Below are 112,053 nucleotides of genomic sequence, written 5' to 3' on the forward strand. Positions count from 1 at the left end.
GGTCGAAGTGAACACAAGTGGTACCGGTGCAGCAGAATTTGCGCTGACAGCCAACGGCGCGACCTCAGCAGCCGCAACCGACAACTCTCAGACGATTACGGCTCGCGCGTCAGAGCTTGAATTCTCGACCACCGCCGGTGTGTCCGAAGGTGACGGTTATCGGGCTACCGTTGGCGGCGTTAGCTATGACTATGTCGCAGGCCCTGACGAAACTTTCGAAGATGTCGCGCGCGGTCTGAAGACAGTCATTGATGGTGCAGGTATCGAAAACATCGAAACGCGTGTTCGCCAGGATGAGACAACTGGCGCCTGGGTCCTGCAGATTGACAATGACGGGGCTGCCCAGACATTGACAGATGCAGGTGCCGCAGACGGTACAGCCACTGGCGGTCTGGTTGGTCTGGATCGGCTTGATGTATCAACTGATGAAGGTGTCGCCGCCGCGCTTGCGAATATTGAGACATATATCAATACGACAATCGATGCTGCCGCTGATTTCGGTTCTAGCCAGGGACGTATCGAGACGCAGTCTGATTTCATCTCGAATCTGACGGACTCACTGAAATCTGGCATCGGTGCATTGGTTGATGCGGACATGGAAGAGACCTCGGCACGTCTGCAGGCCCTTCAGGTGCAGCAGCAGCTTGGTGTTCAGTCATTGTCCATCGCCAACCAGGCGCCACAGACAATTCTGTCGCTGTTCCGGTAACGACATGAGTGACGCCACTTCGGTGGCGTCACCCCTTTTTGCGGCGCGGTAAAACCGCGTCTCGTTCGACCTTGTCCCCGAAAGGACCACTCGTGAACGTTATTGAACAAGCCAAACAAGCCTATGCACCCACGCAGATGATCGCCCGCGATGAGCGATCCGTTGAGGCGCAGTTAATTAGCCAAATCACGGCACGCCTTCGCAAAGCAGACACCGGTGATCGCAAAGACTTCCCTGCTTTGGTCCGTGCCCTTCACGAGAACCGGCGCATGTGGACAACCATGGCTGCTGATGTGGCTGATGCCGACAATGCGCTGCCAAAACAGTTGCGCGCACAGATTTTTTATCTGGCCGAATTCACCGAGAAACATACGCAATTGGTCATCCGCCGCGAAGCTGAACTGACACCACTGATTGACATCAATACAGCCATCTTGCGTGGTTTGACCGGCCAGGGGGCGACATAATGTCAGGCCTTGTGCTTAAGCTTAACCCGAAAGAACGCGTCCTCGTTAACGGTGCCGTGATTGAAAACGGCGACCGTCGCAGCCGCCTGTCGATCCTCACACCAAACGCCAATATTCTGCGTTTGCGGGATGCTATTCGTCCGGACGAAGTGAATACGCCAGTCAGACGGGTTTGCTATATCGCGCAACTGGTGTTGTCCGGCGACGTCACCGAAGAGGATGCTAAACTGCAAATTCTGCGTGGTATCGAACAGCTGAGCCAAGCATTGATGGATGCCGATAGCCGCATTCATCTGGATGCCGCGACCAATGCCGTCGGACGCATGGATTTTTATCGCACACTCAAGTCGTTGCGCAACTTGCTTCCACGCGAAGCCCGGTTGCTGGCGACCCACACGTCATGAGCTTTCAACCAGTCGTCCCCTTGACCGGCTATGTCGGCTGGCGTTTTCTGGAGCGTACAATGGAGGCGCAGCAAACCACGTTTGCCCAAAGCCAACCCATTGCACGCGCAACTGACTATTTCCGAGAGAATATTGGCAACATCACCAGCGCCGCCGACCTCGTCAACGACCGCCAGCTTTTGTCGGTCGCGCTTGGTGCCTTTGGTCTTGATGATGATATCAACAACACCTTCTTTATTCGTAAGATTTTGGAGGACGGTACGACCGCCGACGATGCGCTTGCCAATCGATTGGCCGACAGTCGTTATGAAGAGTTTAGCGCCGCATTTGGCTTTGGTGATTTGCCCGTTGGTCGTACGATCCTCAGCAGCTTTCCAGATGAAATCATCGACCGCTTCGAAACGCAGCAATTTGCGCGCGCCGTTGGCGATCAAAACAATGACTTGCGGCTGGCGCTTAACGTCAGTGACGGAATTGGCGACATTTTGGAGCGAAACAGCACAAATGTCGGCCAGTGGTTTTCAATCATGGGCAACGCACCATTACGATCAGTTTTTCAAACCGCGCTGGGCTTGCCAACGAGCATTGCAAGCATCGATCTCGATCAGCAGCGCGAAATTTTCCAGGAACGTGCACAGGCCGTACTCGGTACTGATCAGGTTGCCGACTTTTCCGATCCCGACCAACAAGAGAAACTTATCCGCCTCTTTCTGATCCGCGCTGAAGCCGCCGAAATTTCTGCGGCAACAGGCAGTTCAACCGCACTGACACTTTTGCAGAACGCACCGCGCTTCGGCAGGGTTGGCTGACGGACCTTGGACTGCCTACAGTGTCGAAAAGGCCAGCAGCGGCAGTCTGTGAGTTTCTGACTTTTGACGGTTTCTATTCCTTCAGAACTGTGCGCGAAAACTCTGATAGTCGACCGATACGCAGCCTTGCCATATCCGATCTAGGCGGCGGTTTCGGTATGTTCACTCTGCTGCATTGGCCCACTTGAAAGTGCCTGACGTAGTTTTGCAAAATGCGCCAATGTTCCACGCTGGTCCTTGGTTGTCAGAAACGCTTCGAGTGCTGGCGCGCATCGGATCGCGGAGTCGATTTTTGGATCTGACCCAGCAGCATACAAACCGGACTGGATCATCAGCTCAGCCTCTGCATAGGTGCTGAGCGACTGCCTTGCGTTGGAAATAATCGCGTTCTCTTGCGCAGTTGCCGCATCGGGCAGTGATCTGGACACCGATTGCATCACATCAATGGCTGGGAAATGGCCCTTTTCGGACAATGCCCGGGTCAAAACGACATGCCCGTCCAGCATACCGCGCAGCATGTCAGCGATCGGTTCTTCCATGTCTGATCCGGCCACAAGAACAGAGAACACCGCCGTAATATCCCCAGAGGACCCCGCACCAGGGCCCGCCCTTTCGCAAAGTTGCGCGACTGCTGGGCCAGTGGACGCAGGGAAGCCTCGCAAATTCGCACTTTCGCCGTTTGCGACCGCAACCTCGCGATGCGCCTCGCAGAAACGCGTCACTGAATCGATCAGCAGCAAGACCTGTTTGCCTTGGTCGCGAAAAAATTCAGCCACGGCCATCGCAGCGGGTGCACAGCGCCTGCGAATTTGCGGGGCCCGATCAGACGTTGCCGCGACCACAACAGCGCGGCGCATGCCATCGGCGCCAAGAACCGCCTCTACAAAGTGCCGCACCTCGCGCCCGCGTTCGCCAACCAGGGCGATCACAATGACATCGGCCTCTACCCCTTGCGCAAGGTCAGCCAGCAAAGTGGATTTCCCCACACCGGAACCGGCAAACAGACCAACCCGCTGGCCCCGGACAATTGGCAAAAGCGTGTTCAGAACGGCAAGCCCGGTTTCTAGCCGTTGTCCCATGGCACGACGCGCATGTGATGCGGGCGCTGGCCCATACAACTGTCCTACGTCTGTGCCAGCCAGTACCGGTGCGCCATCAAGCGCCATTCCATCCGGATCTATGATGCGGCCAATCCAACTGTGATCAGGCGCAAACCTGGGTGCGGCGTCCAGAACAACCCGGTCGTCAATGGAAATACCGTCGGTTTCACCGTCGACCAGGACATGCACGCTGGCCTGACCAAGCCGCACCACTTCACCACTGAGCACAGCATGTCGGCTATGAATGCGTGCACGATCCCCCAGACAAATCGCCTGATGCGCCGATGTCACCTGAAGCGTGCCGCCCGACACCCCGACAACGCGCCCAACGGCATGCATCCCATCAAGAGAACCCACCGCAAATCGCATCAAATCCAGTGTGTTTTTCTGCATATTCTATCCTTGTTGGTTAACCGCACACCTCTTCTTAAGGAATCACCCTTAATCCTTCGTTGAAACCAAACGAGGGAGAATCCCCGATGCATAATTCCTTGGATTTATTCCAAACAGCCAGCGCGATGGCCCGTCATGCCGGCGCACGGCAGGCGGTTGTCGCACGCAATATTGCCAACGCTGACACCCCAGGTTTTCAGGCCCAAACCATCGCGCCTTTCCGCGATGTCTATCGCAGCAATGGACGTATCAGCATGCAGGTGACCCGCCCCGGGCACCTGCAAACAGAGGCGGGCAAAACAACGGCACCCCGCGACCCTGTCGATACAGGCACGCCATCGCCGAACGGCAACACCGTTTCCATTGAAGATGAAATGATGCAGTCGGTCGCCGTCAGCCGCGAGCATAACCGCGCGCTGGCCATTTACCGGCACACGATGACAGTCATCCGCACCAGCCTTGGGCGCAATTAAGGGATTGCCATGACAGATTTCAGTGACGCGATGTCGGTCGCGACCAGTGGTATGAAGGCGCAGGCCAACAGGCTGCGTCACGTATCCGAAAATATCGCAAACACGGACACACCGGGCTATCAGCGCAAGATCATTTCCTTTCAGGAAATGGTGGATCTTGGTCAACGCACCGGTGCGGTCGAAACCGGGCCGCTCAGGCTTGATCAAAGTGAGCTGACGCGCATTTACGATCCATCCAGCCCATTGGCGGATCCCACAGGTCACTATGACGGCTCAAACGTGAACCTCTTGATCGAAATTGCTGACGCGCGTGAGGCGCAGCGCAGCTACGAAGCCAACCTCAAAATGTTTGATCAGGTCCGGCAAATGTCTTCGGCCTTGATGGATCTACTTCGCAGATAAGGAAAACGCATATGGATATCAGCTCACTCGTCGCCCAGAATTATGCTGCGGGAAAATCCGCAATCGCGCCACAGCAAACAACCGGCACAGGGATGTTTGCAAACGCCGCGAAAGACTTTGCCGCGACCTTGCAAACCAGCGAGGCGACCGCCCTGCAAGCCATGACAAGCGGCGCAGATCCGCATGCATTGGTCGCCGCTTTGGCGCAGACAGAACTAGCGGTCCAAACCGCCGTGACAGTTCGTGACCGTGTCGTCGAAGCCTATCAAGAAATCCTGCGAATGCCGGTATGATGAGTGAGGCTGTATTCTACGATACATTGCGGCAAAGCCTTTGGGTTGCTTTTATGATCTCGATCCCAATCCTGACGGTCGCGTTGGCGTCCGGTCTGGTTGTTGGTCTGTTTCAGGCGCTGACATCAATTCAGGAAATGACGCTGACATTTGTGCCCAAACTGGCGGCAATCGTGGGCGTTTTCTGGATCACGATGGCATTCATGTCCGAAACCCTTGTGGCGCTGTTTCAAAAGACGCTCATTCCTATCATCGCGGGTGGATAGATCATGGATAATGCCTCTTACACCGCACTGACGCGCCAATCGGGCCTGATGAACGAGATGCAAGTTCTGGCGAACAATATCGCCAATGCATCTACGGCAGGATTTCGGGCCGAAAAAGTCATGTTTGCTGAACATGTAAAGGCCCTTGGCCCTGACGCGAAATCCCTCTCGATGGCGACTGCTACGGTACGAGATACGGTAATGCGCCAAGGCACCTTGTCGCAAACCGGCGGTACATTTGATTTGGCGATCGAGGGTGACGGGTTTTTCCTGATTGAAACCCCCGGCGGCCAACGTCTGACGCGCGCGGGCGCTTTCAGGCCAAATGAAAACGGTGATCTTGTCACGGCAGATGGCAACCGCGTTCTTGATGCTGGCGGCGCGCCGGTGTTTGTGCCGCAGGGCGTCGGACGTATTGGCATTTCGCCCGACGGCACGGTCAGCGCGGCGGGACAACCGATTGGGCAAATTGGCCTTGTTCAACCGAACGACCCCAATCAGATGCTGCGCGAAAGTGGCGTCTTGTTCGAAGCGCGTGGTGGGTTTGCGCCCGCCCCCGATGGGCGGATGTTGCAGGGGTTTCTTGAGGATTCGAACGTCGATCCGATCCTCCAAATCAGCCGCATGATCGAAGTGCAACGCGCCTATGAACTGGGCCAAAGCTTTGTCGACAAAGAAGATGAACGCATCCGCAGTGTCATTGAATCAATCCGTAGCAGTTAAGGGAGACGACGCATGCGCGCACTGAAAATCGCGGCCGCCGGCATGACCGCGCAACAAATGCGAGTGGAGGTCATCTCCAATAACCTCGCGAATATGAACACCACGGGCTACAATGCCCGGCGGGCCGAATTTGCCGACCTTCATTACCAACAGGTGGCAAGACCCGGCACGATCAATGCGTCCGATGGCACCGTTTTGCCCACCGGCATTCAACTGGGCCTTGGCGTCCGTGCAACCGCGGTATCAGTGATGTTAAGTCAGGGATCCCTTGGCGCAACCGGCGGCGATCTGGATCTTGCGATCGAAGGTGATGGATACCTCGAAGTGACCCTGCCATCGGGGGTGTCGGCCTATACCCGCGACGGCGCGCTGAAGCTGACGGGTGATGGCCTGATTGTGACGTCGGACGGCTATCCCGTGGTGCCGGACATCACCGTGCCCCGCGACACGCGATCCCTGTCGATCAATGCCGAAGGCGAGGTTTTTGGCTATTTCATTGATGAGGTCCAACCGCAGCTGCTGGGGCAGTTTTCACTTGCCGGTTTCACCAACCCCAAAGGGCTGGAAGCGATCGGATCAAACCTGTTTCTCGAAACCGGCGCCTCTGGCCCGTCTGCTGTTGGCACCCCGGGACAAGATGGTCTGGGGGTATTGCGACAAGGTTATCTTGAGGACAGCTCGGTTGATCCCGTTCGCGAAGTCACGGATTTGATCGAAGCGCAGCGCGGCTATGAACTGAATTCCAAGGTCATCACAGCCGCCGACCAAATGCTGAGCGCGATGGTGCAGCTGCGATGATCCGTCACGTTCCGTTGCTGCTTTTGTTTTGCGGCGCTGCTGCTGCTGACACGGTTGTCGCTGTGCGTACCATACCGGCACTTTCGGTGATTGCTGCCGATGACCTGATCGTCACCGGCCAAACGGTACCCGGTGCATTCAGCGATCCGACCCAAATCATCGGCATGGAAGCCCGCGTCGCGCTTTTTGCGGGACGACCGATACAGGTTGGAAATGTTGGTGCACCAGCCGTTGTCGAACGCAATCAGCTGATCCCACTGCACTATCAAAGCAATGGTTTGGTCATTTCAACGGAAGGTCGCGCGCTAGGCCGGGCCGGGCCCGGCGATATGATCCGCGTGATGAACACCGCATCGCGGACCACAGTATCCGCCACAATAGGTAACAATGGGGCCGCGTATGTTTCACAATAACCCAATCCCCAAACTGGCGGTTGTCGGCCTGATGATCCTGACAGGATGCACGAACCCCGTGGGCGTTCCACCAGCATTTACCCCGGCCGTGCAAAGTAGTGAGCGCGCCGCGATGCAAAACCCTAGCTTCCCGGCACCCATCGCAACAACAGCACTGGGGCCATCATCGCGCGCGTCACTTTGGACCGGCGAACGCGGGTCCTTGCTGGGCGATCGCCGCGCAATGCAGCGCGGAGATATCATGACCGTTGTGATCGAAATTGATGACAGGGCAGAGATTTCCAATTCATCCGACCGGTCGCGGTCCGGGTCACAGCAGGCTGGGCTCTCACAACTCTTTGGTATACCGCAGCGTTTGGATGGGCTGCTGCCCGACGGGGCATCGAGTGCGTCTGTCGTCGACTTGAACTCGCAAAGTAACAGCTCAGGCGATGGCAGTGTGCGGCGAAATGAACGGCTGACGCTACGGGTCGCTGTCACGATCACCGAAGTTCTGCCAAACGGGGTGCTGGCGATCATCGGACGTCAAGAGGTCCGCGTAAACTTTGAACTGCGCGAGTTGATCGTCACTGGATACGTCCGGCCCCAGGATATCACCCGCCAGAATGAAATCACCTACGACAAAATCGCGTCTGCGCACATTTCATATGGTGGCCGCGGTCAGATCACCGAGATGCAGCAACCCCGCGGCGGTCAACAGGTCCTCGAACGGTTGATGCCCTTCTAGGTCCGAAAAGGAGAGCGTGCGATGAAAGCCTTGTTGCTGCCAGTAATTATGTTGCTTGTCGGGGTCGGATCTGGCGTGGGGGCCGGGTTGATGTTGAAGCCTGAACCGGAACCGGTGGAACCCACCGAAATCACGGACGAGGGCGATGGCAGTGAGCCTGCACCGGCCCCCGTCATCGAACAAAGCGAAGAACGGGAATATGCCAAGCTGAACAATCAATTCATCATCCCTGTTCTGGAGGATGGGCTTGTTGCAGCACTCGTGGTTATGTCGCTCAATCTCGAGGTCACGGTTGGAAGCAGGGCCGCTGTTTTTGCGGCTGAACCAAAGCTGCGTGACCGGTTTTTGCAGGTGATGTTCGACCACGCCAATTCGGGTGGTTTTTCCGGTAACTTTACACGCGGCACGCAGATGCGTGCGCTGCGCAACGAACTCTTGCGCGCAGCTCAAGATGTGAGTGGTGATCGCATCACAGATGTTCTGGTGATTGATATCGTCCGTCAGGATTCGTAGGCCGCGCGGCGCAGTGTGCTTTGTCTGTCCCGCTGCATCGCTTGTGATGCAAGCGCCATTGCCACTTCGCTTTTGCCAAACGCGCGCCGCAATTTAACGCGTAATTCTTCCTGCTGGGCCATCACTTGAGCAAGTTCCATGTTGATGGTTGTCCGCCGTTGATCGACCCACTGATGCCAGCGCAGATCGACGCCCACCGCCGCCACAAATCCGCCGCCACTTTGCGACGGTGTCGGCATCGCGCGTTTCGTTTCTGCCAGATCGCGCAGGTTCTGCCGCAAGCCACGCTCTTGTTCGCGCAGTTTTGCCATATCCAGTTTTAGGGTCTGATATTTGAGGTCCGCTATCTTGCAAAGCGCCCCATAGCGATCTTTCTGCCCTACCATTTGCGTGCCTTCCCGCGCATGTCTTCGGCAAAACGGATCGCTGCGGCTACGGCGCGATAATGCTCTTTCGCAATTTGCTGACCCAATGCAACCTCGGCATGAAGCGCCCGCGCCGTTGGCGGATCAGAATGCACCGGCACAGCATGTTCATGCGCCAATTCACGAATTCGGGCTGCGGTTTCATCCACGCCTTTGGCGACACAGATCGGGGCCTGCGCAGCAGATTGATCCCACTTGAGTGCAACCGCAAAATGCGTCGGGTTCACGATGACAACGTCAGCCGTCGGCACATCAAGCAGCATCTTGTTGGTTGCAATTTCCTGACCGCGCTGTCGGCGTTGTTGCTTGATAAATGGATCACCTTCGGATTGCTTAAGCTCATCCATCATTTCTTTACGGCTCATTCGGTTTTTGCGCGTGTGCTCGGCCCGTTGCCAAAGGAAATCAACACTCCCAAGGGCCACAGCCACCAGAAATACGATCCCCATCAGCGCAATCATCATCTGACCCAGTTCAACGACAATCAGACGCGGTGTCAGATGCATGCTTCCAATGATCCGTTCGATTTCTCCGACCAGAAAGAATCCCATGATCACGCAATAAATGATCAGCTTTGTGCTGCTTTTGGCGAATTCAAACAGCCCCTGACGCCCGAATTTATTCTTGACCCCGGAAATGGGTGAAATCCGGTTGAGTTTGGGTACGACTTTGCTGCCGGTGAATAAGAACGCCCGCTGCGCCGCAACCGATACAATTGCAAAGACAGCAGGAATCGCAAACCACGGTGCCGTACCCCATCCGACCTGCTGCAAGATTCCGCCGTGGATGGGCGTGCCCGCCCCCGCAAAGACAAGCTGCGATAGCTGGGCGCATTTCTCCAGCAAGATGGACAGCGTTGTTCCAAGACCCTGCAGCGCCGTGGGGCCAATCGTGAGCATGACCAGCAGCATCCCAGCATAGGATGCCGCGGTCGTCAGATCGGTTGAGCGTGCGATTTCGCCTTTCTTGCGGGCGTCATCAAGCTTCTTTTGGCTTGGCTCATATTGCTTATCCTGATCCTGCTCCTGATCGCTCATGGCCAGCTGCCAAAAGGGGCTTCCATGAATGCGGAAAAAGACGCAAACCAAAGCACCAGCATCAATGGTGCGGTCAGGAAAAACAGCAAAAGTCCACCGGCTGTCAGGGCCGGCGCGCCCACAAAGGACACCATCAATTGGGGCATCGCGCGGTTAATCACACCCAGAACGACGTTATACACCAGCGATGCGATCAAAAACGGTGCCGCAAGTGTAAACCCCAGCCCAAAGGCGCGCGTTATTTCCTGGATGCCAACTTCGGCGACAAAAGCAGGTGCCAGTCCGACGCCGAAAGGCACGATCGCGTAGGTTTGAATCATGTAACTGGCCGCATAAACATGAAGCCCCATCAGTGCCGCCAGCGCCGTTCCGGCCACGACCAGGACGTGCCCAATCGCAGGCTGCGGATCCACCGCCGCTGTGCCGCCGAAAATCTGCGAAAGTGACGTCGATTGCGCAGCAATTGATCCCGCGATTTGCAATGCCAAGACGAAAAGTCTCAGGAATATACCGAAGAACAGCCCGGCGAGGACTTCTGGCCCCAGAAATACCGCTGACTGTCGTACGGTGTCCGGGACCGTCGTGGTCGGCAGCGTGACCGCAGGTGCAACAATCATTGTGAACATGATCGCCAATGCCAACCGCACCCGCGTCGGCACTGGCTGGTCCCCGAACACAGGCAAAACCGCCATCATTGCGCCGATCCGCACGAAAACGGCAAATCCTGACCACAAAACAGATTGCGAATAGGGAAATATGCCTAGAAGCGTGTCCATCATGTCGGGACGAGCCCCACCAGCGCGGGCCGCGCATCAATACCAATCTCTTCAAATGACAGAACCGGGTTCATAATGCCTTTGGCAGCCATGACCGTGCGTAAAAAACGCCGTCGCCGCGTTGACGTCACAACAGCGGCATAAGTTCCCGCATCCGCCGCCTGCCCAAGCTTTTCCGCGATATTGTCAGCCAATTGATTAAAATTGTCCGGTGGCAGTGCGACATCGCCTGTCCCGCGATCAGATCGGATTTCGTAGGTCGCAAACGTATCTTCCCATTCCGGGGCCAGCTGCACCAACGGAATGGTTCCATCCGGCCGCCGCATATTCGCGACCAGCTGAAACCCCAGTCTCTGGCGCACATGTTCTGTAATGCCGTCAGCGGTCTGGAAAAGTTGTCGCCCCTCAGCGGTCGCTTCAATGATCAATGGCAGGTTGCGGATAGACACACGTTCTTCCAATAGCAGGCGCAACACCGACAACAGCACATCAATCGGCACTTTGTCCGGTATCAGTTCGTCCAGCATGCGGCGGTTTGCCTCTGCCCGGTCAGGATCGCTTAGGTTCGACATCTCATCCAGCCGCCGACGCAATGCCTTGAACGTCAAGAGGCGCGGAAAGTTGCGTTTGACAATTTCAAGCAAATGGGTCGCCAGAACCTCGGTCGGTTGGACCGTTGTCAGCCCCGCCAGCGCAGCAGTTTCCTGTTGGGATGGATCAATCCAACGGGCCGGCGCGCCAAAGACCGGTTCCTTGACCAACTCGCCAATCAAATCGGCGTCCCCCGTATCAGACATGAGTGCAAGCACCTGATCAGCGATCAATGTATCACGGACCTGTTCGACACCCTGCACGTTCACCACATAACATCCCGGCGGCAGTGCGGCATTGTCAGTCAACCGGATTTCCGGCAGCAACACACCAAAGTCGGTTGCAACGTGACTGCGCATATTCGCAATACGCGCATCCAATCCAGTGCCGGGATCAAGCACCATATCGACAAGATCAGGGGCGAATTCTACGTGAATATCATCAAGATCAAGCACATCGCCCATAGAGCTTTTGGTAGACGTCTCCTCTTCAGCAGGCGCGACAATCGTCTGCGCCATTTGTGCCTTCTTGGCCGCTGACGACATCAAAACTGCGCAACCGCCCAAGGTGAACGCACCCACAACAAAGGGAATGAACGGCAGGCCCGGGACCAAGGCAAGCAGGCCCATCAAGATCGCGACAGTCGCCAGTGCGGCGGGGTGACGCCCAAGCTGCGCCACCAATGCAAGATCGGTAGACCCGGTTGAACCGCCCCTTGCCAGCAAAAGCGCGGATGCCACTGATATCACAACAGCAGGTATTTGCGTCACAAGACCATCACCAACCGTTAAAATAGCATATGTTTCGAACGCAGCACCGATTGGCATATCATGAATGGTGACGCCGATAATCAATCCCATAATCAGATTAAGAGCCGTGATCAACAGACCCGCAATGGCATCCCCCTTCACGAATTTTGAGGCACCGTCCAGTGAACCAAAGAACGTCGTTTCAGCCTGCTCGCGCTCGCGCCGTGCTTTTGCTTCGTGATGGTCGATGGCGCCCGCGGCAACATCGCTGTCGATCGCCAGCTGTTTGCCCGGCATCGCATCCAATGCAAAACGCGCACCGACCTCTGCCATACGCGTGGCACCTTTGTTGATCACCACAAAATTTACGATCAGCAATACTGCAAAGATGACAAGACCCAACAGGACGCTGCCCCCCATGACAAACATCGCAAAACCCTCAATGACATCACCAGCCGCATTTGTTCCTGTGTGGCCTTCCCCAATAATCAGCTTGGTCGAAGACACATTCAACGAGAGCCGCAAAACCAGCGATGCCAAAAGAACGGTCGGAAATGCGGAAAAATCCAGTGGGCGATCAATGAAAAGCGTGACCGTAAACATCAAAATCGCCAGTGCAAACGACGCGGCGAGCCCGATATCCAGGACCCAAGCAGGCATTGGCAGGATCATCATCACAATGACCGCCATCAGCCCCATCGCCAACAGGATCGTCGGTTGAAAAATATCGCGAAACGACAAACCCGTCATCGGCGCGATCCCAGGATCCAAAAGCGCGACACAGCGCTCCAAATGGGTGGCCTAACCTTCGCCCGTACGCCGCTAGCGCAAGCGTGATTGGCAATGATAATCTGCCGCCGCTTCGACACGAAAGGCCAAGTGCGCAGACCTACAGTTATTGGCATTCTGCCATCCCTTCAACGCTTGGGTCTATGCGCCTTAGGGTAGACAAACGCGATTAACATTTTGCTAAACCGCAATCATGATCACGCCGAGTCAGAACGCGTCTGGGGCCTCAAAACTCTGTAACAAATCCTCCAAAAGCGCACGCGACTGCGCCGAGCTTTCGAGCAGTGCGCGGCTACGCGTCAAGGGCATATCAGCATTCACAGTTTCCGTTTCACCTTGCCCCAATAGTGCCCCGAACTGATCGTCATCCAAGTTTTTAAGCAGCCCGGTGGCAAGCTCTGGACTGTCTTGCACCAACGCCATTCTTGTGCGGTTGGCAACCTCGGCCCTTGCGGATATGTCCTGCGCTCTCTGCGAATTGCGCCCGGCAAGCGTTTGAACAGCGACATCTGGCTGGCCCAGCGCGAGTGCCGCAAGCGCTTGAAGATAGCGTTGCTCTTGCGCTGTTTCTGTATCTGCTGGCTGGCTCAGCATGCGGCGCGCGCGTTCTGGAAACCCCAGATTGATAAGCCTTTCCGCGACGGCGAGGCGGACCGCTGGCGCCAAACCCTGATCTTCGTTGGTCACGGCAAGGCGAAGGAAAGTAGCGTCATCGGCCTCCTCGGCGACGGCCGTATATATACCGTTTCGCTTGTCGGTGATCACGGCGTCATCCACATGCGATGACATTGTGTCAAGCGCCGCGAGGGCATCCACAAAGCGGCCGGTCGCAACATATGCGTCCACTTGCACCGCTGCCAATTTGTGCGCCTGCGGCGTCCCCGCATGTTCGAACAAAAGCGCATCCGCCAAAAGGAAATCTGCCTCGGAGAATGGCAAATTTGCCTCTATTCCATCCTCCAAGAACCGGGTCATCAACTCTGGTGTTGTGCGCGGATTGCTCCGCGCTGCGGCTGAAATGACGTCCGCCGCTTCCGCGTCCTCTCCCAAAGCATTCAACAAGGCAGCATCGGCAAGGACGCGACCGGCGTCTGCTGCGTCATCTGTCGCGGTCTTACCAAGAACTTGGAACGCGGCGTCAGTATCGCCAATCCCAAGTAACTTTTCGGATAGATTTGTGCTCAGGATATCTTGCAACTGCTTCGGCAAGGAGCGAAAATTCGTGAGCACCGCCATGCGGTCGACTTTGGCATCAAACGGCAACGCCGGTGCCGCGAGAACGGCCCACAGCGCGGCAAGTGAGGGACAGCTGACCTGACCTTCAAAAAGCCCCGCTTCGGGTGCAGCGCCATCAACCAGTCGTGCCATTGCCGTCAGGTACCGCCGTTCTTGCGATTGGACTTGATCAATACTCAGCGTTTGTATTGCCTCTCGTCCAAATCCGAACCTGACATAAAGACGGGCAAGGCGGACAACAGCCTCTTCATCAACGTGGTCAAATTCCGGCACAAGTGCACGACGCGCCGGATTGAGTTGATCAAAAAATGGCTGCTCATCTCCCCATGATACCACGTCGAAATAGGCGTCTGGAAGACAGGTTTGACCGGTTTGGGTCTCCGCAGCGGGGTCTGTTGCCGGAACGGCGGCGGGATCAATGCTCGTATTCGCGGTGACACCTGGAAACCCCTCGGTAGATCCTGCTATTGTCTCTAGTCGTTGGCCCAGGCCCGACGGCGTAGACGTCGCAACATTCAGGTCACCCTCAAGCAAGCCCCCAGTCAACGCATTGCCCAACCCCGCCGCAATTGCATTTTCAAGCGAGGAAACTGCGTCCCGGATATCTTGGGTCGACTGTGCCGCGACCGCTGGAGCGTCCAAAAGAACAAGGTCTGGCGCCTGTGTTGCCAGTGAAAGTACAGGGGCGTCCGCCGATGGCGCGCTTGATGGAAACAACGGGATCAACCGCCGCTGGGGGATTTGGTAAGCTGCGCCATTTGTGATCGGCAATATATCGGCCTGCCGATCCGCGGGGATCGGGCGGAGTGGGCGTTCAAACAGTGACCTGTCTGACGGTGGTCCATCGCGCACATCGACAACCACCGTATCTGGCCGAAAAAGAAAGGCGTCCACATTGCAAAGGCATGTCACGTCGATGAGCAGTTCGCCACGATCTGCGTTTTGGAAAACATCAAGAATGCGCAGTCGGGGAATAATATCGAAGAACCCCGACAGATCGAAATCTTCGGCCTCTGGTATCTGAAGTACGTAACCACCTGGGCGTCGTCCTAAACGCCATTCGGCACCGGCGGGGATCGTCAAAACAATCCGCGTGAAATCAGCATGTTCACCGGTCTGCACATCAATTTGTGCCGCATTTGACATGACGGGCCAAAATAGCAGAGCCACTCCTATAACAAATGCCTTCATGCAGCGTCCTGCTTTGTGGCCTTAAGTGCATCCTCCATATCGGCAAAACTCGGGCGATAGCGGCTGGGCATGTTCTGTCGACCGACCTCGACACAAATGTTGGGCGCATGGGCATAAAGATTTGCAACCAGAACTTCCCGGATCAACTGGTGAAAATGCGCGTCTTCTTCGACAACGGCCTTCACCTTGTTTGAAAATGGTCCGACAAACCCGTAAGCCAAAAACACACCAAGGAAAGTCCCGACCAGCGCACCGCCGATCAGCTTGCCAAGCACTTCGGGCGGTTGATCGATGGATGCCATCGTTTTGATGACCCCCAAAACCGCCGCAACGATCCCCAAGGCGGGCAGGCCATCCGCAACGGTTTGCAAGGCATGGGTCGAATGCATCTTGTGATGAAGGGTCGCTTCAATGCGCTTCTCAAGAATTTCTTCGACCTGATGCGGGTCATCATAGTTCATCGACGCCGAGCGCAATGTATCGCTAATCAATGCAATCGCTTCGCCATCCCCCAGTATTTTGGGATATTTGCTAAAGATTGCTGAGGTATCAGGCGCTTCAATATGACCTTCGAGCGCAACAGGATTTGTGCGCGCCACCCGGATCAATTCAAACAACATACATAGCAGATCGCGATAATCCTCTGCTTTCCACTTGGGGCCCTTGAACACCTTGCCCAGATCTTTGAGCGTGTGTTTGATGCTGGATCCGTCGTTGCTGATCGCGAAAGCACCGATGGCCGCACCGCAGATCATGATCATTTCAAAAGGCAATGCCTTAAGAATGATACCCATCTTGCCACCCGCCAGCAGGTAGCCACCAAACACCGTAGCAAAAACGGTAACAATGCCGATCAAACCGACCATGCAGATGCATTCCTTATAGGATGGTTTCTTTTGACGTTTCAGAATCCCCTTTTAGCGCGTAGGGATTAACGTTTCCTCAGCAGCTACTGTGTGGGGACATTCGCATGACGCCCTGCCAGCACAACGCTGAATGAATAGGCTGTCTCCGGCTCGAGCTCTGTCATAATCAATGCTGCCGCATCCGGGCGCATCATCCCAAGAAACCCTGCGGCAAACTGCGGTGACATCTCGGCAAAAAGTGCCGCGGCCTCTTTGGGTTTCATATTTTCGTAGACATTGGTCAAACGCGCCAGGTCTGTTTCCGCCGCACCATCTGCAAGCGTAATCATTTCGCTCAATGCAATTTCCGCACTGACTAGTGCTTCTAACTTTTCATCGATTTCCATTTCTGCGATGCGCAATGCCTGCATTCTGTCACGCAACATTGCCTCCCTTGCAGCGAGACGTTCCTCGCGCTCTTGGAAGGCCATCAACAGGGCGCTCGTTTCGTCATCGTCCTCTGGCAGCGGCATAGATTCTTCGCCCAAATCAGCGACTTCTTGCGCCATGGCGGGGCCAGATACCACGCCCAGCCGCAGCATCGCAGAGGCCACCAAGAAGCCTGCGACAATATACAGCGCACTTGGCCCGCGACGTCGTGGCGTACGCCGGGTCATGGATGCGCACTTTCAGGGGTAGCACGGCGCACGAAAAAGGACTCTCTGCCTGTTTCGTAGCCGTGGGCTCGGGCAAATTGTGAAGTGACGCAACCAGCAGTTCCAACCGCTGCTGCGCGGTTTCGGCGCGCGTACTTACGTCATCCAGCTGCGCGACCGACGATGTGGCCGTGTTCTGCGCACGATTCAAGGTCTTTGTCAGGTCATCAACCTGAACAGCCAAAACTGCGACAGCGCCGCCAACCCCCTTTTCCAGATCCGTGAAGCGGCGCAACCGCCGCGACAGCACAAGACAATAAAGCGCAGCCCCAAAAGCACCTGCCACCAAAAGCACATCAGCAATCATATTCATGTGGTTGGCCCTTCTAGCTCAATACAAATTCCATGATAAGCAGGTCTTTCACCCGCCCCTCTCCTGTCACAACCTGGACACGGCGCAACATCTGCGCGCGCAGCCGCATCAGCGCGGTTGGGTCTTCGAGTTCTGCCAATTCAACGGCACGCAGATACCCATTCAGAACATCGACAATCCGGGGTTTTACGGCTTCGACGTCCTCTGCAAAGTTTGGCGCAACCTCTAGCTGGGCCGAAAACCGCAGGTGATCCCGGCCGCCAGACCGCGGAAGGGATATAATCAGCGGATCAAGCGCAACAAACGAAACGGCAACATCATCCCCGGCCTCAGCGGTTGTAGGTTCAGATACCTCCGCCGATTCGGACCCACCAATCAGCCCCAGCTGCACCGCAAAATACCCGCCACCACCCCCGACCAAAGCAAGGACTAAGCCCAACAAAAGCGGGAGTTTGGAGCCTTTTTTGGGTCTATCGTCAGAGATGTCAGCATCTGCAGTCATTGGTGCGCCCTTAGCGAATTCAACTCAATACAGATAAACGCAGAAGCCCTAACTCATTATTAAGGCTCATGGTCCAAACAAAGAACATTCGGCAGAACGCCAATGTGATGGAGTACAAGTTTGGAGAGCATCGGAAACGTATGGTCAACGCTCAGCGGGCCACGCCGGGTGTTGGTCGTTTTGGCGACGGCGGCTGTCTTTGCGTCGACCCTATTCCTTGCACGCGGCGCCGGCACACCGGACATGTCGCTGCTGTTTGGCGGCCTTGAAGCCCAAGCCGCAGGCGACGTTGTTGCCGCGCTGGATCAGCAGGGCGTCATTTACGAGGTGCGCGGGAATGCAATCTTTGTACCAACCAGACAGCGGGACAGCTTGCGCATGGGGCTTGCCGGGCAAGGGTTGCCAACAAATGGCAGCCAAGGCTACGAAATCTTGGACTCTTTGTCAGGGTTCAGCACGACGGCGCAGATGTTCGACGCCGCATACTGGCGAGCCAAAGAAGGTGAACTTGCACGCACAATCCTTGCCAGCCCGCATATTCGGGCCGCACGCGTACATATTTCCACGCCATCGACACGGTCGTTCCAGCGCGATCAGACGCAGACCGCGGCGGTCACTGTAACAACGGCGGGCGGTGCCTTGTCCGCGCCGCATGTGAAGGCGCTCCAGTTTCTCATCGCTGCTGCGGTGCCAGGCCTTGACCCCACATCTGTCGCTGTGATCGACGACAGCGGTGGCCTGCTGTCTGACGGCGAAAACGGGGCCATTCCTGTGCAGGGCGATGACCGGGCAGACGCGCTGCGACGGCAGGCAGAACGGCTGCTTGCCGCACGCGTAGGTACCGGCAACGCAGTTGTTGAAGTCACCGTCGAAACGATCATGGAAACGGAACAAATCACCGAACGAAGGGTCGATCCGGACAGCCGCATTGCCATCAGCACGGATGTCACCGAAAGCGCTGGAACGTCCAGCGATAGTCGCGGCGGCGACGTCACCGTTGCGTCGAACCTGCCAGATGGGGATGCCGCCGGCGGCGGCGGCGCAGCCAGCAACGAAAACAGCGAGAGCCGCACGCTGACAAACTACGAAATGTCGGAAACCCAACGTGAATTGGTTCGGGCTCCTGGCGCGGTCAAGCGGCTGACCGTCGCGGTTCTGGTCAATGACGTCACGGTTGTTGGCGCTGACGGGACAACAACAACGACCCCCCGCTCGGATGAGGAACTTGCCGCGTTGCAAGAACTTGTCGCGTCCGCTGTCGGTTTGGACAGTGCACGGGGCGATGTCCTGACCGTCAAATCCATGTCCTTTGAACCGATTGTGCCGTTGGGAACCGAGGCGCTGCCGCCGGCAGCGGGCCTTCCGTTGGATATGATGCGCCTGATCCAGATCGGTGTTCTGGCCGCCGTCGCATTGATCCTCGGGTTATTTGTTGTCCGGCCGATTCTGACGTCGAAACCAAACGCTGTGGCGGCGCTTACCCTCGATGACAGTGGTCCCGGGGACAGCAGTGACCCACCGATGGCAATGGCCATGGGCAATGACATGATGGGTGACTTCATGGGTGATGGGCCCGACCTTCTGAGTACGTCTGGCGACGATCCTGTCGGCCGGCTTCGCCAGATGATTGCCGATCGTGAACCTGAAACCATACAGGTTCTTCAAGACTGGATCGAAGATCCGTCACCAAAGGCAAGCGCGTAGATGGCAAGCACCCTTCCACTCGAAGCCTTTGACGAGGATCAGGTTGCGCCCGTTCCGAACGCAGACGTGCAGCAGTCCTTTGAGGACGGCTATGCCGCTGGCGTTGCCGCAACACAAGAAAGCCAAGCCGCGCTGTCTGCAGAGTTAGTACAATGTATCGCCGATCTGGAGTTTTCGTACAACGAGGCGCGCGCTGACATATTGGGCGCACTGTCACCGCTACTGACCGATATTGCTGAGACATTGCTGCCGCACTGCATTTCTTTGGGTTTTCCGCGCGAAATTGGCTTGATCATACACGAAGCCGTCGCCGCCGGTATGCCCGAGGCGTTTTCGATCACGGTGCATCCCAGCCAGCGGACGAGCGTCCAAGCAGCACTGGCGGAACACGGGTCTTCCGTCGACGTCCACGCGGATGATGGGCTGTCGTTGCATGCCGCTTGGATCCGCTGCGGCGTCCAGGAAAGCTATCTTGATCTGGACCGGCTGGTGTCGCGGGTCACCGAAATACTGATGGCAACCGACCTTTCACAACCAAGGACAAAAACCCATGGATGATGCGAACAAGCAGCTCAATGAACCTGAAAACGGACACCCTTTGCGCAGTGTTCCGATTGAAATATCCGTATCCGTCGGCAGGGCACGGCCGCTGGTGCGGGACCTGCTCAGCCTTGCGGAAAACACTGTGCTACCGCTTGATAAGCGCATTGAAGACCCCGTCGAACTCTACATTGGCGATCGTTTGATCGCACGGGGTGAGTTGCAAGAGATGGAGGGCGGCGAACCGGGCCAGTTGGCGGTGCGCCTTACCGAAGTCGCGCAGGACGAAGGTCCGCTTAACTAGCATGCGGTGTTTGGCATGGATCGTCATACTGTTCTGCATGGCGCTTGCCAGTCCGGCGCTCGCGCAGGACGTGTCGATCACGCTGGGTGACGACGGTTCGCTTGCCACACGGTCAATCCAGCTTCTGGTCCTGATCACGGTCCTTAGCTTGGTTCCTGGTATCGCGATCATGGTCACATGCTTTCCATTCATTGTGACGGTGTTTGCCATATTGCGTCAGGCGATCGGACTACAACAATCGCCACCAAATATGCTCATCGTCAGTTTGGCGCTGTTCCTCACATATTTTGTCATGGAACCGGTCTTGGTCGCAGCCTGGACAAGCGGCGTCAATCCACTGCTGGCCGGCGATATATCTGTAGAGGAAGGTTTTTTGAGAACGATGGCACCTCTGCGCGGCTTCATGTTGTCGCGCATCGACCCCGATACGTTCGCAGCCCTTGCTGACCTAAGGCCGGACCTCGCAACAAATGTGGCAACAGTGGATGCACCATTGTCGGTGATCATCCCGTCGTTTCTGCTCAGCGAAATGGCGCGGGCTTTTCAGGTCGGTTTCCTGATCTTCATGCCTTTCCTCATCATTGATCTGGTTGTAGCGGCAGTCCTCATGTCGATGGGCATGATGATGGTGCCCCCAGCCATCGTTTCGCTGCCGTTCAAGCTTGCGTTCTTTGTTGTCGCTGACGGTTGGGCGCTCATCGCCCATAGTTTGGTAATGAGTTACACGGTTTGATGCAGGTTGCGAAAACTTGAAATTGCGTAGCACTGCCTGTTATCCAATATTTTGCGCCGCAGGATACGCGATTTCCGAGGTGTTTGTTCAAGGGCAACCGTGACAAGGTTGGGCTTTCAGCGCCCAGGCAGCCAACCTCCGGCAGCCAGCGAAGGCAACAGGGGCCGGGATCACTGAGACGGGCGTGCGCCAAGGTAAACACCGGCTCCATGTCCCTCGTTATCCTGACTTCAAATCACGGAAAGGCACTGCTTCTGCCAAAGCATGACACGTCTTCATTTTTTCCTCTCGGGGCAGGCGATCCAGCGAATTCACTTGCCGTGTTTCGATGACCACCACCTGACAAGGGCGCCTACGAATGCTCTTCGACCGGAACCAAAAAACTTGCGCACCGCGCCGAGGTGCCGGGTCACTGCCACGCGTTGGTCATACCGATCCAAAGTAGGCGGTCCCGTCTTGGGCACCGGCAACCGAAAATTGGCAACCAACAACCAGCGCTCAACGCACAATGAATTCTGCATGCAAAGCACCGCTCGCCTTTATGCTTTTCAAGATGTCGATCATATCGCGCGGCGCGACGCCAAGCGCGTTCAAACCCGCGACAACTTCACTCAACGACGTGCCGCCTCTGATCTCCGCAAGACCAATGCCCGGTTCATCAATGATTTCTGTTTCCGTTCTTGGGACCACAACCGTTTCACCCGGCGCAAATGGGTTTGGTTGCGAGACCAGCGGCGCCTCCTGGATGCGTAAGGTCAGGTTTCCCTGGCTCACCGCGACGCGGCTAATCCTGACGTCTTCGCCCATAACAATGGTCCCTGACCGCTGATCCACAACAACGCGCGCGCGACGCTCGGGTTCGACCAGTATATTCTCAACCCGGCCCAAAGCATGCGCAGGTGACGGCATGCGGGTCGCAGCAATATTCAGCTCAACCGTGCCAGCATCCAACATGACGGCGACCGGCCTTTCAAAGTCTTGGTTGATCGCCTGTTCAATCCGACCGGCCGTCGTAAAGTCAGGTGTGCGCAAAGCGAGTCGAACTGACGACAAAGCAGTGAAGTCAAAGTTCACCTCTCGTTCGATCGTGGCCCCCGATGGGACAACGCCAGACGTGGGGACACCTTGGATAACGGCGGCACCGTCACCGGTAGCTGACGCACCGCCAGCAATGATCGTCCCTTGTGCTACAGCGTAGATATCACCGTCGGCAGCATTCAGCGGGGTCATGACCAATGTACCCCCAAGCAAGCTGCTTGAATCGCCAATTGCAGACACCGTGACATCCAGAGTGCTGCCGGCACGTGCAAACGGCGGCAAAGACGCGGTGACGAGAACGGCTGCGACATTCTTTGGTCGAAACTGTTCACCAGTGACGTTGACGCCCAACCGTTCAAGGACATTGCCAAGAATATCTTCGGTAAATGGAGAGTTGCGCAAGCCATCCCCGGTCCCATTCAGACCAACGACCAAACCGTACCCAACCAGATCGTTCGACCGGACCCCATCAAATTCAACCAGATCTTTGATCCTTATAGGGTTGGCCTGCGCCACCAGCGGCACGAGCAACAGAACTGCAGCGATCAAGACCTTTGAGAACCACATCAAATAAACCTCAAAAGGCTAAGCTGTGACATGCGCGCAGTAACGCTGAAATGTGTTTCCAATTGCAGTTGCACCGCCTGCAATCGCGTCGCTGTCTCAAAAGGATCCGCAAGAACAAGATCATTCTGTGCCATGCCGAGCGCGGTCATCTGCGCCTGCGACTCTGATAGAATCTGTTCAACGCGCGCTTCTGCAAATCCGGTCCGCGCTTGCACCGCGACCAAATCGCTTGATGCTACAAAAAGCCGCTGCCCCGCCGTCTCAAGCAACGTAACTTTCGTCTCGCGATCAATTGCGGGGAGATCGTTTGCAACCGCTGAGATAGCCGTCGCCTTTAGAATTTCTACAATCGCCGGATCATCGGCGCGTGCATCGATTGCGACGCTCTGATTTTCAGAGATACGCCGCTCAAGCGGCGCACCAGTATCGCCAAGGTACCCAAGGGTCGCAAATCCACCCACCGGATCGTCGAACCATGCATCAATTACTGCAACGATAGCGGTTGCATCCGTCGCGGCACCAATTTGTGTCACAATATCCCCAAGCATAAGGTCACCGGCGGCAAGCGGCGGTCCCACCACATCAGTTCCACCCAACAGGGCACGGTCCGCCAATTGCGTATTCAGTGCAGACACAACAGTGTCAAAGGCGCTTCGCGCAGACGATGCCGCTTCATCAACCTGTGCGATCGTACTGCTTGCGTTAACGCGTAGCAGACGATCCGCCGTCATACTGCGCGTCCCTTCCACCTGCGCCAGAATTGACTGAATACCCGACAGTGTTTGTTGCGTTCCGATGGCGACGCCGCTGTACGCATCCAATTGTTCAAGACTGTAACGCAATGCTGAAAACTGGGCGGTCTGCCCGTTCAGCGTGCGCGTCAAATCCGTTACTTTCCCGGAAGAAAGGCTCTCTCCCAGTTGTGCCAAATCTGTCTTGATCGCCGCTGTATTTCGCAGCGATCTGAATTGCTGGGCCATATCGCCAACTGAAATTGCTGACATTTAGATCTCCATCAATCTTTGCATCATGAAGTCAACGGTTTGGATAACCTTGGCATTTGCGGCGTAGGCCTGTTCGATCCGAAGCAGGGACTGCAGTTCGACATCGGTATCGACCCCGTCGGCAAGTTCTGCCTCGCGGAGCGTGTCCCATCTTGCCGTGGTAAAGCTAAGCCTGTCCTCTGCATTGATCCGTGTCGATCCGATGTCCGAGGCGAAAACACCAATGCGTCCCGAAGCAGAGCGCAGTTCGGCACCTGGCGCGTCCGCTCTTGCCGTGTCGAGTGCCGCAATCCAGCTGTTGATTTGGACAGTGGCCCCCGCCGGACCCGGAGCTGCGGCATTCAACCCATCACGCAGGCGTGCAGGGTCGCCCCGTTTTGCGACACGACAGCTGGATTGACCACGACCCGCCCTGCCAGCCCCGGCAAATCGGCCAGATCAAGCGTACCGCCCTGATCTGTGAGGATACCAAGGTCCCCGGGGGCAAGGGTTGTATCATTGGCCGGGTCCTGAAAGCGGGCAATCAAATCCGCCGCAATTTCATCCAACCCGCCCTGCGCTTCGACCAAGGTCTGATCGCGCAATGCAAAGGCAGCGCCGAGTGATCCCCCGTCCAACCGGCCAATTCCGGTGGCTGGATCGAGCGGCACGCCATCAAGGGTGATGGCCTGCAATGCACCAGACGCCAGCGTCATATCTGCTGTGATCGTTGGGGTGCGGACGAACCCGAATTGGGCTGGTTGAGTCCCCAAAAGGGTCGTCCCGGTCTGCGAGATCAATCCGATAACACCATTTTCGTTCATGACTTCGCGCAACGGGATAATCCCGGCGATTTGGTCGACGGCACGCTGACGCGCATCCAACAGCGCCGAGGGATCATCGCCAGAGCCATTGATCCGCAGGATGTCCTTGTTCAGTAAATCGACTTGCTGCAAAGCCGCGTTGAGTACATCGACATCATTTGCAATCGCGGCGTCCGCTTCTTGCCGCAAGGATTGTATGCTGCGCGTATTTGACTGCAGCGTATTGGCGAGGTCCCGAAACCGACTAACAACAAGCTCCAGCCGGGTTTCTGACGCGGGATCGCCACTTGCACTGATCAACGCACTTTCCACGGCCGCCAGTCGCGCACCCAGCCCCGCTGCATCCTCTGGCCCACCCAAGGCCTGTTCGAGCCGCAGAACCATATCAGCACTTCTTTCTTGGCCGCTCAAGGCCGCATCCGCCAGACGCCGATCAGCCAATAGCCCGGCATCAACAAAGCGATTTATCGCGTCGATACGCACGCCACCACCACGATCGCCCACCTGCACCGAAGACAGTTCAACCGACCGCCGCCCGTACCCTTCGGTCAAGGCGTTTGATAGGTTTGATGATACAACCTCTGCCATGCGGGCGTTTGCGGTCAGTCCGGAAACGGCGTTATTGAGGGCGCTTGAGATGCTCATTGTGGTCTAGTCCAATCGTCTTAGCGTTTGATGTTCGTTGTTTCCTGAAGCATTTCATCAACCGTTTGAATGACCTTCGCATTTGATGAATAAGCGCGCTGCGTCTGGATCAGTTCGGTCAACTCACCGGCGACATCGGTGGCAGATTCTTCACGGGCAAAGCCAACGATGTCACCCGTCGGACCATCACCTGCGTCCCAAAGAAAAAACGATCCGCTGTCCGGCGTGACCCGATAGCTTTGTTGGTCGAGCGTTTCCAAGCCATTTACGTTTGGCACGTCAACCAAGGGGATCTGATAGAGAACCCGGTTAATCCCGATGTCAAAAGATGCACGTACAAATCCGTTCTGATCAACTTCGATAGAGGTCAGGCTGCCCACCGGCGTGCCGTTCTTTGAAATCGAAACAGGTGCGAACGCATCAGACAACTGAGTGAGCCCAATTGAACTGCCCAGCTCGCCGATATTAATCTCCATCGGGCCGCCGTCCACGGCGATGGTCAGCGCGCCGGTCGCGGGATCATATGGCCCACCAATCGGCGCGACTGGATCCGCAAATCCAACACCGGCCAGGGTACCACCGCCACCGCGTGTGGCGTCAAACGTCAAGGTATATTCACCAACAACATCCGGGATTCCGTTTGCGTCGACATCAGATTCACTATCCCTGATTTCCATTGTCCATTCGTTCGACGCCCCGTTCGCAGGAACTGTTGGCGTAAATGTAAAGCTCAGGTTTGAGGAGGCACCAAGGTTGTCGAAATACTCAACAGAGAGTGATTCCGTATCCCCCGGTGATCCTTCCCGCGTTGATGTGGCGGGTAAGTTGACCGACAAATCAACACGTGTTGTCGCCTCACCTGCAAATTGGTTGGCATTGATCTGAACCGGCACCAGCCCATCAATGGAGTCCCTTGGATAGTTGGGGATCGTCCCATCAGCGGCCGCCGGAACACCAAGCAGCACCAGCCCCCCGGCGATCGCAAATAACCCTGCGCATCTGGCCGAAATGACCCTGTTGTCGTCAGAAATAGCGGATTGTCACCGTTGTCCACGGCAACTGACGTTTCTGAGGTGACAGGCAACATCCCCCGCCCACGCACAGCTAGGTCTGTGGGGTTGGACGTCGATACCAAAGCGCCGCGTTCATCTATCAAACGCGCCGTTGTGGTACGCACGCCACCCGCAGAATAGGTGCCTTGCCCGCTTTCAATCACCATCGACTGAAAATCGGTGATGGCCCGCTTGTAGCCGTAGGTCGAGGAATTCGAAATATTATCAGATATCGTCGCCAGGCGGGATGCATTCGCCGCAAGGCCAGCCACACTCGCATTCAGGGAAGAGGAAATCGTCATATAATTGAGCCTTTCTGCATCAAGGAGACACCGTGTCGCCCTCTTGCCTAAGGCTTCGTTCTTAACGCCCTCCTAATCCCTAAAATTCGACCGATTAAACGTCAGATGTCTGAACGCAGCAAAATCACCTCAATCCGGTTATTGCGCGGTGCCGTGGCATCGCGCACGGCGGGTTCACGATCGCCGGCGCCGGTTTGGCGCACAACGCGCCGTGGATCGAGGCCACCACTTTGCAGCATCAAACGCATCTGGGCTGCCCGATCCGTTGAGAGCTCCCAAATCGGATAATCGACGCGGATCAGGGACTTTGCACTTAAATGCCCTTCGATGGCGACGTCGTTGCTGACTGCATCAAACAGACGCGCCATGATCGCGGCGATTTCAGCTGTGACGGGGTTTGGCACCGCCGTCTCTTCGACAAAAAGGGTCACTTGCGGCAAATCGTATATTTCGATCACCAGCCCTTCGTCGGTCAGGCGTGTGATGATGTGGCGCAGGGCCTGATCGGACAGCATGCTTTCACCGCCCTGCCCCATCAAGATCGCCTCAATATCGCGCAATGCAGCGACCTGGGCCGCAACGGCAGCATCACCGGCCGCGTCACTTTCACTGCTGACTGGGTTCATGCCAACCGTGGGTTGACTGATGCCCGTACCGCTTTGGGCGAGTGTTTGTTGGGTAAAGATATTGTCGCCACCAAACGCGCCAGCACCACCACCCGACATCCGGTTGATCGGAATGGTTGGCGAAAAATAGTCCGCAAGACCTTTGCGCTGCTGCTCTGTCGTTGCATTCAACAACCACATGAGCATGAAGAAAGCCATCATCGCCGTGACAAAATCGGCATAGGCCACTTTCCATGCACCGCCATGATGGCCACCGCCTGCAATAACCTTTTTGCGCTTAATGATTGTTGGCGCGTTTGATCCTGCACTCATCCCGAAACCTCATTTCTTCACCCAAAACGAGGCATAAGGGACCGGAAGTGAAAGCGAACTTAATGGAACAATTCTATGAAAATAAGCGGTTAGATCGTCAGGTCTTTGGCGCGATCAGCATCCGACGCAACAGCAAGATCCAGCACCTTTTGCAGCATCGCACCACGTGCAAAACTAGGGGTCGCGGGCGTGTCTGCTTTGATGGCCTCGATAAAACGTCGAAAATTAGGAACGACCGGCATTGGCGGCACCTCGACCCAGTTGGCTTTGCCCAAGTCATCGCCTTTGCAGATCAATAAGCGGCTTTTCCAGTTCTCAAACCGGACATCCAGCCCACCCGTCGTTCCGTAAAGGCGCAAACGCAGGTCATTGATGTGACCGCTGGCAAAACGGCTGGCGTGGATGACACCAATCGCCCCGTTCTGAAGCGACAGATGCATCGCCATGCTATCGTTGGCATCCAAGACATACCCGCCAATACGGCCACCATCGGCCTTGTCAAATGTCTTCAGTCGGCAGGAAACAGCCGCGGGTTCCGACCCGGCCACAAAGCTTGCGAAATCCAGAATATGAACACCCACATCGCCCAGCACCCCCATCGAACCGTGCTCGGTTGATAGACGCCACAACCAAGTATCGTCGGTCTTCCAATCACCCCATTGGTCTTGGGTCAGCCAGCTTTGAAGATAAGATGCCTCAAAGTGACGGACCGCCCCGATCTGGCCCTCCTGCACAATCGCGGCGGCCTGCATCAAGGCTGGCACATTGCGGTATGTCAGGTTGACCATGTTAATGACACCGGCCGTCCGGGCTGCTGCGGCCATCTCTGCGGCGTCGGCATGATTGGCGGCCAAAGGTTTTTCGCAAAGAACATGCTTTTGGGCCGCGATCAAAGGCATTGTTGTGCGGTGATGAATACCATCAGGCGTAACATTAGACACCGCATCAAACTGATCCCAGCCAATTGCGTCCTCGACAGTTTGAAAGCTGTTCGCAATGGCATACGCCGCGCAAAATTTCTGCAGGCTTTCTGCATTCGGATCAACGGCGCCAACAATCTTGACGTCATCCATTGCAGCGTAGGCTTTGGCATGGTCATGCGCCATCGCACCCGTGCCAACAATCAGGACCCCGATCATCTGTAGCCCTCTTCACCATCTTGATGCAGACGCGGTCCGCGTTCCTTTATCGGCTCCAGCGCCTGATCGGCCGGGACATTTGGCGCATCATTGACGTCAGCAACGCGCGGGGCGGGGTTGTAGGCCCAGCGCACGGCGTTGCGCAGCACAGTCTGCACGTTGGCATCATGGTATGTTGGATAGGTCTCATGACCGGGGCGGAAGTAAAAGACGTTCCCCGCCCCCCGCTTGTAGGTCAGACCCGAGCGGAACACCTCGCCCCCCTGAAACCAGCTGACAAAGACTGTTTCCAACGGCTCGGGCACGCCAAAGGGTTCGCCATACATCTCTTCGTTTTCGAGCTCAAAATGGTCAGGAAGCCCCGCGGCGATGGGGTGATTGCGAGACGTGACCCACAGGCGCTCGCGCTCACCTGCTTCGCGCCATGTCAGATTGCAGGGCGTTCCCATCAATCGTTTGAAGATTTTCGCAAAATGGGCGGAATGCAGCAGGATCAGACCCATGCCTGCATTCACATGATCCGCGACGCGTTCGACAATCGCGTCCGACACGTCGCCATGCGCGGCATGCCCCCACCACAACAGCACGTCAGTGTCCGTAAGACGCGCGTTGGTCAGTCCGTGCTCAGGGTCTTGCAGGGTCGCCGTCGTGGCCGCGATATTGCTATCAATGCGCAAGGCGGCGGCGATGGCTTCATGCATGCCGTCTGGATAAAGATCAGAGACGATCTCGTTAGTTTTCTCATGGACGTTTTCGCCCCAGACGACAACTTTAATGGTCATGCGACTCATCCTTCCAAAGCGCTTTGGAAGGACGTTGCGGCAGCTTACAAAGAAACGCAAGCACTGTTGAAAGCGCGCCTGAATTGGGCAGCGATGTACAGCGACGCTATGGCGCAGTGTCAACGCACCTTTACACTTGCCCTCAGCGTAGGTGTCATTTTAAACTTACACAATGAGTGTCACTTCAGATTTACAGATCGGCAATACGACGCGACGTTGGCCTGAGCCACGGGCGATGCTGCGTCTGATAAAACCGGTGACATGGTTCCCGCCAATGTGGGCCTATCTTTGTGGCGTGGTATCATCAGGCATAAGCCCCTCTGGCCATTGGTTTTTTGTGATCCTGGGCGTTGTACTTGCCGGACCCATTGTTTGCGGGATGAGCCAGGCAGCGAACGACTGGTGCGACCGCCATGTCGACGCCATCAACGAACCTGACCGCCCGATTCCTTCGGGACGGATTCCGGGGCGTTGGGGGCTCTACATCGCCCTCGCAATGACAGTGCTTGGGCTGATCGTGGGCTATCAACTGGGTCCTTGGGGCTTTGGCGCGACCATTTTGGCGGTGCTTGCTGCATGGGCCTATTCCGCCGAACCGGTCCGTGCCAAGAAATCTGGCTGGTGGGGGCCGGGGCTCTGCGGTCTTGCCTATGAAACCCTGCCTTGGGTGACCGGTGCCGCCGTTTTGGCGGCTGGCGCACCCGGCCCGCAGGTCATCCTGATCGCCGTTCTTTATGGCATTGGCGCACATGGGATCATGACGCTGAATGACTTCAAGGCTATCGAAGGGGATCGGGCCACTGGTCTGCGATCCTTGCCTGTCACGCTTGGGCCTGATCGGGCGGCGCGCGTGGCGTGCTGGATCATGGCAGTGCCGCAGGCCATCGTGATTGGTCTGCTGACCTATTGGGAAAAGCCGGGTTTTGCGCTGGGCGTTATGGCGATGCTGGCGGTGCAACTGGGTGCCATGCGCGTCTTGCTGCGCGACCCCGAAGGCAGAACGCCTTGGTATCAGGGCATGGGCATTCTTTTCTACATCAGCGGCATGATGATTGCCGCAGTCGCATTGCGCGGGATCGGAGGCTGAGATGACACTTTCATGGTTCCAGATTTTCCGGCTTGGGTTTGTGCAAATGGCATTGGGCGCGATTGTGGTGCTGACGACATCCACCCTGAACCGTTTGATGGTGGTCGAACTATCATTGCCCGCGATCCTGCCCGGATTGTTGGTCGGCCTGCACTACGGCATCCAACTGACACGGCCGCATTGGGGGTTCTATTCGGACACCGGAGGACATCGGACAAAGTGGATTATTGGCGGCATGGTCGCCTTGGCTTTAGGCGCATTCATCGCGGCCTGCGGCGTGCTGGCGTTCGAGACATCCTTCGCGCTGGGTCTGACCATTTCGATCATCGCCTATACGCTGATCGGGTTGGGCGTGGGGGCCTCTGGTACTTCGCTGCTTGCCTTGCTGGCGACAACAACTGCCCCCCATCGCCGCGCAGCAGCGGCAACGATCACATGGCTGATGATGATTTTCGGCATTGCGATGACGGCCGGTATCGTCGGGCAATTCATTGATCCCTACACACCCGCACTTTTGCTCAAAATCGTCGGCATCGTGGTATCCATCGCAACACTGATTACCTGCCTCGCCGTTTGGCGAATCGAGCGCAACCTGATCGCCGTGCGCGAACCAGACCCAACGCCCTTCATGGATGGGCTGCGCGAGGTCTGGGGAGAGCGTAAAGCGCGCAACTTCACCATCTTTGTCTTTCTGTCGATGACGGCCTATTTCATGCAGGAACTGATCTTAGAGCCCTACGCCGGCCTCGTCTTTGCATTCACGCCGGGGCAATCAACCTCGCTTTCTGGCGCGCAGAACGGCGGTGTCTTCATCGGCATGCTCACCGTCGGGATCGTCGCCACCGGGTTCAAAATCGGCCTCTTGCGTAACTGGGTGATGGCAGGCTGCATCGGTTCCGCCGGTGCATTGGTGCTGATCGCTTTCCTTGGCCCCATCGGCCCAAGCGCACCTTTGGTGCCTGCCGTTGTTCTGCTGGGTTTCTTTAACGGCATGTTCGCTGTCGCCGCCATCGGTTCCATGATGGCGCTGGCCGCCGAAGGGGCTGAGCGTCGCGAAGGCACCCGCATGGGTCTTTGGGGCGCAGCACAAGCCATCGCCGCAGGGTTCGGCGGACTGGTGGGTGCAGGCATGGTTGATCTGCTGCGGGTCAGCATGACCGACACGCAAGCCTTCGGGTCTGTCTTCATCGCCGAAGCCGCCCTCTTTATCGCTGCCACTGCTATGGCTGCCAAAATCATGGACGGCAAAATGCCGTCCGCCACACTCGTTCCGGGAGAATGATCAATGCAATATGATGTTGTTGTCGTGGGCGCAGGCCCATCCGGGGCCACCGCTGCAGAGGACCTTGCGCGCTCTGGTCACAAGGTAGCCTTCATCGACCGCGACGGGCGGATCAAGCCATGCGGCGGCGCCGTGCCCCCACGCCTGATCGAAGATTTCTTTATCCCCGACGAACAGATCGTGGCCAAGGTAAATACGGCGCGCATGATCTCTCCCACCGGACGGCAAGTCGATATCCCGATTGAGAACGGCTTTGTCGGCATGGTCGACCGCGAACATTTCGACGAATTCCTGCGTAAGCGGGCGAAAGACGCAGGCGCGCATCGCTATACCGGTACATTTACTAAAATCGAACGCGATGCAGACGGCACCCATGTCATCTACCGCGATAAGATCAGCGGCAATGAGATGAAACTGACCACCAAACTGGTGATCGGCGCAGATGGCGCAAGATCCAACGTGGCGCGGGCCGAGGTCAAGGACGGGGATAAGATCCCCTACGTCATCGCCTATCACGAGATTATTGAGGCGCCAGAACCTACGGCCACCTATGATCCGGCGCGCTGCGATGTCGTCTATGACGGCAAGATTTCCCCCGATTTCTACGGATGGGTCTTTCCGCATGGCGGACAGGCGAGCGTTGGGATGGGGTCGATGATCAAATCGGTTGATGTGAAACAAGCCACCGCTGATCTGCGCGCTGCATCCGGGCTGACCGATTGCAAAACGATCCGGAAGGAAGGCGCGCCCATTCCGCTGAAACCGCTGGACCGTTGGGACAATGGCTCGGACGTTGTCCTTGCCGGTGATGCTGCAGGCGTTGTCGCCCCGTCATCTGGCGAAGGGATCTACTATGCCATGGTCGGCGGGCGCGTGGCGGCCACCGCCGCAGCGGCCACTTTGGCATCAGGGCGCGTAAAAGACTTGCAGCTGGCGCGCAAACTTTTCATGCGCGAACACAAACAGGTGTTTCGGGTTTTGGGTGCGATGCAAAACGCCTACTACCGCAGCGACGAACGGCGTGAGCGGTTTGTCTCCCTGTGTCATGATGTCGACGTGCAAAAGCTGACGTTTGAGGCGTATATGAACAAGAAACTGGTAAAGGCACGGCCCATGGCTCACCTCAAGATCGGCATAAAGAACCTTGCACATCTCACGCGCCTTGTTTCGCCGTTGCGCACATGACGATTATGATCCCGGCCTGGGAAAACGGCATGTTGAAACCGGTTGAGAAGTTGGATGCGCACCTGCGTGGGCTGAAGCACAAGGCGGTCAGCGTCTTTGTGATGAACCGCGGGCGTGTTCTGATCCAACAGCGCGCAATGGGGAAATACCATACACCGGGGCTTTGGGCGAACACATGTTGCACCCACCCCGAATGGGACGAGGACCCCGCTGACTGTGCCGTGCGCCGTTTGGACGAAGAGCTGGGGATCACCGGCCTCTACCCATCGCACCGGGACGAGATCGAATATCGTGCCGATGTCGGCGGTGGGCTGATCGAACATGAGGTCGTGCAGGTCTATGTGGCCGACGCGCCCAATGACCTGAAGGTCGTGCCAAACCCCGATGAGGTGATGGCTACCCGCTGGGTTGATTTCTACGATCTGTCTGCTGATGTGGCCCGTCATCCGGGCGAATATACCCCGTGGCTACAGATTTACCTGCAAGACCACACCACCGCGATCTTTGGCGATCTGCTGCGGGTGGGCTAAGCCCCTTTTCGTTTGATGGAATTCAGTGTTTATGGACGTCTGTAAAGCAGGGGTTCTGACATGGCACTTTGGGTATTCGGATATGGGTCACTTTTGTGGAACCCCGGTTTCACACCCGTGCGCCAGGTCAAAGCACGCTTGCACGACTATCATCGCAGCTTTTGCATGTTATCGATCCATCACCGCGGATCAGAGGAAGACCCCGGATTGGTCCTCGCGCTGGATGCGCAGGCAGGTGGACAATGCACCGGTGTCGCCTTTCAAATCGCCGATGATGAGGAAGATACCGTGCTGGCAAGCCTGCGTGAACGCGAATTGATATCTTCCGCCTACTACGAAGCCACGGTCGATCTGGTCAGTGACGACGGCGGAACGATCCCGGCGCTTGCCTACATCATCAACCGCGATCACGTGCAGTACTGCCAATTCGACCTTGAAAAACAGGCGCAGATTATCGCGCACGCGACGGGGGGACGGGGGCCAAATACGGAATATCTGTTCAACACAGCCGCCCATCTGACAGAACTTGGGATCAAGGACCCCGACATGGCGTGGCTGGTCGAACGCGTGCGTGCCCTGACAGCAACATAACCTGCCCCTGATTTTGTTTGGGTTTGCGGCAAAGCGGCCATATGGTGTTATGCGAGCACAGTAACAACACAATATGAGGACTCCCATCCGTGGCGGACAAAAGGGAACCCAAAGCACCACCGCAGTTTTCACAGCCGATCCGGCAACTCCTGTTCATGTTGATCGTGATCGGGTTGGTCGGCGCTGGCTTCTACCTCGGGCTCGAAGAGATCACCGCGATCTTCATGTCGAACCCCTATTTGAACGGCGTCATCCTTGGGGTGTTCGTTCTCGGCGTGCTCTCTTGCTTTAACCAAGTCTTCTTGCTGATGAATTCGGTCCGCTGGATTGAACGGTTCGCAAAGGAACAGGGCGGGCATTCCTACAGCGCGGCGCCCTCACTGCTTGCACCGCTTGCGACACTGCTGCGATCACGTGGGGCACGCACGCAAGTCTCGTCATCCTCTGGGCGCTCCATCCTCGATTCCGTCGCACAACGGATCGACGAAGACCGCGAAATCACGCGATACATCGGCAATGTCCTTATTTTCCTGGGTCTTTTAGGCACCTTCTACGGGCTTGCGACAACAGTGCCTGCCCTTGTTGAAACGATCCGCTCGCTCAACCCCGGCGAAGGGGAAAGCGGCGCGGACATCTTTGCACGCCTCCAATCCGGGCTCGAGGCACAGCTTGGCGGCATGGGTACAGCATTCTCAAGCTCATTGCTTGGTCTTGCCGGGTCGCTGATCGTCGGCCTGTTGGAACTTTTCGCTGGGCATGGGCAGAACCGGTTCTACCGCGAACTCGAAGAATGGCTGTCGACCATCACGCGCGTCGGCATCGACGGCGAAGAAGGGGGCGGCGCCGACTTCAGCGCAATGGGCCCCTTCGTCGATCAGCTGGGCGAGCTGATGGACACGATCCAAATGATGATGGGACAGACAGACGCCGACCGCGAAGAAAACGACCGGCGCTTTGCCACTCTTGCAACATCGTTGGACAAGATGGCGCAGGCGAACACAACCAACTCTCACAATGACATGCTCGAACGTGTTGCACTGGGGCAGGAAGCGCTGATCCAAAAACTGGATGACAGCGGCATGGACGGCATAGATGCGGAAAGCCGGATGCGCCTACGGTCCATCGACGTGCAACTGCTACGTATCTTGGAAGAAATGTCAGCGGGACGGCAGGAAAGCGTCGGCGACCTGCGCGTCGAAATCGCCAATCTGGCCAATGCGATCAAAGATAGAGGCTGATCAATGGCGCTGAGCCGCAGATCATCAAACCGCTTTCAAAACGCGATCTGGCCGGGTTTCGTCGATGCGATGACCGGGCTGTTGCTGGTGCTGATGTTCGTGCTGACGATCTTTATGGTCATTCAGTTCGTACTGCGCCAACAGATCACCGGACAAGAATCCGAATTGAACGCACTCAGCAATGAAGTCGCAGCGCTGACCCAGACCCTTGGTCTGGAACGCGACAGGACAACTGAACTGTCCGCAAACCTTGACGACGCCAACGCAGAGGCCGCACGTCAGGCAAGCCGTATTGCGTCACTGATCGCCGAGCGCGAAGCCCAGAACCAGGCTCTGGCACGGGCACAAGGTGAGATTACCCAATTCGAGGCGCAGGTTGCCGGGCTTTTGGCCGAACGGAGCGAGGCCTTGGCCGACATCGCTGATCTGGAAGACGCACAAGCCCGTCTCTTGACCGAACAAGAGGCGCTCAACCTTGCGCTTGCGCAGGCCCGAACCGAGATCGATGAAGGCGCAGAGGCCGCAAGGCTCGCCGCTGCCCGACGCGAGGCGTTGGAGGCTTTGGTCGCTGATCTTGAGGCCGAGAATGATGCAAACACGACGCGCATCACTGCATTGGAAGCCGAACAGTTGACCAACGCGGCGGCTGCAGAAGCATTGCGCGAAAGGCTTGCAAACGCAGACACTGAACTGACGGCAATGACGCTGAACCTTGAACAGCAACGACAAGAAGCCGAAGAAACACTGACCCTGCTGGCCGCAGCACGCGCCGCACAGGCCGAATTGGACGCCCTGCGCGGATCGTTGGAAGATGAAAACGAAACGATGGCAGGGCAACTTGCCCAGCTTCAAGGCAACCTGGGCAATCAATCAAGCGAAGCAGAGCGGCAAGCGGCGTTGCTGGCGATTGCCAACGAAGAACTCGCCGCAAAAGAAGCCTTGTCTGCCGAAAGCCAGCGTCAGGTTGCCCTGCTGAATGAACAGATCACCGAATTGCGGACCCAAGTCGGCAACTTGCAATCCTTGCTGAACCTTGCCGAAGATGCCGACCGCGAAGCACAAGTCCAAATCGAAACCTTGGGCGCGCAGCTTAACACCGCCCTCGCCCGTGTGGTGTCAGAAGAACGCCAACGCCGCGCATTGGAAGAAGCAGAGCGCATCCGGCTTGAAGCCGAAGCCGCACGACTGGAAGAAGAAGCGACGCGTTTGGCAGCCGAAGCCGAAGATCTTGCGCGGTTCAAGTCTAACTTCTTTGGGGAGTTGCGCCAGATCCTTGAAGGACAAGACCGCATTCGCATCGAAGGTGACCGCTTTATCTTCAACTCAGAGGTGCTTTTTGAACCCGGCAGCGCGACACTATCCGGAGCAGGCGAAGACGAGATCGCCAATATCGCGGGCATCCTGCGCAGCATCGCAGACGACATCCCGGCCGGTATTGACTGGGTGATCCGCGTGGATGGGCACACCGACAATATCCCGGTGAACCGCAATGGACGGTTCGCAGATAACTGGGAACTCAGCCAGGCCCGCGCGCTGTCGGTGGTGCGGTTCATGTCAGAGGATCTTGGGATCGATCCACGCAGACTGGCTGCTAACGGATTTGGTGAATTCCAACCGATTAACCCGCTGGACACACCCGAAGCGCGCGCCCAAAATCGGCGAATTGAGTTAAAATTGACAGAGCGGTGAGGGGGCCCGGCAGACGAAGCACCATTTCGCTGCAATTGCGCCAAGGTCTGCTTTGGCGATGCCGATATCAAATATCTTTTTCAACCAAATCTATAAGTTGCGTGATCAGATCAGCAGATTTCACTGGAGAGCCATGGCACGGCAACAAGATCGACGGTGCTGTCGCAGTCAGAAACTCAGTTGCCCAGGCTTTGTAAGAACCAGTGTCTTTCACACCGTAACGCGGAAAAGTTCCCAACAAGCTTGCGCGATCAGTATACGTTCCCGAAGGGTGGAGAACCGAGTTGAACGCATCGGTCACAGCCAGGGCGCAACCCGCATGTGATTTCACCTTCAACCAGATTTCCCCCGTTTTAAGGCCGTCAGGTTCATGCAAATCTGAGCCTTCAGGAAGTCTTTCTTGCAATCTATCAAGCGCTTCGAACGTCAGCCCCGTAATTTTCTTCAAGCGTGGCTGAGCGGTAGCGGAACAATACAATGAAGCATGTGGGAAGGCGTCACGATAGGCTAACAACCCTTTGTTGTGATAGTGATTGGGGGCCAATAGTGCGGTTACTTTCCCCATTTCCTCTTGACGCTGCGCAAGCGCCGTCTCCAGCCCGTTTACCGGGCTATACAGGCAAAGGCTCTTATCGCGCAGGCGGAAGACTGTGCAGCTCAGTTTCTTCGACCGAGCCACATACACACCGTCGAAGCCCTCAATCAATTGGACGTCAGCTTTCATTTGGATGCTTCCAAATCTGCAAGCATCACGCACATGAGATCAACCAGCGCCTGCCCGGCCGTTTGGTCCTGCTGCATGCGGTTCTCTGCGTGGATACCCATCACCGCAGACACCAGCGCGGTCGCCAATTGATCAGATGGAAAGGACCTCCGATCTTCTCGGGTCCTTTGCTCATTTTCAAGAGCATACAAGAAGTGATCTTTCAATTCTGACCAGTAAGTCGCCGTTGTCTTCGCTAATGCTGGGCTCTGGATCCTTGCGTTCTCGACGCCGGTGTTCACCATAAGACATCCGAACTGGCTAGACGTCATCGATCCGGGCGTCACAAGGCCACGCAAGAACAAGATGATCTCGGGAATGCCACCTTTCTTCATCGGTGCCATTTCATTCGTGATCGCAGCGTCGCCATAGTAGTGCAGCGCTTCCAAAAAAAGGCCCTCTTTACCTCCAAACTCCGACCGAATGGCGAATTGGTTGATCCCGGTAAGCTGTTCAAGTTCCCGAACGCCCAGGGCTTGGAACCCATGTTGCCAGAAGGCGGCACAGGCTTTCTCAACGGCTTCCTGTCGATCATAGGATTTGGGGCGCGGCATTCTTCAATCCATTTGACTATATCTATACATTCGCATAGTTATTATTTCAATGCAACTGTATAGGAATAAAATTGCGATGAGAGATGTAATTTTCCCAAAGGACAAGCAAGCGAACTACGACGCATATGGTTACGCAGCGGCTATCAGAAGCGGTGGTTTCCTTTTTGTGTCCGGACAAGTTGGTGTCGACGCAACAGGCGCTGCAATCATTGATCCAGGCGCTCAGTTCAGCCAGGCGTTTATGAATTTGGATGACGTCCTAAGCGCGGCAGGATGTAGTTTTGATGACGTTGTGGATGTCACCAGCTTTCACGTAAGCATGTATGACCATTTCGACGCTTTTGCCGCCGCGAAACAGTCCGCCTTTCCGAAGCCTCCGTTCCCGAATTGGACCGCCCTAGGGGTGGTCAATCTCGCGGACCCTAATCTGCTTCTCGAGATCAAAGTCGTCGCCAAGCTGCGATAAGCGAGTGAGCAAAGCAGCCACTGGTAGGCAGTGCGGCATTGGCCAAGCGGGCTCTTTCCAGACATTCAGCCAAGACCAAAAAAGGCCCGCCAAACTAATCACAGCGAGCCTTTGGATAGTTCGAACCGACTTAGTCAGCCGTCAACAACGGCGGTTTATCCCCACCACCGGCAATCCGGCCTTGCGCTGGTGCCTCGTACTTCAGGTCTAGCGCGCCCTTCTTGACGCCGACCTTTACGATCCCGCCTTTGACCAGCTTGCCGAACAACAACTCCTCGGCCAGCGGCTTTTTGATGTGTTCCTGAATGACGCGGCCCAAGGGGCGCGCACCCATTTTCTCATCATAGCCTTTATCGGCCAGCCATTCTGCCGCGGCGGGTGTCAGTTCAATATGTACATTGCGGTCAATCAGTTGTGCCTCAAGTTGCAGGACGAATTTCTCAACCACTTGCATGATCACAGGTTTCGGCAACGCGCCAAAGCTGATGATCGCATCCAGACGGTTGCGGAATTCCGGCGTGAACGTCCGCTCAATCGCGGCGGTATCTTCGCCGGTCCGCGCTTCACGGCCAAAGCCCAGCGCGTTTTTCGACATTTCAGCCGCACCTGCGTTTGACGTCATGATGATAATCACATTGCGGAAATCGGTGGTCCGTCCGTTGTGATCGGTCAACTTGCCGTGGTCCATGACCTGCAACAGAATGTTGTAGACGTCAGGGTGCGCTTTCTCCATCTCGTCCAGCAGCAGCACACAATGCGGGTTCTGATCGACGCCGTCGGTCAGCATACCGCCCTGATCAAACCCGACATAACCGGGAGGCGCACCAATCAAGCGGCTGACCGCGTGCTTTTCCATATACTCGGACATATCAAAGCGCATCAGTTCCACACCCAGCGTGTCCGCCAGTTGCTTGGCCACTTCAGTTTTACCAACACCGGTTGGACCCGCGAACAGGTAGTTCCCAATAGGCTTTTCAGGCTCACGCAGACCGGCACGCGCCAGTTTGATCGCCGATGACAGCGCTTCGATCGCTTGATCCTGCCCGAAGACCACGCGCTTCAGTGACTTCTCAAGGTCTTTCAGAACCTCCGCATCGTCCTTTGACACATTCTTGGGCGGAATGCGGGCGATCTTGGCCACGACATTCTCGATCTCTTTGGCGCCAATTGTCTTGCGGCGCTTGCTTTCAGCGACCAGATGCTGGGCGGCCCCAGCCTCATCAATCACGTCAATCGCCTTGTCGGGCAATTTGCGGTCGTTGATATAACGTGCCGACAGTTCAACAGCGGTCTTGATCGCGTCAGCGGTATATTTGATGCTGTGATGCTCTTCGAAATAGGGCTTCAGGCCCTGCAAAATCTTGATTGCATCAGGGACCGAAGGCTCTGTCACGTCAATCTTCTGGAACCGCCGCGACAAGGCGCGGTCCTTTTCAAAGTGCTGGCGGAACTCTTTGTAGGTGGTCGAGCCCATGCAGCGCAGCTTGCCACCCTGCAACGCAGGTTTCAGCAGGTTTGACGCATCCATCGCGCCACCAGAGGTCGCACCTGCACCGATCACCGTATGAATTTCATCAATGAACAGCACCGCATCGGGATGATCTTCCATTTCGGTCATCACGGCCTTCAACCGTTCTTCAAAATCACCGCGGTAACGGGTCCCAGCAAGCAGCGCGCCCATATCCAGCGAATAGATCGTCGCTTTCGATAGCACCTCTGGCGTTTCACCGTTCACGATCTTGAAGGCCAAGCCTTCGGCAATTGCGGTTTTACCCACGCCCGGATCACCCACCAACAGCGGGTTATTCTTGCGGCGGCGGCACAGCACCTGAATACAGCGTTCGACCTCATGCGCGCGGCCAATCAGGGGATCAACATCGCCCTTGGTGGCCTTGGCGTTCAGATCAACGCAGTATTTTGCCAATGCGCTTTCTTTTTCGTCACCTTCACCGGGGGCGATTGTCTCACCCTCTTCGGTTGATCCGGTCACTGGGCGCGATTCCCCAAATGCAGGGTCTTTCGCCACACCGTGCGCAATGAAGTTTACCGCGTCATAGCGGGTCATATCTTGTTCTTGTAAAAAGTAGGCGGCGTTGCTTTCGCGCTCTGCAAAGATCGCGACCAGCACATTGGCACCTGTTACTTCGCTGCGGCCGGACGATTGCACATGGATCGCGGCACGTTGAATGACACGTTGGAACGCAGCCGTTGGCACAGCCTCTGACCCTTCGACATCGGTGATCAAGGATGAAAGGTCATCCTCAATGAAACCTTCCAGATCCTTGCGCAGATCGTCCAGATTGACCGAACAGGCGCGCATTACGCGGGCGGCATCAGGTTCATCAATCAGCGCCAGCAGCAGATGTTCCAGTGTCGCAAGTTCATGTTTACGTTCATTGGCCAGCGCGAGTGCGCCATGAATGGACTGCTCTAGTGTTGTCGAAAATGATGGCACGTCTTGTGCTCCTTCACATCGGGGGCTGGCGTGACCCAACCGTGGCCTCTTACCCTTAAGGTTTGGTTTTATTCCCCAACCTTCAAGGACTTTTTCTATTTGCGCATCACAAAACACGTGATGCCCGAGATTTGACCTGCTTTTCACCACGCTTTCACAGCTTCGTGGTCAAAATTTGTCCTTCTGCGCCCGAATATAGGTAAACACGTCAACCGCAGACGCGTCCGCCATACCAATGGCAGCCTTAAATTCCGGGATATCAGCGCGCAAAAACGGATTTGTGCGCTTCTCTTCGGTCAACGTGGAAGGGACCGTTGGTGTGTCCGCAGCACGCGCTGCCTCAATCCCCTTGATACGAGAGATAAGGTCAGGATTATCTGGGTCAAGGGATGATGCGAAACGCGCATTTGCCATTGTGTATTCATGGCCTGAACAAACAACCGTATCATCCGGCAAGGCGCGCAGTTTTTGCATACTGTCCCACATCTGTGCGGGGGTCCCTTCAAACAGGCGACCACAGCCCAGTGCCATCAAGCTGTCAGCGGTGAAAACCAAGGCTGCATCGGGCATATGAAAAGCCACATGGCCAACGGTATGACCCGAGACATCAAAAATATGTGTCGGTTGATGACAAACGGTCATCACGTCGCCGTCTTCAACCTGCAAATCCAGATCGGGCAAGCGGTGTGCATCCGCCTTCGCGCCAATGACTCTGGCACCGGCGCGGAGGGCAGCAACACCGTCAATGTGATCATAGTGATGATGCGTGATCAGAATATCGGTCAGTGTCCAAGCGCGGGCATCAAGTGCTGCTTGGATTGGGGCGGCCTCGGGGGCGTCAACCAATGCGGTCTCGCCCGTCGCGCTATTGTGCACCAAGAAAGCGTAGTTATCGCTCAGACACGGCACCACGACCATTTCAACCGCTGCTGTCTTTGTCATGGCAAAGCCGCCTTCTCTTGATATGTTGCGCTCATAGCTTTGCCCAAGGAGCCGCAAACCGCAATGCATCTCGACGTTTTGGACTTGCGAAATTTCTATTATCGCAGTGCGCTGGGGCGTGCGGCGCAAAAGGTGATCCGGGATGAGCTGTGCACCATGTGGCCAGAGGCCAAGGGACAGATGGTGGTGGGGTTTGGGTTCGCGTTACCGCTGCTGCGGCCATTCCTGAAAGACGCGCGCCGGGTCATCGGGCTGATGCCAGGGCCGCAAGGGGTGATGCCCTGGCCTGCAGATGGCAAAAACGTCAGCGTGCTGTGCGAAGATACACTCTGGCCGATTGAAACGGGGCATGTGGACAAGCTGGTCATGCTGCATGGGCTAGAGACCACCGAGCAGCCTTCGCTTTTGCTGGATGAAGCTTGGCGCGTGCTTGGCCCCGGTGGACGAGCCGTCTTCATTGTACCAAACCGCGCAGGGCTGTGGTCGCGCTCGGATGCGACACCATTTGGCTATGGCAGACCCTACTCTCTTAGTCAGTTAGATGCGCAACTCAGGCGGCACCAGTTCGTGACAGAACGGACAATGTCGGCGCTGTATCAACCACCATCGGCGCGAAAGATATGGCGCAAATCGGCAGGTTTCTTAGAAAAAGCAGGACACAACATGCCCTTCGTCGCGGCAGGTGGTGTCTTGATCGTTGAAGTGAGCAAGCAAATGGCGGCACCCACGCGACCGGGGCTGACAGAAGCGGTGCGCAAACCGCTCAAGGCGCTGGAAGGTATCGCAAAACCCAAACCAAAGCCCGAAACAGCGCGCGTTCCAGAACCTTTGAGCGAAAGCTAACTACCGTTCCGTCGCAAAGACCAAGACCCAATATTGGCTGGATCCGGCCCCGGCTTTCGCCAACGCGAAGTCTTCGAAATTCGGGTTCACATTGTTACGCTGGTGGCCGGGTGAATTGACCCACGCTTGCAAAACCGCCTCTTCGTCGCGCTGTCCACGGGCAATATTTTCCGCGACCGTGCGCCATTGATAACCCGCAGCCGTCACGCGATCACCCACAGACGATCCATTGCTGCCGGTATGAGAGAAAAAGTTGTTGCGCAGCATATCGTTGGCATGGCCCTGCGCGGCACGACCCAATCGGGCGTCATAGGACACCGGGGCAGAACCGGCATTCGACCGCACGTTATTGAGCATGCTGGCAAAATCACCTGCGGGCGCTGAAACAACGACGTCCTGAACGGGCGGCGGCGTAGGGGATGGTGACGCGCTGGCAGAGGTAACAGCGGGTTCGTTAGACATACTCCCACCCGATCCACCGCATGCGGCGGTAAGAAAGATGGCAAAGATCGCTAGTGTATTTTTCATTTGGTCGCTCTTGTCAGTGGCTGATAGGGCTTAACGCAAGCCGATCTCGTCTGACAATTCACCGCATCAGAATGATCGAATATGGGCGGGACTACGCTGCATCCTTACGCAGCCCCGCCAGAATTCCGCCGAGGTTTGTAACAAAAAGACCGTGAAAAACCTCAGTGCTTCACGGTCTTAATTCTCATGCTGCCGTCAAACGAAACGGCGCGACAAGTGCTAGCTTGGGTCGACCACAATGAGCGCCCATCTTTGGTTGGATCCTGACCCAGCTTTACCAAGGCCAAATGTATTGTAGCCCGGCTCGAACTCCAGCTCGTCTTCCAGTGTCAGACCGGTATCACCTTCGACGCCATCACTTGTCCGAAGCGCGAGCAATTCGTCAAACAATGCCTGACCATTCGCCTTCTCGCCCTGCGCCACCATTTGAACAATGTTTTCCCAGGTGAAACCGGCATCGTTCAGGTCATCACCCAAATCGCGACGTCCGTCGCTTGCCGTGCCGTCAGTGCTGCCAAGCTCAAAGATGCTCAGATAGTTGCGATCAACCATATCTTGCGCGTGATCTTGAGCAACTTCACCAACAGTTTGGTTGTAGGCCAATCCCGGCAAACCGACGCCGCGTGCACCATTGAGGGCGGTAGCCATCTCAGCGTTTGCAACGGTATCAATCCCCGCCCGGGTGACATCAGCACCGCCACCGCCGCCTCCCATACATGCAGGAAGTGCCAATAGTGCCAAGAAACCAACTGTCTTTTTCATCAAAATCTCTCCAATACGCCCCAAACGATTGCTAACTGCAAGAGCTTACATGTAAACCCAAAATCGCAGTTGTCCTGATCAAAAGCAACTATCCGCCCACATCAATACAAAACTTGCTGGACAAATCTCCTTCAAAATCACCGCAACTTGCCTAAAATGCATATCTTTGTATTGCTGCCGCGGACATGATTATAAAGCCAACAAAATGAACTCTTGCTTAAAAATTTGCGCGATCATGCTGTGCCTAAGCGTGAATGCAACACAGGTATCAAGCCAGACAGCAACATCACCCTTGCAAACGCAGGCCGAGGCCGCTTTGGTCGGAGAGAACCCTGCGCAAGCCGCCGCACTCGCACAACAAATCCTGTCGCAAGACCCCGACAACTATCCCGCGCTCTTCGTGCTTGCATTGGCGCAATCGGACCTTGGCGATCATGCGCAAGCTGCAAGGACGGGCGCACAAGCCTATGATGTCGCGGCCGACGACAGCACAAAGTTGCAGGCGGCGCGACTGGTCGCCAGCGCGCGGTTCCGTCTGCGCCAATATGTCCGGGCCGAATTTTGGCTGCGCCGCGCCATCAACCATGCTTCAACCGAAGAAGAACAGCTTGGCGTCGCCCGCGAATACGTCAGAACGGTTCAGGCCAACCCGCTGTCATTCCAGTTCACGGCATCGGTCGCACCATCCGACAACATCAACAACGGGTCAGAGGACGGTATCCTCAGCTTTGAAACAATCGGCCTGTCTTTTGAACTTCCTGAAAACAGGCGCGCGCTGTCCGGGGTCGCCTTTTCGGGCAGTGCCCGCGCTGAATATCGCCTTGAGCAAACCAGCAACCACCGCTCTACCCTCACAGCATTCGCATCAGGCGAGACCTTTACGCTCTCATCCGAAGCAAGAGACCTTCTTGATTCCTCTCCCAATCCAAACGTCCGCGATGTTGAAGGAAGTGACTTTTCGACACTTGTTGCAGAGCTTGGGTTCACGCACCAACAAAACAACCTCAGTCCTTTGGGCCCGCTCATCGGAAGCGTGAACTTTGGAACCTATTGGGAAGGCGGCGAACGTCTGATCAACTACCAAGACCTGATCTTGCAGCAATTCATCCCGATTGACAACAGAAATGCAGTGAACCTGCGAGCATCGAAGCGGGACCAGCAGGCGCTGATATCGCAGTTGGTCGACTCTGAAGCCTACGATCTACTGGGCTCCTATACACGCCTGCTTAGCAACAATGACCAACTGCGCCTAAGCCTCGCTTGGCGCAAAAACGATGCGGGTTTCGAAAATCTCTACTATGAATACCGCGCAAGCCTTGGATACTCGCCAGCGGAACCGCTTCTTAATACACGCTGGTCGACATCCTTCGAAGTGGGCTACCGCACATATGACGAGTTCACGACAACCCTCGACGGGCGACGCGACAGGTTTGTGTCAGCCGAAATCAGCGCGATCTTTGAAGAGATCAGCTATTTCGGTTTTTCACCCAGCATGTCTGTATCGGCCAGCCGCACAGACTCCAGCGCCGAAGAAATCACCTCTTCAACCTTTCAGGTTCTGTTGGGCATTGAATCGAACTTCTAGCGCCTTGTCGTTTGCATCTTGTCGGCAAAGGCCCTTATGCACGGTGAATGAACGACAGTTTCGAAATCTTCATGGTCGCCACACCGGGACTTGAACAAGCATTGCTTGCAGAGGCGTTGGACAACGGCTTTGCCGACGCCAAAGCCACGTCCGGCGGGGTCGCGATCCTTGGCACCTGGCACGACGTCTGGCGTGCCAATCTGGTGATGCGCGGGGCCACGCGGGTGCTGGCGCGGGTCGGCAGTTTCATGGCGTTTCACCTCGCGCAACTGGATAAACGAGCGCGCAAGTTTCCATGGGGTGATATCCTGCGAACGGACGTACCTGTCAGGGTCGAGGTCAGCACTTCGAAGAAGTCCAAGATCTACCATGCCGGTGCCGCGACCCAACGGATCGAAACCGCGTTGAAAGACAGCCACGGCATGACCATCAGCGCGGATGCGCCGGTCGCCATCAAAGTGCGTATCGACGACAACCGGGTAACGATCAGTGTTGATACATCCGGGGAAAGCCTGCACAAGCGCGGGCACAAAGAAGCCGTGGGCAAAGCACCCATGCGCGAAACGCTGGCCGCCCTGATGCTGCGGGAATGTGGGTACAACGGGACAGAGCCAGTGTTGGACCCGATGTGTGGGTCTGGCACCTTCGTGATCGAAGCGGCTGAGATCGCGATGGGGCTACGCCCCGGCCGCAGCCGTGACTTTGCGTTCCAACAGCTTGCAACCTTTGATGAGGGCGCTTGGGAGGCGATGTGTAAGGTGGATCACATCCACCGCCCCATGCAACATTTCTGCGGCAGCGACCGCGACGCCGGTGCCATCCGCATGGCCACTGCCAACGCCGAACGGGCGGGCGTCGCGGCTCACATCACTTTCCAAAACCTCTCTGCCGCTGACATCACACGGCCCGCAGGCCCACCCGGCCTGATCATCTGCAATCCGCCCTACGGCGGGCGGATCGGCAACCAGAAAATGCTCTATGGCGTCTATGCCGGGCTGGGCGAGGCGATTAGACGAGAGTTCTCGGGTTGGCGGGTCGGGATTGTGACCAGCGAGGCGGGACTGGCGAAGGCAACGGGGCTGCCGTTCAAACCCAAAGGTGCCCCCATCCCGCATGGTGGGCTGAAAGTGTGGCTGTTTCAGGCAGGAACGCTCGGCTAAACCCCAACCTCGACCCGCTTCACTTCAATCCCCGCCGCCTGCATCGCTGTCGCGGCAATATCCACCGCTGTCAGCCCTGCGTCCGCGTACATCGCATCTGGCGACGCATGATCAATATAGCGGTCCGGCAGCGTCATCGTCCGCACTTGGCAGCGCCCGCCCAGCAGCCCATCGTTGGCCAGATCATGCAGCACCATCGCGCCGAAACCGCCGCGCGATCCTTGCTCTACCGTGATCAGCGCCTTGTGGTTGCGCAGCAACTGCCGGATCAGTGCGTGGTCTAGTGGTTTGGCAAAGCGTGCATCTGCAATTGTCGTGCTCACACCTTGGGCAGCTAGCTTTTCGGCAGCCTTGTGACATTCGCCCAGATGCGCCCCGAACGACAGGATGGCCACGTCAGACCCTTCCTGCACGATCCGGCCTTTGCCGATCTCGATCAGGTTACCCCGTTCGGGCAGCTCAATCCCCACGCCTTCGCCCCGCGGATAGCGGAATGCAATCGGCCCGTCGTCATAGGCCGCAGCGGTGCGCACCATATGCATCAGTTCCAGCTCATCCCCCGCCGCCATCATCACCATATTCGGCAAGGCAGAGAGGTAGCCGATATCAAAGGCACCCGCATGGGTCGGCCCATCGGCCCCCACCAGCCCGGCACGGTCTATCGCAAAGCGCACGGGCAGGTTTTGCAAGGCCACATCGTGGACCACCTGATCGTAGCCGCGTTGCAGGAAGGTCGAATAGATCGCACAAAACGGTTTCAGTCCGCTCGCCGCCATCCCGGCGGCGAAGGTCACACCGTGCTGCTCTGCGATGCCAACATCATACACGCGGTCCTTGAACCGCGCGCCCATGATATCGACGCCAGTGCCAGAGGGCATCGCGGCGGTCACTGCCACGATACTGGGGTCCATCTGCGCCTCGGTCGTCAGCGCAGACCCGAATACCTTGGTATAGCTGGGCGCGTTGGGTTTGGATTTCGCCTGTGCGCCAGTCGCGACATCGAATTTGGACACACCATGCCCGCAATCGGCACTATCTTCTGCAGGGGCGTATCCTTTGCCCTTGGTCGTGCAGACATGGATCAAGACAGGGCCCGTCGCGCGGGTCCGCGCTGCGCGCAAGACTGGCAAAAGCTGGCTTATGTCATGGCCGTCAATCGGACCGATGTAGGAAAAGCCCAGCTCTTCGAACAGCGTCCCTGACCCACCCGTTTGCATGCCAGTGACCAGATTGCGCGCACGGCGTGCATGGTCCCTCAGGGGGCCGGGCAAAGCGGCCTCAAACCCTTCGGCCATCTTGTGCAGCTCGCCCATGGGCGACGCATAGAGGCCCGACAGATATTTCGACATCGCACCTACAGGCGGGGCAATCGACATTTCATTGTCGTTCAAAATCACAAACAAGCGGCGGCCCTCGGCGCCGGCGTTGTTTAGCGCCTCATAGGCCATGCCCGCACTGATCGAACCGTCACCGATCACGGCAATCGCGTCACCTGTCGGCATGCCCATATCGCGGCCCACGGTGAAACCCAGTGCCGCAGAAATCGACGTGCTGGAATGGGCCGCACCAAAGGGATCGTAGTCACTCTCTGCGCGTTTAGTGAAACCGGACAGGCCGCCCTCTTGGCGCAACGTCCGGATCCGGTCGCGCCGACCCGTCAAAACCTTATGCGGATAGCACTGGTGGCCCACATCAAAGATCAGCTTGTCGCGTGGTGTGTCAAACACCGCATGGATCGCTGTCGTCAGCTCAACCACCCCCAGCGAAGACCCCAGATGCCCGCCCGTTTCGGACACGGCAGAAATCACCTCAGCGCGTACATCGTCAGCCAGATTGGCGATGGCGGTATCATTCATGCGGCGAATGTCGGCGGGGCCTGTGACGCTATCGAGGAACGGCGTGTGGGGGCGATTGGTCATAACGGCACCTTTGTGATAACAAAAAAGCGTCGCAAAAGGGTGGAGCCCTATTGCGACGCTAGTTCTCCTGTAGCCAACAGGAAGGGAACTGGGGCATTCACCCCAATATCGGGCCAGCCAGGGAGGGTAGCCCGATGGCGAAGAAACAGGCGGGGCGTCGCGCGCCGCCTGTTTCTGTCTCACTCAGACCTGTACGGTCTCTTCGATCTCGATCACCAGCGATGACCGGTTGATCGGATCAGGCGTGTCACGGCTTTCTTCCGGCAGGATGCGCCCGATAAAGGCCATCGCTGCAATCACGAACCAGACGGCAAGCACGAACACAGCGGCATAGCCCGCCCCTTTGAGCATCAAGAGCGTGATATCGGCTGTCAGCCTGCTCTTTTCGCTCATGTCGAGGATGTTGTCGTTTTTCATCATCTCTCTCCTTAGTTCAGCGGCGCGTAGCCGTGCTGCTGCGCCCAAACAAACCAGTTATCAACAACCGTACCGGTCAACAGAATTCCGATACCGCCAGTCAGCGTTGTCAGAACTGCGAACCACCACGCCCAGCGGTGGATACCTTCCATGGTGGCGTTAAAGCCCATGGTCCAGCGCCAGAAAAGGGCGGCACGCTCGGTCGCGGTACCGCGGTCCACGATCTGTTCGATCTCGCGCTCACCGCCGAAGCGGCTGACCGCAAGGATCGTCGCACCGTGCATCGCAAACAGCAGGGCAGACCCATAAAGGAACGCAATGCTCAAAGCGTGGAACGGATTGTAGAACAGGTTGCCATATGTGATCGAAAACAGGTTCGTCCAGTCAAGGTGTGAGAAGACGCCATAAGGCACCATTTCAGACCAGTCGCCCATCAGGATCGGACGGAACAGACCCAAGACAAGGAACAACCAGATCGCAGAGGCGAAGGCCCATGCCACGTGTTTGCCCATGCCCAGCGCTTCTGCGCGCAGGTATGTCCGCACCCACCATGTGATCACAGAGATCAGCAAGAAGAACGACGCGATCATGAAGTACCCGCCGTCATTCATGGGTGGCATGCCCAAACCGTAACCGGGTGAAGGCGGATCAAGCGACAACCAGAACAGATCGCGCAGGAAAATCGCCGGGTTGTAATCGGCCTGCGCCCAGAAGGACAAACCAACCATGACAAACCAGATCAGACCGGTCGCCAGTGAGATCACCCCGAAGGAGCCCAGATAGATCGGGCCTAACTGTGCGTTGCCGAACAAGCCCGCAAGTTTCGAGAAACCCGCCCCTTTGCCGCGGTCGATTGCAGCGCCGTCGAAGCCTTCGACGCCCATTTCAGGCGGTCCTTGGACCTGAACCTGGGTGAAAATGTTTTGATATTCAGCCATTGTTCATATCCTCCTTACAGTTCCACCCACCAGGGCAGCTCATAATACCAATCCCACCAGACGATCCATTCTTCGAACCAGACGGTGCCTGAGATGACGATGCAAATCGCAGACCAGAAACCCGCGTTCAGCGCCAAGAACAGGCCAAGGCGGTGAATCCCCAACGGCCCGATCGAATAGCCGATCAGATCGCGGAAATAGGTGTCTTCATGATCAGGTGACTTGATCTCTTGGCCCTTGGGCGGGTTCACGGCCGACAGTACCAGCGAGCCGTGCAGCGCAAGCGCCAGACAGGTGGTAAAGAAGAACGTGATCGCGATCATATGGACCGGATTGTAGTGAAAGTTGCCGTAGGTGTAGCCCACGTTATTGACCCAATCGAGGTGGCTGAAGATGCCATAAGGGAAACCATGCCCCCAAGCACCCAGCAGCACCGGGCGGATCACAACCAGCGTGACATAGGCAAAGATGGCAACGCCAAAGGCAAACGGCACGTGATAGCCGATGCCCAGTTTGCGGCAAATCTCGACCTCGCGCAGCATCCAGCTGACGAATGCGCCAATCGCGCACATCGTGATGATCTGCCACAAACCGCCATCCAAAAGCGGGGCAAGGCCAAGACCATACTCCAACGGTGGTGGGTTGATAGATATCAGCCACGGGTTCCATGTCGGGCCTTGGCTGGCCCCGTAAAAAATCAAAATCGTCCCTAGGACGGCGAAAAAGAACGTCGTAACCCCGAAGAAGCCCACATAAAATGGCCCCACCCAAAAGTCGAACAGATCACCGCCTACCAATGTCCCGCCACGGACCCGGTATTTTCTCTCGAAGCTGAGCTGTGCCATCTTCCAATCTCCATTCATCGACAGGCCCTGCGTCCCCGTTCGGGCGCGCCCTGTCATCGTCAATGTCGGTGTTTGCTACGGGCGGACGGATGCCCGCCCGCAGCTTAGTCTTGCGGCAAAAGCCGGTTACATTCCGCCACCGAAGGCGAGTTGGAACCAGTTTGTGCTTTCATTGCTCAGCAGGACGAGGTGAATCATCGCTGCGAGAAGAAACAGGAATACGCCCTGAGCCACGAAAACGCGGCGTGGGTCGAATACCAGCCAGATCTTGTAGAACTGTGCCATGTGCTATTCCTCTCCTACCAGCTAAACCAAGGAAGCTTGATGTACGTCAGAATATGAGCAACGATTGCCACGGCTGCGAACAGCGTGAACCCACTCAAATAAACTGCGTGCAGCTCCTGGGCCTGCTCGTCAGTGAGACCTGTGAAAGATAGGTCAGATTTGTCAGCCATGTTTTGTCTCCAAAATAAAGTACTGACGCCGCGCACCCCCCGCGGCCGGGTTACGACAGAAGCTCTTCCTCTGCCCTAATCCATCATCCCGGGGGGAATGATGAACATCGGATGCCCTTTCGGGCAAATGTCGTGGCCACTGCTCGTGCGGGCCCATATGTCGTCGCTGTAGATCAAGCGCTGAAGATCTGCGGCGTAATGATGCGGGCCTGCGTCCAAGCCTTGGCGAACGGGCCCTTGGCTGGCATTTCCATCTGGCGTGCTGCTGACAACACCCAAGTCAGGATGCAAAGCGGCAGCGTGGCCAGAAAGATCAGCCCGAAATAGGCGTAGTATTCGCGTTTTGGCGGTGCTGTCCGTGAGCGTAGCCCCGTAACGTTTGTTGGGGCGTCTGTTGTAAAGTCTGTCATGTCCGTCCTCCCGAGGATGGTTGCAGTGTCTCGACGGTCTCAAGAACAACCCGGTCGTTGCCGGCGTCGAGGGCTGCGCGCTCGGCTGCATCACGCAGCGTTTTGGCGGCAGAAATTCGTGTCAGGATCGGGTGCGTTGCCACGATCTCATCCAGTTTGGCTTGCGCATCAGGATCCCAAGGGAAATCACGGCGCAGCGGTGTCAGGGTTGCGTCGGTTTCATCCATCTCACTGCCCAAGGGCAGGATATGGAACAGCGCGTCAAACAGACCATTGCAGACCTCTTGCAACAGATAAGTCGCACCGGCGTAGCCCATAAAGGGCGTGCCCGTGGCACGGCGGATCGCGGCACCCGGGAAGCTGGCGGGAATGAATACTGGCGACGGGCCATGCCCCGCCTTCATCTCAGCCATATACATTTTCTCGTTGATCGAACCCAAAACAATCAAAGGGCGCTTGGTGTGCATCAAGCTGCGCACTTCATCATTGTTGGTTTTCTTGCCACGGCACCGGGCGACAGCGAAGGCACAAGGGAAACCCAGATCACCCTCAAGATAGTGGCGCACTCCGCGGGCATAGGTCTCATTGGCGACAATTGCGAATTCAGCCGTGGCAAAGAAATCCTGCGTCACCGACCGCCACAAATCCCAGACGGGCTTGATGGTCGAATGCTTCTCGCGCTCAATAAACGGCTCCGGGTCGAGACCCGTCAATTCACCCAGCTTGCGCAAGAACTTCGTTGTGGAATCAATGCCAAAGGGTGCTTGCAGATAGGGCTTGCCCAGCACCTCACACAGACCGCGCCCAAACTCGCGATACATTGTGACGTTCACATCGGCATTCACCAGATTGCGCATCTCGGCAACATGGGCACCCAAAGGCATAACCATGTTGATCTCAGCTCCGATGCCTTCAACCAAGCGGCGGATCTCAGCCAGATCGGACGGCATGTTGAACGCCCCGTACATCGGCCCAAGGATATTCACGCGAGGCTTGGCATCTTCTTCGCGCTTTTTCTCGGGCGGCATCCGGCCTTTGGTCATGCCAAATTCCGTAAAGATCCAAGTCATCGCGCGGTCTGCGCATTCCCACTGATCCTCATCAATGGTCCGTGGCAAAAAACGCTGAATATTGGTGCCCTGCGGGGTGACGCCACCGCCAATCATCTCGGCAATGGAACCCGTCACAACAACGGCAGGCAAAGCAGGATCAAGCGTTTCCCACGCCCGCTTCATCGCCTCTTCAGTACCTTCACCCATCTCGGTTTCGGCAAGGCCAGTCACCACAATCGGCAACTCATGCGGCGGCAATCCGTCGGTGTAGTGCAAAACGGACGTCACAGGCAGGTTTTCACAACCCACCGGGCCATCAATAACAACTTGCAAGCCTTTAACGGCACAGAAGGCATAGACTGCACCCCAATATCCGCCCGCGCGATCATGATCGGTAATCAGCATGCGCCAAATCCCTTCTCATGTTCGAAAATACCTCGGGGTCCGGGGCAGCGCCCCGAAGAGGTGGGCGGGCGGGCCCGCCCGGCAGAATTGCAACAAAGCACAGCATCATATCATCTGCTCCGCCTTGGCAGCGCGTGCCATCTTGTCCAGTTTCTTTTGATGCTGAGCCCGGAAATCCGGGCGCAAGTTCGGCGCGCCTTCCCAGACACCGGCAGTATCTTCGCGGCCGACGCCCTCAAAGAACGCGCGCATCGTGTCCATCTTTTCCTTGCCCGCAATCGCCGCATTCACGACCTGGGCCAGCGAGCCAGCACCCGCCGGGCCCATGAGTGGCCGCGCAGAAATCAAATTGGTAAAGTAAAGCGACGGAATGCCGTGCTCTTTTGCGTGTTGCACAACCGGAGTGGTACCAATTGCCAAATCAGGCTTGATCGCGTCCACAGCGGCCAAATCATCTTCCAGCGAGGCGCGATAGACGACCTTTACACCGCGCGCGGCCAGCCATTCAGCGTCAGGGTGCGACCATTCGGTCTTGGGGCAAGCCGTTCCAACGTAAGGGACGTCAGCACCACTTTCGATCAGCAACCGGGCCACCAAAAGCTCAGACCCTTCATAACCGGACAGAGTGATCGTGCCGTCAATCTTTGATCCGGCCAACGCACCCTTAATCGCGGGAAGGAAGCGGTTTTGCGCTTCTGCAATCTGGTCAGGTTTTACATTGTAAGCATCACCAATGGCGGCCAGCCAATCGGCGGTCCCATCATGGCCAACAGGGGCAGAGCCCACAATCTTGCGACCAGCACCCTGGAATTCACGGATGGCAGAGGTGTAGAACGGGTGGATCGCCGCAGCGACACCGCAATCCAATGCCGCGTATAGTTCGCGCCACTCACGTGTCGGCACAACCGGACCAGCGGCGAGGCCCATCGGGGCCAGCATCGCGCCAATCATCATTGGATCAGCCGGGAACATCTCACCCAATAGCGCAACGGTCGGACGATCAGACTTGCCACCAACGGGACGGGAAACAGGACCAGCCTTAATCTCTTCACGGGCATAGGCCAGCATCGCACCGGCCAAGACGTCCTTGGCCTCGGCATGGGTCGGAATACCAAATCCGGGCACATCAATGCCCACGATCCGCACGCCGTTGATCTCTTTGGGCAGTAACCGCAGCGGCACACCGGATGCTGTGGGCACGCAAAGGTTGGTCACGACAATCGCGTCATAGCGGTCAGGATCCGCCATATCATGCACACTCTCGCGAATGTCCTCGAACAGTTTACCTGTCACCAATGTCTCAGAATTGAACGGCACATAGCCAACCGACCGGCGCGCGCCATAGAAATGTGACACGAACGTGAGGCCGTAGACGCAACAGGCAGAGCCGGACAGCACCGTGGCCACACGTTTCATCCGAAGGCCTACACGCAAAGACCCGAAGGCAGGGCACATGCTCTGCGGTTGATCATGGGGGCCTTGCGGATAGTCCTTCGCATATTGATCCAAAATTTCAGATTTGCCAGCCGCACGGGCCGCTGCTTCCATTGAACCGGCACTGGCCGTGCAACCGCCCTCTAGGGCAGTCGCCTGCGTGCCAGCGTCCAGCGTTTCAGAGGTTTCTTCACGCGCAACACCCTCGATGATCTGGACTTGTCCAGCATCATCATAGCCAACTTCATAGCCTTGGGTATCAGCCTCATGCGTCATCGTAGATGACCTCCAGGCTTTCTTTCGGCTTGGCATTCTTGCCGCGCATATCGACATCCGTGGCGGGGACCAGTTGATAGTCGCCGCCGGTATCTTTGGCATCGAACAGACCCAGCAGACCATCTTGATCCAACGGCACCGGGCGCACAGGCGGGGCCACGCCCACAGCCTCGGCCAGACCTTCAAACATCGGGCCCCACTGGCTCTCGTTTGTGCCAACGATCTGATAGTTTGCGGATTTCTTTCTCAGGTCGTCGTCTTGTGGAATCGCAGCAAGGACTGGAATGTTAACTGCCTCGGCGAAAGCTTGGGCTTCTCCGGTCCCGTCGTCCTTGTTGATAACAAGCCCGGCCACCCCAACATTACCTCCAAGCTTGCGGAAGTATTCGACTGCTGAACAGACATTGTTAGCAACATATAAGGACTGCAGGTCATTCGATCCCACCAAAATCACTTTCTGCGCCATATCGCGCGCGATCGGCAGGCCGAAGCCGCCGCAAACCACGTCGCCCAAAAAGTCGAGCAACACATAGTCAAAGTCCCAATCGTGGAACCCCAGTTTTTCAAGCAATTCAAACCCGTGAATGATCCCACGACCACCACAGCCACGGCCCACTTCTGGGCCACCAAGCTCCATTGCAAAGACACCGCCGCGCTTGAAGCAGACATCGCCGATAGCAACTTCTTCACCCGACAGCTTTTTCTTTGCTGATGTCTCAATAATCGTCGGGCAGGCCTTGCCGCCAAACAGCAGGCTTGTGGTGTCAGACTTGGGATCACAGCCAATCAACAGCACGCGCTTGCCCATCTCGGCCATCATATGGCTGAGGTTGGCGAGCGTGAATGATTTACCAATGCCGCCCTTGCCATAGATCGCAATGATCTGGGTTTTGAGGTCGGCTCACCCTGCGGCACTTCCAGATTAGGCTCTTCGTTCGCCTCATCGCGCAGGCGCTGGTCGAAATCCTTCAGGTTTGGAATTTCATCTTTCATGCAGTTCCCCAATTCAAGATCATTTTCAGACACGCGGGATCGGTGAACGCGGTCTGGTATGCGCCGCTGGCGAGTGCGGCGGGTTGTTGGTGTGTGATCAGATCGGCCAATTCCAGAACGCCAGCTTCAACCAGCGCTTTGGTGGCCACCATGTCGTCGGGCGCCCATTCCGCGCTGATGCGGAACCGGGCCTCTTTCATGAAAGCGGGCGGAAAGGCGAATTGCAGCGGTGCGGTGTAGAAACCGGCAAGGACAATTTCGCCTCCTTTGGCGATGCGACCGATCATGTCATTCAACAGATCACCACGGCCAGATGCGTCGTAGACTGATTTATAGTCGCGACGTTCGTCCAATTCTGGCGTTGTGACTTCATAGCCGACAGCGCCATCCATGCGGACTGGGTCAACTTCCCAAACAGTCGGTGCAGGTGCGCCAGACGCGATAGTCAGGCGGGCCAGCAAGCGGCCCAGAACACCGTGACCAATGATCAAATCAGGAACGGCCTTGTTCGGACCCGCCATCGCGTGACGCGCAGTAGCGGCCAACGCAAGCAAAGCGCCGGCGGCACCCAAGCCACGATCAACACGGGTCACCCGTGCGGCCTTGGTCACAATCGTTTCGGCGGCAGCACCAAACAAACCGTGCGCGCCTTCATAGCAACTGGCACCGGGCACAAACACATGTTCGCCGACGCGATAGCCGCTGTCAGCACCCGCTTCGACGACTTCGCCAGCGGCTTCATATCCGGGGATCAGGGGATAGCCCATTCCGGGGAATGGCGGCATCTCACCCGTCCAGAACAGCTTTTCAGTTCCGGTGGAAATGCCCGAATGCTTGATCGCAACGACGATATCATCCGACGCAGGTGGAACGATTCCCACCTGATCAAGCGCCAGTTTACCAGGCGCCGATAGGATAACTGCCTTTGTTTCCAACGTTTTCTCCCTCATGTCGCGATTTTTGCTAAATACAAACTGCGACACTCTGTCCTGCCTTAGTTTAGCCTTACATGCAGTACTGTCAATTAATTTAGACACCTAAAGTGTCAACTTTCCCTTACACCCGTCACAACCGATGTAATAAAGGGACGCAGGGCTTTAGGCGTCAGGATTTGCGCAAAGCCAGCTTGCGCCAAGAGGGCAGCGATCTGCGCCTGCGATCGGGCCGTCCCTGTGCGCATCGCCATACAGTAAAGCGCGAAATAGGCGTCACCTGCCCGTTGCGGTTTGTCCCCGCCTGTCATCGGCTCTGATATCACGACGCGGCCGCCTGCGGGCAAAGCCTCGAACGCCGCTTTCAGCAGGGCGATGACAGTTTCATCGGCATGATCATAGAGCACGCGCACCAGACTGATGGCATCAGCGCCACGCGGCAATGGATCATCGCGAAAAGAGCCGGGAACAATTTCTGCCCGCCCAGACAATCCGGCATCCTCAAAGCGCTGCATCGCGCCCGGGGCAACGGTAGGCAAATCAAACAGAGTCATATCCAGATCAGGGTAAGCCGTGCCAACGGCGGTCAAAAACGCGCCCGTTCCACCGCCCACATCCAAAATCTTTTTGCAGCCAGACAGCGACACGGTGGCCAGCGTATCCTCGGCCACCAGCACCTGACTATCCGCCATCAACTGGGAATAGGTTGCTGTGGTACGCGGATCAGTCGCGCCACTTGCGCCAAAGACATAGGGCCAAAATTCGGCCAACTCAGTCTCAACCTCACCTTTGAAAAAGGCGACAGGATCGGCCAGATCAAGATACAGCACATCATGGTGGTCAATCATCCCCGCCAGACCCGGCACACCGGCTAGCGCTGCACCACGTGTGGTCAGCGCATAGCGCCCGGACTTGCGACGTTTGACCAACCCAATTGACGCAGCCCCCGCCATAAGAACCGGCATCCGATCCTTCGGAATATCAACCTCGTTGGCCAAGGCGTGACTGGTCATTTCCTGATCCAGCAGAATTTGCGGCAGTTTCAGCCGCACGAAGGCCTGCAAGATTTGACTGTGGCAGAACCCCGCGACCAGATCGAACATTGCCTCACCTTCGGACCGGACAATGCGGCGGGTCAGCGGAAAGCGCGCAGCCCATTTCTGAAAACCACGCGATGCCACAAGGCGCGTCAAACGACCAGACCGCTTTGCCGCCCCACGCGGCAGCGCAGGCTGACGAAGGGACAGGTCGACATCCGTCATTTATTCGCCAGGAACGGTCGGCCTGCCGCGCGCGCCAGCAGGCACCAACTTATCCGCGTAGGCGCGGACCATCTGCGCCAAAGCAGCCTCACCGGGGCAAGCCGGAATGGATGAAATCGCGCCGCCCAGGATGTCATCAAAGCGCTGGATCGCCCCCTGCACACCGTAGGCCGCAACGGCATTGGGCCGCCCGTGCAGATCATCCTGACCCGCAGGTTTACCCAATGTCGCCTCGTCACACAGCGCATCGCGCAGATCGTCGGCAACCTGAAACGCCTCACCAATGCGCGCGCCTAGTTCTTCCCAAGGCTCCGCCTCTTGGCCCGCCGCGACGGCACCCATTTGGGTGGCGGCGATGAACAAAGCACCCGTCTTGGCCTGATGATAGGCGGACAGATCAATCTGATCCTCGCTTTCCCAGCCCTGTCCGGCACAAATGCCAAAAGGCATGCCCGTTCGGGTGCCCAGAATATCAATCAACTTCAAAGCACGGTCCGGCGCATCGCCCGCTGCACGGGCCAAAATCTGGAAGCCCATGATGATCAGGCTATCACCCGTCAGCACCGCCAAAGGCTCTGAATAGGCACGATGCAAGGCAGGCTTGCCGCGCCGCATATCTGCGTCATCAAAGCAAGGCAGGTCATCATGCACGAGGCTCGCGCAGTGGATCACCTCAAGGGCGACACCAGCCGCATCCGTCAGCTCTGGCCGGTCATCGCCGCAGGCCATCGCCACAGACGTCAGGATCGTCGGACGGATACGCGCGCCACCGGGGGTCACGGCATATTCCAACGCCGCCGCCAGCTTGGCCGGGGCCACGCCACCCTGACCCGCCGTGATCGCTTGGGCCATGGTCGCATCAATACGCTGCGAGATTCTCATGCGCGTCTCCTTTGCAATCTATAGTGTCTATTTTAGTTTACATATGTCAATGTAAATCAAACGTAACAAATGACTCGGAATTGGATGACGGTTGTTTCACCCAAAATCGTGGTGGTTGGTGCCGGGATCGGTGGCCTGTCAGCAGCGCTGCGGCTGAGCCACCAAGGCTGCGATGTCACCGTGCTGGACATGCACGCCGCACCGGGCGGCAAAATGCGCACGATGCCATCTGATGCGGGGCCCGTGGACGCAGGGCCGACCGTACTAACGATGCGACCTGTCTTTGACGATCTGTTCAACGATGTGGGTGAAACCCTTGGCGATCACCTGACCCTTTTGCCGCTGAAAACACTCGCCCGGCACTACTGGGACGATGGGGCGAAACTGGATCTGGATGCGGATCCAGCACAAAGCCTCGCCAATGTTAAGGCGACCTTCGGGACCAAAGCAGGACGCGAATTCGCGGCATTCTCGGCCCGCGCCAAACGCCTGTTCAACGCCTTTGACGGCCCAATGATGCGCACGCCCGAGCCAAGCCAAATGGCAGTCACGAAAACCGTTCTGCGGCAACCCGGCCTCATTCCCGCAATGGCACCCCACCTGACGCTGGCGGGCCTGTTGCGGCGATCTTTCAGCGATCCAAGGCTCGCGCAATTGTTCGGGCGCTACGCAACATATGTCGGCGGCTCGCCCTATGCGTCACCAGCCATTCTGTCGCTGATCTGGCAGGCCGAGGCGCAAGGCGTCTGGTCTGTCAAAGGCGGCATGCATCAGGTCGCACAGACAATCGCAGGGCTTGCGACAGCACGCGGTGCAAGCTTTCGCGACAACACCACAGCCACGCGGATCACCCAACAAAACGGGCGGATCAGCGGGGTCCAAACCGACGACGGGCATTTTCCCGCCGATATGGTGCTTTTCAACGGTGACCCACGGGCCATCGCCACCGGCAATCTGGGGCAAAGCGTGCAACCGGCGGTCAGTGCCAAGGACACCGCAACGCGCAGCCTGTCCGCCTATGTCCACGCCTTCGCAGCAAAGCCCGATGGCGTGGACCTTGCCCACCACACCGTCTTTTTCGGGCATGACCCCAAGGCGGAGTTCGCAGCGCTGGCCAAAGGCGAGATGCCGACGGACGCAACACTCTACCTGTGCGCCCAAGATCACGGGCAGGTGGCGCCCGATGCACTGCAACGGTTCGAGATCATCATGAACGGCCCGCCTATTCCGCGCGACCAGACCAAGGAAAAACCGCTATGTCAGACACAAGTATTCAACCGGTTTCGGGACTTCGGCCTACAGTTCAGCCCCACACCGGGACCGGACACACTGACGACACCGCAGGGGTTCAACCAGCTGTTTCCCGCCAGCCACGGTTCCCTTTACGGGCAGAGCCCGCACGGCCTGATGGCGGCCTTCAAACGCCCAACGGCGCGGACGAAGGTGCCGGGGCTCTACCTGTGCGGGGGCGGGGCACATCCGGGGGCGGGGGTGCCGATGGCGACGCTCTCCGCAGCGCACGCGGCCGCGGCGATCATGACGGACCATGCTTCCACCTTGACGTCCCGCCCAATGGCTACGCCTGGTGGTACATTGACGGGATCAGCGACTGCGGGACGAAAGCGGTCTCTGTCATAGGGTTTATCGGATCGGTGTTTTCACCGTGGTACGCATGGTCAGGGCGCAAGGACCCGGCCAATCACTGCTGCATCAATGTGGCGACCTACGGACCCGGCGGACGTTTTACGATGACGGACCGGGGTCGCGCGGCATTGCAAACAACGCCTGACACCTTTCAGGTCGGCCCGTCATCCATGCATTGGAATGGCAACGAGTTGGTGATCGACATCAACGAGATCAGCAGCCCACCGCTGATCAGCCGGGTGCGCGGGCAGATCACGATCACACCCCACGCGATGACAAACGTCGAACTCCCCCTCACACCAGACGGCGCACATATCTGGCGGCCCTTCGCGCCCTCATCCGACATTAAGGTCGACTTGGAGGCCAAGGGCTGGCAATGGTCCGGCCACGGCTATTTCGACAGCAACTTTGGAACCCGGTCGCTGGAAGAAGACTTCAGGTTCTGGACATGGGGGCGCTATCCTACGAAAGCGGGGGCCACCTGCATCTACGATGCGGTACGGCGGGATGGCACAACGCTGGACACCGCGATTGCCTTCGACGGGGCGGGCAATGCGCAGGCCGTTGACGCCCCTCCGCGCACCCGTTTCAAACGATCCCTCTGGCAAGTCATGCGCGAAACCCGCGCCGATCCCGGCGTGATGCCCAAGCAAGTGCTGAACATGCTGGACGCGCCGTTTTATTCACGCTCTGCCGTGCAGACGCAGATCGATGGGGAAGTGGTGACAGGGGTGCATGAGGCGCTTGATCTCGACAGGTTTCGGTCACCTCTGATCAAGCCGATGCTGGCTATGCGGGTGCCGAGGAGAAAGGATTGGCAGGGGTAGTATTCGCTTCGGCACCGATGCTTCGAAAGCAGCACCGCAAAGGACTTTCGGCTTCATAATGACGCACAGCACTTTGATGAATAGTCTCTCTGGCAGAGCGGCGATCTAGTTGCGTTTTCCTTTGGTACGAAAGCGGGTAACATCGTCGCCATGTAGATATTTTCACGCCGTCACTTTCCCAGAATGAGGTTGCCATGCGAACGCTAATAACAGGCCTTTCTTTGGCCATTGCGGCCCCTGCGATAGCCGATCAGTTCTCTTTTCAGTCACCATCCGGCAATATCCAATGTGCCTTATCCGAGATCGCTGGTGAAGCCTCTGCCGAATGCCATATCAACGAGGCAGAACCGAGTTTCTCCGAACCACCCTCAGGTTGTGATGCAGATTGGGGCAACCGCTTCTATGTGCTTGGTACAGGAGAGGGTCAGCGTAGTTGTTGAAGTGATGCGTATTTCCAACCCGATGGTCCAGTGTTGCCATACGGTGCTTCTGTGTCTTTGGGAAATGTTGAATGCAAATCGGCGCGGGCCGGTATCACTTGTTTCAATCAAGACGGCGGTGGTTTCTCGGTACGCCGCGCCAAGCAAGTTCTGTTCTGACAACTGCGAAATTGTTGTCGCGCCCAATGTATTGACCGTGAAGGAGGGGAGGCTGAACTGATACGCCTAACCACCCTTCATTCACCCACCCAACGTCACAATCACCCCACCGGCCGCCTGCGCGTCTTCCGCATCATGCGTCACCATCAAGACCGGCAACGCCCGCGCCCGCGCGCGATCGAACACCATCTCCCGCACTTGTGCCCGCAGCGCTGCATCCAGTCGCGAAAAAGGTTCGTCCAGCAACAACCCACATGGTTCTGACAGCAACATCCGCATCAGGGCCACCCGCGCCTTTTGCCCCCTGACAGGGTCGCCGGATCACGGTCTGCAAAACCGCCCAGACCAACCTCTTCCAGCGCTTCGGCAATCTTGTCTTGCCGTTCCGCAGACGATCCCCCCGGCTGCAATCCGAACGCGAGATTGGCGCCGACCGACAGGTGCGGAAACAACAGGTCGTCCTGAAACAGAATACCAACGCGCCGCTGATGCGGGGCCGCATGGGTGATCTCATGCCCATCCAGCCAAACCTCGCCTGTCGCGCGAAAATCAGGGGCGAGCGTGCCGGTGATAAAGGCAAGCAAAGTTGATTTACCCACGCCGGATGGTCCCATGACGGTCAAAACCTCGCCCGGGCCAATATCATGCGTGACCGACAAGAGCGGTGCGCCACCCTTCGTGATTGCCACATCCCGCAGAGATAGACCCTCATGCATACCGTAGTCCCCTTCTGTTGCGCCAGACCAAGGCAGGCAGCAGCAGCGCCAGCGCAAAGGGCACCAGTGCCGCCCCTGTTTGCATTAATCCATAGACTGCGATCGCCCGCCGATCCCCGCCAGAGGCCAACGCCACCGCCTCGGTTGTCAGGGTCGCGACCCGGCCACCACCAATCAACAACGTCGCAAGATACTGCCCGACCGACACCGCAAGGCCAACCGCCAATGCCGTCAGAATGGGCCGCAGCAACATTGGCAGGCGTACCCGCCACAGCACACCATTGGGGCTTGCACGTAGGGCCGTGGCAATTGTGCCCATACGTGCGTCCCATGCCCGAAACGGGTCTGCGAGCGACAAGAATACATAGGGCAGCACAAACACCAGATGCGCCAACATCACAGGCAAACGCCCAACGTCCGCACCAAGGTTCAACATCAGTGTCTGTAAACCCGGCAGGAATGCCGTTTGCGGGATCAGCAACGGCAGATAAAGCAACCAGACCGCGCGTTGGCTGAACGACAGGCCAAAGCGGTATTCTGCCTCCAGACAGCCAATGGTCAGGATCAAGGCCACCATCGCAACCGTAATCGCAATCAGGGCCGTTTCGCCCAACGCCTCCAGCGTGCCGGGGCCAAAGCGCATCCAGTTGCGGAACGTGAATTGATCTGGGAAAGCATCGGGAAACCCCCAAAAACCGGCAAAGGACCAGATCACCAGAACAACCAGCCCCAGCAACACGGCCAAGGCCGACGCAGCCCCTGCAAACAAGGCAAGTTGCGCTACAACAGGGTCCAAGCTGCCCCGTGCGCCCGACGCGATCCATCTCCGGCCCAGCCATCCGATCACCGTCTCGCCGATCCGCCAAAAGACCAATGCACCAATGACCAAAGCCAACTGCACCAAAGCGCCCGCTGCCCCCTCAAGTCGCATGGCAAGGTCCGGATCAGACATCCATTTGACGATCTGCACCGATAGCGAAGGTGGCGTGTTTGGTCCCAAAATAACGGCCACATCAACGACTGACATAGAGTAAGCCAAGACCACATAAATCGGTGGTCTGATCTGGGCATAGACCCGCGGGAAAACGGTCTTGAGCCAGCCGGTCACCCGCCCATAGCCCAACGCTTGCGAAATGGTCACGCTGCGCTGCGCATCCGCTTGCCCCAGTGCCGCAAGCGTGATCAGCAACAGGAACGGCACTTCCTTCACAATCAGCCCGGCGGTCATCGTCAGACCCCATGTGTCTTGGACGATCAGCAGATCAGGGGGCGGTCCCACCCCGTCACACCCGGCGACATCAACCGCGACAACCAACCGGACGGCGCGATTAAAAACGCAAGGCCAAAGGCGGCGGCGGCATGCGGGACCGACAAGAGCGGGGACAGCAAGCGCTCTAACGCACGAAAGGGCCGGGTGCCGGACCAACCCGCCGTGACCAGCATGACGATGGCCAGCGAAATGGTGGTGGCAAGCAAACCAGTCGAGACCGACAAAAACATCGCGCGCGGCAGGCCAGCCCACTCAAACAGATCGCGAAAGGGGTCCAGCGACGGGCCCGTTAGTCCGGCGGCTGGCAGATGACCAAAGGCGGGCATGATCGTGCCCCACAGACCGGCGATGACCGGGCCTAGCATCGCGAGCAAAGTCAGAATTGGCAAAAGTGGGGGAAAACGGCGGGTCATGTGGTGCCCCGTCCCGGCACGCGTCCGGGACGGGCATTGCCGTTACTGCGATACACCGTAGCGGGTCATCCAGTCGTCAGCGATGCGGACCATCCAGCTTGGGTGTGGCTCTGCCTGAACAGTGCCCAGTTCCGCTGGTGTCAACGTCGCCACGCCAAGGTCCAGCGCATCAAACAAGGCACGATCTTCGGCGGGAAGCGCATCCATATTCAATACCGTGCCATAGCCCAAAATCGCTGGGTCCTGCGCGCGGGCTTGTGCCTCGGCGGACATCAGGAAGTTGGCAACAACCATCGCACCGGCCTTTGAACCAGAATTGTAAGGGACGGCCACAAAAGATGCGTTCCCGATTGTGCCTTTGTCCAACACGAATGTGCGCACGGACGGTGGCAATTCACTGTTGGCAATCGCTGTTGAGGCGGCACCGGGGCTAAATGAAATCGACAGATCAAGTTCACCATCCGCGATCAGCGGGAACATGGCCGTACCGGTCGCAGGATAGGCCTTGCCCTCGCGCCAGAGGTTCGGGGTCAGCTCATCAAGATAGGCCCACAAGGGCGCCGTCACCGCATCATAGTTTTCGTCGGTCGCGGGCGCGGCCAGAACAGCGGTGTCAGGCAGGATATCAACCAACACCTGCTTCAAGAACGTGGTACCCAAGAAATCGGGCGGCTGAGGATAGCTGAAACGACCGGGGTTCGCGGCGGTCCATTCCAACAGGGCCTGCATGGACCCAAGGCGGTCTGGCATATCTTCGGTGTCATGGACAAAGACGACCTGCGCCATCGCCCAAGGGCTCTCATACCCTTCGGTCGGCACGGTGAAATCTGTCTGAACCGACTTACCTTCGCTATCGACAATCGCCCAGTTCGGCAGTTGTTCGGCATAAGGACCAAACAGCAGATCAGCCTCTTTCATCGCGGCAAAGTTCGCGCCGTTAATCCAGATCATGTCGATGGCACCGTCATCGTCTTCACCCGCCTGCTTTTCAGACAGAACACGGGTCACAGCATCCGCGGTATCGGTCAGCTTCACATGCTCTAACGTCACGCCGTAGTCTTCCATCACACGATCACCAACCCATGCGATAAAGTCATTGGTTGTCGTGGATCCTCCCCAGGCATTCCAAAACACGGTCTGGCCTTCGGCCTCGGCTTTCACGGCCTCCCAGTTTGCGGGGTCAATGTCGGCCAATGCTGGCACCGGGGCCAAAAGTGCAGCCAATACGGCAAGATGTTTCATAGATCGTGTCCTTTAGTGCGTGTAGATTTGTTTGGCGGCATAAATCCGCAGCGTGGCAGTTGCAAAGCAAAGGGTACCAAACACCCAAGCCAGCGGAGAGAAATAGGCAGGCAACAGGCAAAGCACCACAAAGAACACGATGGTCTCGGTCCCTTCCAGTATGCCGTTGGAGTAATAGAGCGACTTTTGGCCCTGGGCGTAGGTCTTATGTCCGTGCTTCTCGGCAAGGATGGCATAACCCAAAAAGCTGGTGCCATTGAAATAGAACGAGGCCAGCAAAAACGCTCCCGCCGCCCCATTGGTCGCAGGATCATAGATCACAAACGCCATTGGGATTGCGCCGTAGAACAGAAAATCGACGGCGATATCCAGATAGCCGCCAAAATCCGTTTTCTGCGTGGCGCGGGCCACCGCGCCGTCCAGACCATCCGCCAAACGACTGGCCAAAAGCGGGACGAGCGCCCATCCGGGCGCACCGATTGCGATCAACAGGGCAGCAAACAGACCCAAGCCCAGACCAATGAGCGTAACGCCATCGGCCGTAAACCCACGCGCAGCCAGACCGGCACCAATTTGGTTCAATGGCGGGTCAATCAGTTGGCGGGCGTGACGGTCGAGCATTCAAGTCTTTCCAAAGCTGCGGCCCTTTTGGACGATGCGACCGGGTGACGCAATCAACCTGACAAGAATGTGAGAGCGACAGCACTCTTTGACACAATCACCGGAACGCAAAGAAACGGGCACCCAGAAAATTCAGACATGAGCCCGCAAATGACCCTATGGCAAAGGCAGCAAAGACGGTCACGCTCGCAATCCCGAACACCAAAACGATAGCGGAATAAACGGCATAATTGGTCAGATTTCCGGCGATCTGCACGCCAAAGTACCGGCGGAACTGGCCTTGGTTGCGCTGCCTTGCGGTGCGGAACGTCCAGTTCCGGTTCAGCGCCCATGTCACGATGACAGCACAGGGGAACGAAAAAGCGCGGGCCACAAATGGCGACATGTCAAATGACAAAAACAGCCACAGCAGTCCGCCATCGACAACAAAGCCAACAGCCCCTACCGCGCCGAAGCGCATGATTTGAGTGACGAGGTCAGACCGCAATGCGGGGCCTGCCACTGGCTTCGACGCGAATGGTCGCTTCAACGAACATAGCGCGGTTTTCGACGTCGATTTCGGCAATATCGCGCGATACAGCAAACCGAATATCCTCAACGCCAGAGGCCCGCACCAATCCTTCGGCCTCGCGCCGCAGAGCGGCTTCCAACGTCCCAAGCGCCTGTTCTTGATCAGCAAAAGTCTTAGGACCATCAGGCAAATGCACAGCAAACACTCCTTCGCCGGCACTTGTCACAGTCCCGGTCGCCTGCATCCGAACCTGCCCCACAACTGCGCCAATCGCATTTGCCACGCCACCATGCTCGGGCAGGATCATTCGCGTGCCAAGCCGATCCCCAACGGCACCATAGTACGTCGCAGCAGACGCACCCAACCCAATGACCGGAACGCCAAGCCCCATCTGCATGCGCACAACACCACTGTGCCGATCCAACCCGGCAAGGCTCAACGGATGCTGCGCCAATGCGGCGAGGTCCACCCAATCCAGATCATCCTCGGCAAATCCGGCTTGTAAGAGGCAATCCACCGTTTGCGCTGTCAGTTGCCGGATAATCTGCTGGGCCAATGCCGGTCCGTTTTCGGCAAGGCGGCTTCCTGCGCCAGTGCGACGACGGGCAAACAACGTCAGTGCCTTCTCAGCGGCCTGAGCATCCCAAGCACCCACAAGCCCCAAGACATGCGACGCGTCAGAGGGGGTTACGCCCGCCAGCATGACAAGACCCCGGGCCACCAACCGGCCCAGTGCCGGGTTTTCCATGCGGGTCTGTACCGCATGCCCCAGACGCGTGGGACCGTTAGCCAGGCGATCAACAATGGTCCGTTCGCGGGCATCCAACCCCTGCGGGATAAGGTCCCAAAGCGGGATCACAAACTGCCCGCCATCTGCTGCCGGGATATCCTGCGCCAATGCGCGGTCCAACGTGGCATGGATCAATTCGGGATGATGATGTGCGACAAGCGAGATCGGCATCAGTCGGCGGGGTCCCAGCCGAATGCCGCCATCCAAACCATCGACAACATGCACCTCACTGTCGCCGCCAAGACCCGTTGTGCGCATCGCAACAGCCTCAACCATTGTCCGAAACGGACCGACACGCGCACCTTGCGGGTCAATCTTGGGGCGCCCATCGCGCAACAGGCAGACATCGGTCGTTGTCCCGCCGATATCGCTAACCAGAGCATCGGTCTCGCCGGTCAACCAGCTTGCACCGGCAATCGAGGCCGCTGGCCCGCTCAGGATAGTCTCGATGGGTTTGTCACGTGCGATGTCAGCCGAAACCAAAGCCCCGTCACCGCGCACAACCATCAGCCGGGCCGCAATACCGACATGAACGAGGTGATCCTCGCAAGCGCTGATCAAGCGATCCAACATCCCAATCAGGCGGGCGTTCAAGACCGCTGTCAAAGCGCGCTTTGGCCCGCCCAGCGCTTGGCTCAACTGATGCGAGCAGCTGACAGGTTTGTCGGTTACGCGACGGATCAGATCGCGAACCGCAACTTCATGGACAGGGTTTCGCGTCGCAAAGCTGGCCGCGACGGCAAAGCCTGTCACACCTGCATCCATCTGTTTCAGCGCCACCCGCAGCGCGTCCAGATCAAGCGGGTGCACCTCTCCTCCGGCATGATTGTGGCCACCAGAGAGCCGGATCACCGGATCACCGCGCAGGGCATCGGTGAGCCCGGCGCGACCCATGTCGGCGTCATCAAAGCCAATCGCGACCAATGCGATGCGGCCGCCCTGATCCTCAACAAGTGCATTCGTCGCCAATGTGGTCGACAGCGACACCATCGCAATATCGGTCACATCAACGGCTGCCTGGGCAATCGCGGCATCAATGGCTTCACCCACGCCCATGGCCAGATCAGGCCGGGACGTCAGCGCTTTGGCAGAGGCCACAACTTTATCTGCGGCTTCGTCCAATATGACGGCATCGGTATAGGTTCCGCCGGTATCGACACCCAAAAGGTAGGCCATCGTTTTGATCCACTTTGTAAACGCCTGCCAGATAAGTGGTAGCACCGTCTAAAATGCAACGCCAATTCACCATAGTTCTGCCAAAACCGCCGCATATTGCGGCATCAACCTTTACGTTAATCCAAAGTTGACCCACCTTACGCTTGGCAAGCAGTACGAAAGACCCAAAGATGTTTACGAAATCCGTCGGCCAAGTGCATGAGAAACTGGTGTTCAACCGCCGCGTCCGCGTTCTGGTGGAAGAGATCGGCGCGCTGCTGCCTGCTGGGTCTGAAATGCTGGACGTCGGCACAGGTGACGGACAAATCGCCAAGATGATTGGTGAGCAGCAAAGCGGCACGACCGTCCAAGGCATCGACATCATGGAACGCGAAAAGATCCATATTCCCGTTACGCTTTTCGATGGCACAACGATCCCGATGGACGACAACAGTGTGGATGTCGTGACATTCGTCGACGTACTGCACCACACCGATGATCCACAGATCCTGATCAGCGAAGCATCGCGCGTCGCGCGCAAAGCGGTCATCATCAAGGATCACCTGAGCGAAAACAAACTCGACCATCTGACATTGCGGGCGATGGACTGGGTCGGCAACGCACCACATGGTGTTGTATTGCCCTACAACTATGCCCCACGTCGCGACTGGGATGGTTGGTTTGCAAAAGCCGGGCTAGACACAGATGAATTTGTGCCCGCGATCCCGCTTTATCCCGCACCGCTGAGCTGGGTGTTCGGGCGTAAGTTGCACTTTATCGCGCGTCTGACCCCGACGGCGGCCTAAAGATCACATAGCGACAAATCAGATAGCTGACGACAGCAGCCGCACCCGCTGTCACGAGGAAAAGGCCTGTATCAAATACAAAATTCTTAGTCACAAACCGGCTTGTGATCGTGGACACCACTGCCAGACTTGCCAGCTGCGTCGCACCATAGATCAACATGGCCGACGGTCCGGCCTGATCGGCCCGAAAAGCAATTCTTTTTGCGCCCAGAATGCGGCAGGAATGCAAAGCAGATACACGATCACGCTTGTCAGAAATGGCGGAGCACCTGCAAACCGGATCAATCCAGCCGTGATGATCGCATAGCCTAAACTAAAGCTGCCACCCACCAACAAAAATCGCAGGAACGGCAAAACCTGTTGGCTCATACTCATTCCGGCAAGACCTCAAACAACATCTGTGCATCGTCGCTCAGCGCAACTTGGCGCAGCCAGTCGGCAGACCCGCCGTTGGCAAGATCGTCAACAAAGTCGCTGTCATAGTTAAAACCACGGCAAAGCAGTAGATGGGTCGCACCAGAATTCCGAACATAATCGGCCATCTCAGCACTCTCCATCATGAAGGGCAGCACACCATTGCCGAGTGAGGCTGCACTGCGATGATACGGTGCGGCGACCCCCTGATGATGGGTTGCCCAAATCATCCCGGGGCCAAATTTGCTCTGGGTCAGTACAACAGCCGGTGGGATCTCATTCAGTGACGTCAAGGATGCGTAGCTCCGGCAATCCGCAGCAAAGGATGAGGTTAGAACCTCGCTTCTGTCCTTCATAATCAAGGGCGCAATAGGGCTCAGTATAAGCACGGGCGACGTGATAATGGTCGCAACTGCGATAGCCATCAGCCCCTGACCCAGGTCGCGGTTCTGCAGATAACCGGTCAAGAAATGTGCAACAACAATGCCGCCAATTACTGGCACAGTCGCGGCAACCATAATGACGGTGCGCACCTGAAGGAACATCATCGCAAAGCCAAACATGCACAGGATCAGCAAAAGTCCTAGCGCCTGATTTCGCCCTTCCAGCTCAGACTTTGTCCGTAGAGATGACACCCAGATTAACAAACCGAAAAACAAAGATACAACGATGGGCAAGCTGTAGATAAGACCCGTTACCAACTCGGTCCGCATATAAAGCGGCAAGGTTTTTGCCTCAGGGATACGTTCTCTGATGATGTCCTGCAGCACCATCGGAAGATCACCGTAAGGTCCATCCAGACATACCGACAACAGCGGCCATGCCAGAACAATACCTACAGTTGTCATGACCACCGTTGCACCCACCTGCATGACGGTCGCAGGAAGCCAACGCTGCAATACGATAGGAACAACGCTGGCCACAGCAGCAGTCGCGACCAACGACAGCGCCGGTGCGCCAAGCTGATCACAGACCGGCAAGGCCCATCGACTTGGCACCGTCTGGCCCATCATCAACAGCACCGATGCAATGCCAAGCGAGACGCTAAACACGACCAAAAGCTTGCGCGACATCGGCGTCGCAACAAAATGTGCACGGACAAAAAAGGCGACACCGGCACCCACAATGAAAGGCAAGCTCTCAAGCCCAATCGCGAGTGAAAAAGCAGCGGCAATGCCGCCAATAACGCCAGCGGCAACGGGGCGGGTGGGCCATATCACAGCAAAGGCCAGAATGGCCATCATCAAGAGTTGGACATTGTGGTGATCAAGATTGCCCGGTGCCGCATGCAAATCCGCCGTCACTGGCCACAGCGTGACACAGAGCACCGCGAAACACGCCGGAAGCTTACCAAAGATGCGCTGAGTGCCAAAGCCAATCAAAAAAATCGTCAGCAAAAGGATGACAGTTGGCCAGATCGCGGCACCGATCAGCTCGGCTGTTTCCATTGGCATGAACCACGAAAGCGGTACGATGAATGCCGCGATGCCCAGATCAATATAACGGGACCAATGCAGCGGCACCCCCTCGGGCGGCAACAGACGATACTGCGTTACATCGTACCAGCCCTGTCCCCCGATCCAATCACGCACCGACAACAGGCGCATTATGTCGTCATTACCTCTCTTGGCAAAATTCTCATGCATCATTATGCCATCAGCCAAGGCTTTCCCAAGGACGAGCAGCAAGGAAAACCCCAGTGCGGCACGGAACGGGTGCGCAAGTAACAAACGTAAAACTGCTTGGCTTTGCATAAGGATGAAGAACCTCGATCAATCTGGCCGTGACTTAGCATCGGCGCATAAAGGGCAACATTGTTTGAAATAGGGCGACAAATGCCCACAAAAAGCTGTTGCACAAAGGTCGCGACATGCCAAAGGGAGGGCTCACCACGGCCTGAATTGCGCCCCATTTGCCCGCTACCAGCGTTTCTGAAACGTGTCTAATCCAAGCGAAATGCAATGACTGAACTCACTATCCTGATGCCCTGTCTAAACGAGGCCGAGACGCTAGAGACCTGTATTATAAAGGCTTTCGACTATCTTGAGCGCTCTGGTGTGGATGGCGAAGTTCTGATCGCGGACAATGGGTCTACGGACGGCAGTCAAGACATTGCAAAGGGCTTGGGCGCGCAGGTCGTCGATGTGCCGATCAAAGGCTATGGTGCCGCTCTGGGTGCCGGGATCGACGCCGCTAAGGGGCGGTTCGTGATCATGGGCGACAGCGACGACTCTTATGATTTCTCGAACCTTGACCCCTTTGTTGAACAGCTGCGCGACGGGGCTGATCTGGTTATGGGCAACCGCTTCAAGGGTGGGATTGCGAAAAACGCGATGCCGCCGCTGCACCGCTATTTGGGCAACCCGGTTCTTTCGACTGTGGGTCAGGTCTTTTACCGCACCCCTATCGGCGATTTCCACTGCGGCCTGCGTGGTTTTAACCGCGAAGCCATTCTTGGTTTGCATCTCAATACACCAGGCATGGAGTTTGCGTCCGAAATGGTGATCCGCTCCACGCTCTTTGGCCTCGACATCCGCGAGGTGCCAACAACGCTGAAACCTGACGGACGATCACGGCCCCCGCATCTGCGGAGCTGGCGGGATGGCTGGCTGCACCTCAAACTACTTTTGACCTTCGCGCCCTATTGGTTGTTCTACTATCCCGGCCTTGCGCTTTTCGGGATCGGACTGGTCAGCTTTGGCGCGCTCATGTTCGGACCTGTCACCATTGGCGGTGTAAGCTTCGATGTGGCCACAATGATCCTGGCAAGTGCGCTGATCCTCACCGGATTTCAGATGGTCTGTTTCCACGTACTCACGCGCATCTTCGCGGTCCGCTTCAATTTGCTGCCGTCATCAGCCAGATACGAACGGTTCCGCAGCAAAATCTCGGTCGACAACGCCTGTGTTGTGGGCGCGATCCTGCTGCTGGTCGCACTCATCGCGGTTTTAGCAGGCGTCTTCAGCTGGGGTGCCACCGGCTTTGGCGATATGGTTGCCAGCGATATTGTGCGCCCGGCGGCACTATCCGTTGTTTGCGCCTCACTGGGCGTGCAGGTAATTACAACCGGCTTCCTGTCCTCGATGCTGCAACAACCGATCCGGCCTGACCCCGAGCCTATTGCGGGCGCCTGATCCTTGGCCGATAGTTGGGGAATGGATGCACCAAACCCACTGGCAAAGGCGGTCGCTGACCGGCGCGACGATCTGATCGCGCTGACACAGGACCTGATCCGCATACCCACGCTGAACCCACCGGGCGACTGTTACCGCGAGGTCTGCGAATATCTTGACCGGCGCCTGCGTCAATCGGGGTTTCAGACCGAACTGATACGCGCGCGCGGCGCGCCTGGCGACAGCGACAAATATCCGCGTTGGAACATCGTGGCGCGGCGTTCGGGTACGCGGCCCGGCGATTGCGTCCACTTCAACAGCCATACCGACGTGGTCGAGGTTGGCCACGGCTGGACCAAAGACCCCTTTGGCGGCGAGCTCAGCGACGGCAAAATCTTCGGACGTGGGGCCTGCGACATGAAGGGCGGGCTGGCCGCATCCATCATCGCGGCAGAGGCATTTGTCGCCACCCATCCAGACTTCGGCGGAGCGATTGAAATCTCGGGCACAGCGGACGAGGAATCCGGTGGCTATGGCGGCGTCGCCTACCTTGCAGAAAAGGGGTATTTCGATCCTGCCCGTGTGCAACACGTCATCATCCCCGAACCGCTGAACAAAGACCGCGTGTGCCTCGGGCATCGGGGCGGCTGGTGGGCGGAAATCGAAACCTTTGGCGAAATCGCACATGGCTCCATGCCGTTCCTTGGCGACTGCGCCGTCCGGCATATGGGGGCCGTGCTGACCGAATTCGAAGACAAGCTCTACCCCGCAATGGCCGCCCGGACAACCGATATGCCCGTGGTGCCCGAAGGCGCGCGATCTTCAACAATGAACATCAACTCGATCCACGGCGGGCAAGCCGAACAGGCTGATGATTACACCGGCCTGCCCGCGCATTGCGTGCCGGATAGCTGCCGGATCGTGATCGACAGACGTTTTCTGGCAGAGGAAAACGTGGACGATGTGCGCGGCGAAGTGCGCGCACTCCTCGAAGGGCTCAAAGCAAACCGCGACCGGTTCGATTATGAGATGCGCGAAATCAACGTGGTGCTACCCAGCATGACCGACCGCGCAGCGCCCGTCGTGCAAACCGTTGCAGCTGAAATCGAAAAGGTGCTCGGCAAACCCGCCGAATTCGTGGCCTCCCCCGGCACCTACGACCAAAAACACATCGACCGGATCGGGAAGCTGAAGAACTGCATCGCCTACGGGCCGGGGATATTGGAACTGGCGCACAAGCCGGACGAATACGTTGGCGTCGACGACATGATCGACAGCGCGCAGATCATGGCAGGGGCGTTGAAGAGGATTTTGCTGCCAGCGTTGTAACGGTCCGGGTTGCCCCTATCCGTCGCGTCCGGGTTCATCGGGGTTACTGGAAAACAGCGCAATCTTGTTGCCTTGCGGGTCGCGCAGATATCCCACATAAAATCGCGGGCCATAACTTGCCCGAAACCCCGGCTGCCCCTCGTCGGAACCGCCAGCGGCAATTGCGGCAGCATGCAAATCGCGCACCTGTCTCTGATTGCGCGCCTCGAACGCAACCATAGCGCCGTTCCCAGCCGACGCAGGACGGCCATCAAAGGTCGGCTTCACGTAGAAATCGGGCAAGACCGGCAACTGCCCCGGCGCAACCGGTAACACATAACTTAGACCCTCGGGACCCTCTGATAACTCATAGCCGAGCGCGGACAAAAACGCCCCATAAAACCGCTTGGCCCGCGCGATGTCGTCAGTGCCAACTGTGACGTAAGCGATCATTCCATATGTCCTTCTTCGCAAGCGATACTATGCAGCAAAGCCTAACACGTTATGGACAGCCAACCCAGCCACTTCAGATATTTGCGCTGATCGGTGGCCGCCGGTAAATCTATCACCTCGGGGTAAACCCGCCCTACACCGCGATATTATCAATCAGCCGCACACCCGCGAGCCAAGCGGCCGCGAACAAACGCGCGTCTGGCTTTGCCTGATCCAAAAGCGATAAGTCCCCACCATCACGCAATTCCAGATAGTCGATGTCGTTGAACCCAGCCGCCATGATCCGCGCGGTGGCATCTGGCAACACGTCAGTCATCGTTGCTCCAGCACGCAGTTTGCCCAGCATGTCTTCCATCACTTCGGCCAAGATCGGCGCATAGACCCGCGACCTGTCTGACAAGAGCAAGTTGCGCGATGACATCGCCAACCCGTCCTCTTCGCGGATTGTCGGGCACCCAACAACTTCGACGGCCAAGTCTAGATCGCGGGCCATCCGCCGCACGATCTGCAATTGCTGATAGTCCTTCTCACCAAAGAAGGCATAATCAGCAGATGTCTGGATGAACAGCTTCGAGACCACTGTCGCCACCCCGTCAAAATGCCCCGGGCGGCTTTCGCCGCACAGCATATCGGTCAGACCGGACACCGAAACAGTGGTGGCAAAACCGTCAGGATAAATCTGATCCGGCTCGGGCACATAGATCAGGTCCACACCAATCGACTCAAGCTTGCGCGCATCCTCTTCTTCGGTCCGCGGATAGTTCTTAAGGTCATCAGGATCGTTAAACTGCTTGGGGTTCACAAAGATCGTCACGATGACCCGGTCGCATTTTTCACGCGCCGCGCGCGCCAAGGACAAATGGCCCTGATGCAAAGCGCCCATGGTAGGGACAACGCCGATGGTCTCATCCGCTTTGCGCCAAAGTGCTGTCTGCTGGCGCAGCCCCGCCAAGCTTCGTTCAATGGGTGCGATCATTTTGATGGAGCCTCATCCGCAAAGACATGCTCTTCCGCCGGAAACACACGCGCGCGGACGTCAGCGGCATAGGCTGCAATAGCCGCCGCACCATCGTCGCCCAGATGGGCGTAGCGTTTCACGAACTTCGCTTTGAACGCGGTGAACAGGCCCAGCATGTCGTCCACGACCAATATTTGCCCGTCACACCCCGCACTGGCCCCAATCCCAATCGTCGGAATCGGAACGCGTGCGGTGATCTCATCAGCCAGCGTTTGCGGCACCTTCTCCAACACCACAGCAAAGGCCCCCGCCCGCGCCACAGCATCCGCATCGGCCAAAGCCGCATCGCGCGCCGCACCACGGCCCTGCACCTTATAGCCGCCAAGCGTATTAATTGACTGCGGCGTCAGCCCGATATGGGCCATCACCGGAATGCCGCGGGCGACCAAAAACGCAATCGTATCGGCCATCGCGACACCGCCTTCCAGCTTCACTGCACCCGCCCCGGTCTCAGACATCAGCCGGGCAGCATTGCGAAACGCCTGTTCGCGACTTTCCTCATACGACCCAAAGGGCATATCAATCACCATCATTGCAGAGGTCAGTCCCCGTGCGACCGCCTGCCCATGCAAGATCATCATCTCCATCGTCACCCCAAGGGTCGATGGCAAGCCATGCAGCACCATCCCCACGCTGTCACCGACAAGCACAAAGTCGCAGTGTTCATCCATCATCTGCGCCATCGGCGTGGTGTATGCGGTCAGGCTGACCAGCGGTGTGCCACCCTTGGCTGCACGGATATCATCGGGCATTGGGGCACGTTTCTTGGCGGTGGCACTCATGTTTGGCTCCATCTTTGATGGCAGCGGGATAGCAGCCGAAACCGACCCTTTCCAGCGCGAAGCACTTGATTTGACGATACGTTGCGACAAGAGTGCTATCAGTCAAAGGGGGAAGACTATGCTTGATATCAAGAAAATCGCCGCATCCACCGCCGTCATTCTTTGCGCATCCGGCGCGCTGGCCCAAGACAGCATCACCGTCGCGATCCAGTTGGAACCCCCGAACCTTGACCCCACAGGCGGGGCCGCGCAGGCGATTGACAGCGTGCTTTACGCCAATGTGTTCGAGGGGCTGACCCGGTTTGACGCCGATGGCGCAATCATTCGGGGGCTGGCGCAAAGCTGGGATATCTCGGACGACGGGTTGGTATATACCTTCAACCTCGCCGCTGGTGTCACCTTCCATGATGGCACCACGATGGACGCCGAGGATGTGAAATTCAGCCTTGATCGCGCACGGGCCGAGGATAGCACCAATGCCCAAAAGGGGCTCTTTGCCGGGATCACTGATGTCACCGTCATCGACCCGCTGACCGTGCAGGTCACACTGGACCAGCCCAACGGCAACTTCCTGTTCAACATGGCGTGGGGGGATGCGGTCATCGTGGCCCCTGAAAGCATCGACACCATCGCCTCTAACCCTATCGGCACCGGCCCGTTCACTTTCACAGATTGGGTGCAGGGCGACCGGTTGGAGCTGACGCGCAATCCTGATTACTGGGGGCCAGCGCCCGCACTGGACAGTGCCACGTTCCGCTTCATCGCTGACCCGACAGCCGCCTTCGCCGCTGTGATGGCCGAGGATGTGGATGCTTTCATCGGCTTCCCCGCCCCCGAAAACCTGCCACAGTTCGAGGCTGATCCGCGTTTCCAAGTCCTTGTCGGCAATACCGAAGGCGAAACGATCCTGTCCACCAACAACATGATGCCGCCTTTCAATGACGTGCGCGTACGCAAGGCCGTGGCCCATGCGATTGACCGCCAAGCGATCATCGACGGTGCCATGTTCGGGCTGGGCACGCCCATCGGCACGCATTTCGCACCACATAACCCCGATTACGTCGATCTGCTGGGGAATTCGCCGCATGACCCAGACCTCGCCCGCGCATTGCTGGCCGAGGCAGGCTTTGCCGATGGCTTTACCACCACGCTCAAACTGCCACCCCCTCCTACGCACGGCGCGGTGGCGAAATTATCGCATCGCAACTGCGCGCCGTCGGGATTGAGACCGAAATCACGAACCTCGAATGGGCGCAGTGGATCGAAGAGGTGTTCACAAACAAGGACTTTGGCCTGTCCATCGTCAGCCATACCGAGCCGATGGATATCGGGATCTACGCCAACCCCGACTATTACTTTCAATACGACAACCCAGACTTCCAAGCGCTGATGGAAACGCTCAACGCAACAACAGACCCTGCTGCACGCAGCAACCTGTTGGCACAAGCGCAAACGATCATCTCACAGGATTACGTGAACGGATACCTCTTTGAACTGGCCGTCGCCACCGTGGCCAAAGCCGACATCAACGGGCTCTGGGTCAACCAACCCACCGCCGCCGTTGACCTGACCGGCGTGTCGTGGGGCAACTGATTGGCCAACGCAAACACCCCCAAACGCGCATTGATCGAAGGTAAGCCGGCCCTGATTGTCATCGACATTCAGGCCAGCACCTTCATTGATGACAGCGTCGTGCGCTCCATCGACAATATGCCGGGCTACAAAGACCGCATGCTGGCCGCGCGCGCAGTCATCGACAAAGCGCATGACACCGGCATCCCGGTGATTTTCATCCAAGAGGTGCACCGCCCCGATCTGATTGATTTCGGACGCGAGTTGGACGGGGATGAGGATATCCATTGTCTCGAAGACAACCCCAAGACCGCAATCGCCAAGGCAGAAATGGGCTATCGGCCCACCGACTATATCGTCCCGAAACGGCGCTATTCCGCGTTCTTCGGCACTGATTTTGAGATCCTTCTGCGTGGCCTCAACGTAGACACCCTGCTGATGTGCGGCGGGCTGACAGATGTCTGCGTCCACTACACTTTCGTGGACGGACACCAGTCTGACTACTTCTGCCGCGTCATCGAAGACTGCGTTGGCGGTTCCAGCATAGAGGCGCATGAGGCATCGCTGCGCGCGATGGAATACCTGCAAACCGGCGCGCGGCGGTCACGCGCCGCAGTTTTGTCGGCAATGGATGATTATGCCGCCACAAAACTGACGGCATGACCAGATCAGGCGGCACGCTCTGCACTTGGCTGCAAATCGGCCAATGCCTTGGCCGCCAGTGCGGCCTCTTTCCCCTTCTGCACAAAATGGTCGCGGAAAATCGCGATATGATGATCGGTTTCCTGAAATTGGTGTGGTGTCAGGCTGACCGACAGCACAGGCACCTGGGTATCAAGGCCCACGCGCATCAGACCATCAACAACAGCGCTTGCCACGAAATCATGCCGATAAATCCCGCCATCAACCACCAGCGCAGCGCAAGCAATCGCATCATATCTGCCGGTCAAAGCCAGCTTTTGCGCCAGCATCGGCATCTCAAACGCGCCGGGGACGTCGTAGACGGTCACCTGCTGGCTGGGAATTTCACTCAAAAATCCATCAAGCGCACGATCCACGATATCGGCATGCCAATTGGCTTTGATGAATGCAAACTGGGGAAGTGTCATACTGTGATCTCCTTTTGGCTTCGACACGTCACCCAAGGCATCACACGTCACGCAGCGCGCCTGACAGGCACACAACGCTCCGCATTCTCTTTCATCCGGACTATGACCGTCGGCTCAGGCGTCTCACCTGATCTGCTGACCCTTTCGTGTGAAAGGCGCTCGCGGGCTGGTGGGGTTGCCACATACCGCCGGTGGGGAATTTCACCCCGCCCTGAGAATACACCACTTCTGACATGGGGCACCGGCCACGGCAAGAGTGTGTTGGCATGATAATCCGCCCGGAAACCGATGCTGATCAGCAGGCAATCTATGATCTGACGCGCGACGCCTTTGCGCCCATGTCCTTCAGCGACGGCAGCGAACCCGGTATCATCAATGACCTGCGTGCGTCCGGTGATTTAACCCTGTCCTTGGTGGCAGAGCTTGACGGGATCATCGGGCATGTCGCCTTCTCCCCCGCCAAAATAGGCGATGCGGAAGGCGCGTGGTATGGGCTTGGCCCCATTTCGGTGCGTGCCGACAGGCAAAAGCAAGGGATCGGTACAAAACTGGCGCATACGGGTTTGGACATGTTGCGCGATATGGGCGCGGCAGGATGTGTGCTGACGGGGAACCCGGCTGTTTACGAACCCATGGGCTTCACGAACGATCACGCGCTGACCTACGGGGGCCTGAACCCCAAATATATCCTCTACATGAGCTTCAACAGCATCGTACCCAAAGGCGAGATCAACTTCGCCGAAGCGCTGGAAGAGGAACACCCATGATCCGTTATGCGCTGGGCCGTCTTGCATCGTTAATCATCAGCCTGATCGTCGCGTCCATCGTGATCTTCGCGGTGATCGAGGTGATCCCCGGCGATCCCGCAGCCTTTATGCTGGGCGTCAATGCACGGCCCGATACGATTGCCGCATTGCGGGCCGAAATGGGCCTCGATCAGCCGCTGATCACACGCTACCTCGACTGGATCACAGGGCTGCTGCGCGGCGATTTTGGCCAGTCGTGGACCTATAAAACACCAGTGTCAGAGCTGATAAATGACCGCATCTGGGTCTCCCTCCCCCTCGCCATCTATGCGCTGATCCTCTCAACACTCATCGCCTTTCCCGCAGGCATTTATGCGGCCAGCAGACGGGACGGCGCGGGAGATGTGACCATCATGGGGGCCACGCAACTCGGCGTCGCGATCCCGAATTTCTGGTTTGCGATGATCCTTGTGCTGATCTTCGCGATCAATCTGCGTTGGTTTTCGGCAGGGGGCTTTCCGGGCTGGTCCGACCCATTCCAAGCCCTCAAATCACTGACCCTCCCCGCCATCGCATTGGCCCTGCCACAAGCGGCGATCCTCGCCCGCGTCATGCGCTCCTCCCTGCTCGATATGCTGGGCGAAGATTTCATCCGCACCGCCCGCGCAAAAGGCCTCTCGGCCCGCCAAGCGCTTTGGAAACACGCCGTCCGCAATGCGCTGATCCCGGTGCTGACCATTATCGGGCTGCAATTTTCCTTCCTGCTGGCAGGCGGCATCATCATCGAACAGGTCTTCTTCCTCCCCGGCCTTGGCCGCCTCATCTTCCAATCCATCAGCGCGCGCGACCTGATCGTCGTGGAAAGCGTGGTCATGCTGCTGGTCTTCACCGTGATCATGGTGAACTTTCTCGTCGATCTGGCCTATGCCGCCGTCGATCCCCGGCTGAGGACCAAAGCATGAGCCGAAATCTGATCATCGGTACAGCGCTAACGCTGGTGTTTATCGCGCTTGCAGCGGTATCTTTCATCTGGACGCCCGCAGATATCGAAACGCTGGATATTCCCAACAAGCTGCAAGGACCAAACGCCACAAACCTGCTCGGCACCGATCATTTCGGGCGCGATATCCTGTCGATGATCATGATGGGCGCGCGCACCTCCATCGCCGTAGCGCTGGTCGCGGTCGGCATCGGCATGGCACTCGGCATCCCGTTGGGATTACTCGCAGCGGCACGCCACGGGTCACTACTGGATGAGCTGATTATGCGCGGCAATGACCTTGTCTTCGCCTTCCCCTCGCTTGTCATCGCCATCCTGATCACCGCCGTTTTCGGGGCATCCGCCGTCAACGCGATCATCGCCATCGGTATCTTCAACATCCCCGTCTTCGCCCGCCTGACACGCGGTGCGGCGCTGCCACTATGGGAACGCGACTTCATCCTCGCCGCCCGTGTCTGCGGGAAATCTGCAACGCGCATTTCCATCGAACACATCCTGCCCAACATCACCAACCTGATGATCGTACAGGGCACCATCCAATTCAGCCTCGGCATCCTAGCCGAAGCCGCCCTGTCCTACATCGGCCTCGGCGCACAGCCGCCCACGGCCAGTTGGGGGCGCATGCTGGCCGACGCGCAAACGTTGGTCAGCATCGCACCGCACACGGCGCTGGTGCCCGGTTTCGCGATCCTGCTGATGGTGCTGGGTCTCAACCTGATGGGTGACGGCCTGCGCGACTGGCTCGACCCTCGCATCCGGGTGGCGCGGACATGACACTGCTTGCGATCAAAGACCTGTCCTTAGCGATCAATGACACGCAGATCCTGCATGATATCGACCTGAACATGCAGGCGGGTGAGATCGTGGCGATTACCGGCGAAAGCGGGTCAGGCAAATCCATGACAGCCCTCGCGGTAATGGGGTTGCTGCCGCAAGGATCAGCCCCAAAGGGTGCGGTACTGCTGGACGGCACTGATATTTTGCAAACCTCAGAACCCGATCTTTGCCAGATGCGCGGCAACGCAATGGGCATGGTGTTTCAAGAACCGATGACGGCCCTGAACCCCGTGCAAACCATTGGCGCTCAGGTCGCCGAAACAATTCTGATCCATGAGAAAACCACCAAAGCGCAGGCCCACAAACGCGCCGCCGCAATGTTGGACCGTGTCGGCCTCAGGGTTGCGCCGACACGCTACCCCCATGAACTTTCAGGCGGACAACGCCAACGGGTCGTGATCGCGATGGCCATCGCCTTGCGCCCCAAACTGCTGATCGCGGATGAACCGACAACCGCGCTCGACGTCACGACCCAAGCCCGCATTCTTGATCTGCTGCGCGACCTTGTGCGTGAATTCGATATGGGGCTTCTGCTGATCACGCACGACCTTGCCGTCGTTGCCGATGTCGCTGACCAAATCGTCGTGATGCAAAAAGGGCGGGTTGTTGAGGCTGGTGCAACCCAAGCCCTTCTTGCCAGCATGCAGCACCCGTACACAAAAGCATTGTTCGCGGCCTCTACCCATGCTGTTTCCTTGCCCGACGCGGTAACATCTGCGCCAATGCTAAATGTCCAAAACGTCATCCGTGACTATCCTGCCGCCCGTCAAACGCTTCTTGGACCAAGGCCAAAGTTCCGCGCGCTGTATGATATCAGCTTTCAAATCAACCAAGGCGAACGCGTTGGGCTAGTGGGCGAGAGCGGATGTGGGAAATCGACACTAACACGGGCTATTCTGGGATTGGAGGACGTCCAAGGGGGCGAAATCCGCCTCGATGATGAGCCCGTTTTCACCGGCAAACACCCCAATCTTGCCGTCCGGCGCAAGATGCAGGTCGTGTTCCAAGACCCCTACAGCAGCTTCAACCCCCGTCACCGCGTAGACCGGCTGATTACCGAGCCTTTTCATCTCCTCACCGATCCACCCAAAGGGGTCGACCGTGACGCCGCCATCGCCAAAGCCCTAACCGATGTGGGCCTGTCGCCAACTGATGCAGACAAATACATCCACGAATTCTCGGGCGGCCAACGCCAGCGCATTGCCATCGCGCGCGCCCTGATCATCGAACCTGAACTGATTATCTTCGACGAAGCCGTCTCAGCGCTTGATGTCTCGGTCCGCGCCCAGGTGCTTGATCTGATCGCCGATCTTTGCCGCAAACGCCCCTTGGCATATCTTTTCATCAGTCACGATCTGTCTGTCGTGCGCACGGTCACCGACCGCGTGATGGTCATGCAGGCCGGCAAAATCGTCGAACAGGGTGAAACAGAGACTGTTTTCACCTCGCCGCAACACCCGTACACCCAAACACTGATTGCCGCAGCGCCAAAGCTGCCTGACTTGCGCATGGCGATCTAATGCAAGGGTTGCTACGGTTCCAAAAAGGGGGAGGCATCATGCGACTGACCGGCAAAACAGCGATCGTGACAGGGGGCGGCTCTGGTTTTGGCGCAGGCATTGCGCGCAAGTTTGCGGCCGAGGGCGCGCATGTCTTTGTCGTCGATGTCAATCTGGACGGGGCAGAGACAATCGCGGCCGAGGTTGGCGGCACGGCCGTAGCCTGTGATGTCTCAAGCGGAAAGTCAGTGTCTAACCTTGCCGAAATAGTGCTTTCCAAAGGTTCTCTCGACATTCTGGTGAACAATGCGGGCATCACCCATTTGCCCAATCAACTTGAAGACGTCACCGAACGAGACTTTGACCGCGTCTATAACGTGAACATGAAATCGGTGTTCCTGACGGCACAGGCATTTGTCCCGCATTTCAAATCGCGCCAAGGCGGCGTGATTCTGAACGTCGCCTCAACAGCGGGTGTTTCTCCACGACCGCGGCTAAATTGGTACAATGCGTCAAAGGGTTGGATGATCACGGCGACCAAAACGATGGCGGTCGAACTCGCGCCGGAAGGCATCCGCGTGAACGCGATCAATCCGGTGGCAGGTGACACGCCGTTACTCAAATCCTTCATGGGTGAAGACACGCCAGAAATGCGGGCAAAGTTCCTGTCAACCATCCCGATGGACCGCTTTTCCACACCAGAGGATATGGGCAACGCCGCCTGTTTCCTGTGTTCAGACGAAGCCAGCATGGTGACAGGCATAGCGATGGAGGTGGACGGTGGCCGCTGCATATAAGACGGGCAAGCGCAATTTGATCACCGATATTGCGGGGCTACGGGTGGGCAACGCACAGGATGGTCACATCAAAACAGGGACAACAGTTTTGGTGGGCGACCATCCTTTCACGGCCAGTGTGCATGTGATGGGCGGCGCGCCCGGCACCAAAGAAACCGACCTGCTGGCACCTGACAAGACGGTGCAAGAGGTTGACGCATTGGTGCTCTCGGGTGGGTCCGCCTTTGGGTTGGACGCTTGTTCAGGGGTCATGAACGGGCTACGTGCAAAGGGGCGCGGGTTTCCACTTGGCGCAATACGTATCCCCGTCGTGCCCGGCGCAATCGTCTTTGATCTGATCAATGGCGGGAATAAGGATTGGGGCGAAAACCCTTATCGTGACCTTGGGCGGCGCGCACTGGACAACGCCAAACAGCATTTTGATCTTGGCACCGCTGGGGCGGGCACCGGGGCAATGGCGGCCATGCAAAAGGGGGGTCTGGGTTCTGCCTCGATGATCTTGTCAGATGGCACGACGGTCGGTGCTTTGGTTGTTGTCAACGCATTGGGCAGTGTCACAACACCCGGTGACAGGCATTTCTGGGCCGCCCCGTTTGAGATGAATGGCGAATTCGGCGGGCTTGGGCCTGACCCTCGTGGTGGGATCGTCACACCAGAACCCAGTCGCAAAGAAGAGGCGATGATGCTGCAATCCACGGCGGGCGCAAACACCACAATCGCGATTGTCGCAACGGATGCGCCCCTGACAAAAACCGAATGTCACAGACTCGCGGTCACAGCACATGATGGGATGGCGCGGGCGATCGTACCGGCGCATACGCCCCTCGACGGCGATTTGGTTTTCGGCGTTGCGACCGGACCCGCCACCGGGGTCGAGATAGATAGGTTCGGACAGATCGCAGCAGCAGGTGCGGTGTGTCTCAGCCGGGCAATTGCGCGCGGCGTCTACGAAGCGACACCGGCGGACAGTGATACAATACCCACATATCAAGCCATGAACTAGGCAGTTCGCTTCGGACCAATGATCTTTAGCGAAAAGATATCTGGTCAGCCTGTCGCCCCATGTCTGAATACATCCGGTAACAGTTTCGCCCGGCAGACTTTGCCGCGTAAAGCGCCGTATCTGCTTTGACAAAGATGTCGGTGGTATCGTCAATCTTACCTTTGCCAAGCGCGCAGCCGATGCTCACGCCAATTTTGCACAGCTGGTTCTCATGATAGATCGGTTCGCTCACTACTTTGATGATCTTGGCGCAAAGAGAGCTCAACTGATCAACGTGCGATAGATCCTCAAACAAGATCGTAAACTCATCGCCCCCGGTCCGACAGACCAGACCTGTCCGCCCGATGACATCGCGCAGGCGCTGTGCGACAGTTTTCAGGACAAAGTCACCGGCGGCATGACCGAGTGTGTCATTCACCTCTTTGAAGAAATCCAGGTCCAGATGAATCACGGCGTAGGTTTGCGTCGGACCAACGTCATCGAACAGAGCGGCGGTTGTTTCGTCTAACAACCGGCGGTTCGCTAGCCCGGTCAACGCATCATGTCGGGAATCATACAAAAGTTGCGCCCTGGCCTGCTCAAGCTCCTGCGCCCGTTGATAGTCTTCGGTAACATCAATGTTCACGCCAAATAGCTTCGGCAAATGTCCCGGTACGGCGACCTGACTGGCGCGACTGCGCATATGACGCACCTCGCCGTTGGACAGAAGAATGCGATAGTCGCGGCTAAAGTCTAACCCGTGTTTTTGGCAATGATCCGAATAGGCCAGTGTATCTGCGGCGTCGTCAGGATGCAGATAGGTTTCCCAAAGCCCGGCGCAGCGATCGTTTTGGCCATCTGTCACACCATACATCTCAAGCATGGTGTCGTCCCAATGGACCGTTCCGGTGTTGGGATCAAATTCCCAAACCCCAATCCCCGACGCATCAATGGCCAAACGCAGTTTTTCGGCAAGCTGTGCCATACTTTGTTTGTCTTCGCGCAGTTGGGTAATGTCAGTATCAGTTCCCACAATCCGGGTCGGTAAGCCGTCTTCGTCGGACGCCATGACCCTTGCATTGCACATGATCCAGAACCAATGGCCGTCACGATGTCGGTGACGGTATTGCATATTGATATTCGTCGTCTCACCACGTGTTTGCCCGTAAAATACCTGCTGCAAGGCCGCGCGATCTTCGGGGTGTATATTGTCCAGCCACCCCTCTCCAGCGTCGTTGATGTCTTCATCGGCCGGCACGCCCCGCATGCGCCGCCATGCGTCAGAGACAGCAAATCGTCCTGTCTTGATATCGTAGTCCCAGACACCTTGTTGCAGGTGTTCCATCAAATATCTCAGACGCAGGTCGTCCATCTTGGAAATGGAATCCGCCTGACCCAGATAGCCAACGATCTGATCCTCAACCCAAACCGGTGAAATCGCCAGTTCGATTTCGACAGTGTCTTGCAACCACGTACCGTTGAATACCTCTGCGCTGCCCGGCGCACTGGATTGGCACGTTTGAAGAAACGCATTGAAGCGGCTTTGGTCATCGCCAAAGGAAAAGCTTGCCTGAAGGTGCCCTACCGTGGCGTCAGCCATTTCCGAAAACAACGCATTCGCTTGCAGAAATATACCTTGTGCGTCCAGCAGGATCGCTGGTTGGCCAATCAGCCCCACCACAGCCTTTAGGTGCTGATACCCTGGGTGGTCCTCAACCCGCACGCCGCCTCACATAGTCAGTTCAACAACCGGACCAACGAATCCGGCTCCAAGACAGCGTGGTCTGAAATCCCTAACAAAGAGTTAATAGACGCGTTTTGATCATATAAAATTGGCTGTTCTGAAGGGTTTCTTGCGACGTTGGCGCAACGTCATCCAAAGAAAAGCGGGCGCTGACAAAGCCGGCGCCCGCATGTCTCTGCTTTACGAAAAAGGGTTAGTTCAATGCCTGATCTGTGATCATGCTTGTCCATGCCCCTTCGGGCTGCGCCGTGATCACCGGATCAGAGCCACCAGCCAGCAACGTATCAACGGTCCGCTGGAAATCCGCAGGATCAAGTGACCCGTCAGAGCCAGCCGTCAGCTTGGCAATCTCGCCCATCATGCGGATCTGCGCGGCCTCCGACTGTGCGCCTGTTTCATCATTGTCCAAGACGATGCCAGCCGCATCTTCAGGGTTCTCCTCCGCCCACTTCCAGCCTTTCATCGACGCCCGGACAAAACGCACCATCTTGTCGACAAAGACCGGGTCTTCAAGGTTCTCTTCCAGCGCATAGATACCATCCTCAAGCGTTGCCACGCCCTGATCTTCATATTTGAAGGTCACCAGTTCGTCCTCGGACACGCCAGCATCCAGCACCTGACCATATTCATTGTAGGTCATCGTCGAAATACAATCCGCTTCGCGGTTCAACAGCGGATCGACGTTGAAACCTTGCTTCAGCACGGTCACGCCGTCATCGCTACCATCGGTCGGGATACCGACCTGGCTCATCCAGCTGAGGAACGGGTATTCGTTGCCAAAGAACCAGACGCCAATGGTCTTGCCGCGGAAATCCTCGACGCTTTCGATCCCGGTATCTTTCCAGCAGGTCAGCATCAGACCGGAGGTTTTGAAAGGCTGGGCAATGTTCACAACCGGCAGGCCCTTTTCGCGGGCGGCCAGCGCCGAAGGCATCCAGTTCAGCATCACATCAGCACCACCACCGGCCAGCACCTGTGGGGGTGCGATATCAGGGCCACCGGGCAGGATCGTGACGTTCAGTCCTTCCTCTTCATAAAACCCCTGATCCAAGGCGACATAGTACCCTGCGAACTGGGATTGCGTGACCCACTGCAACTGCAGCGTCACATCATTGGCATGGCCATCAGCATGCGCTGCACCACCCAGTCCTGCGGACAGTGCCGCCGCCATCATTAACTTTTTCATTGTCTTCTCTCCTAGTCAGGTGTTGCGCCCTCTTGCCGGGGCTCATTTGTTATTTGCGTTGCGATGGGTGCCAAAAGGTCACCCGCCCCTCAATCCATGCCATCAGTCCATAAAACGCGCTGCCCGCCAAGGCCGCGACAACAATCTCGGCCCAGACCATATCGAGCGCAAGCTGGCCGACAGATGTCGATATCCGAAAGCCCATGCCCACAGTGGGAGAGCCGAAAAATTCAGCAACAATCGCCCCGATCAACGCCAAAGTGGTCGCAATCTTAAGACCATTAAAAACAAAGGGCATCGCCGCAGGCAGGCGCAGTTTGAACAGGGTCGGCCAATATCCCGCGCCATAGGTGCGCATCAGGTCGCGTTGCATCACCGTGGTGTCGCGCAAACCGGCAACCGTGTTCACAAGGATTGGAAAAAAGACCATCACAGCAACCACGGCAGCCTTCGATTCCCAATCACTGCCAAGCCAACGGACAAAAATCGGGGCCGTGCCAACAATCGGCAAGGCGGCCATAAAGCTGCCCACAGGCAAGATACCCCGCGTCAGAAACTCTGACCGATCCGCCAGAATGGCGACTGCGAAGGCCGCAATCATTCCAACGATGTAACCGGTCATCGCCCCCTTGATAATCGTTTGCTCGAAATCCGCCCAAAGCGTCGGCAATTCGTTCGCAAACCGTTCGGCAATCATGGTGGGTGGTGGCAGAATGATTGGGCTGACCTCTAACATCCGCACCAGCAGCTCCCACATCATCAGCAGGGTCACGCCAAAGATTGCAGGCACCAGCAGCTTAACCAAACGGCTTTGCGCCACGGCGCTATTGGCCAGCCTTGCGTTCACAAACCACCCGGCACCCCAAACGGCCAAAGCACTGATGATCGCCGTTCCCGTCATGCCGCCTGCATCCCCATGCGGCGCAGGGTCCAGCGCTCGATCAAGCTAAACAGACCCACCAAAGCCGCCGCCGTAATCGCCGCTGCAAACAGGGCAGCCCATGTGACCATCGGTTGGCCGTACTGATCACCCACCAGCATGCGCGCACCAAATCCGGCACGCGCGCCCGTGGGCAGTTCCGCCACAATCGCACCCACCAGTGAAGCAGAAATTCCGATCTTCAACGATGCAAAAAGATAGGGCACAGAGGCAGGCAACCGCAGTTTCCAAAACCCCTGCGCAGCGCTGGCATGGTAGGTGCGCAATAGATCAAGCTGCATCGCATCAGGACTGCGCAGCCCTTTGACCATGCCAACAACAACAGGAAAGAAACTCAGATAGGCGCTGATCACCGCTTTCGGAAACAGCCCTTGTATCCCAATCGATCCCAGCATCACGATGATCATCGGCGCCAGCGCCAAAATCGGGATCGTCTGGCTGGCAATGGCCCAAGGCATCACGCTCATATCCATCGCGCGGTTGTAGACGATACCCACGGCCAACAAGATGCCAAGCCCCGTACCAATCGCAAAACCCAACAACGTGGCCGACAAAGTCACCCAGCCATGATAAACCAGAGACCGCCGCGAGGTGACTTTCTTCAGCGCAATCGTATCCCACATCTCGACCGCAACCTGATGCGGTGACGGCAAACGCGGGCGTTCCAGCGTATAGGTCATGCCAAACAAATGCGGGTTACGCAGGGCCAGCCCGATGCCAGAATACTCTTGCCGCGCCACAGGCGTATCCGGCGTGACCGCCACATTCTGCCGCTGCGCCAAATCAGCCGTCAGATGCATATTCATCGGCACAACAGAGACGACCCAAAACAAAAGGATCGCCCCCACAACGCTCAGCACTGGCAGCACTGATTTCACGCCAGCCCCCCTGACTTTCCATGTCCAATCAAACTTCCGGTCGTCATTTCTGCGCCATTGGTCCGAGCGGAAATGGCGACGGCACCCCTAGTCATCCACATGCCCCGCCCGCAGGCCATCACGCACCCGGTGCGCCACAGCAATAAACTCCGCACTATCGCGAATATCCAAAGGCCGCTCTTTGGGAAGTGGGCTGTCAATCACATCCGTAATCCGACCCGGACGCGGGGACATGACAACAATCTTGGTCGACAGATAGACCGCCTCCGGGATCGAGTGCGTCACAAACCCAATCGTCTTTTCCGTCCGCGCCCACAGCTGCAACAACTGCTCATTGAGGTGATCGCGCACAATCTCATCCAGCGCGCCAAAGGGTTCGTCCATCAACAAAATATCCGCATCAAACGCCAAGGCGCGGGCAATCGAGGCGCGCTGCTGCATCCCGCCAGACAATTGCCAAGGAAATTTTTTCTCGAACCCGGCCAGATCAACCAGCTCCAAGACACGGCCCACCCGCTCATTCTGTTCGGCGTTAGAGAACCCCATGATCTCCAGTGGCAGCTTGATATTGCCGCCAATCGTGCGCCACGGATAAAGGCCAGCCGCCTGAAACACATACCCATAAGCGCGCGCCATGCGCGCCTCTTCGGGTGTCATGCCGTTGACGGTGATGTCACCGCCCGTCGGTGCCTCTAGCCCCGCGATACAACGCAAGAACGTGGTTTTGCCACAGCCAGACGGGCCGATGAAAGAGACGAAGTCCCCTTTGTTGATCTCAAGGTTCACGTCCTTAAGGGCGTGCACAGGTCCATCGTTTGTTTGGAAGGTGAGGTTGAGGTCGGTGGCGGAAATCACAGTCAATCTTCTGATTTCCCCATTTCCACTTCCAGATTGTTGAGCCACTCCTCACGCGCAAGCACATCGTTGGGATTCAGCTCCCAATTCACGCGCTCCGCCATTTCTTTGGAGGCCCTTGAGTTCTACGCCCTGCTCTCGAAGATGCTTTATCGCATCGATCATACGTCGATCACCGACGAGACGATAAAGTTTTATCTTTGCTTCCGCATCTAGAGTCTGCAAACTCAAACCCCCGTCGCCGGAATACCCGTCCGCTTCACAGGCTGCGGCGCGGTCAGTTCTTTCCAAGACGACAGCGCCTTGTTCACCGGCGTATTCGCCTCGCGTTTCACGAACTTACCGTGGCCTTCCTGCGTGCGCACTTCGCCGTCATGGATCGCCACATGGCCGCGCGTCAGGGTAAAGCGCGGCAGGCCCTTCACTTCTTTGCCTTCGAACACGTTGTAGTCGATGGCCGATTGCTGCGTACTGGCGGTGATCGTCTTGGTCTTCGCAGGATCCCACACCACCAGATCAGCATCGGCACCAACCATCACGGCCCCCTTCTTGGGATAGCAATTCAGGATCTTCGCGATATTGGTCGAGGTCACCGCCACAAATTCATTCGGCGTCAGACGCCCCGTTTCAACCCCATGGGTCCAAAGCATCGGCATCCGGTCCTCAAGACCGCCAGTGCCATTCGGAATCTTCGAGAAATCACCCACGCCGCTGCGCTTTTGCTCCGTCGTAAAGGCGCAATGGTCCGTGGCCACCACGCTAAGCGACCCCGACTGCAACCCAGCCCAGAGACTATCCTGATGCTGCTTGTTGCGGAACGGCGGCGACATCACACGGCGCGCGGCGTGGTCCCAATCTTTGTTGAAATACTCGCTTTCATCCAGCGTCAGATGCTGGATCAGCGGCTCGCCCCAGACGCGCTTACCCTGCTGGCGGGCACGGCGGATCGCCTCATGCGCCTCTTCGCAGGATGTATGCACGACATAAAGCGGCACACCCGCCATATCGGCAATCATAATGGCGCGGTTCGTCGCCTCGCCCTCAACTTGGCTAGGGCGGGAATAGGCATGCGCCTCCGGCCCGGTATTGCCCTCGGCCAGCAGTTTCGCCGTCATCTCGGCCACGACATCGCCGTTCTCGGCGTGGACCATCGCGACGGCGCCCAGTTCTGAAAGGCGGTTGAAGGATGAGAACAGCTCATCATCATTCACCATAAGCGCGCCTTTATAGGCGAGGAAGTGCTTGAACGTGTTGATCCCGCGATCCTTGACCACGGTTTCCATGTCGTTGAACACCTGCTCGCCCCACCATGTCACGGCCATGTGGAAGGAATAATCGCAATTGGCGCGGGTCGATTTATTGTCCCAGCGCTTGATCGCATCGAGCAGGCTCTCGCCCTGATTGGGCAGGCAAAAATCCACGACCATCGTGGTACCACCGGCAAGACCCGCGCGCGTACCACTTTCAAAATCATCGCTGGAATATGTGCCCATGAAGGGCATCTCAAGATGCACATGCGGGTCAATGCCACCCGGCATGACATAGCAACCAGTCGCATCCAGTTCTTCGTCGCCCTTCAGGTTCGGACCGATTTCCACAATAGTGCCGCCGTCGATCAGGACATCGGCCTGATAGGTCAGGTCATGCGTAACGATGGTGCCGTTCTTGATGACTTTGGTCATAAGCTTCTCCCTGTCGGCCTGTACGCAGGCCTTCATCTTCTCATGTTCTCAAATACCTCGGGGAGGCCGGAGGCCGGGGGCAGCGCCCCCTTACCCCACAATCTCCGCCGTCTCGACCACCGCATGAAACAGCACATCCGTCCCCGCCGCTGCCCATTCCGGCGAAATCTCTTCCGCCTCATTATGGCTTAGCCCGTCTACGCAAGGGCACATCACCATCGCCGTCGGATAGAGGTCGTTGATCCAGCAGGCATCGTGCCCCGCGCCAGACACGATATCCATGTGACTATAACCCAAGCGTCCCGCCGCATCGCGCACAGCCTTCACGCAGCCTTCATCGAAGGCGGGCGGGTCAAACTGGCCCACGATCTCGCAGGAAAACTCCACGCCGATCTCTTCACAAAGCTTCGGCGCACGTTCGTTGAGCTTCGCAACCATCGCGTTCAGCTTATCCAGCAGATGTGTGCGCATATCGACGGTAAAGACGACCTTGCCGGGGATGATGTTGCGTGAATTCGGATAGACGTCGATATGCCCGATGGCCCCCACCGCATTCGGTTGGTTCTTCATCGCGATCTCATGCACCAGTTCCGTGACCAGCGCCAAACCACGGCCTGCGTTCTTGCGCATATGCATGGGCGTCGATCCGGTGTGGCTTTCCTTGCCCGTCACCGTGCATTCGATCCAACGCAGGCCTTGGCCATGGGTGACGACGCCGATGTCTTTGCCCTCAGCTTCCAAAATCGGGCCTTGCTCGATGTGCAGCTCAAAGAACGCATGCATCTTACGATCGCCGACTTTTTCTTCGCCCTTCCAGCCGATCCGCTCCAGCTCATCCCCGAAACGTTTACCATCCGCATCAACACGGTCATTGGCCCATTCCAGCGTATGTTTGCCAGCAAACACACCAGAGGCAAGCATGGCGGGCGCGTAACGCGTGCCTTCCTCGTTGGTCCAGTTTGTGACCACGATTGGGTGTTTTGTCTTGATATCTAAATCATTCAGCGTGCGCAGGATTTCGAGGCCGCCCAGCACGCCCAACACACCGTCGTATTTGCCGCCCGTCGGCTGCGTATCTAAGTGAGAGCCGACATAAACGGGCAATGCATCAGGGTCCGTGCCTTCGCGTCGGGCAAACATATTGCCGATCTCGTCAACGCCCATCGTACAGCCCGCAGCCTCGCACCATTTTTGGAACAGATGGCGGCCTTCGCTGTCTTCATCGGTCAAGGTCTGGCGGTTGTTGCCACCTGCCACACCGGGGCCGATCTTTGCCATTTCCATCAGGCTGTCCCATAGCCGCTCACCATTGATCCTCAGGTTTTCGCCGGGTGCTGCCATTTTGGGAACTCCTTCATCTTGGTTTGACCAACTGGTCAAAACAACGCTAACAGAGGGAAGGTATCAGTCAAGTTTTCCGCTCGGATCGCAGGCAGATGCGGACAAAGCTGGCAAAAGAGAGCAATATCGCCCCCTGCCGCCTGTAAATTGAGCAAAGGATTGGCATGACCAAACCGCCGACCCGCATTCAGCAACGCAATCGCGCAGCGATCCTGTCGGCGGGACTTGATATATTTTCAAAGTATGGGTTTCGCGGATCAACGCTGGATCAGATCGCAGAGGCGGCAGGGTTGTCAAAACCCAACCTGCTTTACTACTTTCCATCGAAAGAATCGATCCACGCGGCCCTGCTGGAACGTCTGCTGGAAACATGGCTTGATCCGCTCAAGGCGCTTGATGGCGCCGGCGACCCGATTACCGAAATTATGGGTTATGCCCAGCGCAAACTGGCGCTCAGCCGCGACTATCCGCGCGAAAGCCGTCTTTTCGCCAATGAGATTTTGCAAGGCGCGCCACGGATTGGAGGGCTACTAGAGAATGATCTCCGGGCTCTTGTCGATGGGAAAGCGGATATAATCAGAGGTTGGGTAGATGATGGCAAGATAGCGGAGGTGGACCCCTATCATCTTATCTTTTCAATCTGGGCCCTCACGCAACACTACGCAGATTTTGATGTGCAGGTTCGTGCCGTACTAGGTACGGATGACCCATTTGACGGTGCTGAAGACTACATCACGATGTTCGTCAAGCGTATCCTTCAACTGTGATCACAAACCGGCTACGTGGTTGTATGAGCTCAGACAAACCGCCATATTAAGCGAATGATGCTGAAAAGAGCAGTAAATGCACCGTTTTTTAGGATCGTCGGCGGAAAATATGGATAGCCGCCGCAATTTTGGCCAAAATTCGTCGAACAATGATTGGCACTTGACCTGCGACTATAACCTCGATTCACTGCTGCTAGGCGAAAGGGATTTCTGATATGGACGAAAAAATCGTACATTCACCTGCATCCAAAATGGGATCGCAACCCGAAACGCGCGATGGCGACACACCGGGGACTTTCACGATTTTGCAAGTGCTTGAGGCCGCTATCGCGGCTGGAACAGTGCAGATTGCGGGCGGGCGTGACAAAAGCGCCATTCGTAGAGATGCCGCAAAGATCATGGATCGGCTGCGACCGCAGCTCACCCCCGAAGAACTGTTTAATATTCAGTTCCCTAAAGAAAGAAATGTGACCGAGATGGGCGCGGACGCTTGGAACAGCGCATTTGAAGCCGCAGGAACACAGGCTATTGCGGCGGCAACGGCGCTTGGCCTGACGCCAGCAAACCGCAGATAGCGGCAAGAGCCGTCCAAGTAGATGGCGGTCCGCCCAACATTGCTTGTCATCGGGGGCCCGAACGGGTCCGGCAAAACAACAGTGCTTTCGTTTCTGCAACGTGCCGGGCGTGAAATACCAGACTATGCGAACGCGGACGAGATTGCCCAAACGCTTACCGGCAATCTGCATGAACGCAATGTCCAGTCCCAACTGATTGTAAGAAATAGGCGCGACGCGGCGATTAAGGCACGGGCATCATTCTCTTACGAAACGGTGATGTCACATCACAGCCATGTGGACGCAATGGTTCAGGCAAGACAGCTAGGTTTCTTTGTGCAATTGGTTTTCGTCACAACCGACGACCCGCAGATAAACGTACGACGCGTCGCAAATCGCGTCATTGAAGGCGGGCATGACGTGCCCACGGGTAGGATCATAAATCGCTACCACCGCATTTTTAACGAAACACTGTTTGACGCTATCGCGGCCGCAGATGAAGCAATGTTGTTTGACACGACACGCGGGGATACAGAGGCCAAGCCACAATGCGTAGCACATATCCGTGGCTGGCACGTCACTGTCAAAGAACCAGAAGGACTGTCGTGGCCCGTCATCCTGCTTGGCCGCATGCGGGCAGACCCTCGGTTCATTTTTGGAAGTTGACTACTCCGCGGCAACCGCACCAGGATTGTTCGGGTGCGTCGTCCAGTTGGCGTATTCCTTTTCAACAACCTTGCCAGTGCGCGGATCCACCTGTCCCGGTTGCATCGCCTCCATCGTGATGCAGTTTTCAACCGGGCAAACGTCAACACACAGGTTGCAAGCCACACATTCCGCATCAATCACGGAGAAAGTCCGGTCCTCTGACATGGCAATCGCCTGGTGGCTGGTATCTTCACAGGCGGCATAGCAGCGTCCGCATTTAATACAGTCATCCTGATTGATCTTGGCTTTCGCGACATAGTTGAGGTTGAGGTACTGCCAGTCGGTCACATTGGGCACAGCACGGCCAACAACCTCTTCAACACAGGTATAACCCTTTTCATCCATCCATTGTGACAAACCGCTGATCATCTCTTGCACAACCTTGAAACCATAGGTCATGGCGGCGGTGCAGACCTGCACGTTACCGCAGCCAAGGCTGATAAACTCTGCCGCGTCACGCCATGTTGTGATCCCGCCGATGCCGCTGATGGGTAAACCATGTGTATCAGGGTTGCGCGCGATCTCGGACACCATCGACATGGCGATGGGTTTGACCGCAGGGCCGCAATAGCCGCCGTGCGACCCTTTGCCATCAATGGATGGCTCGGGCGACATGGTGTCGAGGTTCACCGAAGTAATGGAGTTGATCGTGTTGATCAGGCTGACCGCATCGGCCCCACCGCGCATCGCCGCTGCTGCCGGTTTGCGCACGTCAGTGATGTTCGGCGTCAGTTTCACGATCACCGGCTTGTCGTAGTACTGCTTGCACCACCGCGTGACCATTTCGATATATTCAGGCACCTGACCCACAGCGGCACCCATACCCCGTTCGGACATACCATGCGGGCAGCCAAAGTTCAGCTCGATCCCGTCCGCCCCTGTCGCCGCGACGCGGGGCAGAATGTCTTTCCATGCCTGTTCTTCGCACGGCACCATGATCGAGACAATCATCGCGCGATCCGGATAATCCGCTTTCACGCGGGTAATCTCTTCAAGGTTCACTTCCAACGGGCGGTCTGTAATCAGCTCAATGTTGTTGAGCCCCAACAACCGCCGATCTGCGCCATAGATCGCGCCATAGCGTGGGCCGTTGACGTTCACCACAGGTGGCCCTTCGGACCCCAATGTCTTCCAAACGACCCCTCCCCAGCCTGCTTCGAAAGCACGGCGGACGTTGTATTCCTTGTCCGTTGGCGGGGCCGAGGCCAGCCAAAACGGGTTCGGGGATTTGATCCCAAGAAAGTCAGTTGTTAGATCAGCCATGATTGGTTTCTCCTGTCTAAATCAGCCGCATGCACCAAAGCGCCCAGCGGGAACGCGATCAAGATACACGTCCATATCAATGTCATTCACCAGCACCATCCGCAGATGACGGCTGCCAAGTTCTAAGGTTTCGGTCGTGACTGGATCGGTTGACATATCCAAAACATAGATGTTCCGGCAGTCAATGAACCCATGCACAGATGAGGCCTTGATCGTGGGCGCATCTATCCAGTCGCAGATAGTATGTTCGTTAAAGCCGATGGCACCAGGTTCCACATGGATCACTTCATCGCGCGAACACCGGGACCCCAGGAAAGGGTCCGGCTGCGCTATGACAGGTGCCGCGACAATCACAGTCAATATGACGGTCGCAGCTTTCACCCCGCTGCCATCAGCGTTGCGTGAATATCCATTGCAGCATCCCGTCCCTCGGCCACCGCTGTCACGGTCAGGTCATCACCGCCGCTGGCGCAATCACCGCCAGCCCAAACACTGGCGCGGCTGGTGCGTCCGGCCCCTGTGACCGCGATTTTGCGACCCTCAAGCGTGAGACCCCCATCAGTGGTCAGCGTTTGACCAATCGCCTTGAAAACCTGATCGGCGGCCAGACGCACGGTTTCGCCCGTACCTTTCAGGCCCGTGCCATCGTCTGAGGTGTATTCCAGCTCAATCTCGCGTACAGCCCCATTGCCGTGGATGGCAACCGGCTGTGCATTGAACATTAACCGCACACCTTTGGAAGCGGCCAGATCTTGTTCGTATTTGCTGGCACTCATGGCGTCGCGTCCACGCCGGTAGGCGATTGTCACGTTCTGCGCGCCCAGCAGTTTCGACTGCACCGCTGCATCAACCGCTGTCATACCGCCGCCAATCACCACAACATCACGCCCAACAGGAAGGGACGCAAGATCATCGACCTGACGCAGTTCGCGGATAAAGTCCACGGCGTCACGCACCCCGTTCTTGTCTTCACCGTCGCTGCGCAGCGCGTTTACACCGCCAAGACCGACGCTAAGGAAAACAGCCGGGAAACACCCCACCAGATCGTCCAGTTTCAGGTCGTCCCCCAACCGCATGCCATGCTTGATGGTGATGCCACCGATGCCCAGCAGCCAATCAACCTCGCGCGCGGCAAAATCATCAGTGGATTTATAGGCCGCGATCCCGAATTCGTTCAGACCGCCCGGCTTTGCCGCGGCGTCATAGAGTGTCACATCGTGGCCATACATCGCCAACCGATGCGCACATGCCAGACCGGCCGGACCCGCGCCCACCACGGCAACCTTCTTGCCGGTCTCAGGCGCGCGATCATAAGGATGGCGCTGCTTGGCCATCAACGCATCTGTGGCATGCCGCTGCAAACGTCCGATCTCAACCGGTTTGCCCTCGGCCAACTCGCGCACGCAGGCCTGTTCGCACAAATCTTCGGTCGGACAAACGCGGGCACACATGCCGCCAAGAATATTCTGGTCAAAGATGGTTTTGGCCGCTGCCTCGGGCGTGCCTGTGCTGATTTGCCGAATAAACAACGGAATGTCGATGTCTGTCGGGCAAGCGGTCACACAAGGCGCATCATGGCAAAAGTAACAGCGATCCGCAGCAACCGCCGCCTCATGCGGGGCAAATGGCGCATGCAGGTCGTCGAAGTTTTCTGCAAGCGTCTCGGCGGGCAAGCGGCCTGCCGTTATTCCGGGTGTCATTGGCGTGGACATTGGGCTTTCCTGTCGTAGCTATTCGACGACAGCGTGCCACAAGTTTATTTTTTATCAAATGGTAAATTTTTGGCAGTTTGCGAAGCCGACCCACCCCACTCGCATGGAACCGATAAACACCTTCGTACCCAAGCCAGATTAGTAATATAAAATCAGATGTTTAGATCAAAAGTGAAACGGCTCGACGGTGACCCGTTTGCCCAAGGTCAGTGCATCCGCAACATGGATCATCGGCGCCAGGTCGATTTCTGATGCACCTGTTTTGACCAATTCGGCCATCCGATCATAGAGCGCGGGGTATTCGCGATCCGCGCCCGCTTCGATCTCTGCCCCGTCGATGACCAACCGCGCACCACCGTCATGCAACTGCAAAGTGCCGTCCGGCGTGTCAACGGTCACGTCCCAACTTTGCGGGCCCTCTTGGCGCCAGTCAAAGTCGCCACTGACATTCTGCGTCCATTGCATCTGCGCCGCAATCGGCGTGTCGCAATTTGATGGAAAGAACAGCTCAGCACCGCGCAAATGGATCGGCATTGGCAGAATTTCTGTAATGATCGAGAGCGCATTGCTGCCCGGATCAAAGACCCCCATACCACCGGGCGCAAAAACCCATTCCTGCCCCGGATGCCAGCGCCGCACGTCTTCCTTCCAGCTGATATGCGCGCCCGTGATGTCTTTGTCGGCAAGCCATGCTTTGGCCGGGGAAACCCCTTTGGCCATCCGGCTGTGCCACGTTGTATAAAGCGTAACACCCGCCGCCCGGGCCATATCGGCCAGTGCATGCACCTCTGCGAGCGTGGCACCAGGGGGTTTTTCCAGCATCACATGACGCCCGGCCGCAATGGCCTTGGCTGCATAGTCATATCGCGGCACCGGCGGCAGGCAGAGCGATATGACAGGGATATCCATCCGCTCTGCCAGCATCTGATCGAAATCAGTATAGGCTGGAACGCCGTCCACTGTGCCTGCACGGCTGACGGTCGCGACCAGTTCCCAATCATTGCTGCCGTTGATGGACGGCACATGCTGATCGACAGCAATCTTGCCGATCCCTACCAGACAAATCGGTGTCATCAGTGGGCTTCCTTTGAAGGGGTGTTTGGGCCATCAATACCCTGCGTCACATCCAATTCCAAGGAGCCGCCATGAATACGCATCCACAAAATATGACACATTGGGCAGAGCGCGTCGATTTGGCCGCGGCCTTTCGTTGGACGGCACGTTTGAACATGCATGAAGGGGTCGCCAACCATATCAGTCTGGCAATCAATGATGATGGGACGAAGTTCCTGATGAACCCCAATCAGATGCACTTTAGCCGGATCAGGGCAAGCGACCTGATCACGGTTGATGCCAACGATCCTGCCACACTTGACGGGCCCAATGCGCCTGATCCAACAGCATGGGGGCTGCATGGCGGTATTCACCGTCTAGTGCCACACGCACGCTGCGCGATGCATGTGCATTCGATTTTCGCAACGGTACTCGCATCCCTCAAGGACAGTCGCCTACCGCCCATCGACCAGAATTGCTGCACCTTCTTTAACCGCTATGTCATCGACGACGGATACGAGGGCCTCGCGTTTGAAGACGAAGGCGCGCGCTGCGCTGCACAGTTCACCGACCCCAAAAAGAAGGTCATGATCATGGGCAACCACGGGGTGCTGGTCATCGGCGATAACGTGGCCGAAACATTCAACCGGATGTATTATTTTGAGCGGGCCTGCGAAACATACATCCGCGCGCTGCAAACGGGCATGGAACTGCGCGTTCTGTCCGATGACATTGCCGAGAAAACCGCGCAAGAGCTTGAGGAATATCCAGAGCAGGACATCCGCCATCTGGCCGAACTGAAAGCGATTTTGGACGAAGAAGGATCAACCTACGCCACCTGACCAAACCGGTTTCTGACACCGAAGTGGTTGTTTTAAGACAAAGAATACCCATATCTTGACCGGGGCAGGAGGGACGACATGTCGACAACAGCAGGTGACTTACGAAACCACAAGTGGGGCCTTGCCTCGATTGTCCTTGGCGGCTTGGCACTTGCCGTGACCTGTATTGTGATGTTTGCGGGACCATTTGGACCGCAACAAAGTGTGGGTAACACGATTGGCCAGATCATCGGCGAAATCAGCCTTTCCGCAATCAATACCGTCAGAGGCGAGGGGCTACCCCCACCCGAAACGGCACCTTGGGACATTGACCGGGTCTTGATGATCACCGGTCCGATCCTGGCGATCTTTGCGTGCCTTGCGGCCATCATCTCGGGCTTTAAGCATGATCCTTGGCGGCTACCGACCTATGGTGCCACGCTTGGGGTTTCTGCGATCGTTGTGCAATTTATATGGTGGGTCGTGTTGATTTTCGCGGCCGTCGCACTGCTTGTATCAATCATTGAAAACGGGCCGAGCTTCCTCGAATTCTAGGCCGCGTGGATCGTATCCACAAAATCGCGCATGGGCTGATAGCGGGTAAGAATGATCTCGCCCAAAACCTCTTTGCCAAGCCGCGTGATTTGCACCTGTCGCGTGGTCGTATGCGCCTCGACCAGACGCAACCGGATCAGGCAATCAGCAGATGGGCAATCCACCTCGCCACGCCCAAGGCCATGACAGCGCAACGCGTCTTGTTCATCATCAGATAGCTGGGCGGCAAGTAGTTTTGCGATGCGTGACATAAAAAGGCTCCTCGTTACTGATACAGACTTAGGTATCGCCGCGGGCCAGAATTAGGGGGAAAACAGCGCAATGCTTCCCGCTAACGCTTTCGAAAGATCGCCAATCGCGCCATATCGCGACGATGGTGGTCGTCAGCGCGGTCGTCATAAATGCGAACATCGCGTGTCGTGAGGTCCACAATCTGACCATCCAAACCCGCGAACACAGCCTCAAACCCAGCTGACACATAGTGGGCCGCATTCACGGACAGAACAAACAGCGCACCGGGCGCGGCAATATTCAGAAGATTGTGCAAAGCATCAGGCCCCACATGGCCCAACGTAAAGGTCCCCGCACTCACCACGCCAGCATAAGACGCATCCAACATCTCCAACGGCTTTGTCACATCGCAGGCAACCAGCTCTCGATACTCACCCTTAAGCCGCGCAACGTCCAGCATCTCATTTGACAGATCAATCCCGTCAACAGGGCGGGTATTCATCCGGCGCAAATGTGTACAGACAAGCCCGGTACCGGCACCCACATCCAAAACCGGGCCCACACCACCCGCACCCACAAAAGCCGCCGCAACTTCACGGGCAAGCTGATAACCCTGCCCCTCGCTGAACACGGCATCATAGCTATGCGACCATGACCGGTAGAGCGCCTTCACCTCTTCGGGTGACGACATCGCATAAGCGTCATCAACATTTGGATTCTTCCCCATCGCAAAACGCTACCACAGGCTTGCGCATTCTCAAGCACTCAGGCACGAAAAGCACATGACAAAGACGCTCCTTTCCTTTGGCCACGGCTATAGCGCCCGCGCCCTGTCCCGCCTGCTTTTGCCCCAAGACTGGCGGATCATCGGCACCACCCGGTCCGAAGATAAGGCGCCGCGGCTGATGAACGAAGGGATAGAACCGCGCATCTGGCCCGGCGCCGATATGATCCCTGCATTGAACGCGGCAACGCATGTTTTGATCTCGGCCGCCCCCGATGATGCAGGCGACCCTGTCTTGGCAGAATTGCGCAATGAAATAAAGACGCGCGCCAACCAGTTTGAATGGGTCGGCTACCTTTCAACAACCGGCGTTTACGGCGACCACCAAGGCGGTTGGGTCGATGAAAACACCGCCCTGACACCCGCCACGAAACGGGGCATCGCACGGGTCAAAGCCGAAGCAGAATGGGCCGCCATTCCCGATCTGCCCCTGCATATCTTCCGTCTTGCGGGCATATATGGTCCCGGACGCGGGCCATTTTCCAAGGTCCGCAATGGCACCGCGCGACGGATCATCAAAAAGGGCCAAGTATTCAGCCGTACCCATGTTGCCGACATCGCGCGCATCCTTGCGGCCTCTATCGCAAAGCCCAATCCGGGTGCGGCCTATAACGTCTGCGACGATGACCCGGCCCCACCCGAAGACGTCATCGCCTATGCCGCTGAATTGCTTGGGCTGCCAATCCCCGAAGCGGTGGATTTTGAAACCGCCGATATGACCCCGATGGCGCGCAGCTTTTATGCGGAAAGCAAGAAAGTACGGAACAATCGAATCAAGGAAGAATTGGGTGTAGAACTGCTCTACCCCGACTATCGGGCCGGGCTTAAGGCGTTGTTGGCACAGGAAATTGGCGCCTGACGACCCAGGCGATGCCCGCAAAGATCACCAAAAGCACAACGGCCGTACCAAGATTGATGCCGTAGAACACAGCACGATCAGCAAACTCCAGATCGTTCAGAAAGCCATAAGGGAACCCGCTTGTGACCGTACCGGCGGGGTTGCTGTTCAGCGACTGCCAGACCAATTCGGCCAAGGCGATATAGGCCCCGATCACGCCAAACAACCATGCGGCCGCGGCACCGATCCTGGTAAAGCTGCGATGAATGAACAGCGCATCAATGATGATCAGCAACGGGCCCAGCCCATGCCGATAGATTTCCTGATGATAGTCGCTGAAATTGCCATCACCTGTCACCAGAACCGAGTCTGCGTAAAAGATCCGCCAATAGAGGATCAACACCATCGTATTCAGCACAGCCGCCATGCTGATAAAGCCATCCCAACGGCGCTCCGAACGCCCTTCCTCCAGCGCCATCAGGCGGCTGAACGCAAAGAACGCGCAAAACAATCCCCAAATGGTCAGAAAGCGGAACGGACCACCAAATTCATCCCAATCGCTTAATATCAGCGTGTGGATGCAATAACCGCCTGCCAAAAGAAACGCGGCCCAGCGGAAAATCAAACGAGGGGTCATCGACATAGAAAGCTCACCTTTCAGGCGAATAATGCGCAGGCCTGCGGATATCCGTCCAGCATAACCCAACGTCTCGGGCAACCCTTGCTGTTGTGTTGCAAACAACCCATATCTGAAACGCTCCTGACCTAAGGCAACGTGATGACTCTTCGACAAAAAACCACTGCACTGCTCGCGACCTCATGGTTCCGCAACTTCATTGTCGGCGTCATCATCTTCAACGCCATCATTTTGGGGATGGAGACATCAAAAACGATCATGGCCGCCGCCGGACCGCTGATCGAGATGCTGGATCAAATCTGTCTGGCGATCTTTGTTGTCGAACTCGCGCTCAAGTTCCTTGCCCAACGCTTGCAGTTCTTCCGCAGCGGCTGGAACATCTTTGATTTCATTATCGTTGGCGTCTCGCTGGTCCCCGGCAACGGCGGGCTGTCGGTTCTGCGCGCGCTGCGCATTCTGCGGGTGCTGCGCGTCATTTCGGTGGTGCCATCACTGCGCCGGGTAGTCGAAGGGTTCGTCACCGCCCTGCCGGGCATGGGGTCGGTCTTTCTTCTGATGGGGATCGTGTTCTATATCGCTGCCGTCATGGCGACAAAGCTCTTTGGCGACGCATTTCCGGAATGGTTCGGCACGCTGGGCAAATCGGGCTACTCGCTGTTTCAGATCATGACGCTAGAAAGCTGGTCGATGGGCATCGTGCGCCCGGTGATGGAGGTCTACCCCTACGCGTGGGCCTTCTTTGTACCCTTTATCATGGTGACGACATTTGCGGTGGTAAACCTGCTGGTCGGTCTGATCGTGAACTCGATGCAAGACGCGCATGCGGAAGAAGGGAACGCCGCAACAGATGCCTACCGGGACGAAGTGCTGACGAAGCTAGAGGCGATTGAAAAGCGGTTGGATCAGCGCCAAAAGTAAGAGACGGACATCTTGCGAAAGCAATTTCAGCAAAAGGCAGACTTGGCGCTAGTCAAACGATAGGATGCCCCACTTCAAAGGGCCGCGTGTCGACACCATGTCGTCGGTTTCGCATTCTTCTGCTTTCACAACCAACCGATCAACCAGCGCGACATCGATAGGCGAGAGCGCCTCGGACTTTGGTTGTTCCTGACGTGCCTTCGTGGCTTTCTTCTCGGTCATACCCGGCACTCCACGCGGCGTGCTGCAAAAACGGCAGAAGTGACCAATACCGCCGATCCGCCAAAACTATATGCAGTTGCCACGATCCATGGCTCTAAGCCAAGAATAAAGGCCAACAGCGCAAGGGTTGCTCCGCCAAAAACTGAATTGGCAAGGTGTGCGACGAGAGAGACATCATTCTTCATAGCGGTGATCCTAGTTGGTGAGACTATGTCACCTGCCTAGCGTCGGATCACCATGCCCGCCTATGGGAATAAAATTCGGTTGTTCCCCGGACGTAACGTCACTTTTGGACGGCAGGAGCCTAGGATTCTATGTCGCGTCCAATGCGGCAAACAAGTCGGTCACCAAAACACCGTTGATTGTCATTCCCGTTAGATCAGCGTTCTGAATGCTGGCGTTGGATAGATTTGCGCCGCTGATTTTCACATCGGACAGGTTTGCATTGGTGATCGTGACGTTCGACATATTCACATTGTTGAAACGGGCGTTGCCCAAATTCACATCGTCAAATGCAGCAGCCCCCAGATTTGTGTCACCAAACGATGTATTTGTCATCACAGCAAAAAATCTGGCACCGGCCAAGTTCACGCCATCGAATTGACTACGTGACATGTCCGCCCGCGTGTAGGTTTCGTCCTGCAACTGCGGTCCATGAAACGGATTTTGATCATCAGTCTCTGCCATTGTGGCCCCCTTTGAGCCAAAGGATTACACAGACAAAACAAGACGACCAGTCACCAGATGCTAAGCCCGCTTTTCCAGCGTAGCCACGCCCATCACCTCAAGTACCTTCGCCTCGATATGTTCAGCATTCATACCGGCGACGTCATACATCGCTTTGGGGCTGGCTTGGTCAATGAATACGTCCGGCAGTACCATCGACCGGAACTTCAGCCCGTGATCGAACACGCCCTCGTCCGCCAAAAGTTGCGCAACATGTGACCCAAAACCACCCACTGCACCTTCTTCGACGGTAATCAGCGCGTCATGCTCTGCCGCCAATTTCAGGATCAAATCGCGATCCAGCGGTTTGGCAAAACGCGCATCGGCGACTGTTGGCTTGATGCCCTTCGCCTCCAATGCCTCGCAGGCTTTGGTCACCTCCTGCAGACGGGTGCCGAAAGACAGGATCGCCACTTGGCTCCCTTCGCGGATCATGCGGCCCTTGCCGATGTCCAGCACTTCCGGGTTCTCGGGCATCTCAACGCCCACCCCTTCACCACGCGGGAAACGGAATGCAATGGGTCCGTCATCATGGGCGGCGGCGGTTGCCACCATACGCACCAGTTCCGCCTCATCAGCAGCGGCCATGACAACAAAGCCGGGCAGGTTCGACAGGTAGCCCACGTCAAAAGACCCCGCATGCGTGGCCCCATCGGCCCCCACAAGCCCCGCGCGGTCAATCGCAAAGCGCACGGGCAACCGCTGGATTGCAACATCATGCACAACCTGGTCGTAGCCACGCTGCAGGAAGGTCGAATATAGCGCGCAGAACGGGCGCATCCCGCCGGCAGCAAGCCCCGCGCTGAAGGTCACCGCATGCTGTTCGGCGATGCCCACATCAAAGCAGCGGCTGGTATAGCGTTCCATGAATTTAGTCAGGCCGGTCCCGTCGGGCATTGCTGCCGTCACCGCACAAATCTTGGGATCATCCGCGGCCATATTCACCAAGGTTTCAGCAAAAACAGAGGTATAAGACGGCGCGTTGCTGGGTGACTTCTTTTGCTTTCCGGTGATCACATCAAACTTGGCCGTGGCATGGCCCTTGTCGCTCGCAGTCTCAGCCGGAGCATAGCCCTTGCCCTTTTTCGTGATCGCATGGATCAGGATCGGCCCATCGGCGCGCAGTTTCACCGTGCGCAACACGGACAATAGCTGTTCCATGTCGTGCCCATCAATCGGACCAAGGTAGGAAAACCCAAGCTCTTCAAACAGCGTCCCGCCGACAGTCATATGCTTGAGCATATCCTTGGCGCGCTTGGCCCCTTCGCGGAACGGCTCTGGCAAAAGCGACACCGCGCCCTTTGCCGCTGCCTTGAATTCCTGAAACGGCTCGCCCGCGTAAAGGCGCGACAGATAGGACGACATCGCGCCCGTTGGCGGCGCAATCGACATTTCATTGTCATTCAGGATCACAATCAATCGCTTGCCCAGATGGCCTGCGTTATTCATCGCCTCATAGGCCATGCCTGCGGACATCGCACCATCACCGATGATCGCAATGGCGTCGCCACCTTCACCACCCAGATCACGGGCCACAGCAAAACCAAGGGCCGCTGAAATCGACGTGCTGGAATGGGCGGCGCCGAAAGGATCATAGGGGCTCTCGGATCGTTTGGTAAATCCACTCAGGCCGCCTTCGGTCCGCAAGGTCCGGATGCGGTCGCGGCGGCCGGTCAGGATCTTATGCGGATAGCATTGGTGGGACACGTCCCAGATGATCTTGTCCTTGGGCGCATCAAAAACAGCATGCAGGGCCACCGTCATCTCAACCACACCCAGCCCGGCACCCAGATGGCCACCGGTTTCCGATACTGCGGAAATCGTCTCGGCCCGCAGTTCACTGGCCAGCTGTCGCAGCTCGGCATCTGACATGCCCTTCATATCGTCAGGCGTGTTGACGCGGTCCAAGACGGGGGTGTGGGGCTGGTCTGACATGGCGGCCTTTCTAGGCGGTATTTCTCAGTGCGTGCGCGCAATCACAAACTGTGCGGCCTCTTTCAAGGTCTCGGCATCCTCGCCATAAGGTGATAGCGCATCGCAGGCCTCTTCCACCAGTTCAGAAGCGCGGCTTTTCGCCCCATCCAAACCCAGCAATGATACGAAAGTGGCCTTACCGGCGGCGGCATCTTTGCCCACGGCCTTACCAACAGTGGCGGCATCGCCCGTGGCATCCAGCACGTCGTCAGCGATTTGAAACGCCAACCCCAGGCTGTTCCCATAGATGGACAGGGGTTCACGCTCTGCCTCGGCCATGCGCGGCCCGACAAGGGCAGACCATGAAATCAACGCACCTGTCTTGGCAGCTTGAAGTTCCATAATCTGATCAAGGTCCAGCGGCACTGCGGCACTTTCGGCCGCAATATCCATTGCCTGCCCGCCAACCATGCCGCGGACACCTGCGGCGTTGGACAATGACATCAGCAGGTTCAACTTGGCACGCGGCGCACATTCGGCCTGCACCAGCAATTCAAAGGCCAGCGCCTGCAAGCCATCACCGGCCAACACGGCGGTCGCCTCGTTCCATTTCTTATGCACGGTCGGCTGACCACGGCGCAGCGCATCATCATCCATGCAAGGCAGATCATCATGAGCCAGCGAATAGGCGTGAATACATTCAATCGCCGCCGCCGCACCAGCGGCAGCAACGGGATTGATCCCGTGCAAGCGGGCGGTTTCCAACGCAAGAAACGCGCGTAGGGCCTTTCCGCCAGTTACGGCATACAGCATCGCTTCGGACACATCGCTGTCCAAGCCGCTGAGGGCAAAACCAATCCGGGCCTCTGCGATCGTTGCGGCTTGTGCGAGCGCCTCCTGCAAAGGACGCGGGGCAAGGGCGGCAATCTGATATGTCTGCGCGTCAGCCATCAAGCGGCTCCGTGCCAGCGGCCTGACCACCTTCGCCCAGCGTAATCTTGGCGACCTTCTCTTCGGCCTCCTTCAGCTTGGCCTCGCACCGGGCCTTGAGCGCCGCGCCACGTTCATAAAGGGCAATGCTGTCATCTAATGCGACATCGCCGCGCTCTAGCTGACCAACGACTGTTTCCAGCTCCTTGATCGCATCTTCAAAGCTCATCTTGTCGACGTCACTCATCGGCCTCTTTCCTCCAAAACCTTTACATGGGCGGCAGCAGATGCGCCCAATGCAGCCAGGTCATATCCGCCTTCCAGACTTGATACTACCCGACCCTGACAATGCGTGTCGGCTACATCGCAAATACGCTGCGTGACCCAACCAAAATCTTCTGTACTTAAATTCATACCAGCTAATGGATCATCCTTATGTGCATCAAATCCAGCCGAAATTATGACAAGTTGAGGGGAAAATGCGTCAACTCTGGGTAGAACAAGACGCTCCATCACATCCCGAAAGACGACCGACCCCGTGCCTTCAGGCAAAGGCACGTTCAGGACATTGTCCACACCAACCTCATGCGCCGCACCAGTGCCGGGATACAAAGGTGACTGGTGGGTCGAACAAAACAGAATACGCGGATCATCCTCGACCAGATCCTGCGTGCCATTCCCATGGTGGACGTCAAAATCAATAATCGCCACACGGTCCAGCCCGTGATGGTCCAACGCATGCTTGGCCCCGATCACGACATTGCCGAAAAAGCAAAAGCCCATCGCGGTCTGGCGTTCCGCATGGTGACCGGGCGGGCGCACAGCGGCAAAAGCATTCGCAACCTCGCCACCCAGCACCATATCAACGGCACGCACAACCCCGCCCGCCGCGCGGTAAGCGGCGGTCAACGTACCGGGAGACATATGGGTATCTGCATCCAAAGACCGCCACCCCTCGGTTGGGGCGGCCGCACGGATTGCATCAACATGGGCCTGTGGATGAGCGCGCAACAGATCATCTTCGGCAGCCAAAGGGGCCTTGATGCGTTCTAACTGTATCTCTTCAAGCGCGCCCAAAACCGCATCCAAACGGGCCACCTGTTCAGGATGGCCGGGAGGCGTGACATGGTCCGCGCAATCGTCGTGGGAAATCAGTGCAGTTGTCATGTGGGTAAAAGACGGGATTCTGAGGTGGAGGGCAACCGTGTTTCGATTGTCAGATGCCTGCGTTATGAGAACAGCCGTTCAAGGGTAGACGGCGAAGGGCCGGTTAGAGCCCACTTTACCCGATGCTGCGCTCTGCACGAATGACTGCTATCATGAGAGCGAGCAAAAACCTTCAACAACCACTTAGGTTTTGAACGGGGTTTTTGGCAGCGTCAATCGAGGTGTTTTGGCCCTGTGCCAAAAAGGAGGGGTTTTGGAAGGGTGTGAAGTAATGCCCATATCTAAGCGCCCTGGACCCAAGTAAGCCGGACTTCCAGAAACTCGCGCAATGTTGGATTATGGGCGGGATAGCCTTCTATATTTGTGTCCCACGGTGACAACACTATCGGTTCTGATCCGTTCGCATCAGGAAACAAAAGGCAGATCCGGTGATGTCCACATTCCAGCATCTCATAGCCAAAGACAGTAAGTGCGGCTCCATCTGGAAAACCCTCTTTCAGCAGGATGCCATGTTCCTCAAGCAATGGCTCCAAATCCACCATGTTCATGGGCGTGGTGCCAGTCACTCTTTCGGTGGCATGATCAAGAAATGCTGGTTTGTTTTCGCCAACCGATCCGGGCTCTGTAAGAGGGTCAAAGCGTTTGATGTCAGGCCATACCGAACTCACTGGGTTTAAGAGTTCGGTCACGCCGCACCAGCGCTCACCTGGGTAAAGGTTTGTGGCCCCGTCGAGGAACGAGTAAAATTCAAGCGCATCGCCGACTAAAGTCACCCTTCTAGGCCCTAAAATTGTGGCCAACTCGGTAACTGGTTCATCGCGATATACAATGTTTGAATGTGGACGAGGTAGGTCTGCATACATCTCGCTGACTTCGGATTCTGCAGCTTGCCGAATGGCTTCAATCAAATTGCGCACTTTAGTATCTCATAAATGCTGATTGCATATTGGTATCATCAGGAATTGTCGTCGCATACTCAAAAAGAGGGCTCGGAGTAGCCATCTAGGCATCCTCCCAAAAACCACCGTTTTTGGAAGTGGTCACCAAAGCGGCCATTGGGGCACTTGCGGCAAAGGTCTGGAAGATCCGCTTCTTCACCGTTAGAACGCTCACCCTTGATGTCTGCTTCTCAACGTAAGCAACCAGCCCCTACTCCGGCGCCAACATATACCCAGCCCCACGTACAGTCTGCAAATACCTTGGCTGTTTGGGATCAACCTCGATCTTGCGCCGTAACCGCGTGATCTGCACGTCGACCGCGCGTTCCTGCGTTTGCCCACCTGACCGGCTGAGTTCCTCAACCAGCCGCGTCCGCGTCACCGCTTCTCCGGGGCTGCCTGAGAATATGCGCATCAGCTGGCTTTCAGTCGCGGTCAGCCGCACCAGCTTTTCGCCATGCCACATCTCGCCGCGTTCAATATCATAGCGGACCGGACCCATGTTCAGGACTTTTGGCAGAACGACAGCAGGTTCCGCCGCGGGGACGCGGCGCAAAATCGCATTGATGCGCAGCAACAGTTCTTTGGGTTCAAACGGCTTGGCCAGATAGTCATCGGCCCCTGCCTCAAGCCCAGTAATCCGATCATCCGTGCCGCCCTTGGCGGTCAGCAACAGGATCGGCGTCGTGATGGTCTTGCGCAAATCGCAGCACAGCGCCATGCCGTCTTCGCCCGGCATCATCACATCCAACACGATCAGATCAAATTCAAGACCCGACAGAATGCGCCGCGCATGGGCGGCATCGCGGGCCGTGCTGACCAGAAAACCTGACCGCATCAAGAACTTCTGCAACAGACCGCGAATACGTTCGTCGTCATCAACAATCAGCAGGTGGGCGTCGTCGTTAGTCATTCCGGTCTATCCTTCATCGCCTCGTAATGGTGGCGGGTCTCTTCATCCATCATGGCCTCCAGCACCTGCCGAAATCCGGCAACCGCCGCCGGACCAGCCGCACGGTATGCGGCGCGCATCCGGTCACGCTGGGCATCCGACAAGGCGCGTTCTAACTCAGCACCTGCGGGCGTTAAATGCAAATGGCGTTCGCGTTTGTCCCTTTGGCCTACGGTGCTAGCCACCAAACCGTCTTCGATCAAAGTACGCAACACACGATTAAGCGATTGTTTTGTAACGCCAAGAATGGACAACAGATTGTTGACGGTTGTGCCGGGACTGCGGTGAATAAAATGAATAGCGCGGTGATGCGCGCGTCCATAGGACTTCATGGCCAGAATGCGATCAGGGTCTGCCGTAAATCCGCGATAGGCAAAAAACATCGCCTCGATCCCTTTGCGCAATTGTTCATCCGTCAAGAA

116 protein-coding genes, 5 pseudogenes and 1 riboswitch (2 of these 122 running past the window's edge) are annotated in these 112,053 nt (G+C 57.1%); of the genes and pseudogenes, 49 read left to right on the forward strand and 72 right to left on the reverse strand.

The genetic code is table 11. The features are described 5' to 3' along the window. The 4 genes from ACZ1G5_RS07850 to ACZ1G5_RS07865 form a co-directional block, all read left to right on the forward strand. Positions 1-709: the end of a flagellin gene (locus ACZ1G5_RS07850; protein WP_472732308.1), read on the forward strand. It extends 830 nt beyond the left edge of the window; the window shows 709 of its 1,539 coding nt (coding positions 831-1,539); the start codon falls outside the window, past its left edge; its stop codon occupies positions 707-709. Between the two features lie 92 nt (positions 710-801). Next, a complete protein-coding gene (gene flaF / locus ACZ1G5_RS07855) occupies positions 802-1,176 on the forward strand; it encodes a flagellar biosynthesis regulator FlaF (RefSeq protein ID WP_472732309.1) in 375 nt (124 codons plus the stop codon). Further along, positions 1,176-1,580 (forward strand): flagellar biosynthesis repressor FlbT, encoded by a 405-nt coding sequence (gene flbT, locus ACZ1G5_RS07860; protein WP_472732310.1) that lies wholly within the window; start codon positions 1,176-1,178, stop codon positions 1,578-1,580. Before flaF ends, flbT begins: the two co-directional genes overlap by 1 nt. Further along, a complete protein-coding gene (locus tag ACZ1G5_RS07865; RefSeq protein ID WP_472732311.1) occupies positions 1,577-2,389 on the forward strand; it encodes a DUF1217 domain-containing protein in 813 nt (270 codons plus the stop codon). The genes flbT and ACZ1G5_RS07865 overlap by 4 nt, the downstream gene beginning before the upstream one ends. A gap of 140 nt (positions 2,390-2,529) precedes the next feature. On the opposite strand, the gene ACZ1G5_RS07870 is transcribed toward ACZ1G5_RS07865, so the two are convergent. Next, on the reverse strand, positions 2,530-3,882 hold the full coding sequence (locus tag ACZ1G5_RS07870) for a FliI/YscN family ATPase (protein ID WP_472732312.1): 1,353 nt from the start codon (positions 3,880-3,882) through the stop codon (positions 2,530-2,532). Positions 3,883-3,968: 86 nt separating this feature from the next. Here ACZ1G5_RS07870 and ACZ1G5_RS07875 point away from each other — a divergent pair, with 86 nt between their 5' ends. The 9 genes from ACZ1G5_RS07875 to ACZ1G5_RS07915 are packed head-to-tail and all read left to right on the forward strand — an operon-like array spanning position 3,969 to position 8,490. After that, entirely contained in the window at positions 3,969-4,355 is a 387-nt protein-coding gene (locus ACZ1G5_RS07875) for a FlgB family protein (RefSeq protein WP_472732313.1), read from the forward strand. Between the two features lie 9 nt (positions 4,356-4,364). Then, complete coding sequence (gene flgC, locus ACZ1G5_RS07880) at positions 4,365-4,757, forward strand: flagellar basal body rod protein FlgC (RefSeq protein ID WP_472732314.1); 393 nt, start codon at positions 4,365-4,367, stop codon at positions 4,755-4,757. Between the two features lie 11 nt (positions 4,758-4,768). Continuing rightward, a complete protein-coding gene (fliE, locus tag ACZ1G5_RS07885; RefSeq protein WP_472732315.1) occupies positions 4,769-5,050 on the forward strand; it encodes a flagellar hook-basal body complex protein FliE in 282 nt (93 codons plus the stop codon). Continuing rightward, positions 5,047-5,316: a flagellar biosynthetic protein FliQ gene (locus tag ACZ1G5_RS07890; RefSeq protein ID WP_472732316.1), complete on the forward strand. Its 270-nt coding sequence runs from the start codon at positions 5,047-5,049 to the stop codon at positions 5,314-5,316. Before fliE ends, ACZ1G5_RS07890 begins: the two co-directional genes overlap by 4 nt. Positions 5,317-5,319: 3 nt before the next feature. Further along, positions 5,320-6,039, forward strand: a complete 720-nt coding sequence (locus ACZ1G5_RS07895; protein ID WP_472732317.1) for a flagellar hook-basal body complex protein — start codon at positions 5,320-5,322, stop codon at positions 6,037-6,039. Positions 6,040-6,051: 12 nt separating this feature from the next. After that, entirely contained in the window at positions 6,052-6,837 is a 786-nt protein-coding gene (gene flgG / locus ACZ1G5_RS07900; RefSeq protein ID WP_472732318.1) for a flagellar basal-body rod protein FlgG, read from the forward strand. Next, positions 6,834-7,250: a flagellar basal body P-ring formation chaperone FlgA gene (gene flgA / locus ACZ1G5_RS07905; protein WP_472732319.1), complete on the forward strand. Its 417-nt coding sequence runs from the start codon at positions 6,834-6,836 to the stop codon at positions 7,248-7,250. Before flgG ends, flgA begins: the two co-directional genes overlap by 4 nt. Next, positions 7,237-7,977 (forward strand): flagellar basal body L-ring protein FlgH, encoded by a 741-nt coding sequence (flgH, locus tag ACZ1G5_RS07910; protein WP_472732320.1) that lies wholly within the window; start codon positions 7,237-7,239, stop codon positions 7,975-7,977. Before flgA ends, flgH begins: the two co-directional genes overlap by 14 nt. A 21-nt stretch (positions 7,978-7,998) precedes the next feature. Next, positions 7,999-8,490, forward strand: a complete 492-nt coding sequence (locus ACZ1G5_RS07915) for a flagellar basal body-associated protein FliL (protein ID WP_472732321.1) — start codon at positions 7,999-8,001, stop codon at positions 8,488-8,490. Here ACZ1G5_RS07915 and ACZ1G5_RS07920 read toward each other — a convergent pair. The 8 genes from ACZ1G5_RS07920 to ACZ1G5_RS07955 form a co-directional block, all read right to left on the reverse strand. After that, entirely contained in the window at positions 8,478-8,876 is a 399-nt protein-coding gene (locus ACZ1G5_RS07920) for a hypothetical protein (protein ID WP_472732322.1), read from the reverse strand. The genes ACZ1G5_RS07915 and ACZ1G5_RS07920 overlap by 13 nt on opposite strands. After that, positions 8,870-9,952, reverse strand: coding sequence for an EscU/YscU/HrcU family type III secretion system export apparatus switch protein (locus ACZ1G5_RS07925; protein WP_472732323.1), 1,083 nt, complete (start codon positions 9,950-9,952; stop codon positions 8,870-8,872). The genes ACZ1G5_RS07920 and ACZ1G5_RS07925 overlap by 7 nt, the downstream gene beginning before the upstream one ends. Then, on the reverse strand, positions 9,949-10,728 hold the full coding sequence (locus ACZ1G5_RS07930) for a flagellar biosynthetic protein FliR (protein WP_472734295.1): 780 nt from the start codon (positions 10,726-10,728) through the stop codon (positions 9,949-9,951). Before ACZ1G5_RS07930 ends, ACZ1G5_RS07925 begins: the two co-directional genes overlap by 4 nt. Further along, positions 10,728-12,818, reverse strand: a complete 2,091-nt coding sequence (gene flhA / locus ACZ1G5_RS07935; RefSeq protein WP_472732324.1) for a flagellar biosynthesis protein FlhA — start codon at positions 12,816-12,818, stop codon at positions 10,728-10,730. The genes ACZ1G5_RS07930 and flhA overlap by 1 nt, the downstream gene beginning before the upstream one ends. 246 nt (positions 12,819-13,064) lie before the next feature. Beyond that, on the reverse strand, positions 13,065-15,284 hold the full coding sequence (locus ACZ1G5_RS07940; protein WP_472732325.1) for a hypothetical protein: 2,220 nt from the start codon (positions 15,282-15,284) through the stop codon (positions 13,065-13,067). Continuing rightward, positions 15,281-16,150 carry a flagellar motor stator protein MotA gene (gene motA / locus ACZ1G5_RS07945; protein WP_472732326.1) on the reverse strand — a complete coding sequence of 290 codons (870 nt, stop codon included), beginning with the start codon at positions 16,148-16,150 and terminating at the stop codon, positions 15,281-15,283. The genes ACZ1G5_RS07940 and motA overlap by 4 nt, the downstream gene beginning before the upstream one ends. A gap of 83 nt (positions 16,151-16,233) precedes the next feature. Continuing rightward, on the reverse strand, positions 16,234-16,806 hold the full coding sequence (locus ACZ1G5_RS07950; protein WP_472732327.1) for a MotE family protein: 573 nt from the start codon (positions 16,804-16,806) through the stop codon (positions 16,234-16,236). 365 nt (positions 16,807-17,171) lie between these two features. Further along, the gene (locus ACZ1G5_RS07955; RefSeq protein WP_472732328.1) at positions 17,172-17,660 is read right to left on the reverse strand and encodes a flagellar basal body-associated FliL family protein; all 489 of its coding nucleotides are present in this window, start codon (positions 17,658-17,660) and stop codon (positions 17,172-17,174) included. 120 nt (positions 17,661-17,780) lie between these two features. On the opposite strand from ACZ1G5_RS07955, the gene fliF reads away from it, so the two are divergent. From fliF to fliP, 4 genes are read left to right on the forward strand one after another with little or no spacing between them, the layout of a single operon-like run. Next, a complete protein-coding gene (fliF, locus tag ACZ1G5_RS07960) occupies positions 17,781-19,364 on the forward strand; it encodes a flagellar basal-body MS-ring/collar protein FliF (RefSeq protein ID WP_472732329.1) in 1,584 nt (527 codons plus the stop codon). Continuing rightward, positions 19,365-19,922, forward strand: a complete 558-nt coding sequence (locus tag ACZ1G5_RS07965; protein ID WP_472732330.1) for a FliH/SctL family protein — start codon at positions 19,365-19,367, stop codon at positions 19,920-19,922. It begins immediately after the preceding gene. Then, the gene (locus tag ACZ1G5_RS07970; RefSeq protein WP_472732331.1) at positions 19,915-20,208 is read left to right on the forward strand and encodes a FliM/FliN family flagellar motor switch protein; all 294 of its coding nucleotides are present in this window, start codon (positions 19,915-19,917) and stop codon (positions 20,206-20,208) included. The genes ACZ1G5_RS07965 and ACZ1G5_RS07970 overlap by 8 nt, the downstream gene beginning before the upstream one ends. A 37-nt stretch (positions 20,209-20,245) precedes the next feature. Next, positions 20,246-20,941, forward strand: coding sequence for a flagellar type III secretion system pore protein FliP (fliP, locus tag ACZ1G5_RS07975; protein WP_472732332.1), 696 nt, complete (start codon positions 20,246-20,248; stop codon positions 20,939-20,941). A gap of 498 nt (positions 20,942-21,439) precedes the next feature. Here fliP and ACZ1G5_RS07980 read toward each other — a convergent pair whose 3' ends face one another. The 8 genes and pseudogenes from ACZ1G5_RS07980 to ACZ1G5_RS08015 form a co-directional block, all read right to left on the reverse strand. After that, complete coding sequence (locus ACZ1G5_RS07980; protein ID WP_472732333.1) at positions 21,440-22,546, reverse strand: flagellar basal body P-ring protein FlgI; 1,107 nt, start codon at positions 22,544-22,546, stop codon at positions 21,440-21,442. Further along, positions 22,546-23,550 (reverse strand): flagellin, encoded by a 1,005-nt coding sequence (locus tag ACZ1G5_RS07985; RefSeq protein WP_472732334.1) that lies wholly within the window; start codon positions 23,548-23,550, stop codon positions 22,546-22,548. The genes ACZ1G5_RS07980 and ACZ1G5_RS07985 overlap by 1 nt, the downstream gene beginning before the upstream one ends. Further along, positions 23,551-23,895, reverse strand: a complete 345-nt coding sequence (locus ACZ1G5_RS07990; protein WP_472732335.1) for a flagellar basal body rod C-terminal domain-containing protein — start codon at positions 23,893-23,895, stop codon at positions 23,551-23,553. It abuts the gene before it with no gap. Further along, on the reverse strand, positions 23,892-24,998 hold the full coding sequence (flgK, locus tag ACZ1G5_RS07995; protein ID WP_472732336.1) for a flagellar hook-associated protein FlgK: 1,107 nt from the start codon (positions 24,996-24,998) through the stop codon (positions 23,892-23,894). Before flgK ends, ACZ1G5_RS07990 begins: the two co-directional genes overlap by 4 nt. Positions 24,999-25,018: 20 nt before the next feature. Then, a pseudogene (locus ACZ1G5_RS08000) lies at positions 25,019-26,352 on the reverse strand (flagellar hook protein FlgE). 101 nt (positions 26,353-26,453) lie between these two features. After that, positions 26,454-27,290: a flagellar motor protein MotB gene (locus ACZ1G5_RS08005; protein ID WP_472732337.1), complete on the reverse strand. Its 837-nt coding sequence runs from the start codon at positions 27,288-27,290 to the stop codon at positions 26,454-26,456. A gap of 89 nt (positions 27,291-27,379) precedes the next feature. Continuing rightward, positions 27,380-28,429, reverse strand: coding sequence for a Gfo/Idh/MocA family protein (locus tag ACZ1G5_RS08010; RefSeq protein WP_472732338.1), 1,050 nt, complete (start codon positions 28,427-28,429; stop codon positions 27,380-27,382). Further along, a complete protein-coding gene (locus ACZ1G5_RS08015) occupies positions 28,426-29,211 on the reverse strand; it encodes a ThuA domain-containing protein (protein ID WP_472732339.1) in 786 nt (261 codons plus the stop codon). Before ACZ1G5_RS08015 ends, ACZ1G5_RS08010 begins: the two co-directional genes overlap by 4 nt. A gap of 172 nt (positions 29,212-29,383) precedes the next feature. Here ACZ1G5_RS08015 and chlG point away from each other — a divergent pair, with 172 nt between their 5' ends. The 7 genes from chlG to ACZ1G5_RS08050 all read left to right on the forward strand — a co-directional run bounded on the left by chlG (position 29,384) and on the right by ACZ1G5_RS08050 (position 36,813). Then, positions 29,384-30,298: a chlorophyll synthase ChlG gene (gene chlG, locus ACZ1G5_RS08020; protein WP_472732340.1), complete on the forward strand. Its 915-nt coding sequence runs from the start codon at positions 29,384-29,386 to the stop codon at positions 30,296-30,298. Position 30,299: 1 nt separating this feature from the next. After that, positions 30,300-31,580 (forward strand): BCD family MFS transporter, encoded by a 1,281-nt coding sequence (locus ACZ1G5_RS08025; protein ID WP_472732341.1) that lies wholly within the window; start codon positions 30,300-30,302, stop codon positions 31,578-31,580. 3 nt (positions 31,581-31,583) lie between these two features. Continuing rightward, positions 31,584-32,765: a geranylgeranyl diphosphate reductase gene (locus ACZ1G5_RS08030; RefSeq protein WP_472732342.1), complete on the forward strand. Its 1,182-nt coding sequence runs from the start codon at positions 31,584-31,586 to the stop codon at positions 32,763-32,765. Continuing rightward, positions 32,762-33,295 carry an isopentenyl-diphosphate Delta-isomerase gene (gene idi, locus ACZ1G5_RS08035; protein ID WP_472732343.1) on the forward strand — a complete coding sequence of 178 codons (534 nt, stop codon included), beginning with the start codon at positions 32,762-32,764 and terminating at the stop codon, positions 33,293-33,295. The genes ACZ1G5_RS08030 and idi overlap by 4 nt, the downstream gene beginning before the upstream one ends. Before the next feature lie 60 nt (positions 33,296-33,355). After that, complete coding sequence (locus ACZ1G5_RS08040; RefSeq protein WP_472732344.1) at positions 33,356-33,886, forward strand: gamma-glutamylcyclotransferase; 531 nt, start codon at positions 33,356-33,358, stop codon at positions 33,884-33,886. A 155-nt stretch (positions 33,887-34,041) separates the two neighbouring features. Continuing rightward, positions 34,042-35,124 carry a biopolymer transporter ExbB gene (locus ACZ1G5_RS08045; RefSeq protein WP_472734296.1) on the forward strand — a complete coding sequence of 361 codons (1,083 nt, stop codon included), beginning with the start codon at positions 34,042-34,044 and terminating at the stop codon, positions 35,122-35,124. A 3-nt stretch (positions 35,125-35,127) separates the two neighbouring features. Then, the gene (locus tag ACZ1G5_RS08050) at positions 35,128-36,813 is read left to right on the forward strand and encodes a peptidoglycan -binding protein (protein WP_472732345.1); all 1,686 of its coding nucleotides are present in this window, start codon (positions 35,128-35,130) and stop codon (positions 36,811-36,813) included. A 67-nt stretch (positions 36,814-36,880) separates the two neighbouring features. Here the strand turns inward: ACZ1G5_RS08050 and ACZ1G5_RS08055 are convergent, their stop codons facing one another. After that, positions 36,881-37,537 (reverse strand): hypothetical protein, encoded by a 657-nt coding sequence (locus ACZ1G5_RS08055; RefSeq protein ID WP_472732346.1) that lies wholly within the window; start codon positions 37,535-37,537, stop codon positions 36,881-36,883. Next, on the reverse strand, positions 37,534-38,130 hold the full coding sequence (locus ACZ1G5_RS08060) for a TetR/AcrR family transcriptional regulator (protein ID WP_472732347.1): 597 nt from the start codon (positions 38,128-38,130) through the stop codon (positions 37,534-37,536). Before ACZ1G5_RS08060 ends, ACZ1G5_RS08055 begins: the two co-directional genes overlap by 4 nt. A 76-nt stretch (positions 38,131-38,206) precedes the next feature. Between ACZ1G5_RS08060 and ACZ1G5_RS08065 the strand changes: the two genes are divergently transcribed. Continuing rightward, the gene (locus ACZ1G5_RS08065) at positions 38,207-38,596 is read left to right on the forward strand and encodes a RidA family protein (protein WP_472732348.1); all 390 of its coding nucleotides are present in this window, start codon (positions 38,207-38,209) and stop codon (positions 38,594-38,596) included. A 130-nt stretch (positions 38,597-38,726) separates the two neighbouring features. On the opposite strand, the gene clpA is transcribed toward ACZ1G5_RS08065, so the two are convergent. Both clpA and gloB read right to left on the reverse strand, forming a co-directional pair. Beyond that, positions 38,727-41,051, reverse strand: a complete 2,325-nt coding sequence (clpA, locus tag ACZ1G5_RS08070) for an ATP-dependent Clp protease ATP-binding subunit ClpA (protein WP_472732349.1) — start codon at positions 41,049-41,051, stop codon at positions 38,727-38,729. Between the two features lie 168 nt (positions 41,052-41,219). Next, entirely contained in the window at positions 41,220-41,993 is a 774-nt protein-coding gene (gloB, locus tag ACZ1G5_RS08075; RefSeq protein ID WP_472732350.1) for a hydroxyacylglutathione hydrolase, read from the reverse strand. Positions 41,994-42,056: 63 nt separating this feature from the next. Here gloB and ACZ1G5_RS08080 point away from each other — a divergent pair, with 63 nt between their 5' ends. Next, entirely contained in the window at positions 42,057-42,836 is a 780-nt protein-coding gene (locus tag ACZ1G5_RS08080; RefSeq protein ID WP_472732351.1) for a class I SAM-dependent methyltransferase, read from the forward strand. On the opposite strand, the gene ACZ1G5_RS08085 is transcribed toward ACZ1G5_RS08080, so the two are convergent. After that, a complete protein-coding gene (locus ACZ1G5_RS08085; protein WP_472732352.1) occupies positions 42,837-43,364 on the reverse strand; it encodes a CAP domain-containing protein in 528 nt (175 codons plus the stop codon). 219 nt (positions 43,365-43,583) lie between these two features. Next, on the reverse strand, positions 43,584-44,126 hold the full coding sequence (locus ACZ1G5_RS08090) for a CAP domain-containing protein (RefSeq protein ID WP_472732353.1): 543 nt from the start codon (positions 44,124-44,126) through the stop codon (positions 43,584-43,586). Between the two features lie 235 nt (positions 44,127-44,361). Between ACZ1G5_RS08090 and ACZ1G5_RS08095 the strand changes: the two genes are divergently transcribed. Both ACZ1G5_RS08095 and ACZ1G5_RS08100 read left to right on the forward strand, forming a co-directional pair. After that, a complete protein-coding gene (locus ACZ1G5_RS08095; RefSeq protein WP_472732354.1) occupies positions 44,362-45,711 on the forward strand; it encodes a tetratricopeptide repeat protein in 1,350 nt (449 codons plus the stop codon). A 47-nt stretch (positions 45,712-45,758) separates the two neighbouring features. Continuing rightward, complete coding sequence (locus ACZ1G5_RS08100; protein ID WP_472732355.1) at positions 45,759-46,871, forward strand: THUMP domain-containing class I SAM-dependent RNA methyltransferase; 1,113 nt, start codon at positions 45,759-45,761, stop codon at positions 46,869-46,871. On the opposite strand, the gene dxs (ACZ1G5_RS08105) is transcribed toward ACZ1G5_RS08100, so the two are convergent. The 13 genes and pseudogenes from dxs (ACZ1G5_RS08105) to ACZ1G5_RS08165 all read right to left on the reverse strand — a co-directional run bounded on the left by dxs (ACZ1G5_RS08105) (position 46,868) and on the right by ACZ1G5_RS08165 (position 59,091). After that, on the reverse strand, positions 46,868-48,790 hold the full coding sequence (gene dxs / locus ACZ1G5_RS08105; protein ID WP_472732356.1) for a 1-deoxy-D-xylulose-5-phosphate synthase: 1,923 nt from the start codon (positions 48,788-48,790) through the stop codon (positions 46,868-46,870). The genes ACZ1G5_RS08100 and dxs (ACZ1G5_RS08105) overlap by 4 nt on opposite strands. A gap of 183 nt (positions 48,791-48,973) precedes the next feature. Further along, positions 48,974-49,207, reverse strand: a complete 234-nt coding sequence (gene pufX, locus ACZ1G5_RS08110) for an RC-LH1 core complex protein PufX (RefSeq protein WP_472732357.1) — start codon at positions 49,205-49,207, stop codon at positions 48,974-48,976. 11 nt (positions 49,208-49,218) lie between these two features. Further along, positions 49,219-50,145 (reverse strand): photosynthetic reaction center subunit M, encoded by a 927-nt coding sequence (gene pufM, locus ACZ1G5_RS08115; protein ID WP_472732358.1) that lies wholly within the window; start codon positions 50,143-50,145, stop codon positions 49,219-49,221. A 14-nt stretch (positions 50,146-50,159) separates the two neighbouring features. Next, entirely contained in the window at positions 50,160-50,990 is an 831-nt protein-coding gene (gene pufL / locus ACZ1G5_RS08120) for a photosynthetic reaction center subunit L (protein ID WP_472732359.1), read from the reverse strand. 126 nt (positions 50,991-51,116) lie between these two features. Beyond that, positions 51,117-51,275 carry a light-harvesting antenna LH1, alpha subunit gene (gene pufA / locus ACZ1G5_RS08125; protein ID WP_008231903.1) on the reverse strand — a complete coding sequence of 53 codons (159 nt, stop codon included), beginning with the start codon at positions 51,273-51,275 and terminating at the stop codon, positions 51,117-51,119. A 14-nt stretch (positions 51,276-51,289) separates the two neighbouring features. Further along, complete coding sequence (pufB, locus tag ACZ1G5_RS08130; RefSeq protein WP_472732360.1) at positions 51,290-51,445, reverse strand: light-harvesting antenna LH1, beta subunit; 156 nt, start codon at positions 51,443-51,445, stop codon at positions 51,290-51,292. A gap of 173 nt (positions 51,446-51,618) precedes the next feature. Further along, positions 51,619-51,855, reverse strand: a complete 237-nt coding sequence (gene pufQ / locus ACZ1G5_RS08135) for a cytochrome PufQ (protein ID WP_472732361.1) — start codon at positions 51,853-51,855, stop codon at positions 51,619-51,621. After that, positions 51,852-53,312: a chlorophyllide a reductase subunit Z gene (bchZ, locus tag ACZ1G5_RS08140; protein ID WP_472732362.1), complete on the reverse strand. Its 1,461-nt coding sequence runs from the start codon at positions 53,310-53,312 to the stop codon at positions 51,852-51,854. Before bchZ ends, pufQ begins: the two co-directional genes overlap by 4 nt. Positions 53,313-53,417: 105 nt before the next feature. Then, positions 53,418-55,022, reverse strand: coding sequence for a chlorophyllide a reductase subunit Y (gene bchY / locus ACZ1G5_RS08145; RefSeq protein ID WP_472732363.1), 1,605 nt, complete (start codon positions 55,020-55,022; stop codon positions 53,418-53,420). After that, positions 55,012-56,015: pseudogene (locus ACZ1G5_RS08150) on the reverse strand (chlorophyllide a reductase iron protein subunit X). Before ACZ1G5_RS08150 ends, bchY begins: the two are co-directional and overlap by 11 nt. Beyond that, positions 56,012-56,950 (reverse strand): chlorophyll synthesis pathway protein BchC, encoded by a 939-nt coding sequence (bchC, locus tag ACZ1G5_RS08155; RefSeq protein ID WP_472734297.1) that lies wholly within the window; start codon positions 56,948-56,950, stop codon positions 56,012-56,014. Before bchC ends, ACZ1G5_RS08150 begins: the two are co-directional and overlap by 4 nt. Before the next feature lie 110 nt (positions 56,951-57,060). Next, complete coding sequence (locus tag ACZ1G5_RS08160) at positions 57,061-58,209, reverse strand: methyltransferase (protein ID WP_472732364.1); 1,149 nt, start codon at positions 58,207-58,209, stop codon at positions 57,061-57,063. Continuing rightward, positions 58,210-59,091, reverse strand: a complete 882-nt coding sequence (locus ACZ1G5_RS08165) for a polyprenyl synthetase family protein (protein ID WP_472732365.1) — start codon at positions 59,089-59,091, stop codon at positions 58,210-58,212. A gap of 84 nt (positions 59,092-59,175) precedes the next feature. On the opposite strand from ACZ1G5_RS08165, the gene crtD reads away from it, so the two are divergent. From crtD to ACZ1G5_RS08180, 3 genes are all read left to right on the forward strand, one after another. Further along, complete coding sequence (gene crtD, locus ACZ1G5_RS08170) at positions 59,176-60,729, forward strand: 1-hydroxycarotenoid 3,4-desaturase CrtD (protein WP_472732366.1); 1,554 nt, start codon at positions 59,176-59,178, stop codon at positions 60,727-60,729. Beyond that, on the forward strand, positions 60,693-61,562 hold the full coding sequence (gene crtC / locus ACZ1G5_RS08175; protein WP_472734298.1) for a carotenoid 1,2-hydratase: 870 nt from the start codon (positions 60,693-60,695) through the stop codon (positions 61,560-61,562). The genes crtD and crtC overlap by 37 nt, the downstream gene beginning before the upstream one ends. Before the next feature lie 194 nt (positions 61,563-61,756). Then, on the forward strand, positions 61,757-62,002 hold the full coding sequence (locus tag ACZ1G5_RS08180) for a hypothetical protein (RefSeq protein WP_472732367.1): 246 nt from the start codon (positions 61,757-61,759) through the stop codon (positions 62,000-62,002). A 240-nt stretch (positions 62,003-62,242) separates the two neighbouring features. On the opposite strand, the pseudogene ACZ1G5_RS08185 reads toward ACZ1G5_RS08180, so the two are convergent. From ACZ1G5_RS08185 to ACZ1G5_RS08210, 6 genes and pseudogenes are all read right to left on the reverse strand, one after another. Next, positions 62,243-62,877, reverse strand: a pseudogene (locus tag ACZ1G5_RS08185) (ATP-binding cassette domain-containing protein). Further along, a pseudogene (locus tag ACZ1G5_RS08190) lies at positions 62,870-64,560 on the reverse strand (ABC transporter permease). The pseudogenes ACZ1G5_RS08185 and ACZ1G5_RS08190 overlap by 8 nt, the downstream one beginning before the upstream one ends. 42 nt (positions 64,561-64,602) lie before the next feature. Continuing rightward, positions 64,603-65,802 carry an ABC transporter substrate-binding protein gene (locus ACZ1G5_RS08195; RefSeq protein ID WP_472732368.1) on the reverse strand — a complete coding sequence of 400 codons (1,200 nt, stop codon included), beginning with the start codon at positions 65,800-65,802 and terminating at the stop codon, positions 64,603-64,605. Positions 65,803-65,814: 12 nt separating this feature from the next. Further along, positions 65,815-66,423: a CDP-alcohol phosphatidyltransferase family protein gene (locus tag ACZ1G5_RS08200; protein WP_472732369.1), complete on the reverse strand. Its 609-nt coding sequence runs from the start codon at positions 66,421-66,423 to the stop codon at positions 65,815-65,817. A 97-nt stretch (positions 66,424-66,520) separates the two neighbouring features. After that, entirely contained in the window at positions 66,521-66,952 is a 432-nt protein-coding gene (locus ACZ1G5_RS08205) for a GtrA family protein (protein WP_472732370.1), read from the reverse strand. After that, positions 66,900-68,900 carry a hydantoinase/oxoprolinase N-terminal domain-containing protein gene (locus tag ACZ1G5_RS08210; RefSeq protein WP_472734299.1) on the reverse strand — a complete coding sequence of 667 codons (2,001 nt, stop codon included), beginning with the start codon at positions 68,898-68,900 and terminating at the stop codon, positions 66,900-66,902. The genes ACZ1G5_RS08205 and ACZ1G5_RS08210 overlap by 53 nt, the downstream gene beginning before the upstream one ends. Before the next feature lie 170 nt (positions 68,901-69,070). Between ACZ1G5_RS08210 and ACZ1G5_RS08215 the strand changes: the two genes are divergently transcribed. Further along, a complete protein-coding gene (locus ACZ1G5_RS08215; protein ID WP_472732371.1) occupies positions 69,071-69,685 on the forward strand; it encodes a class I SAM-dependent methyltransferase in 615 nt (204 codons plus the stop codon). Positions 69,686-69,838: 153 nt separating this feature from the next. On the opposite strand, the gene ACZ1G5_RS08220 is transcribed toward ACZ1G5_RS08215, so the two are convergent. After that, positions 69,839-70,054, reverse strand: a complete 216-nt coding sequence (locus ACZ1G5_RS08220; RefSeq protein WP_472732372.1) for a hypothetical protein — start codon at positions 70,052-70,054, stop codon at positions 69,839-69,841. A gap of 2 nt (positions 70,055-70,056) precedes the next feature. Beyond that, positions 70,057-71,853: a hypothetical protein gene (locus ACZ1G5_RS08225; protein WP_472732373.1), complete on the reverse strand. Its 1,797-nt coding sequence runs from the start codon at positions 71,851-71,853 to the stop codon at positions 70,057-70,059. Positions 71,854-72,060: 207 nt separating this feature from the next. Here ACZ1G5_RS08225 and ACZ1G5_RS08230 point away from each other — a divergent pair, with 207 nt between their 5' ends. Both ACZ1G5_RS08230 and ACZ1G5_RS08235 read left to right on the forward strand, forming a co-directional pair. Further along, positions 72,061-73,233, forward strand: a complete 1,173-nt coding sequence (locus tag ACZ1G5_RS08230) for a glycosyltransferase family 2 protein (RefSeq protein ID WP_472732374.1) — start codon at positions 72,061-72,063, stop codon at positions 73,231-73,233. Between the two features lie 21 nt (positions 73,234-73,254). After that, complete coding sequence (locus tag ACZ1G5_RS08235; protein WP_472732375.1) at positions 73,255-74,541, forward strand: acetylornithine deacetylase/succinyl-diaminopimelate desuccinylase family protein; 1,287 nt, start codon at positions 73,255-73,257, stop codon at positions 74,539-74,541. A 15-nt stretch (positions 74,542-74,556) separates the two neighbouring features. On the opposite strand, the gene ACZ1G5_RS08240 is transcribed toward ACZ1G5_RS08235, so the two are convergent. The 3 genes from ACZ1G5_RS08240 to panB form a co-directional block, all read right to left on the reverse strand. After that, a complete protein-coding gene (locus tag ACZ1G5_RS08240) occupies positions 74,557-74,973 on the reverse strand; it encodes a VOC family protein (protein ID WP_472732376.1) in 417 nt (138 codons plus the stop codon). Between the two features lie 133 nt (positions 74,974-75,106). Further along, positions 75,107-75,949 carry a pantoate--beta-alanine ligase gene (gene panC / locus ACZ1G5_RS08245; RefSeq protein ID WP_472732377.1) on the reverse strand — a complete coding sequence of 281 codons (843 nt, stop codon included), beginning with the start codon at positions 75,947-75,949 and terminating at the stop codon, positions 75,107-75,109. Then, the gene (gene panB / locus ACZ1G5_RS08250) at positions 75,946-76,773 is read right to left on the reverse strand and encodes a 3-methyl-2-oxobutanoate hydroxymethyltransferase (protein WP_472732378.1); all 828 of its coding nucleotides are present in this window, start codon (positions 76,771-76,773) and stop codon (positions 75,946-75,948) included. Before panB ends, panC begins: the two co-directional genes overlap by 4 nt. A 118-nt stretch (positions 76,774-76,891) precedes the next feature. On the opposite strand from panB, the pseudogene ACZ1G5_RS08255 reads away from it, so the two are divergent. Next, positions 76,892-78,366 (forward strand): annotated as a pseudogene (locus tag ACZ1G5_RS08255) (ABC transporter substrate-binding protein). Next, a complete protein-coding gene (locus ACZ1G5_RS08260; RefSeq protein ID WP_472732379.1) occupies positions 78,367-79,008 on the forward strand; it encodes a cysteine hydrolase family protein in 642 nt (213 codons plus the stop codon). 5 nt (positions 79,009-79,013) lie between these two features. On the opposite strand, the gene ACZ1G5_RS08265 is transcribed toward ACZ1G5_RS08260, so the two are convergent. Further along, on the reverse strand, positions 79,014-79,454 hold the full coding sequence (locus tag ACZ1G5_RS08265) for a 6,7-dimethyl-8-ribityllumazine synthase (RefSeq protein WP_472732380.1): 441 nt from the start codon (positions 79,452-79,454) through the stop codon (positions 79,014-79,016). 79 nt (positions 79,455-79,533) lie between these two features. After that, positions 79,534-79,677: riboswitch (FMN riboswitch) on the reverse strand. Positions 79,678-79,720: 43 nt separating this feature from the next. On the opposite strand from ACZ1G5_RS08265, the gene ACZ1G5_RS08270 reads away from it, so the two are divergent. The 6 genes from ACZ1G5_RS08270 to ACZ1G5_RS08295 are packed head-to-tail and all read left to right on the forward strand — an operon-like array spanning position 79,721 to position 85,336. After that, positions 79,721-80,221 carry a GNAT family N-acetyltransferase gene (locus ACZ1G5_RS08270; RefSeq protein ID WP_472732381.1) on the forward strand — a complete coding sequence of 167 codons (501 nt, stop codon included), beginning with the start codon at positions 79,721-79,723 and terminating at the stop codon, positions 80,219-80,221. Further along, complete coding sequence (locus tag ACZ1G5_RS08275) at positions 80,218-81,162, forward strand: ABC transporter permease (RefSeq protein ID WP_472732382.1); 945 nt, start codon at positions 80,218-80,220, stop codon at positions 81,160-81,162. The genes ACZ1G5_RS08270 and ACZ1G5_RS08275 overlap by 4 nt, the downstream gene beginning before the upstream one ends. Then, positions 81,159-81,974, forward strand: coding sequence for an ABC transporter permease (locus ACZ1G5_RS08280; protein ID WP_472732383.1), 816 nt, complete (start codon positions 81,159-81,161; stop codon positions 81,972-81,974). The genes ACZ1G5_RS08275 and ACZ1G5_RS08280 overlap by 4 nt, the downstream gene beginning before the upstream one ends. Further along, positions 81,971-83,557 (forward strand): ABC transporter ATP-binding protein, encoded by a 1,587-nt coding sequence (locus tag ACZ1G5_RS08285; protein WP_472732384.1) that lies wholly within the window; start codon positions 81,971-81,973, stop codon positions 83,555-83,557. Before ACZ1G5_RS08280 ends, ACZ1G5_RS08285 begins: the two co-directional genes overlap by 4 nt. Positions 83,558-83,595: 38 nt before the next feature. Further along, a complete protein-coding gene (locus ACZ1G5_RS08290) occupies positions 83,596-84,333 on the forward strand; it encodes a glucose 1-dehydrogenase (RefSeq protein ID WP_472732385.1) in 738 nt (245 codons plus the stop codon). Further along, complete coding sequence (locus tag ACZ1G5_RS08295) at positions 84,317-85,336, forward strand: P1 family peptidase (protein WP_472732386.1); 1,020 nt, start codon at positions 84,317-84,319, stop codon at positions 85,334-85,336. Before ACZ1G5_RS08290 ends, ACZ1G5_RS08295 begins: the two co-directional genes overlap by 17 nt. Positions 85,337-85,361: 25 nt before the next feature. Here the strand turns inward: ACZ1G5_RS08295 and ACZ1G5_RS08300 are convergent, their stop codons facing one another. The 7 genes from ACZ1G5_RS08300 to ACZ1G5_RS08330 form a co-directional block, all read right to left on the reverse strand. Then, a complete protein-coding gene (locus tag ACZ1G5_RS08300; protein WP_472732387.1) occupies positions 85,362-86,915 on the reverse strand; it encodes a diguanylate cyclase domain-containing protein in 1,554 nt (517 codons plus the stop codon). Positions 86,916-87,252: 337 nt separating this feature from the next. Beyond that, entirely contained in the window at positions 87,253-88,245 is a 993-nt protein-coding gene (locus ACZ1G5_RS08305; RefSeq protein ID WP_472732388.1) for an ABC transporter substrate-binding protein, read from the reverse strand. 49 nt (positions 88,246-88,294) lie between these two features. Beyond that, positions 88,295-89,146, reverse strand: a complete 852-nt coding sequence (locus ACZ1G5_RS08310) for an ABC transporter permease (RefSeq protein WP_472732389.1) — start codon at positions 89,144-89,146, stop codon at positions 88,295-88,297. After that, positions 89,143-90,063: an ABC transporter permease gene (locus ACZ1G5_RS08315; RefSeq protein ID WP_472732390.1), complete on the reverse strand. Its 921-nt coding sequence runs from the start codon at positions 90,061-90,063 to the stop codon at positions 89,143-89,145. The genes ACZ1G5_RS08310 and ACZ1G5_RS08315 overlap by 4 nt, the downstream gene beginning before the upstream one ends. Before the next feature lie 87 nt (positions 90,064-90,150). Then, the gene (locus tag ACZ1G5_RS08320) at positions 90,151-90,933 is read right to left on the reverse strand and encodes an ABC transporter ATP-binding protein (protein WP_472734300.1); all 783 of its coding nucleotides are present in this window, start codon (positions 90,931-90,933) and stop codon (positions 90,151-90,153) included. 212 nt (positions 90,934-91,145) lie between these two features. Further along, positions 91,146-92,600, reverse strand: a complete 1,455-nt coding sequence (gene hydA / locus ACZ1G5_RS08325; protein ID WP_472732391.1) for a dihydropyrimidinase — start codon at positions 92,598-92,600, stop codon at positions 91,146-91,148. Between the two features lie 90 nt (positions 92,601-92,690). After that, positions 92,691-93,941, reverse strand: coding sequence for a Zn-dependent hydrolase (locus ACZ1G5_RS08330; RefSeq protein WP_472732392.1), 1,251 nt, complete (start codon positions 93,939-93,941; stop codon positions 92,691-92,693). A gap of 164 nt (positions 93,942-94,105) precedes the next feature. Between ACZ1G5_RS08330 and ACZ1G5_RS08335 the strand changes: the two genes are divergently transcribed. From ACZ1G5_RS08335 to ACZ1G5_RS08345, 3 genes are all read left to right on the forward strand, one after another. Beyond that, on the forward strand, positions 94,106-94,708 hold the full coding sequence (locus tag ACZ1G5_RS08335) for a TetR family transcriptional regulator C-terminal domain-containing protein (protein ID WP_472732393.1): 603 nt from the start codon (positions 94,106-94,108) through the stop codon (positions 94,706-94,708). 215 nt (positions 94,709-94,923) lie between these two features. Beyond that, the gene (locus ACZ1G5_RS08340) at positions 94,924-95,283 is read left to right on the forward strand and encodes a hypothetical protein (RefSeq protein WP_472732394.1); all 360 of its coding nucleotides are present in this window, start codon (positions 94,924-94,926) and stop codon (positions 95,281-95,283) included. A gap of 21 nt (positions 95,284-95,304) precedes the next feature. Beyond that, positions 95,305-95,928 (forward strand): zeta toxin family protein, encoded by a 624-nt coding sequence (locus ACZ1G5_RS08345; protein WP_472732395.1) that lies wholly within the window; start codon positions 95,305-95,307, stop codon positions 95,926-95,928. Here ACZ1G5_RS08345 and preA read toward each other — a convergent pair whose 3' ends face one another. The 4 genes from preA to ACZ1G5_RS08365 form a co-directional block, all read right to left on the reverse strand. Continuing rightward, on the reverse strand, positions 95,929-97,233 hold the full coding sequence (gene preA / locus ACZ1G5_RS08350; protein ID WP_472732396.1) for an NAD-dependent dihydropyrimidine dehydrogenase subunit PreA: 1,305 nt from the start codon (positions 97,231-97,233) through the stop codon (positions 95,929-95,931). Between the two features lie 21 nt (positions 97,234-97,254). Beyond that, a complete protein-coding gene (locus tag ACZ1G5_RS08355) occupies positions 97,255-97,614 on the reverse strand; it encodes a hypothetical protein (RefSeq protein WP_472732397.1) in 360 nt (119 codons plus the stop codon). Next, entirely contained in the window at positions 97,611-98,945 is a 1,335-nt protein-coding gene (locus ACZ1G5_RS08360; RefSeq protein ID WP_472732398.1) for an NAD(P)-dependent oxidoreductase, read from the reverse strand. Before ACZ1G5_RS08360 ends, ACZ1G5_RS08355 begins: the two co-directional genes overlap by 4 nt. Before the next feature lie 165 nt (positions 98,946-99,110). Further along, positions 99,111-100,019, reverse strand: a complete 909-nt coding sequence (locus tag ACZ1G5_RS08365; protein WP_472732399.1) for a Gfo/Idh/MocA family protein — start codon at positions 100,017-100,019, stop codon at positions 99,111-99,113. A gap of 71 nt (positions 100,020-100,090) precedes the next feature. Here ACZ1G5_RS08365 and ACZ1G5_RS08370 point away from each other — a divergent pair, with 71 nt between their 5' ends. Together ACZ1G5_RS08370 and ACZ1G5_RS08375 are read left to right on the forward strand one after the other, a co-directional pair. Then, complete coding sequence (locus ACZ1G5_RS08370; RefSeq protein WP_472732400.1) at positions 100,091-100,840, forward strand: class II aldolase and adducin N-terminal domain-containing protein; 750 nt, start codon at positions 100,091-100,093, stop codon at positions 100,838-100,840. A gap of 78 nt (positions 100,841-100,918) precedes the next feature. After that, positions 100,919-101,374, forward strand: coding sequence for a hypothetical protein (locus ACZ1G5_RS08375; protein ID WP_472732401.1), 456 nt, complete (start codon positions 100,919-100,921; stop codon positions 101,372-101,374). Here ACZ1G5_RS08375 and ACZ1G5_RS08380 read toward each other — a convergent pair. Together ACZ1G5_RS08380 and ACZ1G5_RS08385 are read right to left on the reverse strand one after the other, a co-directional pair. Further along, on the reverse strand, positions 101,371-101,625 hold the full coding sequence (locus ACZ1G5_RS08380) for a hypothetical protein (RefSeq protein ID WP_472732402.1): 255 nt from the start codon (positions 101,623-101,625) through the stop codon (positions 101,371-101,373). The genes ACZ1G5_RS08375 and ACZ1G5_RS08380 overlap by 4 nt on opposite strands. An 80-nt stretch (positions 101,626-101,705) precedes the next feature. Beyond that, positions 101,706-102,332: a class I SAM-dependent DNA methyltransferase gene (locus tag ACZ1G5_RS08385; protein WP_472732403.1), complete on the reverse strand. Its 627-nt coding sequence runs from the start codon at positions 102,330-102,332 to the stop codon at positions 101,706-101,708. A 55-nt stretch (positions 102,333-102,387) separates the two neighbouring features. On the opposite strand from ACZ1G5_RS08385, the gene ACZ1G5_RS08390 reads away from it, so the two are divergent. Further along, positions 102,388-103,248, forward strand: a complete 861-nt coding sequence (locus ACZ1G5_RS08390) for an SDR family oxidoreductase (RefSeq protein WP_472732404.1) — start codon at positions 102,388-102,390, stop codon at positions 103,246-103,248. On the opposite strand, the gene ACZ1G5_RS08395 is transcribed toward ACZ1G5_RS08390, so the two are convergent. Continuing rightward, a complete protein-coding gene (locus ACZ1G5_RS08395) occupies positions 103,214-103,945 on the reverse strand; it encodes an androgen-induced gene 1 family protein (protein WP_472732405.1) in 732 nt (243 codons plus the stop codon). The genes ACZ1G5_RS08390 and ACZ1G5_RS08395 overlap by 35 nt on opposite strands. Positions 103,946-104,005: 60 nt before the next feature. Between ACZ1G5_RS08395 and ACZ1G5_RS08400 the strand changes: the two genes are divergently transcribed. Further along, complete coding sequence (locus ACZ1G5_RS08400; RefSeq protein WP_472732406.1) at positions 104,006-104,782, forward strand: ion transporter; 777 nt, start codon at positions 104,006-104,008, stop codon at positions 104,780-104,782. Positions 104,783-104,830: 48 nt separating this feature from the next. Here ACZ1G5_RS08400 and ACZ1G5_RS08405 read toward each other — a convergent pair whose 3' ends face one another. From ACZ1G5_RS08405 to ACZ1G5_RS08450, 10 genes are all read right to left on the reverse strand, one after another. Next, complete coding sequence (locus ACZ1G5_RS08405; RefSeq protein WP_472732407.1) at positions 104,831-105,004, reverse strand: hypothetical protein; 174 nt, start codon at positions 105,002-105,004, stop codon at positions 104,831-104,833. Beyond that, entirely contained in the window at positions 105,001-105,189 is a 189-nt protein-coding gene (locus ACZ1G5_RS08410) for a hypothetical protein (RefSeq protein ID WP_472732408.1), read from the reverse strand. Before ACZ1G5_RS08410 ends, ACZ1G5_RS08405 begins: the two co-directional genes overlap by 4 nt. Before the next feature lie 127 nt (positions 105,190-105,316). Further along, positions 105,317-105,691 (reverse strand): pentapeptide repeat-containing protein, encoded by a 375-nt coding sequence (locus ACZ1G5_RS08415; RefSeq protein ID WP_472732409.1) that lies wholly within the window; start codon positions 105,689-105,691, stop codon positions 105,317-105,319. 60 nt (positions 105,692-105,751) lie between these two features. Beyond that, positions 105,752-107,665, reverse strand: a complete 1,914-nt coding sequence (gene dxs / locus ACZ1G5_RS08420; RefSeq protein WP_472732410.1) for a 1-deoxy-D-xylulose-5-phosphate synthase — start codon at positions 107,663-107,665, stop codon at positions 105,752-105,754. 24 nt (positions 107,666-107,689) lie between these two features. Continuing rightward, complete coding sequence (locus tag ACZ1G5_RS08425; RefSeq protein ID WP_472732411.1) at positions 107,690-108,595, reverse strand: polyprenyl synthetase family protein; 906 nt, start codon at positions 108,593-108,595, stop codon at positions 107,690-107,692. Next, complete coding sequence (locus ACZ1G5_RS08430; RefSeq protein ID WP_472732412.1) at positions 108,588-108,821, reverse strand: exodeoxyribonuclease VII small subunit; 234 nt, start codon at positions 108,819-108,821, stop codon at positions 108,588-108,590. The genes ACZ1G5_RS08425 and ACZ1G5_RS08430 overlap by 8 nt, the downstream gene beginning before the upstream one ends. Beyond that, positions 108,818-109,741, reverse strand: a complete 924-nt coding sequence (locus tag ACZ1G5_RS08435) for a histone deacetylase family protein (RefSeq protein WP_472732413.1) — start codon at positions 109,739-109,741, stop codon at positions 108,818-108,820. The genes ACZ1G5_RS08430 and ACZ1G5_RS08435 overlap by 4 nt, the downstream gene beginning before the upstream one ends. Positions 109,742-110,022: 281 nt before the next feature. Further along, on the reverse strand, positions 110,023-110,514 hold the full coding sequence (locus ACZ1G5_RS08440) for a hypothetical protein (RefSeq protein WP_472732414.1): 492 nt from the start codon (positions 110,512-110,514) through the stop codon (positions 110,023-110,025). 376 nt (positions 110,515-110,890) lie between these two features. Next, on the reverse strand, positions 110,891-111,592 hold the full coding sequence (locus ACZ1G5_RS08445) for a response regulator (protein WP_472732415.1): 702 nt from the start codon (positions 111,590-111,592) through the stop codon (positions 110,891-110,893). Beyond that, a protein-coding gene (locus ACZ1G5_RS08450; RefSeq protein WP_472732416.1) for a MarR family winged helix-turn-helix transcriptional regulator crosses the window boundary here: on the reverse strand, positions 111,589-112,053 show its 3' portion. The gene runs 42 nt beyond the window's last position; only the last 465 of its 507 coding nucleotides appear in the window; its start codon lies beyond the right edge, outside the window — the gene reads right to left on this strand; it ends in the stop codon at positions 111,589-111,591. The genes ACZ1G5_RS08445 and ACZ1G5_RS08450 overlap by 4 nt, the downstream gene beginning before the upstream one ends.

Source organism: Yoonia sp. JB2-21 (assembly GCF_055693545.1).

Excerpts from the sequence above, each read along its gene's own strand:
- flbT (WP_472732310.1), top strand. The coding sequence starts at position 1,176 with ATGTCAGGCCTTGTGCTTAAGCTTAACCCGAAAGAACGCGTCCTCGTT.
- ACZ1G5_RS07865 (WP_472732311.1), top strand. The coding sequence starts at position 1,577 with ATGAGCTTTCAACCAGTCGTCCCCTTGACCGGCTATGTCGGCTGGCGT.
- ACZ1G5_RS07870 (WP_472732312.1), bottom strand. The coding sequence starts at position 3,882 with ATGCAGAAAAACACACTGGATTTGATGCGATTTGCGGTGGGTTCTCTT.
- ACZ1G5_RS07875 (WP_472732313.1), top strand. The coding sequence starts at position 3,969 with ATGCATAATTCCTTGGATTTATTCCAAACAGCCAGCGCGATGGCCCGT.
- flgC (WP_472732314.1), top strand. The coding sequence starts at position 4,365 with ATGACAGATTTCAGTGACGCGATGTCGGTCGCGACCAGTGGTATGAAG.
- fliE (WP_472732315.1), top strand. The coding sequence starts at position 4,769 with ATGGATATCAGCTCACTCGTCGCCCAGAATTATGCTGCGGGAAAATCC.
- ACZ1G5_RS07890 (WP_472732316.1), top strand. The coding sequence starts at position 5,047 with ATGATGAGTGAGGCTGTATTCTACGATACATTGCGGCAAAGCCTTTGG.
- ACZ1G5_RS07895 (WP_472732317.1), top strand. The coding sequence starts at position 5,320 with ATGGATAATGCCTCTTACACCGCACTGACGCGCCAATCGGGCCTGATG.
- flgG (WP_472732318.1), top strand. The coding sequence starts at position 6,052 with ATGCGCGCACTGAAAATCGCGGCCGCCGGCATGACCGCGCAACAAATG.
- flgA (WP_472732319.1), top strand. The coding sequence starts at position 6,834 with ATGATCCGTCACGTTCCGTTGCTGCTTTTGTTTTGCGGCGCTGCTGCT.
- flgH (WP_472732320.1), top strand. The coding sequence starts at position 7,237 with ATGTTTCACAATAACCCAATCCCCAAACTGGCGGTTGTCGGCCTGATG.
- ACZ1G5_RS07915 (WP_472732321.1), top strand. The coding sequence starts at position 7,999 with ATGAAAGCCTTGTTGCTGCCAGTAATTATGTTGCTTGTCGGGGTCGGA.
- ACZ1G5_RS07920 (WP_472732322.1), bottom strand. The coding sequence starts at position 8,876 with ATGGTAGGGCAGAAAGATCGCTATGGGGCGCTTTGCAAGATAGCGGAC.
- ACZ1G5_RS07925 (WP_472732323.1), bottom strand. The coding sequence starts at position 9,952 with ATGAGCGATCAGGAGCAGGATCAGGATAAGCAATATGAGCCAAGCCAA.
- ACZ1G5_RS07930 (WP_472734295.1), bottom strand. The coding sequence starts at position 10,728 with ATGGACACGCTTCTAGGCATATTTCCCTATTCGCAATCTGTTTTGTGG.
- flhA (WP_472732324.1), bottom strand. The coding sequence starts at position 12,818 with ATGACGGGTTTGTCGTTTCGCGATATTTTTCAACCGACGATCCTGTTG.
- ACZ1G5_RS07940 (WP_472732325.1), bottom strand. The coding sequence starts at position 15,284 with ATGAAGGCATTTGTTATAGGAGTGGCTCTGCTATTTTGGCCCGTCATG.
- motA (WP_472732326.1), bottom strand. The coding sequence starts at position 16,150 with ATGGTCGGTTTGATCGGCATTGTTACCGTTTTTGCTACGGTGTTTGGT.
- ACZ1G5_RS07950 (WP_472732327.1), bottom strand. The coding sequence starts at position 16,806 with ATGACCCGGCGTACGCCACGACGTCGCGGGCCAAGTGCGCTGTATATT.
- ACZ1G5_RS07955 (WP_472732328.1), bottom strand. The coding sequence starts at position 17,660 with ATGACTGCAGATGCTGACATCTCTGACGATAGACCCAAAAAAGGCTCC.
- ACZ1G5_RS07965 (WP_472732330.1), top strand. The coding sequence starts at position 19,365 with ATGGCAAGCACCCTTCCACTCGAAGCCTTTGACGAGGATCAGGTTGCG.
- ACZ1G5_RS07970 (WP_472732331.1), top strand. The coding sequence starts at position 19,915 with ATGGATGATGCGAACAAGCAGCTCAATGAACCTGAAAACGGACACCCT.
- fliP (WP_472732332.1), top strand. The coding sequence starts at position 20,246 with ATGGCGCTTGCCAGTCCGGCGCTCGCGCAGGACGTGTCGATCACGCTG.
- ACZ1G5_RS07980 (WP_472732333.1), bottom strand. The coding sequence starts at position 22,546 with ATGTGGTTCTCAAAGGTCTTGATCGCTGCAGTTCTGTTGCTCGTGCCG.
- ACZ1G5_RS07985 (WP_472732334.1), bottom strand. The coding sequence starts at position 23,550 with ATGTCAGCAATTTCAGTTGGCGATATGGCCCAGCAATTCAGATCGCTG.
- flgK (WP_472732336.1), bottom strand. The coding sequence starts at position 24,998 with ATGAGCATCTCAAGCGCCCTCAATAACGCCGTTTCCGGACTGACCGCA.
- ACZ1G5_RS08005 (WP_472732337.1), bottom strand. The coding sequence starts at position 27,290 with ATGAGTGCAGGATCAAACGCGCCAACAATCATTAAGCGCAAAAAGGTT.
- ACZ1G5_RS08010 (WP_472732338.1), bottom strand. The coding sequence starts at position 28,429 with ATGATCGGGGTCCTGATTGTTGGCACGGGTGCGATGGCGCATGACCAT.
- ACZ1G5_RS08015 (WP_472732339.1), bottom strand. The coding sequence starts at position 29,211 with ATGACCATTAAAGTTGTCGTCTGGGGCGAAAACGTCCATGAGAAAACT.
- chlG (WP_472732340.1), top strand. The coding sequence starts at position 29,384 with ATGAGTGTCACTTCAGATTTACAGATCGGCAATACGACGCGACGTTGG.
- ACZ1G5_RS08025 (WP_472732341.1), top strand. The coding sequence starts at position 30,300 with ATGACACTTTCATGGTTCCAGATTTTCCGGCTTGGGTTTGTGCAAATG.
- ACZ1G5_RS08030 (WP_472732342.1), top strand. The coding sequence starts at position 31,584 with ATGCAATATGATGTTGTTGTCGTGGGCGCAGGCCCATCCGGGGCCACC.
- idi (WP_472732343.1), top strand. The coding sequence starts at position 32,762 with ATGACGATTATGATCCCGGCCTGGGAAAACGGCATGTTGAAACCGGTT.
- ACZ1G5_RS08040 (WP_472732344.1), top strand. The coding sequence starts at position 33,356 with ATGGCACTTTGGGTATTCGGATATGGGTCACTTTTGTGGAACCCCGGT.
- ACZ1G5_RS08045 (WP_472734296.1), top strand. The coding sequence starts at position 34,042 with ATGTTGATCGTGATCGGGTTGGTCGGCGCTGGCTTCTACCTCGGGCTC.
- ACZ1G5_RS08050 (WP_472732345.1), top strand. The coding sequence starts at position 35,128 with ATGGCGCTGAGCCGCAGATCATCAAACCGCTTTCAAAACGCGATCTGG.
- ACZ1G5_RS08055 (WP_472732346.1), bottom strand. The coding sequence starts at position 37,537 with ATGAAAGCTGACGTCCAATTGATTGAGGGCTTCGACGGTGTGTATGTG.
- ACZ1G5_RS08060 (WP_472732347.1), bottom strand. The coding sequence starts at position 38,130 with ATGCCGCGCCCCAAATCCTATGATCGACAGGAAGCCGTTGAGAAAGCC.
- ACZ1G5_RS08065 (WP_472732348.1), top strand. The coding sequence starts at position 38,207 with ATGAGAGATGTAATTTTCCCAAAGGACAAGCAAGCGAACTACGACGCA.
- gloB (WP_472732350.1), bottom strand. The coding sequence starts at position 41,993 with ATGACAAAGACAGCAGCGGTTGAAATGGTCGTGGTGCCGTGTCTGAGC.
- ACZ1G5_RS08080 (WP_472732351.1), top strand. The coding sequence starts at position 42,057 with ATGCATCTCGACGTTTTGGACTTGCGAAATTTCTATTATCGCAGTGCG.
- ACZ1G5_RS08085 (WP_472732352.1), bottom strand. The coding sequence starts at position 43,364 with ATGAAAAATACACTAGCGATCTTTGCCATCTTTCTTACCGCCGCATGC.
- ACZ1G5_RS08090 (WP_472732353.1), bottom strand. The coding sequence starts at position 44,126 with ATGAAAAAGACAGTTGGTTTCTTGGCACTATTGGCACTTCCTGCATGT.
- ACZ1G5_RS08095 (WP_472732354.1), top strand. The coding sequence starts at position 44,362 with ATGCTGTGCCTAAGCGTGAATGCAACACAGGTATCAAGCCAGACAGCA.
- ACZ1G5_RS08100 (WP_472732355.1), top strand. The coding sequence starts at position 45,759 with ATGAACGACAGTTTCGAAATCTTCATGGTCGCCACACCGGGACTTGAA.
- dxs (WP_472732356.1), bottom strand. The coding sequence starts at position 48,790 with ATGACCAATCGCCCCCACACGCCGTTCCTCGATAGCGTCACAGGCCCC.
- pufX (WP_472732357.1), bottom strand. The coding sequence starts at position 49,207 with ATGAAAAACGACAACATCCTCGACATGAGCGAAAAGAGCAGGCTGACA.
- pufM (WP_472732358.1), bottom strand. The coding sequence starts at position 50,145 with ATGGCTGAATATCAAAACATTTTCACCCAGGTTCAGGTCCAAGGACCG.
- pufL (WP_472732359.1), bottom strand. The coding sequence starts at position 50,990 with ATGGCACAGCTCAGCTTCGAGAGAAAATACCGGGTCCGTGGCGGGACA.
- pufA (WP_008231903.1), bottom strand. The coding sequence starts at position 51,275 with ATGGCACAGTTCTACAAGATCTGGCTGGTATTCGACCCACGCCGCGTT.
- pufB (WP_472732360.1), bottom strand. The coding sequence starts at position 51,445 with ATGGCTGACAAATCTGACCTATCTTTCACAGGTCTCACTGACGAGCAG.
- pufQ (WP_472732361.1), bottom strand. The coding sequence starts at position 51,855 with ATGACAGACTTTACAACAGACGCCCCAACAAACGTTACGGGGCTACGC.
- bchZ (WP_472732362.1), bottom strand. The coding sequence starts at position 53,312 with ATGCTGATTACCGATCATGATCGCGCGGGCGGATATTGGGGTGCAGTC.
- bchY (WP_472732363.1), bottom strand. The coding sequence starts at position 55,022 with ATGACGCATGAGGCTGATACCCAAGGCTATGAAGTTGGCTATGATGAT.
- ACZ1G5_RS08160 (WP_472732364.1), bottom strand. The coding sequence starts at position 58,209 with ATGACGGATGTCGACCTGTCCCTTCGTCAGCCTGCGCTGCCGCGTGGG.
- ACZ1G5_RS08165 (WP_472732365.1), bottom strand. The coding sequence starts at position 59,091 with ATGAGAATCTCGCAGCGTATTGATGCGACCATGGCCCAAGCGATCACG.
- crtD (WP_472732366.1), top strand. The coding sequence starts at position 59,176 with ATGACGGTTGTTTCACCCAAAATCGTGGTGGTTGGTGCCGGGATCGGT.
- ACZ1G5_RS08180 (WP_472732367.1), top strand. The coding sequence starts at position 61,757 with ATGCGAACGCTAATAACAGGCCTTTCTTTGGCCATTGCGGCCCCTGCG.
- ACZ1G5_RS08195 (WP_472732368.1), bottom strand. The coding sequence starts at position 65,802 with ATGAAACATCTTGCCGTATTGGCTGCACTTTTGGCCCCGGTGCCAGCA.
- ACZ1G5_RS08200 (WP_472732369.1), bottom strand. The coding sequence starts at position 66,423 with ATGCTCGACCGTCACGCCCGCCAACTGATTGACCCGCCATTGAACCAA.
- ACZ1G5_RS08210 (WP_472734299.1), bottom strand. The coding sequence starts at position 68,900 with ATGGCCTACCTTTTGGGTGTCGATACCGGCGGAACCTATACCGATGCC.
- ACZ1G5_RS08215 (WP_472732371.1), top strand. The coding sequence starts at position 69,071 with ATGTTTACGAAATCCGTCGGCCAAGTGCATGAGAAACTGGTGTTCAAC.
- ACZ1G5_RS08220 (WP_472732372.1), bottom strand. The coding sequence starts at position 70,054 with ATGAGCCAACAGGTTTTGCCGTTCCTGCGATTTTTGTTGGTGGGTGGC.
- ACZ1G5_RS08225 (WP_472732373.1), bottom strand. The coding sequence starts at position 71,853 with ATGCAAAGCCAAGCAGTTTTACGTTTGTTACTTGCGCACCCGTTCCGT.
- ACZ1G5_RS08230 (WP_472732374.1), top strand. The coding sequence starts at position 72,061 with ATGACTGAACTCACTATCCTGATGCCCTGTCTAAACGAGGCCGAGACG.
- ACZ1G5_RS08235 (WP_472732375.1), top strand. The coding sequence starts at position 73,255 with ATGGATGCACCAAACCCACTGGCAAAGGCGGTCGCTGACCGGCGCGAC.
- ACZ1G5_RS08240 (WP_472732376.1), bottom strand. The coding sequence starts at position 74,973 with ATGATCGCTTACGTCACAGTTGGCACTGACGACATCGCGCGGGCCAAG.
- panC (WP_472732377.1), bottom strand. The coding sequence starts at position 75,949 with ATGATCGCACCCATTGAACGAAGCTTGGCGGGGCTGCGCCAGCAGACA.
- panB (WP_472732378.1), bottom strand. The coding sequence starts at position 76,773 with ATGAGTGCCACCGCCAAGAAACGTGCCCCAATGCCCGATGATATCCGT.
- ACZ1G5_RS08265 (WP_472732380.1), bottom strand. The coding sequence starts at position 79,454 with ATGACACTTCCCCAGTTTGCATTCATCAAAGCCAATTGGCATGCCGAT.
- ACZ1G5_RS08270 (WP_472732381.1), top strand. The coding sequence starts at position 79,721 with ATGATAATCCGCCCGGAAACCGATGCTGATCAGCAGGCAATCTATGAT.
- ACZ1G5_RS08275 (WP_472732382.1), top strand. The coding sequence starts at position 80,218 with ATGATCCGTTATGCGCTGGGCCGTCTTGCATCGTTAATCATCAGCCTG.
- ACZ1G5_RS08280 (WP_472732383.1), top strand. The coding sequence starts at position 81,159 with ATGAGCCGAAATCTGATCATCGGTACAGCGCTAACGCTGGTGTTTATC.
- ACZ1G5_RS08285 (WP_472732384.1), top strand. The coding sequence starts at position 81,971 with ATGACACTGCTTGCGATCAAAGACCTGTCCTTAGCGATCAATGACACG.
- ACZ1G5_RS08290 (WP_472732385.1), top strand. The coding sequence starts at position 83,596 with ATGCGACTGACCGGCAAAACAGCGATCGTGACAGGGGGCGGCTCTGGT.
- ACZ1G5_RS08300 (WP_472732387.1), bottom strand. The coding sequence starts at position 86,915 with ATGGCTGACGCCACGGTAGGGCACCTTCAGGCAAGCTTTTCCTTTGGC.
- ACZ1G5_RS08305 (WP_472732388.1), bottom strand. The coding sequence starts at position 88,245 with ATGAAAAAGTTAATGATGGCGGCGGCACTGTCCGCAGGACTGGGTGGT.
- ACZ1G5_RS08310 (WP_472732389.1), bottom strand. The coding sequence starts at position 89,146 with ATGACGGGAACGGCGATCATCAGTGCTTTGGCCGTTTGGGGTGCCGGG.
- hydA (WP_472732391.1), bottom strand. The coding sequence starts at position 92,600 with ATGACCAAAGTCATCAAGAACGGCACCATCGTTACGCATGACCTGACC.
- ACZ1G5_RS08330 (WP_472732392.1), bottom strand. The coding sequence starts at position 93,941 with ATGGCAGCACCCGGCGAAAACCTGAGGATCAATGGTGAGCGGCTATGG.
- ACZ1G5_RS08335 (WP_472732393.1), top strand. The coding sequence starts at position 94,106 with ATGACCAAACCGCCGACCCGCATTCAGCAACGCAATCGCGCAGCGATC.
- ACZ1G5_RS08340 (WP_472732394.1), top strand. The coding sequence starts at position 94,924 with ATGGACGAAAAAATCGTACATTCACCTGCATCCAAAATGGGATCGCAA.
- ACZ1G5_RS08345 (WP_472732395.1), top strand. The coding sequence starts at position 95,305 with ATGGCGGTCCGCCCAACATTGCTTGTCATCGGGGGCCCGAACGGGTCC.
- preA (WP_472732396.1), bottom strand. The coding sequence starts at position 97,233 with ATGGCTGATCTAACAACTGACTTTCTTGGGATCAAATCCCCGAACCCG.
- ACZ1G5_RS08360 (WP_472732398.1), bottom strand. The coding sequence starts at position 98,945 with ATGTCCACGCCAATGACACCCGGAATAACGGCAGGCCGCTTGCCCGCC.
- ACZ1G5_RS08365 (WP_472732399.1), bottom strand. The coding sequence starts at position 100,019 with ATGACACCGATTTGTCTGGTAGGGATCGGCAAGATTGCTGTCGATCAG.
- ACZ1G5_RS08370 (WP_472732400.1), top strand. The coding sequence starts at position 100,091 with ATGAATACGCATCCACAAAATATGACACATTGGGCAGAGCGCGTCGAT.
- ACZ1G5_RS08375 (WP_472732401.1), top strand. The coding sequence starts at position 100,919 with ATGTCGACAACAGCAGGTGACTTACGAAACCACAAGTGGGGCCTTGCC.
- ACZ1G5_RS08380 (WP_472732402.1), bottom strand. The coding sequence starts at position 101,625 with ATGTCACGCATCGCAAAACTACTTGCCGCCCAGCTATCTGATGATGAA.
- ACZ1G5_RS08385 (WP_472732403.1), bottom strand. The coding sequence starts at position 102,332 with ATGGGGAAGAATCCAAATGTTGATGACGCTTATGCGATGTCGTCACCC.
- ACZ1G5_RS08390 (WP_472732404.1), top strand. The coding sequence starts at position 102,388 with ATGACAAAGACGCTCCTTTCCTTTGGCCACGGCTATAGCGCCCGCGCC.
- ACZ1G5_RS08400 (WP_472732406.1), top strand. The coding sequence starts at position 104,006 with ATGACTCTTCGACAAAAAACCACTGCACTGCTCGCGACCTCATGGTTC.
- ACZ1G5_RS08405 (WP_472732407.1), bottom strand. The coding sequence starts at position 105,004 with ATGACCGAGAAGAAAGCCACGAAGGCACGTCAGGAACAACCAAAGTCC.
- ACZ1G5_RS08410 (WP_472732408.1), bottom strand. The coding sequence starts at position 105,189 with ATGAAGAATGATGTCTCTCTCGTCGCACACCTTGCCAATTCAGTTTTT.
- ACZ1G5_RS08415 (WP_472732409.1), bottom strand. The coding sequence starts at position 105,691 with ATGGCAGAGACTGATGATCAAAATCCGTTTCATGGACCGCAGTTGCAG.
- dxs (WP_472732410.1), bottom strand. The coding sequence starts at position 107,665 with ATGTCAGACCAGCCCCACACCCCCGTCTTGGACCGCGTCAACACGCCT.
- ACZ1G5_RS08425 (WP_472732411.1), bottom strand. The coding sequence starts at position 108,595 with ATGGCTGACGCGCAGACATATCAGATTGCCGCCCTTGCCCCGCGTCCT.
- ACZ1G5_RS08430 (WP_472732412.1), bottom strand. The coding sequence starts at position 108,821 with ATGAGTGACGTCGACAAGATGAGCTTTGAAGATGCGATCAAGGAGCTG.
- ACZ1G5_RS08435 (WP_472732413.1), bottom strand. The coding sequence starts at position 109,741 with ATGACAACTGCACTGATTTCCCACGACGATTGCGCGGACCATGTCACG.
- ACZ1G5_RS08445 (WP_472732415.1), bottom strand. The coding sequence starts at position 111,592 with ATGACTAACGACGACGCCCACCTGCTGATTGTTGATGACGACGAACGT.